This window comes from Brevibacterium aurantiacum (assembly GCF_007558825.1).
Lineage (GTDB): Bacteria > Actinomycetota > Actinomycetes > Actinomycetales > Brevibacteriaceae > Brevibacterium > Brevibacterium aurantiacum_A.
The window spans coordinates 1-115,343 of the sequence record NZ_VLTK01000013.1 but is presented as its reverse complement, the minus strand read 5'-3'; the positions used below and the strand labels follow the sequence as shown (position 1 = coordinate 115,343).

General features: G+C 62.6%; 97 protein-coding genes (1 of these 97 running past the window's edge). 52 read left to right on the top strand and 45 right to left on the bottom strand.

Features of this window, described 5'->3' with window-relative positions; genetic code table 11:
* The 4 genes from FO013_RS18515 to FO013_RS18500 all read right to left on the bottom strand — a co-directional run.
* On the bottom strand, positions 1 to 131 hold the beginning of the coding sequence (locus FO013_RS18515) for a TRAP transporter large permease (RefSeq protein ID WP_143924033.1). Its footprint begins 1,150 nt before the window's first position; the window shows 131 of its 1,281 coding nt (coding positions 1–131); the start codon lies at positions 129 to 131; its stop codon lies beyond the left edge, outside the window.
* Positions 128 to 676: a TRAP transporter small permease gene (locus FO013_RS18510; protein ID WP_260848262.1), complete on the bottom strand. Its 549-nt coding sequence runs from the start codon at positions 674 to 676 to the stop codon at positions 128 to 130. Before FO013_RS18510 ends, FO013_RS18515 begins: the two co-directional genes overlap by 4 nt.
* The gene (locus FO013_RS18505; RefSeq protein WP_143924032.1) at positions 673 to 1,755 is read right to left on the bottom strand and encodes a TRAP transporter substrate-binding protein; all 1,083 of its coding nucleotides are present in this window, start codon (positions 1,753 to 1,755) and stop codon (positions 673 to 675) included. Before FO013_RS18505 ends, FO013_RS18510 begins: the two co-directional genes overlap by 4 nt.
* Positions 1,756 to 1,869: 114 nt before the next feature.
* The gene (locus FO013_RS18500) at positions 1,870 to 2,568 is read right to left on the bottom strand and encodes a FadR/GntR family transcriptional regulator (protein WP_143924031.1); all 699 of its coding nucleotides are present in this window, start codon (positions 2,566 to 2,568) and stop codon (positions 1,870 to 1,872) included.
* Positions 2,569 to 2,774: 206 nt separating this feature from the next.
* Between FO013_RS18500 and FO013_RS18495 the strand changes: the two genes are divergently transcribed.
* Entirely contained in the window at positions 2,775 to 3,944 is a 1,170-nt protein-coding gene (locus tag FO013_RS18495; protein ID WP_143924030.1) for an acyl-CoA dehydrogenase family protein, read from the top strand.
* A 93-nt stretch (positions 3,945 to 4,037) separates the two neighbouring features.
* On the opposite strand, the gene FO013_RS18490 is transcribed toward FO013_RS18495, so the two are convergent.
* Positions 4,038 to 5,327 carry a LysR family transcriptional regulator gene (locus FO013_RS18490; protein ID WP_143924029.1) on the bottom strand — a complete coding sequence of 430 codons (1,290 nt, stop codon included), beginning with the start codon at positions 5,325 to 5,327 and terminating at the stop codon, positions 4,038 to 4,040.
* Between FO013_RS18490 and FO013_RS18485 the strand changes: the two genes are divergently transcribed.
* Positions 5,296 to 6,168 (top strand): DMT family transporter, encoded by an 873-nt coding sequence (locus FO013_RS18485; protein WP_260848261.1) that lies wholly within the window; start codon positions 5,296 to 5,298, stop codon positions 6,166 to 6,168. The genes FO013_RS18490 and FO013_RS18485 overlap by 32 nt on opposite strands.
* A 78-nt stretch (positions 6,169 to 6,246) precedes the next feature.
* On the opposite strand, the gene FO013_RS18480 is transcribed toward FO013_RS18485, so the two are convergent.
* Positions 6,247 to 7,251: a siderophore-interacting protein gene (locus FO013_RS18480; RefSeq protein WP_143924027.1), complete on the bottom strand. Its 1,005-nt coding sequence runs from the start codon at positions 7,249 to 7,251 to the stop codon at positions 6,247 to 6,249.
* A gap of 383 nt (positions 7,252 to 7,634) precedes the next feature.
* On the opposite strand from FO013_RS18480, the gene FO013_RS18475 reads away from it, so the two are divergent.
* Positions 7,635 to 8,597 carry an ABC transporter substrate-binding protein gene (locus FO013_RS18475; RefSeq protein ID WP_143924026.1) on the top strand — a complete coding sequence of 321 codons (963 nt, stop codon included), beginning with the start codon at positions 7,635 to 7,637 and terminating at the stop codon, positions 8,595 to 8,597.
* Positions 8,598 to 8,795: 198 nt separating this feature from the next.
* On the opposite strand, the gene FO013_RS18470 is transcribed toward FO013_RS18475, so the two are convergent.
* A complete protein-coding gene (locus FO013_RS18470; protein ID WP_143924025.1) occupies positions 8,796 to 9,863 on the bottom strand; it encodes an Lrp/AsnC family transcriptional regulator in 1,068 nt (355 codons plus the stop codon).
* Positions 9,864 to 9,990: 127 nt separating this feature from the next.
* On the opposite strand from FO013_RS18470, the gene FO013_RS18465 reads away from it, so the two are divergent.
* The 3 genes from FO013_RS18465 to FO013_RS18455 are packed head-to-tail and all read left to right on the top strand — an operon-like array spanning position 9,991 to position 14,345.
* On the top strand, positions 9,991 to 11,322 hold the full coding sequence (locus FO013_RS18465; RefSeq protein WP_143924024.1) for an MFS transporter: 1,332 nt from the start codon (positions 9,991 to 9,993) through the stop codon (positions 11,320 to 11,322).
* A gap of 2 nt (positions 11,323 to 11,324) precedes the next feature.
* Positions 11,325 to 12,911 carry an N-acyl-D-amino-acid deacylase family protein gene (locus FO013_RS18460; RefSeq protein ID WP_143924023.1) on the top strand — a complete coding sequence of 529 codons (1,587 nt, stop codon included), beginning with the start codon at positions 11,325 to 11,327 and terminating at the stop codon, positions 12,909 to 12,911.
* Between the two features lie 36 nt (positions 12,912 to 12,947).
* Positions 12,948 to 14,345, top strand: a complete 1,398-nt coding sequence (locus FO013_RS18455) for a D-serine ammonia-lyase (RefSeq protein ID WP_143924022.1) — start codon at positions 12,948 to 12,950, stop codon at positions 14,343 to 14,345.
* 60 nt (positions 14,346 to 14,405) lie between these two features.
* On the opposite strand, the gene FO013_RS18450 is transcribed toward FO013_RS18455, so the two are convergent.
* The gene (locus tag FO013_RS18450; protein ID WP_143924021.1) at positions 14,406 to 17,165 is read right to left on the bottom strand and encodes a zinc ribbon domain-containing protein; all 2,760 of its coding nucleotides are present in this window, start codon (positions 17,163 to 17,165) and stop codon (positions 14,406 to 14,408) included.
* 709 nt (positions 17,166 to 17,874) lie between these two features.
* On the opposite strand from FO013_RS18450, the gene FO013_RS22980 reads away from it, so the two are divergent.
* The gene (locus tag FO013_RS22980; protein ID WP_260848260.1) at positions 17,875 to 18,876 is read left to right on the top strand and encodes a hypothetical protein; all 1,002 of its coding nucleotides are present in this window, start codon (positions 17,875 to 17,877) and stop codon (positions 18,874 to 18,876) included.
* Positions 18,877 to 19,027: 151 nt separating this feature from the next.
* On the opposite strand, the gene FO013_RS18440 is transcribed toward FO013_RS22980, so the two are convergent.
* A complete protein-coding gene (locus FO013_RS18440) occupies positions 19,028 to 20,437 on the bottom strand; it encodes an APC family permease (RefSeq protein WP_260848259.1) in 1,410 nt (469 codons plus the stop codon).
* Positions 20,434 to 21,366 carry an ornithine cyclodeaminase family protein gene (locus FO013_RS18435; RefSeq protein WP_143924020.1) on the bottom strand — a complete coding sequence of 311 codons (933 nt, stop codon included), beginning with the start codon at positions 21,364 to 21,366 and terminating at the stop codon, positions 20,434 to 20,436. The genes FO013_RS18440 and FO013_RS18435 overlap by 4 nt, the downstream gene beginning before the upstream one ends.
* A 257-nt stretch (positions 21,367 to 21,623) precedes the next feature.
* Between FO013_RS18435 and FO013_RS18430 the strand changes: the two genes are divergently transcribed.
* Entirely contained in the window at positions 21,624 to 21,974 is a 351-nt protein-coding gene (locus FO013_RS18430; RefSeq protein WP_143924019.1) for a hypothetical protein, read from the top strand.
* A 3-nt stretch (positions 21,975 to 21,977) separates the two neighbouring features.
* On the opposite strand, the gene FO013_RS18425 is transcribed toward FO013_RS18430, so the two are convergent.
* Entirely contained in the window at positions 21,978 to 22,904 is a 927-nt protein-coding gene (locus FO013_RS18425) for a LysR family transcriptional regulator (protein WP_143924018.1), read from the bottom strand.
* A 106-nt stretch (positions 22,905 to 23,010) separates the two neighbouring features.
* On the opposite strand from FO013_RS18425, the gene FO013_RS18420 reads away from it, so the two are divergent.
* Together FO013_RS18420 and FO013_RS18415 are read left to right on the top strand one after the other, a co-directional pair.
* Positions 23,011 to 24,315 carry an aromatic ring-hydroxylating oxygenase subunit alpha gene (locus FO013_RS18420; protein WP_186293197.1) on the top strand — a complete coding sequence of 435 codons (1,305 nt, stop codon included), beginning with the start codon at positions 23,011 to 23,013 and terminating at the stop codon, positions 24,313 to 24,315.
* Positions 24,315 to 25,526: an FAD-binding oxidoreductase gene (locus FO013_RS18415; protein WP_143924017.1), complete on the top strand. Its 1,212-nt coding sequence runs from the start codon at positions 24,315 to 24,317 to the stop codon at positions 25,524 to 25,526. Before FO013_RS18420 ends, FO013_RS18415 begins: the two co-directional genes overlap by 1 nt.
* Before the next feature lie 6 nt (positions 25,527 to 25,532).
* Here FO013_RS18415 and FO013_RS18410 read toward each other — a convergent pair whose 3' ends face one another.
* On the bottom strand, positions 25,533 to 26,174 hold the full coding sequence (locus FO013_RS18410) for a TetR/AcrR family transcriptional regulator (RefSeq protein ID WP_186293196.1): 642 nt from the start codon (positions 26,172 to 26,174) through the stop codon (positions 25,533 to 25,535).
* 78 nt (positions 26,175 to 26,252) lie between these two features.
* On the opposite strand from FO013_RS18410, the gene FO013_RS18405 reads away from it, so the two are divergent.
* Entirely contained in the window at positions 26,253 to 27,212 is a 960-nt protein-coding gene (locus tag FO013_RS18405) for a quinone oxidoreductase family protein (RefSeq protein WP_143924015.1), read from the top strand.
* Positions 27,213 to 27,236: 24 nt separating this feature from the next.
* Here FO013_RS18405 and FO013_RS18400 read toward each other — a convergent pair whose 3' ends face one another.
* The 7 genes from FO013_RS18400 to FO013_RS18370 all read right to left on the bottom strand — a co-directional run bounded on the left by FO013_RS18400 (position 27,237) and on the right by FO013_RS18370 (position 35,711).
* Complete coding sequence (locus FO013_RS18400) at positions 27,237 to 28,781, bottom strand: ABC transporter substrate-binding protein (protein ID WP_143924014.1); 1,545 nt, start codon at positions 28,779 to 28,781, stop codon at positions 27,237 to 27,239.
* Positions 28,781 to 29,695, bottom strand: coding sequence for an ABC transporter ATP-binding protein (locus tag FO013_RS18395; protein WP_143924013.1), 915 nt, complete (start codon positions 29,693 to 29,695; stop codon positions 28,781 to 28,783). The genes FO013_RS18400 and FO013_RS18395 overlap by 1 nt, the downstream gene beginning before the upstream one ends.
* Positions 29,692 to 30,564, bottom strand: a complete 873-nt coding sequence (locus FO013_RS18390; protein ID WP_143924012.1) for an ABC transporter ATP-binding protein — start codon at positions 30,562 to 30,564, stop codon at positions 29,692 to 29,694. The genes FO013_RS18395 and FO013_RS18390 overlap by 4 nt, the downstream gene beginning before the upstream one ends.
* 5 nt (positions 30,565 to 30,569) lie before the next feature.
* Positions 30,570 to 31,448 (bottom strand): ABC transporter permease, encoded by an 879-nt coding sequence (locus FO013_RS18385; RefSeq protein WP_143924011.1) that lies wholly within the window; start codon positions 31,446 to 31,448, stop codon positions 30,570 to 30,572.
* 2 nt (positions 31,449 to 31,450) lie between these two features.
* Complete coding sequence (locus FO013_RS18380) at positions 31,451 to 32,389, bottom strand: ABC transporter permease (RefSeq protein ID WP_186293195.1); 939 nt, start codon at positions 32,387 to 32,389, stop codon at positions 31,451 to 31,453.
* 159 nt (positions 32,390 to 32,548) lie between these two features.
* Positions 32,549 to 33,616 carry a proline racemase family protein gene (locus FO013_RS18375; RefSeq protein WP_143924009.1) on the bottom strand — a complete coding sequence of 356 codons (1,068 nt, stop codon included), beginning with the start codon at positions 33,614 to 33,616 and terminating at the stop codon, positions 32,549 to 32,551.
* Positions 33,617 to 33,620: 4 nt separating this feature from the next.
* Entirely contained in the window at positions 33,621 to 35,711 is a 2,091-nt protein-coding gene (locus tag FO013_RS18370) for an oxidoreductase (RefSeq protein WP_143924008.1), read from the bottom strand.
* A gap of 167 nt (positions 35,712 to 35,878) precedes the next feature.
* Here FO013_RS18370 and FO013_RS18365 point away from each other — a divergent pair, with 167 nt between their 5' ends.
* Positions 35,879 to 36,616 (top strand): GntR family transcriptional regulator, encoded by a 738-nt coding sequence (locus FO013_RS18365; protein WP_260848258.1) that lies wholly within the window; start codon positions 35,879 to 35,881, stop codon positions 36,614 to 36,616.
* A 219-nt stretch (positions 36,617 to 36,835) separates the two neighbouring features.
* Here the strand turns inward: FO013_RS18365 and FO013_RS18360 are convergent, their stop codons facing one another.
* The 3 genes from FO013_RS18360 to FO013_RS18350 form a co-directional block, all read right to left on the bottom strand.
* The gene (locus FO013_RS18360) at positions 36,836 to 38,356 is read right to left on the bottom strand and encodes an MFS transporter (protein WP_143924006.1); all 1,521 of its coding nucleotides are present in this window, start codon (positions 38,354 to 38,356) and stop codon (positions 36,836 to 36,838) included.
* A gap of 415 nt (positions 38,357 to 38,771) precedes the next feature.
* Positions 38,772 to 40,556, bottom strand: a complete 1,785-nt coding sequence (locus tag FO013_RS18355) for a sigma factor-like helix-turn-helix DNA-binding protein (RefSeq protein WP_143924005.1) — start codon at positions 40,554 to 40,556, stop codon at positions 38,772 to 38,774.
* A 307-nt stretch (positions 40,557 to 40,863) separates the two neighbouring features.
* The gene (locus FO013_RS18350) at positions 40,864 to 42,402 is read right to left on the bottom strand and encodes an aminotransferase class I/II-fold pyridoxal phosphate-dependent enzyme (RefSeq protein ID WP_260848257.1); all 1,539 of its coding nucleotides are present in this window, start codon (positions 42,400 to 42,402) and stop codon (positions 40,864 to 40,866) included.
* Positions 42,403 to 42,493: 91 nt separating this feature from the next.
* Between FO013_RS18350 and FO013_RS18345 the strand changes: the two genes are divergently transcribed.
* Positions 42,494 to 43,516, top strand: a complete 1,023-nt coding sequence (locus FO013_RS18345; protein WP_143924004.1) for a LysR family transcriptional regulator — start codon at positions 42,494 to 42,496, stop codon at positions 43,514 to 43,516.
* Positions 43,517 to 43,540: 24 nt separating this feature from the next.
* Here the strand turns inward: FO013_RS18345 and FO013_RS18340 are convergent, their stop codons facing one another.
* The 9 genes from FO013_RS18340 to FO013_RS18300 form a co-directional block, all read right to left on the bottom strand.
* Positions 43,541 to 43,999 (bottom strand): RrF2 family transcriptional regulator, encoded by a 459-nt coding sequence (locus tag FO013_RS18340; RefSeq protein WP_143924003.1) that lies wholly within the window; start codon positions 43,997 to 43,999, stop codon positions 43,541 to 43,543.
* Positions 44,000 to 44,026: 27 nt separating this feature from the next.
* Positions 44,027 to 44,935: a sulfite exporter TauE/SafE family protein gene (locus FO013_RS18335; RefSeq protein WP_143924002.1), complete on the bottom strand. Its 909-nt coding sequence runs from the start codon at positions 44,933 to 44,935 to the stop codon at positions 44,027 to 44,029.
* Positions 44,936 to 45,054: 119 nt separating this feature from the next.
* On the bottom strand, positions 45,055 to 46,440 hold the full coding sequence (locus FO013_RS18330; protein WP_143924001.1) for a tripartite tricarboxylate transporter permease: 1,386 nt from the start codon (positions 46,438 to 46,440) through the stop codon (positions 45,055 to 45,057).
* Positions 46,437 to 46,850: a hypothetical protein gene (locus FO013_RS18325; RefSeq protein ID WP_143924000.1), complete on the bottom strand. Its 414-nt coding sequence runs from the start codon at positions 46,848 to 46,850 to the stop codon at positions 46,437 to 46,439. The genes FO013_RS18330 and FO013_RS18325 overlap by 4 nt, the downstream gene beginning before the upstream one ends.
* Before the next feature lie 47 nt (positions 46,851 to 46,897).
* Positions 46,898 to 47,833, bottom strand: a complete 936-nt coding sequence (locus tag FO013_RS18320) for a hydroxymethylglutaryl-CoA lyase (protein ID WP_313900594.1) — start codon at positions 47,831 to 47,833, stop codon at positions 46,898 to 46,900.
* Positions 47,830 to 49,140: a hydroxymethylglutaryl-CoA reductase, degradative gene (locus FO013_RS18315; protein WP_143923999.1), complete on the bottom strand. Its 1,311-nt coding sequence runs from the start codon at positions 49,138 to 49,140 to the stop codon at positions 47,830 to 47,832. Before FO013_RS18315 ends, FO013_RS18320 begins: the two co-directional genes overlap by 4 nt.
* A gap of 180 nt (positions 49,141 to 49,320) precedes the next feature.
* Positions 49,321 to 51,219 carry a helix-turn-helix domain-containing protein gene (locus tag FO013_RS18310; protein ID WP_143923998.1) on the bottom strand — a complete coding sequence of 633 codons (1,899 nt, stop codon included), beginning with the start codon at positions 51,217 to 51,219 and terminating at the stop codon, positions 49,321 to 49,323.
* Positions 51,220 to 51,267: 48 nt separating this feature from the next.
* A complete protein-coding gene (locus tag FO013_RS18305) occupies positions 51,268 to 52,536 on the bottom strand; it encodes a pyridoxal phosphate-dependent aminotransferase (RefSeq protein ID WP_143923997.1) in 1,269 nt (422 codons plus the stop codon).
* A gap of 186 nt (positions 52,537 to 52,722) precedes the next feature.
* Positions 52,723 to 53,304 carry a GNAT family N-acetyltransferase gene (locus tag FO013_RS18300; protein WP_186293194.1) on the bottom strand — a complete coding sequence of 194 codons (582 nt, stop codon included), beginning with the start codon at positions 53,302 to 53,304 and terminating at the stop codon, positions 52,723 to 52,725.
* Positions 53,305 to 53,433: 129 nt separating this feature from the next.
* Between FO013_RS18300 and FO013_RS18295 the strand changes: the two genes are divergently transcribed.
* The 7 genes from FO013_RS18295 to FO013_RS18265 all read left to right on the top strand — a co-directional run bounded on the left by FO013_RS18295 (position 53,434) and on the right by FO013_RS18265 (position 59,348).
* Positions 53,434 to 54,390: an ABC transporter ATP-binding protein gene (locus tag FO013_RS18295; RefSeq protein WP_143923996.1), complete on the top strand. Its 957-nt coding sequence runs from the start codon at positions 53,434 to 53,436 to the stop codon at positions 54,388 to 54,390.
* A gap of 1 nt (position 54,391) precedes the next feature.
* Positions 54,392 to 55,195, top strand: a complete 804-nt coding sequence (locus FO013_RS18290; RefSeq protein WP_143923995.1) for an ABC transporter permease — start codon at positions 54,392 to 54,394, stop codon at positions 55,193 to 55,195.
* A gap of 39 nt (positions 55,196 to 55,234) precedes the next feature.
* Positions 55,235 to 56,431, top strand: a complete 1,197-nt coding sequence (locus FO013_RS18285) for a sensor histidine kinase (RefSeq protein ID WP_143923994.1) — start codon at positions 55,235 to 55,237, stop codon at positions 56,429 to 56,431.
* Positions 56,428 to 57,033 carry a response regulator transcription factor gene (locus tag FO013_RS18280; protein ID WP_143923993.1) on the top strand — a complete coding sequence of 202 codons (606 nt, stop codon included), beginning with the start codon at positions 56,428 to 56,430 and terminating at the stop codon, positions 57,031 to 57,033. Before FO013_RS18285 ends, FO013_RS18280 begins: the two co-directional genes overlap by 4 nt.
* Before the next feature lie 24 nt (positions 57,034 to 57,057).
* A complete protein-coding gene (locus FO013_RS18275; RefSeq protein ID WP_143923992.1) occupies positions 57,058 to 57,693 on the top strand; it encodes a TetR/AcrR family transcriptional regulator in 636 nt (211 codons plus the stop codon).
* 117 nt (positions 57,694 to 57,810) lie between these two features.
* Entirely contained in the window at positions 57,811 to 58,617 is an 807-nt protein-coding gene (locus tag FO013_RS18270; protein WP_143923991.1) for an ABC transporter ATP-binding protein, read from the top strand.
* Positions 58,614 to 59,348 (top strand): ABC transporter permease, encoded by a 735-nt coding sequence (locus FO013_RS18265; RefSeq protein ID WP_143923990.1) that lies wholly within the window; start codon positions 58,614 to 58,616, stop codon positions 59,346 to 59,348. The genes FO013_RS18270 and FO013_RS18265 overlap by 4 nt, the downstream gene beginning before the upstream one ends.
* A gap of 78 nt (positions 59,349 to 59,426) precedes the next feature.
* Here the strand turns inward: FO013_RS18265 and FO013_RS18260 are convergent, their stop codons facing one another.
* The 4 genes from FO013_RS18260 to FO013_RS18245 all read right to left on the bottom strand — a co-directional run bounded on the left by FO013_RS18260 (position 59,427) and on the right by FO013_RS18245 (position 63,664).
* Positions 59,427 to 60,611, bottom strand: coding sequence for an ABC transporter permease (locus tag FO013_RS18260; RefSeq protein WP_143923989.1), 1,185 nt, complete (start codon positions 60,609 to 60,611; stop codon positions 59,427 to 59,429).
* A complete protein-coding gene (locus FO013_RS18255) occupies positions 60,608 to 61,495 on the bottom strand; it encodes an ABC transporter ATP-binding protein (RefSeq protein WP_143923988.1) in 888 nt (295 codons plus the stop codon). Before FO013_RS18255 ends, FO013_RS18260 begins: the two co-directional genes overlap by 4 nt.
* A 123-nt stretch (positions 61,496 to 61,618) precedes the next feature.
* Positions 61,619 to 62,269 (bottom strand): response regulator, encoded by a 651-nt coding sequence (locus FO013_RS18250; protein ID WP_101557467.1) that lies wholly within the window; start codon positions 62,267 to 62,269, stop codon positions 61,619 to 61,621.
* Positions 62,270 to 62,272: 3 nt separating this feature from the next.
* On the bottom strand, positions 62,273 to 63,664 hold the full coding sequence (locus tag FO013_RS18245) for a sensor histidine kinase (protein WP_143923987.1): 1,392 nt from the start codon (positions 63,662 to 63,664) through the stop codon (positions 62,273 to 62,275).
* Positions 63,665 to 63,869: 205 nt separating this feature from the next.
* On the opposite strand from FO013_RS18245, the gene FO013_RS18240 reads away from it, so the two are divergent.
* From FO013_RS18240 to FO013_RS18205, 8 genes are all read left to right on the top strand, one after another.
* The gene (locus tag FO013_RS18240) at positions 63,870 to 64,721 is read left to right on the top strand and encodes an SDR family oxidoreductase (protein WP_143923986.1); all 852 of its coding nucleotides are present in this window, start codon (positions 63,870 to 63,872) and stop codon (positions 64,719 to 64,721) included.
* Positions 64,722 to 64,849: 128 nt separating this feature from the next.
* The gene (locus tag FO013_RS18235) at positions 64,850 to 66,994 is read left to right on the top strand and encodes a hydantoinase/oxoprolinase family protein (protein WP_143923985.1); all 2,145 of its coding nucleotides are present in this window, start codon (positions 64,850 to 64,852) and stop codon (positions 66,992 to 66,994) included.
* On the top strand, positions 66,991 to 69,030 hold the full coding sequence (locus tag FO013_RS18230) for a hydantoinase B/oxoprolinase family protein (RefSeq protein WP_260848256.1): 2,040 nt from the start codon (positions 66,991 to 66,993) through the stop codon (positions 69,028 to 69,030). The genes FO013_RS18235 and FO013_RS18230 overlap by 4 nt, the downstream gene beginning before the upstream one ends.
* Positions 69,027 to 70,010 (top strand): carbamate kinase, encoded by a 984-nt coding sequence (locus FO013_RS18225; protein WP_143923984.1) that lies wholly within the window; start codon positions 69,027 to 69,029, stop codon positions 70,008 to 70,010. The genes FO013_RS18230 and FO013_RS18225 overlap by 4 nt, the downstream gene beginning before the upstream one ends.
* A gap of 11 nt (positions 70,011 to 70,021) precedes the next feature.
* Positions 70,022 to 70,696, top strand: coding sequence for a nucleotidyltransferase family protein (locus FO013_RS18220; protein WP_143923983.1), 675 nt, complete (start codon positions 70,022 to 70,024; stop codon positions 70,694 to 70,696).
* Positions 70,689 to 71,600, top strand: coding sequence for an AAA family ATPase (locus tag FO013_RS18215; protein ID WP_143923982.1), 912 nt, complete (start codon positions 70,689 to 70,691; stop codon positions 71,598 to 71,600). The genes FO013_RS18220 and FO013_RS18215 overlap by 8 nt, the downstream gene beginning before the upstream one ends.
* The gene (locus tag FO013_RS18210) at positions 71,600 to 72,808 is read left to right on the top strand and encodes a VWA domain-containing protein (RefSeq protein ID WP_143923981.1); all 1,209 of its coding nucleotides are present in this window, start codon (positions 71,600 to 71,602) and stop codon (positions 72,806 to 72,808) included. The genes FO013_RS18215 and FO013_RS18210 overlap by 1 nt, the downstream gene beginning before the upstream one ends.
* Entirely contained in the window at positions 72,801 to 74,054 is a 1,254-nt protein-coding gene (locus FO013_RS18205) for an XdhC family protein (RefSeq protein WP_143923980.1), read from the top strand. Before FO013_RS18210 ends, FO013_RS18205 begins: the two co-directional genes overlap by 8 nt.
* Positions 74,055 to 74,106: 52 nt before the next feature.
* Here FO013_RS18205 and FO013_RS18200 read toward each other — a convergent pair whose 3' ends face one another.
* Together FO013_RS18200 and FO013_RS18195 are read right to left on the bottom strand one after the other, a co-directional pair.
* On the bottom strand, positions 74,107 to 77,112 hold the full coding sequence (locus FO013_RS18200) for a bifunctional FdrA/YlbE family protein (RefSeq protein ID WP_143923979.1): 3,006 nt from the start codon (positions 77,110 to 77,112) through the stop codon (positions 74,107 to 74,109).
* Positions 77,096 to 78,127 carry an oxamate carbamoyltransferase subunit AllH family protein gene (locus tag FO013_RS18195; RefSeq protein WP_186293193.1) on the bottom strand — a complete coding sequence of 344 codons (1,032 nt, stop codon included), beginning with the start codon at positions 78,125 to 78,127 and terminating at the stop codon, positions 77,096 to 77,098. The genes FO013_RS18200 and FO013_RS18195 overlap by 17 nt, the downstream gene beginning before the upstream one ends.
* 74 nt (positions 78,128 to 78,201) lie before the next feature.
* Here FO013_RS18195 and FO013_RS18190 point away from each other — a divergent pair, with 74 nt between their 5' ends.
* The 7 genes from FO013_RS18190 to FO013_RS18160 all read left to right on the top strand — a co-directional run bounded on the left by FO013_RS18190 (position 78,202) and on the right by FO013_RS18160 (position 87,646).
* The gene (locus tag FO013_RS18190) at positions 78,202 to 79,890 is read left to right on the top strand and encodes a PucR family transcriptional regulator (protein ID WP_186293192.1); all 1,689 of its coding nucleotides are present in this window, start codon (positions 78,202 to 78,204) and stop codon (positions 79,888 to 79,890) included.
* Positions 79,891 to 80,060: 170 nt separating this feature from the next.
* On the top strand, positions 80,061 to 81,524 hold the full coding sequence (locus FO013_RS18185; RefSeq protein ID WP_222103674.1) for a uracil-xanthine permease family protein: 1,464 nt from the start codon (positions 80,061 to 80,063) through the stop codon (positions 81,522 to 81,524).
* Between the two features lie 8 nt (positions 81,525 to 81,532).
* Entirely contained in the window at positions 81,533 to 82,513 is a 981-nt protein-coding gene (locus FO013_RS18180) for an FAD binding domain-containing protein (RefSeq protein WP_143923976.1), read from the top strand.
* 29 nt (positions 82,514 to 82,542) lie between these two features.
* Positions 82,543 to 83,097 carry a (2Fe-2S)-binding protein gene (locus FO013_RS18175; RefSeq protein WP_260848255.1) on the top strand — a complete coding sequence of 185 codons (555 nt, stop codon included), beginning with the start codon at positions 82,543 to 82,545 and terminating at the stop codon, positions 83,095 to 83,097.
* Positions 83,094 to 85,538 (top strand): aerobic carbon-monoxide dehydrogenase large subunit, encoded by a 2,445-nt coding sequence (cutA, locus tag FO013_RS18170; RefSeq protein WP_143923975.1) that lies wholly within the window; start codon positions 83,094 to 83,096, stop codon positions 85,536 to 85,538. Before FO013_RS18175 ends, cutA begins: the two co-directional genes overlap by 4 nt.
* 12 nt (positions 85,539 to 85,550) lie before the next feature.
* Positions 85,551 to 86,222, top strand: a complete 672-nt coding sequence (locus FO013_RS18165; RefSeq protein WP_143923974.1) for an SRPBCC family protein — start codon at positions 85,551 to 85,553, stop codon at positions 86,220 to 86,222.
* 74 nt (positions 86,223 to 86,296) lie between these two features.
* On the top strand, positions 86,297 to 87,646 hold the full coding sequence (locus tag FO013_RS18160) for an amidase (protein ID WP_260848254.1): 1,350 nt from the start codon (positions 86,297 to 86,299) through the stop codon (positions 87,644 to 87,646).
* Between the two features lie 64 nt (positions 87,647 to 87,710).
* Here FO013_RS18160 and FO013_RS18155 read toward each other — a convergent pair whose 3' ends face one another.
* From FO013_RS18155 to FO013_RS18140, 4 genes are all read right to left on the bottom strand, one after another.
* Positions 87,711 to 88,595, bottom strand: coding sequence for an anti-sigma factor (locus FO013_RS18155; protein WP_143923972.1), 885 nt, complete (start codon positions 88,593 to 88,595; stop codon positions 87,711 to 87,713).
* Positions 88,592 to 89,221: a sigma-70 family RNA polymerase sigma factor gene (locus tag FO013_RS18150; protein ID WP_143923971.1), complete on the bottom strand. Its 630-nt coding sequence runs from the start codon at positions 89,219 to 89,221 to the stop codon at positions 88,592 to 88,594. The genes FO013_RS18155 and FO013_RS18150 overlap by 4 nt, the downstream gene beginning before the upstream one ends.
* A gap of 130 nt (positions 89,222 to 89,351) precedes the next feature.
* Positions 89,352 to 90,029 (bottom strand): fasciclin domain-containing protein, encoded by a 678-nt coding sequence (locus FO013_RS18145; RefSeq protein ID WP_069601115.1) that lies wholly within the window; start codon positions 90,027 to 90,029, stop codon positions 89,352 to 89,354.
* 261 nt (positions 90,030 to 90,290) lie between these two features.
* Positions 90,291 to 91,907, bottom strand: coding sequence for a molybdopterin-dependent oxidoreductase (locus FO013_RS18140; protein ID WP_143923970.1), 1,617 nt, complete (start codon positions 91,905 to 91,907; stop codon positions 90,291 to 90,293).
* A gap of 125 nt (positions 91,908 to 92,032) precedes the next feature.
* Here FO013_RS18140 and FO013_RS18135 point away from each other — a divergent pair, with 125 nt between their 5' ends.
* The 6 genes from FO013_RS18135 to FO013_RS18110 all read left to right on the top strand — a co-directional run bounded on the left by FO013_RS18135 (position 92,033) and on the right by FO013_RS18110 (position 98,530).
* Positions 92,033 to 92,533 carry an OsmC family protein gene (locus tag FO013_RS18135; protein WP_143923969.1) on the top strand — a complete coding sequence of 167 codons (501 nt, stop codon included), beginning with the start codon at positions 92,033 to 92,035 and terminating at the stop codon, positions 92,531 to 92,533.
* A 160-nt stretch (positions 92,534 to 92,693) separates the two neighbouring features.
* The gene (locus FO013_RS18130) at positions 92,694 to 93,377 is read left to right on the top strand and encodes a trimeric intracellular cation channel family protein (RefSeq protein ID WP_143923968.1); all 684 of its coding nucleotides are present in this window, start codon (positions 92,694 to 92,696) and stop codon (positions 93,375 to 93,377) included.
* Positions 93,378 to 93,444: 67 nt separating this feature from the next.
* Positions 93,445 to 94,308, top strand: a complete 864-nt coding sequence (locus tag FO013_RS18125) for a PPK2 family polyphosphate kinase (RefSeq protein ID WP_143923967.1) — start codon at positions 93,445 to 93,447, stop codon at positions 94,306 to 94,308.
* Positions 94,309 to 94,470: 162 nt separating this feature from the next.
* Positions 94,471 to 95,379 (top strand): alpha/beta fold hydrolase, encoded by a 909-nt coding sequence (locus FO013_RS18120; protein WP_143923966.1) that lies wholly within the window; start codon positions 94,471 to 94,473, stop codon positions 95,377 to 95,379.
* Positions 95,376 to 96,527, top strand: a complete 1,152-nt coding sequence (locus tag FO013_RS18115) for a M20/M25/M40 family metallo-hydrolase (RefSeq protein ID WP_222103673.1) — start codon at positions 95,376 to 95,378, stop codon at positions 96,525 to 96,527. The genes FO013_RS18120 and FO013_RS18115 overlap by 4 nt, the downstream gene beginning before the upstream one ends.
* Positions 96,528 to 96,637: 110 nt before the next feature.
* On the top strand, positions 96,638 to 98,530 hold the full coding sequence (locus tag FO013_RS18110) for a S9 family peptidase (RefSeq protein WP_143923965.1): 1,893 nt from the start codon (positions 96,638 to 96,640) through the stop codon (positions 98,528 to 98,530).
* A gap of 102 nt (positions 98,531 to 98,632) precedes the next feature.
* On the opposite strand, the gene FO013_RS18105 is transcribed toward FO013_RS18110, so the two are convergent.
* Positions 98,633 to 99,424 carry a TetR/AcrR family transcriptional regulator gene (locus FO013_RS18105; RefSeq protein ID WP_143923964.1) on the bottom strand — a complete coding sequence of 264 codons (792 nt, stop codon included), beginning with the start codon at positions 99,422 to 99,424 and terminating at the stop codon, positions 98,633 to 98,635.
* Between the two features lie 128 nt (positions 99,425 to 99,552).
* On the opposite strand from FO013_RS18105, the gene FO013_RS18100 reads away from it, so the two are divergent.
* The 6 genes from FO013_RS18100 (at position 99,553) to FO013_RS18075 (ending at position 106,304) form a co-directional block, all read left to right on the top strand.
* Positions 99,553 to 101,235, top strand: a complete 1,683-nt coding sequence (locus FO013_RS18100; RefSeq protein ID WP_143923963.1) for an ABC transporter substrate-binding protein — start codon at positions 99,553 to 99,555, stop codon at positions 101,233 to 101,235.
* Between the two features lie 84 nt (positions 101,236 to 101,319).
* Positions 101,320 to 102,285, top strand: a complete 966-nt coding sequence (locus FO013_RS18095; RefSeq protein ID WP_143923962.1) for an ABC transporter permease — start codon at positions 101,320 to 101,322, stop codon at positions 102,283 to 102,285.
* On the top strand, positions 102,282 to 103,172 hold the full coding sequence (locus FO013_RS18090; RefSeq protein WP_143923961.1) for an ABC transporter permease: 891 nt from the start codon (positions 102,282 to 102,284) through the stop codon (positions 103,170 to 103,172). The genes FO013_RS18095 and FO013_RS18090 overlap by 4 nt, the downstream gene beginning before the upstream one ends.
* 8 nt (positions 103,173 to 103,180) lie before the next feature.
* Positions 103,181 to 104,197 carry an ABC transporter ATP-binding protein gene (locus FO013_RS18085; protein WP_143923960.1) on the top strand — a complete coding sequence of 339 codons (1,017 nt, stop codon included), beginning with the start codon at positions 103,181 to 103,183 and terminating at the stop codon, positions 104,195 to 104,197.
* Positions 104,194 to 105,222 (top strand): ABC transporter ATP-binding protein, encoded by a 1,029-nt coding sequence (locus tag FO013_RS18080; protein ID WP_143923959.1) that lies wholly within the window; start codon positions 104,194 to 104,196, stop codon positions 105,220 to 105,222. Before FO013_RS18085 ends, FO013_RS18080 begins: the two co-directional genes overlap by 4 nt.
* Positions 105,219 to 106,304, top strand: a complete 1,086-nt coding sequence (locus FO013_RS18075) for a tartrate dehydrogenase (protein ID WP_143923958.1) — start codon at positions 105,219 to 105,221, stop codon at positions 106,302 to 106,304. The genes FO013_RS18080 and FO013_RS18075 overlap by 4 nt, the downstream gene beginning before the upstream one ends.
* Positions 106,305 to 106,354: 50 nt before the next feature.
* Here the strand turns inward: FO013_RS18075 and FO013_RS18070 are convergent, their stop codons facing one another.
* The gene (locus tag FO013_RS18070; RefSeq protein WP_143923957.1) at positions 106,355 to 106,777 is read right to left on the bottom strand and encodes an OsmC family protein; all 423 of its coding nucleotides are present in this window, start codon (positions 106,775 to 106,777) and stop codon (positions 106,355 to 106,357) included.
* Between the two features lie 208 nt (positions 106,778 to 106,985).
* On the opposite strand from FO013_RS18070, the gene FO013_RS18060 reads away from it, so the two are divergent.
* Positions 106,986 to 108,260, top strand: a complete 1,275-nt coding sequence (locus FO013_RS18060) for an MFS transporter (protein ID WP_143923956.1) — start codon at positions 106,986 to 106,988, stop codon at positions 108,258 to 108,260.
* A gap of 59 nt (positions 108,261 to 108,319) precedes the next feature.
* On the opposite strand, the gene kynU is transcribed toward FO013_RS18060, so the two are convergent.
* The gene (gene kynU / locus FO013_RS18055) at positions 108,320 to 109,603 is read right to left on the bottom strand and encodes a kynureninase (protein ID WP_143923955.1); all 1,284 of its coding nucleotides are present in this window, start codon (positions 109,601 to 109,603) and stop codon (positions 108,320 to 108,322) included.
* 125 nt (positions 109,604 to 109,728) lie between these two features.
* Here kynU and FO013_RS18050 point away from each other — a divergent pair, with 125 nt between their 5' ends.
* The 4 genes from FO013_RS18050 to FO013_RS18035 all read left to right on the top strand — a co-directional run bounded on the left by FO013_RS18050 (position 109,729) and on the right by FO013_RS18035 (position 113,241).
* Positions 109,729 to 110,211: an Lrp/AsnC family transcriptional regulator gene (locus FO013_RS18050; RefSeq protein WP_260848253.1), complete on the top strand. Its 483-nt coding sequence runs from the start codon at positions 109,729 to 109,731 to the stop codon at positions 110,209 to 110,211.
* A 136-nt stretch (positions 110,212 to 110,347) separates the two neighbouring features.
* The gene (locus FO013_RS18045) at positions 110,348 to 111,946 is read left to right on the top strand and encodes an SLC13 family permease (protein ID WP_143923953.1); all 1,599 of its coding nucleotides are present in this window, start codon (positions 110,348 to 110,350) and stop codon (positions 111,944 to 111,946) included.
* Between the two features lie 145 nt (positions 111,947 to 112,091).
* On the top strand, positions 112,092 to 112,685 hold the full coding sequence (locus FO013_RS18040) for an OsmC family protein (protein ID WP_143923952.1): 594 nt from the start codon (positions 112,092 to 112,094) through the stop codon (positions 112,683 to 112,685).
* A 124-nt stretch (positions 112,686 to 112,809) separates the two neighbouring features.
* Entirely contained in the window at positions 112,810 to 113,241 is a 432-nt protein-coding gene (locus FO013_RS18035) for a VOC family protein (RefSeq protein WP_143923951.1), read from the top strand.
* A 36-nt stretch (positions 113,242 to 113,277) separates the two neighbouring features.
* On the opposite strand, the gene recQ is transcribed toward FO013_RS18035, so the two are convergent.
* On the bottom strand, positions 113,278 to 115,113 hold the full coding sequence (gene recQ, locus FO013_RS18030) for a DNA helicase RecQ (RefSeq protein WP_143923950.1): 1,836 nt from the start codon (positions 115,111 to 115,113) through the stop codon (positions 113,278 to 113,280).
* Positions 115,114 to 115,343: the final 230 nt, after the last annotated feature.

Genomic DNA, 115,343 nt, shown 5'->3' with positions numbered 1-115,343 from the left:
ACTCCGATGAGGTTCTCGCCACCGCCCAACCACAGCAGACCGATACCAGCAGCGCCGAGGATCGCGAAAGGAATAGGGACCTTGCTGAGGATGAGAACCAGGAGAATGACACTGATAGTGATGGCGATCATGATTCTTCACCCTCGGTAGCGGGGGCATTGGTTGATGGTGAATCTGAAATGACGTTGGGGGTGTCGAGGATAGCGACAACGAACAGGGCCGCGGTGCCCACTGGCTGACTTAGCTGCCATATCCATGTCGGAATCGGAATCTCGCTTGAACCCGGTGGCGGGGCATCGCCGAGAGTGAAAGAATCGACAACCGTCACCATTCCGCCGTAGGTAAGCGCCGCAGCAATGAGGAGGAGTAGTAGATGACCGATGATTCGGGCACCAGTGCGCCATGCGACCGGAAGCCTGTCGTAGATGAGCTCCGCAGTGACGTGCCCCGCGGTCAGATATAGCCACGGCAGCGCAAGGAAGACGGACATAGGCATGAAGATCCGCTCAACTGCGCTGATATTCCAGCCAAGAGGATTGGTGAAGACATAGCGCATCAAGGTTTCGGTCAGCATGACCAGTGCCATGGCTACGATCGCCACACCGGCAAGTGTCACGCTGATGACCTTGATTGTGTTGATCGTCCTCTGCATCGCCGAGCTGTGGTCACGATTCATTTCGAGTTCCCTTCGTATCGCGCGATGAGGGCTTCGTAGTCGGAGAGCACCTGTGAACCCGGCTTGCCGATCGAATCCATGTTCTCGGCCCACTGCTTGCGCACAGGCGCCAGCTTGTCTTTGAACTCCTTCATTCCTTGTGCATGCGGTCTATTGAAGTCGACCCCGTCCTCTGTGATCGTGTCGATTGCTGCCGGAGTCTTGCTATTCACCGCCCGGCACAAGCTGTTCTGTGCATCGTGGCCAGCTTTTTCGATTCGATACTGTAGAGCAGGGTCAAGATCGGTCCATGTTTCTTCGCTGATGACATAGGGGATCGCGAATGCGCCGATGTTCAGCCCCGTCGTCGAGTGGCCGAGAACCTCCTGCAACTTGTATGGAAGCACGCTGATGAAGGGGAAAGCTACGCCGTCAACAGTTTTCCGGGACAGCGCTTCATACGCTTCTGATGCAGGCATGCTGACGGCTGCCGCGCCGAGGTCAGAGAGTGTCGCGTCGAGCGCTCCGCCGGAAGTTCTGATGTTGAGCCCGCGGAGATCCGAAGGAGAATTGATCTGGCGGCTGACCGTCAGAATCTCGTAGCTGGGGAGCACAGAGACCCAGAGAGGACGCAAGCCGCGCGGCGCATATTCCTCTTCGTAGAGGATTCCTCCAGGGGACATCATGTCGAAGAGTGCTTGTGCGCCCACGCAGGAATCCTCAACCATACCTGGCAGATCGGAGACACTGGACAACGGAAGCTGATCAGAGAGATATGCCGCCGAGGCGGGTGTGATGTCAAGAACTCCCGATCGGTTGAGAGACACCAGGTCTCGCGGAGTTCCCATTTGTCCTGCCGGGTAATACGAGAAGTCCGCCGTCTCCTTTGAATCGCCGTCAGATCCGGTGCCTCGGTGTGAGACTTCGTCCATGAAGACGCTGACCCCGGAGTCCGCGAAAATATGGGTGGGCGCATAGCTGTCGGCCAGTGACAGGGTTGTCTTCTCCGTAGTTCCTGCCGGGGCACAAGCGCTCAGTGCCGTTGACGCAAGAATGACGACGGATAACAGTGCCGCTATGGCCCGCGTACGTGACTTCATTACACCTCCATTGGTATATGCGCACTAGACGTACGTATAAACGAACACTGTAGACGAAAAGCGACCAGCCAACAAGGGTATTCTCGCCGGCTGGTATTCGGGTGGTCAGTGGTTTCAGCGCTCGGAGGATAGTTGGATGTGAGCCCGTAGGTGCTTGCGCATTGCGTCTGCTGCGCGGAGGCCGTCACGGGACTTCACGGCAGAGAAGATGTGCTCATGGGCTTGTACTAGTTCCCGAAGTTGACCTGGCCCGAGAAGGTGGGGGTCGTCGGTGAGCGCTTCGATGGGGCCGATGAGTCCTTTGAGGATTGCGGATAGGGCCTGATTGTGGCTTCCCAGGGCTATATGAAGATGGAAGTCTGCATTGGCCCGCAGGAACGCTGGTCGGTCGGTCGGGTTGCCCACTGGGCGAATTGCCGCGGTCATCTTTGATTGGATTGCCGAGAGCTTGTCCAGTTCCTCCCTGCTCATCCGGGTTGCAGCGAGTTCGGCGCAGTGAGGCTCAATGGCTAGTCGAGTTTCCATCAGATCACGTTCCGCGATTCCTCCGGTACCGATGACCAGCTGTAGAGAGCTCGTTATTGAGTCCCCTTTCGGGGTGGTGACGAAGCTGCCGCCGTTTCTGCCGATCTTTCTCTGGATCATCCCTTCGGAGGCTAACGCCTGTAGACCAGCGCGGATTGTGCTGCGGCTGAGTTCGTAGTGCACAGCGAGCTCGCGTTCTGCGTCGAGCCTGGTCCCCGCGGGCAGGGTGCCGTCGAGAATTCGTGACCGTAGCTCGGCGACGAATCTGGATGTCTCGGTCGTGTTCATAGAGTCTCTCTTGTGTCTGACGGTGTCCTCGGTTACATTCTATATTGGTCCTACCAAATAATACGTAGCGGAGCACAATGCGCCACGAAATGCACGGAGGCCCGGATGAGAAGTTCGAATCTAGGCGACGAGCACGATTCGCGCGCAGCAATCGCATACGTCGACTTGCCCGACTGTATGGCAGCGAACTAATCGAGGAGATGACGATGGCGGATTTCGCCTTGACCGATGATCAGTTGATGGTGCGCGAAGCCGCCCAGGAGATCGTCGGTCGTTTCGACGACGAGTACTGGGCTGATAAGGATGCCAACCATGAGTTTCCGACCGAGTTCTACAACCTGTTGGCGGAAAAGGGGTGGCTCGGGTTGACGACGCCGACCGAGTACGGCGGGCACGGCCTCGGTATCACTGAAGCGACGTTGCTGCTGGAGTCAGTTGCTGCTGCTGGAGGTGCGATGAATGCGGCAAGTTCAATACATATGACGATCTTCGGTCTGCATCCAGTAATCAAGCACGGCAGCGAGGAACTCAAAAGGTCCAATCTGCCTCAGATCGCTGAGGGCAAGATACATGTGTGCTTCGGTGTGACGGAGCCTGATGCGGGGCTTGATACGACCAGGGTGACCACCTTCGCGAAGCGACGTGGGGACGAGTACGTCGTGTCGGGTCGCAAGGTCTGGATTTCGAAAGCCATGGAATCAGACAAGATTCTCTTGTTGGCGCGCACAACGAGACGGGAGGACGTCGCGAAGCCGACGGACGGCATGACACTATTCTTCACCGATCTGGATAGAGACCATGTTCAGATCAATCCGATCAGGAAGATCGGGCGCAATGCTGTGTCCTCCAACGAACTTGTCATCGAGGATCTCGTCATCCCGGACTCGCATCGAGTGGGTGAAGAGGGGAAGGGATTCAAGTACCTTCTGGATGGGCTCAATCCGGAGCGAATGCTTATTGCGGCCGAGGCTCTGGGGATCGGTCGTGCTTCGCTCGCTAAGGCGGTCAAATATGCAAATGAGCGAGTCGTCTTCGACCGGCCGATCGGGATGAACCAGGGGATTCAGTTCCCCTTGGCAGATTCCTTGGCGAAACTTGACGCTGCCGAGCTTGCCCTAAGGAAAGCCACGTGGACCTATGACCAAGGGCTGTCCAGCGGGCGTGAAGCGAATACTGCGAAATACCTCTGTGCTGAGGCGGGTGTTGACGCAGCGGATCGTGCTGTTCAGGTCCACGGTGGAATGGGTTATTCCGAGGAATACCATGTGGGTCGGTACCTGCGTGAGGTTCGTTTGATGAAGATTGCGCCAGTGAGTCAGGAAATGGTGCTCAATTATCTTGGCTCGCACGTTCTTGGGATGCCACGTAGTTACTAAGCTGTATACCGAATTTCGTCGGGCTGCGAGAGAGGCGAGTCTGCAGAATTTCTGGGTGATCCGCTGGTAGTCATCGGACTGGTTAATTCGAATTCACGCCAGTGCGACGGCGTCACTGCTTGCAAGTTCACGGAGGGCCGTGAGCGCATCGCTGATAGCATCCTGTTGAGGATGATCCGGGTCGCTGATGGCGTGGACATAACGGATCGGTTCGGGCGCCGCCAGGGGAACGATAACCACCCCTTCGGGAAGCTGATCGATGCCGAGGCGGGGGAGAAGCGTGATTCCCAACCCGCGGCTGACCATGTGGAGTGCGGCGACGAAGGTGTGCGCCTCATGTTTGAACTGCACTCGAATCCCGGCCCTGGCGCAGGCGTCGAAAAGGATCGTACGGCACGGGCCATCGCCTTGTTCGTTGTCGATCCAGGGAAGTCTCTCGAGCTCGGTCAGGGATACCTCACTGCGAGTTGCGAGCTCGTGCCCCTCGGGAACTGCGACGACATACGGATCTTCCAACAGGAAGCTGCAATTGACCTGAGGCGGCAGTGCAGGTTCCCGGGTCTCTGTGATGACGATCTGAATATCGGATCGAGATTCATGCCACTGGCCCTCCGCCAGGCTCAGTTGGACGGCAGTATGCGGGTGCTTGTGCTCGAGGAAGAGTACCAGCTCCGGCATCCATCGGTTTCCAGCGCTGCTGAAGTAGCTGATTGAAAGTCGGTTGACTCGACTGTCCTTCAGATCCGTGATGCGTTGCTGCAGTCGGCTTGATGACTCGAGCACGCCGTCGACCTCGCCCATGATGGCAGATCCGGTGTCGGTCAGGCACAGGCCCCGACCTTGTCTTTGAAAGAGACTCAGGCCAGTGTCCTGTTCGAGAAGCTTGAGGTGATGGCTGACAGCCGAAGGAGACATACCGAGGTGCAGTGCCGCTGATCGCACCGAACCGGTAGTCGCGACTGACTTGAATGATTGCAACTGGACGACGTTGGTCATCCATCTAATGTACGAGAATTCTGTACAGATGTGCAATGGTGTGCGCTTTTCTTTGACGGTCGCCGACAGAATAATCGTAGGCATGAAGGACAACTCAGCTTCCGAAAATTGCCCGTCGATGCAGTCAGCCGTGCCCACCAGCACGGACTCGTCATCCGAATCGGACTTCCCAGGCAATACGCCCTCGGCGGTCGAGCCGAGGGTCGCGACTGCGACGACTTCGTTGACTGCGACGACTTCGTTGACTGCGGCGACTGTGCCGACTGCGACTGCAGAGAAAGCGAGCGGAGCGACGCCGCCCACGGGCTCAGCGTCTTCTCCACGGATCCTGCCGTGGATCGCGGCACTGCTGACCATGGTCTTCTGGGCTTCCTCGTTCGTCGTCATCCGTGATGCGGCCGATCACTACACGCCCGGACCATTGTCATTGCTGCGCATGAGCGCCGCTGTCGTCGTGCTCTCCGCATGGATGCTCTTCCGCCGGCCGAAGTTCCCGACATCGACGAAGGCGTGGGCGATCACGCTCATCTGGGGAGTTGCGTGGTTCGCCGGCTACACGGTTATTCTCAACGCTGCGGAGCGGTCGATCGACGCTGGCACTGCGGCAATGATCGTCAATATCGCCCCGCTCATCGTGGCGATATTCGCAGGCTTGTTTCTCGGCGAGGGTCTCCCCTGGAAACTCGTCCTAGGAATCGCGGTGTCCTTGGCGGGGATCGTGCTGATCACGATCGCCAGCTTCTCCGGCATTGTCACGATTGGCGGCCTGCTCCTGAGCCTTGCGGCCGCAATCCTCTATGCCGCCAGCGTCCTGCTTCAGAAGCACTTCCTGTCCCGGGGCGATTCTGTGACGGTCACCTGGGCGGGGATTATGGCAGGAACGATTGCCTGCCTTGTCTTCACCCCTGATCTCATCACCGAGGTGGCCGATGCGCCGATGAATATCACCTTGCAGGTCATCTATCTCGGCGTTGTGCCGACCGCGATCGCCTTCAACCTGTGGGGATATGCGATCCGCTTCCTGCCCGTCGGTGTGCTCAGTTCTTCGAGTCTGCTCGTTCCTGCGATCGTCGTCGTACTTGCCTGGTTGGTCCTCGGCGAAGTTCCACCGCTGCTGGCTGCACTCGGTGGAACGTTGTGCCTCTTCGGTGCGGCCTTCGCCATTGTTCCGCAGATGTTGCGATCGTCGTCGAAGAGCGAGTCCTCGAAGCGAACGGGGCGCAGTTGAACTGTCTCCAAGCGAGCCGCCTGTTGCCGCTTGGAGCCGTTTGGAGTCGCCTGAATCCGAATAACTAGGCGGGATTGATCAGCCCTCGGCTTTGCCCTGACGCCAATAGCCCATGAAGGCAATCTGATGACGATCGACTCCGACCTCCTGGACAAGATAGCGACGCAGGCGTTTGACCGGTCCAGCCTCACCCGCGATCCAGGCGTAGAACGGGCGGGCTTGCTTTTCGGTGCCGCTGGAACTGCTCTGAGCGGCCTGCGTGAGTGCAGCCGGGACGTCCCACAGGATCTGTTCGTCGATGTTGACCTCGTCGAGGTCAATGGGTGCCGTACCGGAGGCTCCCGCACCCACCCCAGCGAGGACTCGGTTCTCAACGCGGACGGCGTCACGGACGGCCGTCTCGAGCAGCTGGCCATGGTCAGCGCTGCCGCGGGGAAGCCACTGGATCTCGAACCCGGAGGGAGCCTCCAGCTCAAGAGCATCCTCGGCGGTCGGGACCTCGAGGATCGCCTTGCCCTGTACCTCGGAGCCCTTGAGTGATTCGAGGATCGAAGCGATCGCGGGTATCGCAGTCTCGTCACCTGCAAGGAGGATTGTGTCAGCACCCGCCGGCGCGAACTCGATTCCGGCCGTGGGCCCTTCGGCGTGGCGCGAAGGACCGATGACGTGCAGTCTGTGACCGACTTGGGCGTTCTGTGCCCAGGCGGCAGCAGGCCCAGAGTGGCCCTGATCGTCGGTGTGGCGGACCATGTCGACGACGAGTTCGCGCGCCTCTTCGCGCCATTCGCGCACCGTGTAGGTGCGCATCTGACCGCGTTCATCCGGGTTGAGCTGCAGCCATGCCTGATACCAGGACACGCCGGAATCGGGGTCCTGCTCGTCGAGGAAGCGAAGAAGATCGAACTTCGGCTTCGTTTCTCCGGCCGAGGGGATGATGAGTTTGAATCGCAGATCACGCGGGTGGCCGCTGCATCCGAAGTCTCTGAGACCCTCCCCGCCGAATGTGACGCGACGGAAAATCGGGCTGAGATCTTCGACGCCGACGACGGTGGCGTCGAAGGCGGTGATGGGTGCTTGTGACACAGGTGCTCCTTGTGCCCTCGTCGTGGTGAGGAACTCGGTACGGTCGCCTGCCGAAAGATTCTTCCTGCAGGCGATGTGGTGCAACGTTCATAGACCAGTCTACGCCAAGTTAGTAAGGATAGCCTGTCCAAATGGTGCTAACGTGTTCTCGACGGGTCCAGAGCGCGCAATTCGGTGAAGATCGGCTGCGCGCCATACGAGGTCATCAGCCTCGTGCCGAGGCCGAAATATGTGCTCAAGCGCCGTCGCTGAACAGCGCCTTCAAGTAACTAGGTCGGCGCCTTCAGGGAAGTGAGTCGGCGGTGAGCAGCCCAAGTGAATATTGATCCAATCCTCAATCGATTCCAACGATCCCAACACAGACGAATACCGGAAGGTCATCCATGCGCCGCCGCCAGTTGCTCGCATTGTCCGTACTCGCCCCATTTGCCCTAGTTGCATGCGGCAGCCCCGAGAGCGAAGCCGCAACGGCAACCGGGGCGAAAGGTTTCTCTTACAGCCCGGAGGGCTATGACGGACTCACCATTGAGTTGGACCACTCGGTTGAACGAATTGCCATGGATTTCTACTCCGCAGCCGCACTTGCCCCGTACGGGATCAAACCGGTAGCCGTCTATGGGTTCGGCCAGGATGAGTCCCCGGGGAAGTCGTTCGACCAGACGGGTGTGGAGATCGTCGGCACTGATATGGAGTTCGATCTCGAAGCTCTCGCGGCGACGAATCCCGATGTCATCATCGCCTATGGCAACGACAAAGGCGATGGGTGGACATGGTGGGACGACAAGCTCAACGACCAAGTGGCGAAGCTAGTTCCATTTGTGCCGGTCAAGCTCGACGGAGGAACGCCGGATGACATGTTCGCCCAGTATGCCGCGATCGCCCGTGCGCTCGGAAAAGACACCGAAACCGGAGAGATTGCTCGGCAGCGCAAGCAGTTCGAGGCCGCTCGACAGAGAATCCGCGACATCACCGCAGACAAGGACTGGCTGACCGTGCTGCTCGCGAACTTCAGCGCCGAGATCAACTACACAGCCAAGAAGCTGGGAGTCGCGAAGATGCTCACCGATGACGGCCTGAACCTCGTCGGTCCGGAGTCAGGAGCGGATACCAGTTGGGCCGAAGTCTCCTGGGAGAAGATCAGCGATTATCCGGCAGACGTCATGCTCATCCACGATGCATCGACCGACTACGAGGACAACCCCATCTTCAAGAGCCTGCTCCCGGTCAAACACAAGCAACTCGGCACCTGGGATGACAAACGTGCCTACACCTACGACGGATACACGCAGTGGCTCGGCGAGCTCGCGGATGTGTTGGAGAGTGCTAAGGACGTCCACAAGGACTGAGTTTGTCGAAGTTGCAGACCGTGCCCGCACTTGGGCGAGGGCCGGGAATGTTCAGCTTCCAGGGGGGAGTGCGCATCGGAGGCATTCTCGATTGAGGCATCACGGTTCGCTCTATCCGGTTCGGCGAAACAGCCAGTCAGAATGCTTGTAGGTACGCTGCTGAGACGTTGGCGAGTCAGTGTTGAACCGACTTTGTCTCTAAACATTCAGCAGCCCAGGGGTCGACAAATATTCAGCAGCCCAGGGGTCGACCGAAATGTGATGGAGCGACTTTCCGGTGTCGTCGAGCAGACGCCCATAGATCTTGAAAGTGTGGGTGTTGATCGCGCGCTGGACAACATCAACAGGATGCTCGAGATCCGTCAACTTCGACATGAAATTGTCCCCGTCGATCAGGTCTCTCAACCCTGCAACAACGATGAGATTGGCAGTGCTGGCGACCGAGGCGCAGAACCGGGTCTCCTTCCAGGCGCCTATGCGAAATGCGAGTTGTTCAGCATGCTCCGGGGCGGTCTTCAACGAAAGAACCATTGCGATGGGAAAGTCGAAGACCGGCCTGGCGATATCGCAGCGAAAGACGATCTGCCGCTCATCGACGAGTCTGCTGATCATCCGCTTGACGACCGGCGCAGTCGTCTCCAGAGCTTGTGCCACCTCTTTCAGCGGTCTCCTTGCGTCGGCTCCCAATTCGAGGAAGAGGCGCCGAAAACGGACGGACGGGGCCACAGGCGACTCACTCGCAGAATTTCGTACACGTTGAAGTTCTTTGACTGCAATCGATCGCGAGCCGCCTTTGCGACGCCACGATTCCACGTCGATGATGCCCTGCCTCCAGTCGACTCCTCCTGCAATCTGATGAAAGAGATTGATCCGAACTCGTTCGCACAGCCGAAGTTCTGGGAGTCCTTGATCGATGCGATTGAGAACTCCCTCCAGAGAAACTCCGATGACAATGCAGTACAGGTTGAAGTCGCCGGTCGTCGAACCGACTGTGATGACATCAGGGTGTTCGACGAGCTGGTCGATCAGCGGCTGAAATTTGTCCGACCAGCAGCCCATCTCGATGAATGCTCCTTGTGACGCCGCCGGGTGCAAGGCGATTCCGGTCCACGCGAGTCCCTTTTCGTTCAGACTCCGCCAGCGTCGCGAAACTGAGACTTCGGATCGCTCAACCAGTTCGCCGATCACCGTCCATGGCACTCGCGGATCAATCTGCAGGGCATCGGTGATATCGAGATCCACGGCATCGACAGTGGGACCGGCCATCTGAGCAAGTCCTCTCCTACAGTTGGCTTCTAGCTTCAAACAGATGCATCAAAATAGCGATTTCCAACGATTTGATCAATCGTAATGACTCAACACTACTGTGTCATCAGTGTTGAGAGGAGAATCCATGTCGAACACAGGCACCGCCGCCACGAATGGGATTGCCAGCGACAAGGAAGTCGCTGTATTCAAGAAGATCAACCGTCGTCTTCTGCCCTTCCTGCTGATCTGCTACACATTCGCATATCTCGATCGGGTGAATATCGGGTATGCGAAGCTGCATATGCAAGCCGAAATACCTGGACTGACCGAGGCTGTCTTCGGAATCGGCGCAGGCCTGTTCTTCCTCGCTTATGCCAGCCTCGAGATCCCAAGCAATCTGCTCATGAATAGGGTCGGCGCTCGCAAGACCATTACCCGAATTATGGTGCTGTGGGGAATAACCTCGGCATCCATGCTCTTCGTGACGAACGAAGCGATGTTCTATGTCATTCGCATTCTGCTAGGCATCTTCGAGGCCGGGTTCGCTCCGGGGATCATTCTCTATCTGACGTATTGGTACCCCGCTCGGAAGATGGCTTCGGTGATGGGCATCTACATGCTTGCGGGGCCAATCGGGGCGATCATTGGGTCAGCTGGATCGGCCATGATCATTGCAGTGACAGACAACCTGGGCGGGCTTTCAGGGTGGCAGTGGATGTTCCTCGTCCAAGGTCTGCCGTGTGTTCTGCTGGGAGCGATCTTTTGGCTGTTCATGGTCGATCGACCCGAACAGGCCAAGTGGCTCAACGACGGCGAGCGTCAGATCATACGAGACCAACTGTCGCGGAGCCAGTCCTCGCAGCACACGAGCAGCTTCCTGGTGGCGTTGAAGAACCCGACTGTCTACATCATGGCGGTCGCCTATTTTGGAATCATGTGCGGGATCTATGCGGTCAGCTTCTGGCTGCCGACGATCCTGTTGGAGAACGGCATCACCGACACCTTCTCCAACGGCCTCCTATCATCGATTCCGTATCTCGTTACCATCCCTGTGATGATCATTCTGACTCGTAGCTCCGATCGATTCGGCGAGCGGACTTGGCACAGTATCGTGCCCACGATCGTCGCGATCCTCGGACTCACGGTCGCTGCCTACACGGCATCGAATTTCGGGGTGTCGTTCATCGCGCTCATCGTCGCGATTGCCGCAGTCTGGGGTGCATACACGGTCTTTTGGGCCGTGCCTGCACAGCATTTCGGCGGAACGGCTGCTGCAGGTGGAATCGCCTTCATCAATACGGTCGGAATCCTGGGCGGGTTCGTTGCCCCCACGATCATGGGGTTGGTCAAGGACGCAACCGGCAGCACTCAGGGTGGACTCCTCACAATGGTCGGCCTGCTCGTGATTTCTGTGGTGGGACTGGCCGTCCTGCCGCGTGCAATGAATCGTGAAGTCAAAAAGCTCGGGGAGATCTGAACATGCGAACACTCATCACCAACGCATTTCTCGCCGACGGAGAGAACCTATCGACAGAGCCGAAAGACGTTCTCATCGAAGGCCAGACGATCGCTCATATCGCGCGCGCCGGAACTCTGGGCGCCCGGCTGGGTGAACACCATGTCAATGCTGATGGTCGGATGCTGGCGCCAGGATTCATCGATACTCACGCCCACGCGGATCACTCTCCACTCCGGACAGAGGATGACACATCAAAGATTCTGCAGGGTGTGACAACCGAGGTCAACGGCAATTGCGGCTTCAGCATGGCACCCATCAACGAACTTCACTCGGACGATTTCAATTCGCTGGTTGAGAGAATATTTCCGCCTCAGGAATGTACTTGGAGCGATTATTCCAGTTATGTAGGTGCCCTCGAAGAGGGCGAATTCGTGACGAATTTCGCGTCGCTGATCGGGCACAACACAATCCGAGTCGCCGCGATGGGGGCAGAAGACCGAGATCCCTCAAAGGCTGAGATGGCGACGATGGAGCGCTTGGTCGACGAGGCACTCGAGATGGGTGTTGCCGGTCTGTCCACTGGGTTGATCTATCCCCCGGGGGTATTCAGCAGTTCGGAGGAGATCACCCGCTTGGCGAAACGACTGCCTCCGAACGCCGTCTACGCGAGCCACATGCGCAATGAGAGCCGATACCTGTCTGAAAGTGTGCGCGAGACTCTTGCCATCGCCGAGTCTGCGGGCACCAAGTGCCACATTTCGCATCTGAAGATGGCCGATCGACGACAGCCCGGAAAGCTCGCCGAGGTGCTTGCCGAGATCGACTCCAACCGAGTTCAGGGTGTGCGTGTCACTCAAGATATCTATCCTTACACGGCTGCCAGCACGATGTTGGCAGCGCTGTTGCCCCCGTGGATGCATGATGGCGGATCGCGCGTTCTGCTGGACCGACTGAACTCACCCGAACTTGTGCAGGCGGCGAGCCGACAGATCGGTGACCCTCAATCGACGTTTGAGAATTACGGACTGCAAGCCGGCTGGGACAACGTCGTCATCGCGAGCACCGGGTCGCACCGGTTTGAAGGTCAGTCCATCGAATCCCTGTCGCACAGCCTTCGGCTCGACCCGGTTTCTACCGTTGCGTCCATACTTCGCGAGGAGAATCTGAAGGCGACGATGATTGTGCACGCGATGAATGAATCCGACGTGGAGACGGCGCTGCGCCATCCACTTACGATGATCGGGACCGATGGCCTTCCTGTGGGTACTGGTGGAAGACCGCATCCTCGTGGGTATGGGTCGTTTCCACGCGTCCTTGACCATTATGTGCGCCAGCAGTCCGTCATCTCTCTCGCAGATGCGGTACGGAAGATGACCGCGTTGCCAGCGGATGTGTTCGGTTTGGTCAACCGCGGTCGTATCCGGGTTGGCCATGTGGCCGACCTTGTTCTCTTCGACCCCACGACTGTGGTCGACAACGCCACGTTCACTCAGCCGACGCTGGCACCATTGGGAATTGACGAAGTTCTCGTTTCTGGCGAGCACGTGGTCGAGAATGGCCAATGGATGGGTCGAAGAGCGGGAAAGTATATTGCCGCCCAGCACTGAAACGGACCACACCAACGCGAATCGGAGTCTGCCAGCATGTCCTCTCAATCACAGCATCAACCGCAACCTCAGTCTCAGCCGCAGCCTGGGGGCGATTTCGATGCTGCCGACCCGGTAGTCCGGTCCCTGGCTGCTGGTGAATCGACTTTCTGGTTGTGCAGCGACCTCGATCCCAGTGCCGACGTTCTGCAGAATATGGCAGCGAACTACGAAGCTGGAGTGGAACACCAAGCCGGTGTAGACCCGATCGTTATGAAACGAGCAGCCCAGCGCTTCGAACGGTTCGCGCCGTGGTTCGCCGAAACCTTCCCGGAGACTGCTGCCGCTGAAGGGATCATCGAATCCGCTCTCGTTCCTGCCGACGCTGCGCAGGCGGATCTCAATGAGCGCCTCGGTGTCGAACTGCCCGGCAGACTGTGGCTCAAACGCGACGATGCTCTTCCGATCAGCGGATCGATCAAAGCGCGTGGAGGTTTCCACGAGGTCCTCGAATACGCCGAGGTGGTCGCCGCCGGCCACGGACTGAACCCGAACGATCCCGCCACCTACAGCGCCGAGGAGTTTCGCGCGCTCGCCGGAACTCACCGGATCGTCGTCGGTTCCACCGGAAACCTGGGACTGTCGATCGGCATTCTCAGTGCGGCACTCGGCTTCGCCGCCTCGGTGCACATGTCGGCCGACGCTCGAGGGTGGAAGAAGGAGCTCTTGCGCAGTCATGGTGTCGATGTCATCGAGCACTCCGGAGACTTCGTCGAAGCAGTGTCGGCAGGCAGAGCGTCCGCCGAAGGGGCACCGCGTACTCACTTCGTCGACGACGAAGACTCACGCAGTCTCTTCGCCGGGTACTCGGTGGCCGCTCTGCGTCTCAGAGACCAGTTCGAAGCCGCACAAGTGACAGTCGACGCTGAACACCCTCTCGTCGTGTACTTACCGTGCGGAATCGGCGGCGGACCAGGTGGAGTGACCTATGGGCTCAAGAGTGTCTTCGGTGACGATGTGCACTGCATCTTCGTGGAGCCGAGCCAAGCACCTGCCATGTTCCTCGGCGTTCGTACCGGTCTGCACAGCGAGATCTGCGTCCAGGACATCGGCCTCAGCGGGGCCACAGCCGCCGACGGCCTGGCCGTGGCACGACCTTCACGTTTCATCGGACCGGTGATCAGCCCTCTGATCTCCGGATTCGCCACGGTCTCCGACGAGGTCATCAAGGCAGGCGTCGGTGTGCTCCACCAGACCGAAGGACTCGATGTCGAGCCTTCGGCGACGGCGGGACTGACCGTTCCGTGGCGAACGATCGGCCACCTCGGCGAGGGGCCGCGCTATGCCGATGCCACTCACCTGGTCTGGGTGACCGGCGGGGCCATGGTACCCAGCGAGGAGCGCGAACACTATGTGGCTGAGGGGCTGAACCTGCTGTCGACGATCCAGCCCTGACCGGAGCGACTCAGCCCTGAGCAGAGCAATCCAGCCCCGAGCAGAGCGACCCGGCCTTGATCAGAAGCCGTACGGGTCACCCTCGACGTTGATCACGACCTTGCCGTCGACGATTTCGGCGGTGCCGTCGACCGAGAACGTCACCGTGTCGTCAAATGTGTCTGATTCATCGAAGAACGAGTCGTACTTTCCCGTCACAAACGCCTCACCTGTCGTCTCTGTTGAGATCGGCCAGGCGGGGCCGCCGTTGGGCCCGGTGGATTCCTCGGGGTCGAAGTAGCCTTCGCCCGACGGATTGCCCACGCTGGCCGTCGGATACGAGGAGATCGACCATTTGATGTTCGTCGCGTCGTAGCTCTCTGCGCTGTAGGAGCCGAAGGGGCAGCCATCGGGCTGTGCGACGGTCTTCTTGGCGCAGCTGTCGATGAGAGTCTTGATCTGCTTGTTCACCTCGGTGCGGAAGACATCGGTGGGCTGGGCCGCGAGCAGCGCAGGCTCGTACCCTTCCATGTCGCCTTCCTCGGCGAAGAATGCTCGGGCCTCGATCTCGTCTGCAGATACCAGTTCGGTCTCTTCAGAGAGTCCGATGGTGTACATTCCCGGGAAAGCGGGAAGGGCGATGCCGGATTCGCTGGTCTCGATATCGATGCCGTTGATCTTGACCTTGCTCAGACCGGGAGTCTCGACGGAGAGGTAGAAGAGCTCGGGCGCCTGCAGCCTCCAGTCGTCGAAGAACAAGGCCTTCTTGCCCGCCTTATGCAGAGAGAAGTTTGTCGTGCCCTTGCTTCCTCTGACGTCGTAGGTCGCGGTCACTGTCGCCGAGTTCCCGTTGACATCGGCACCTTCGACGGTGACGTCCTTCGGCAGGGCCTTTGCGGCGCCAAGGACGTCGTTCGTCAGCAGCTGCCGCTGCTCTGTGGGCACGTCGACATCGGCCATCTTCAGCGCGCCCTCAGCATCGCCATCGGAGAGTTCGGAGAAATACTTCTCTACGGCGGCCTCAGGACTGAAGGTGTTCCCGTTGACCTGCGTGACGACGATGAGTGCCGCGACGATCGCGAGTACGGCCGAGCCGCTGATCACGCCGACCAGAGTCGCCTTCTTCTTGTTGAAGGGTTGGGCAGGTGCCGTTCCCGGAGGCGGGGGCGAGCCGGGCCCGGCATAGGCGCCGTTCGGGGGAGCGGGCATCGGATAGGTGGCACCTGCAGGTGGATACGCGCTAGGTTCCCCTGGAGGCGGATACGCGCCAGGTTCCGCGTGCGCTGAGGGCCCTGACTGCGGGACGCTTGGGTAGGCCGAAGCAGCGGCCCCGGTACCGGCAGCAACGGCACCAGCGCCGGCAGCTGTCGTACCGGCTCCGGCACCAGGGCCAGCGACGGCGTCTGGATGGATGAGGGGATGGCGTGGTTCGCTCATACCCAGCGCCTGACCCCAGTGTGGGTGGACGGCCCGTCCAGCGAAGAATTTCGCGAGGGCCGGAACGGTCAGGACAAGCCGCGGGCCGAGGGTCCTCGATAGAACCTCGATGACAACGCCCCAGAGGGCGAAGAGGAGGAACGACCAGGCCAGAGGGCCGACACCAGCGCGGGCGGTGCCGAAGCCATCGAACATCGACGCAGCCGCGGCTGACCCCTCCAGATGGATGCGGAGGGGGACGGCCAGCACGGAGAGCAATCCCCAGATAGCGCAGAACGCCAACGGAATCTTCCACGCCGTGGACCATTGCGCCTTGTCCTCGCCGGCGACTGTCCAATAGGGACGGCGAGTCACGGTGGCGACAAGGGTTGCGACAAGGACGGCGGCCACGACCGCCAGCAGCCCGATCCACAGTTGCCCGGGTGCCTCGCGGCTGAAGATGGTCAGTGACTCCGAGAACCCGCCGGAGTCGAAGCCCATCATGTCTCCCTGAGCCGAGGCGCTGACTCCGCCGAGGTGGACAAGCATGGTGAGGATCAGACCTACATTGATGAAGAGCGCTGGAATCGTCTGCCAGGGCATGTCAAAGGACAGCGGAATGATGAAGACTGCGACGATCGATAGGGCAAGGGTGGCGACGATGAGGTGGGTCCACGTCACGAGAATGGGCGGGACGAGCCACCGCAGGAAGGGAGCACCGATGGCCTCGCTGCCCTTGAAGTGCCCGGCGATCCTTGCGCAGATGCTGGTGATGAGGACGGTGAGCAGCGGCAGGAAGAACGAACGGACGGTCACGGCGGAGAACTCGAGATCGACCACCCCGCCGCTTTCTGTGATGGAGAAGCGCGCCGCAAAGATCAGTTCGAGAAGAAGCAGAACGAAAGCCATCGACAAGGTCGTGATCCCGATGCGGATCCAGGTGACGCCGCGATTGGGTGACGGCGATTTGAGCTCGCTGCGCTTCGTGAACCACCACAGCACACCGATGACGATGATGGTGATGAGCAGCGGTGCTCCCGAGGCGAAGAGGCTGCCCGACGCCTGACCCATGTCTCCGGCCTGCACGTTGAAGCGGAATACAGCCGAACCGAACAGTGACATTGCCAGCAGGACGAAGGGCAGCGCGTAGCTGATTCCGTCGGTGTTGGAACCGGTCTCTTCAGCGAGAGTGGTGAAGTCGCTCATCGAGGTGAGCAGCGCCGAGACGATGATCGAGACGATGATTCCAGCCAGCAGGGCCAGTCCAGGCGGGATCAGGGCGCTGCGCCATGTGGCTCCCTGGCTCAACGCAGACAGGTACTTCGCCGCCGATGGAGACATCTGAGGCTGAGGGTATTGGGGAGGCTGAGGATAGGGAACTCCTTGCGGCTGACCGCCGAGGTGGCCGCCGGGCTGGTTGCCCATGTGCCCACCCGGTTGGCTGTCGGAGTATCCACTCGGTTGGCTTCCCGGGCGCCCATTCGACTGACTGCCCGAGTGAGAGTAGTACGAGTTCGGCTTGGGATGCTGCTGCCCATAGGGAGCGTCGTACGCAGGATATGGCGAGCCCTGGCTAGAGGCTGGGGAGTCCTGGCTAGAAGCTGGGGAGTGCTGGCTCGGGTGGGGTGATCCCATTTCTGGAAATGGGGATGGGGATGGGGATTGCGTCTGCGGTTCTGAGTCATAGAGGTGGGACTGCTGCTGGTTGCTCTGGTTCCAGCCAGGCGCGAACCGCGCTGTGGAGTCCGGATCGTCGTTGTTCGAGTCAAGCCCGGCTGCAGGGGAGGGAGTCTCCGAGCCAGACGCCGCAGAAGGGGAGGGCTCGGGCCTCTTCGCGGCGGGTGAAGTCTCTGTGCTCTTCGGCTCTTCTGAGTTAGTGCTGTCCGGCTCGTCAACGGCAGTGCTGTCCGACTCTTCTGCGGCTCCGTTGTCTTTGGCGTCGTGAGATGAGTCGCTCATGAGTGGTCCTTCATCCGAGTGGGTCTGCTTCGATGCAGGCGAGGGGTGTGTATTTGGATATAAGCCAATATGCGACTGCATATTCATTTTGTAGTGGCAATCCTATATTAGGCTTGTGAAACCATGGAAGTTGTCCTAAAGGACTCATTTCGCAAAGAAGGATCGAGAGCCGCTGATGAGTGAGAATCCACCTCCACCCGGGAGCGGCCGCGACCCTGCGTGGAACGGCGACGGTCAGCAAGGACACGGGGCGAACCCTCCGCAGCGCCAGCCCAACTCAGGGTGGAATCAGCAGTCGGAAACGGGCTGGAACCAACAGCCCGATACTGGCTGGGGTCAGCCGGAAGAGCGTGTCAGCAATGGTTGGGGCGAAGGGCCTCCTGTGGCTCCCACCGCGTCCCCGTACCCCAGGCCGAAGCGCCCGCAGAGCGAATCCGCTTCGGCCCAGGCCCCACATGGCCAGTATCAACAGCATCCACAGCACCAGCAGTACCCACACCACCAACAGGCACCGTCACAGAACTCCAATGCCCACTATGCGCAAGGGCCTGATGCCGCCGCACCGGCTGGGAAGTCCCGCAGTCGGAGAGGGCTTATCGCGATGGGCGTGGTTCTCATCGTCGTTGTCGCTCTCGGAATCGGATGGGGCGCAGCGACTCTGTTCGGCAAGGGCTCTGACGGTGATACGGTCGCCGCACCTGCCTCATCGGAGGCGAAGAGCCCGGGAAGCGAGGCCTCATCAAGCCAAGGTCCCTCAGAGAGTCCCGATCCCTCGGAATCACCAGCCCTGTCGGATGACCCGGCGAAGGCACTTGAGCAGCTGATCGAAAAAGACAGACCCAGCGTCAAGGCTGACCTCAACGGGAAATGGGTGCCGCAGCTGAGTTCGAAGAAGCTGGGTCTTGAGGCCGAGGGGAAGAACTGGAAGGAAAAGGACATCCTCGCCGAACACCAAGGGCTGCGGGAGGAGTTCCCTCGCGTGCAGTTGGTGTGGTCTGGTGATTTCGCCAGCTTCAAAGAAGACGACTTCTGGGTCACGGTCGTGGGAATCGGATACGACGATCCGGAGGAGGCGCTGTCCTGGTGCTCATCGCACGGTCTTGGCGCCGACTACTGCTATGCCAAGCAGCTCAACACCTCAGGTGGGATTGATGGCACAACCCGGCTCCAAGACTGACCGTGACCCAGCCTGACTGTGACCCAGCCTGACTGTGACCCAGCCTGACTGTGAGTCAGCCTGACTGTGACCCAGCCTGACCGTGACCCTGTCCGGTCGAAGCTGGTCCCGGCAGTCAGACCCCGACCAGCAGCCGGGCCCGTGTGCGCAGTCAGACGCGTCGGTGGTTGCGCACCAGGTACACGACGATACCGATGGCCAGCCACATCGCACCGATGATCAGGGCGAGGGGATTCGCGCTGACGAGGACGATGGCGAGCAGGACGGCGCCGATGATCGGAATCGCCCCATGTGTGAACCAGCTCGAAGTCTCGGAACCCTGGCGTTTGACGAGGAAGTAGCCGACCACCGAGGCCTGTACGAAGATGAACGCGCTCAGAGCGCCGACGTTGACGATGGACGTGAGTTGGTCGAGACCGTCCGCGCGGGTCGTGGCCCAGCCGGCGACGATGACATTGCCGACGGCCGCGACGAGGATTCCCTTCCACGGAACACCGGTCCGCGGCGACACCTGACCAAGGAACTTCGGCACCTGGCCGTTGCGGCCCATGTCCATGAGGATTCGTGATCCGGCGGCCTGTCCGATCATGGCTGAGAACGCTGCACCGACGGCCTTGGCCAGGGCCAGCAGCCAGTGCACCCAGGCCCCGAGGGTGGCATCGACGGCATCGTAGTACGCTGCGCCCTCCAGCTCAGGGTTGGCCTGCAGCTCGGCAGGAGACACCGGCGAGAGCAGACTGCCCACCCAGGTCTGCGCCACGAAGAAGACGCCGGCCAGAACCAGGCACACCAAGGTGGCGCGTCCGACGATCTTCGGCCCGCCCTTGGCCTCCTCGGCGAATGTCGCCAGAGAATCGAAGCCGAGATAGGACAGAACAGCCACCGACACCGCGGCCAGGACCGCGGTGATCGAGAACGCGCCCACTCCCGTGAGCGGGGACAGCCAATCTCGGCTGGGCCCGTTGGCCGCCAGATAGATGACGCCGAGAACGAGGACCAACCCGAGCACGAGCACTTCGATGACCACCACGAGCGTGATCACCCGCGAGGCGATCTTCACGCCGGCAAGGTTGAGGCCGGTGGTGAGAATGACGGCGATGCCGGTGAACAGCCACACGGAAATGCTCGGAAAGATCGAATTCAGAGCGATGCCTGTGAACAGATACGCCACGGACGGAATGAACAGGTAGTCGAGGAGGATCATCCATCCGGCGGTGAATCCCGCACGCGGACCGATCCCCGCCGAGGCGTAGGCGAAGACCGTTCCTGCCCGCGGAATCTCCCGCGACATCCGCATATAGCTGACCGCAGTGAACGACATGACGATCGTGGCCACGATATAGACGAGTGCAACGGCACCGCCCGAGTTCGCGTCGAGCGTGCCGAAGACGCCGACCGCAGCCGCCGGCCCGATGAACACGAGGCCGATGAAGACGAGTTCGGTCAGTCCGATGCTGCGGCGAAGTTCGCCCGTTTTCCCTGCTGGCCCAGTGGGTCCGGCAGCGCTGGTGGACCCTGAAGCGCTGGTGGATCCTCCGGCCCCTTCGGCAGACGTACTCATGCTTTGCCTGCCAGTTCCGTGGCCACAGCCAGGTCCTCCCACGACATGCCGGAGCCCTTGAAGATGACCGTCTGACCCGCCTTCGCGCTGACTTCGCCGTTGCTGAAGCGCTTCATCGTCACGAGCGAATCCGCATCCAGCGCCCCATCGGAGATCGCGAGGACGACGTCCCCGCCCTCCCGCAGCACTGTGCTGAGGTCTTCGACCACGACCATCGCCGAGGTGAAGAGCTCAGCTGGCAGCTCACGCGAATGGGGATCGTGGGATCCGCACGCCATGACCACAGCACCGGGTCTGACCAGGTCTGATGAGAACAGGGGTTCGCTCGCGGTGGTGGCGGTGACGATGATGTCGGCGGCGCGCAGTGCTGAGTCCACCTCGGCGGTCTGCGCTTCGAGCACCCTGCCGCGGTCATGGACATCGGAGGTGACCTGATCGGGGGAGCGGACGACGAAGGCGACATCGGCGAGCTCGACATCGAGGACATCGGCGATCGTGTCGACATGCCCCACACCCTGCGGGCCGGCGCCGAAGACCACGACTTTGACCGGCTGAGTGAACCTGGTCAGGGCAGGTTCGATCGCAGCGACGGAGACCGCCGGGGTGCGCAGGGTCGTCAGTGCTGCACCATCGATGACGGTTCGCAGCTCGAGGGTCGCGCTGTCGTACATGAGGTACTGGGCCATGATTCGGGGGAGGCCGCGTTCGGGATTGCCGACGGAGACGCCGGCGAGTTTGACCCCGACCCAGTCGCCGATCTCCGAGGGCATGAAGATCATGTTCCCGGCGGAGATGTCGGTGATCGTGCGCGGGATGTCATCGGCGGGGTCGAAATCGCTCGCCAATGCAGCACGCAGGGCGGCGACCGCCTCGGCAGGGGAGAGTGCGGCGAAGACGGCTTCGGCATCGAGGTTCTTCACTTCGTCCATCGGTGTGCACATCCTTCGTGATCGGGCCTGGGGCTGGCTTCTTGCAATCGACCTTATGCCACCCCTGGTCGGCGTGTGAATGCTCTTCAGGATGCGAAAGTCCGGGTGAGCGCGTCACCAGCTCATCACATGAGCACGCGTGTCCAGCATCGAGGCGCGTCTACGATGGAGAGCGACAGTGGTCAACGGTCGAAGACTGGTGGTCAGACGGTTGAGGGCGAAGGGCGAATGTGACGATGGCTCAGCAGAATTTCGGAATGCCGCAGCAACCGGTGCCGCAGCAGCCGATGTCCCCGCACGCCGCTCCGCAGTACCCCATGCCGCGGCTGCCCTCGGTGGTTCCGGGGATTCTGCTCATTGTGGCGGGAGCCCTCGGTGTGCTGCTGGCGATCGGAATCATCATGATTCCCGGCGTGCTGTTCCTGTTCGGTGGTGGCGGCAACGTCGATGCCTTCAGTGACTTCGCCTCCGGTTTCGTCATCACCGCAGTCATCGTGGGCGTGGTGTCACTGGCGGCTCTCGTCACGGGAATCGTCCTCGCGGTCCGCACCGCGAAGAAGCGTCGTCGCATCAGGCACGCGGCCATGGGCTGGCCGATGTACCGGTGAGGTTCACACCCCGCGGTGAGCCACCGAGGCTGCGACCTCGTGGAGGATCTCGAGTGCGGCGGCGATGATCGGCTGGCCCGCGGACCCGCTGCGTACCCCTGTGAGGATCTTCCGGGAAGGTACCGGATCTCCGCGCAAGGGTACGCGGGCCACATCGTAGCCCTCGGGCAGTCTGGCCAGGCGGGGGATGAGCGCCACCCCCAATCCGGCAGAGACCAGGGCCGCCCCGGTCTCCCACTCCCGCGACTGATGGGCGTTCTCGGGGAAGAAGCCGGCTGCCGCGCAGGCTGTTCGCACCAGCCGGTAGTAGGGCGAACCCGGGCGGTCGAGGATCCAACTCTCCTCAGCAGCCTCACTCAGTGACACCGCCGAGCGTGTGGCTAAGCGGTGATCGCTGCGGACGAGGAGGTCGAGCCGGTCGCTGACCAGCGCATTCTGCTCGAACCGGATGTCGCTGCGCGGCGGCAGCGGGTCCGTGGCCACGACGACGGCGATATCGGCCTGCTCGGTGACGAGGAGTTCGAAGCACTCCTCGGGTTCGGCCTCGATGATGGTGACCTGAGAATCGGGGAAAAGTTCGCTCACCTTCTCCGCAGTCGGTGGCAGCAGCGCCGCCGCAGCCGTCGAGAAGCCGCACAGGCGCAGTCGCCTCTGCTGCATGGGGCTGCCCGCATCGGCCTCGGCGAGTTCGCCGCGAATCTCCTCCCACCGGGTGAAGAGCTCCTGCGTCCGCTCAAGGAGGAGCTGGCCCACAGGGGTCAGGATGAGGCCTCTTCCGCGCTGTTCGAGGATGGGCAGACCGAGGTCCTTGGACAGGGATCGCAGCTGATGAGACACGGCGGAAGGGGTATAGCCGAGGCGGTGCGCGGCCTCGGTGAGAGTTCCGACCTCGGAGAGCACTCGGAGCACCTGGAGACGCTGATCGATCATGCAATATTGTTGCACGATCCAGTGGAAAAAGATTCGCTTTTCTTCGCAGGTTTTCCGGCGGACACTGGCCTTAGGCAATAGCAATCGCAGCGAGGCGGTGACACCGATGACTTTGGCACCCGAAGTCGATCCCAGAACAGACGATCCAGACAGGCTCATCGACGAGCGTCGACCCGGCTACTGTCTTGAGGCCCCCTTCTATCTCTCCGATGAGTTCTATCGCAGGGACATCGACGCGGTATTCGCCGCGACATGGATCTTCGCAGCGGCAGCTGCCGAGGTGCCCGAGCCCGGCGATTTCGTCACCATCGATATCGGCGACTATTCGGTCATCATCATCCGCGATGACGACGAGGAGATCCGCGCCCACCACAACGTCTGCCGCCACAGAGGCGCTCGCCTCCTGTCCGAGACCAACGGGTCCGTGGGCAACATCGTCTGCAGCTACCACCAGTGGACCTACTCACCCGAGGGTGACCTCATGTCCGCAGGTGTCCAGGCTCCCGGCTTCGACCGGACCTGCTTCTCCCTGCGCTCGGTCAACGTCCGCGTCGTCGCTGGCCTGGTCTTCATCTGCCTGGCGCACAATCCTCCGGAGGACTTCGCCGAGGTGGCCCAGCGGATCTCGCCCTACATCCAACCGCACGCCCTGAACAAGACCAAGGTCGCCGCCCAGGTCGATCTCATCGAGCACGCCAACTGGAAGCTCGTCATGGAGAACAACCGCGAGTGCTATCACTGCGAGGCCGGGCACCCGGAGCTGACCTGCACCTTCTTCCCAACCTATGGCTACGCCCCGGATGAGATCCCCAAACGGCTCAAGCCCGCCTACCAGCGCTACCTCGACGCCGAGGAGAGACTGCGGGTCAACAGCGAACGCAACAACCTCCCCACCCAGCTCATCGCAGAGCTCAGCGGCCGAGCCACCGGCTTCCGAATCGAACGGGCGGCTCTCGACGGCAAGGGGGAGTCGTACACGATGGACGGCGGGGCCGCCTCGGCGAAACTCCTCGGTGAACTCGATACCCCTGAGCTGGGGCGACTATCCATGCACACTCAGCCCAACGCTTGGTTCCACTTCATGGGCGACCACGCGGTCACCTTCTCCCTCATTCCCCTGGGGCCCGACACCACGCGGGTGCGCTCGACCTGGCTGGTCCATGAGGATGCGGTCGAAGGCGTCGACTATGACGTTGAGAACCTCACGACCGTGTGGGTGAAGACGAACGAGCAGGATGCGGCGCTGTGCGCGAAGGCCCACCGCGGGATTTCGTCACCTGCCTACGTTCCGGGACCCTATGCGCCCACGGAGAGCGACCTCGAAGAATTCTGCACGTGGTACATCGAACGGCTGCAGGCCCACAGGGCGCAGACCGACGTGCAGCAGGCTGGCCAGGGAGGGCAGAGCTGATGACGATCTACCAGGAGACACTGAACGCCGACTTTGACTCGGCAGCCCCCGGCTACGATGCGACGTCCCCCGGCTATGCTGCGGCAGCACCCGAAGCCGATGCGGAACTGACCGGGATGGTCGAATGCGTGTCCATCACCGATGTCACGCACAACGTCAGAAGCTTCGAGCTCTTCGCGCCCTGGATGGCTCGGATCGACTTCGAACCCGGACAGTACGTGACAGTGCGCATCCCCGAACTCGAATGTGAGCGCTGCTATTCGATCGCCTCGGCGCCATTCGGGACGAACACATTCACCCTCACCGTCAAACGCGTCGACGGCGGCGCGGTCTCGACCTACCTGCACGACGTGCTCCGGGTCGGCGACCGTGTCCACGTCGACGGTCCGTACGGTCTGTTCAGCACCAGTTTCCACCCGGCCGCGAAGCACCTGTTCGTCTCCGGCGGCTCGGGCCTCTCCCCGATCATGTCGATGGCGAGGTCCCTGTTGGCGCGGTCTGCCGGTGCTCCGACCGACATCGTGCTCATCCACAACGCGGCCACCCCGGCCGACATCATCTTCCGGCCCGAACTCGAGCAGCTGGCCGAGGTCCCCGGCGTGAGCGTGGTGACGATGTGCTCGAGAGACTCCGCCGCTGAGGTGTGGGCCGGTCGCCGTGGTCGCATCACCCGCGAGGCCCTCGCCGAGGTGGTTCCCGACTTGGCAGATCGTGAGACCTTTGTCTGCGGTCCTGCCGATTACATGGCCGCAGTCCGAGTGATGCTCAACGAGCTCGGAGTGCTGGGGAGCCGGGTGCATGAGGAGTCCTTCGTCTTCGCGACCTCTCCAGCCGAACGCCTGGCCAAGCGGGCCCAGTTCGCCGAAGTCGAGGCGTCGACCGGAACAGCCCCGGGGCGGGTAGCGGAGGCTGTTGGTCCACCGTCCGTGTGCGGCTCGTCTCCGCTGAGGAGATTCGGCATCGACTTCACGAGCAGCGGCAAGCACGTCGAATGCGATCCTGAGACCACCGTTCTCGATGCAGCAGTCGAGGCCGGTATGGTCTTCCCGTCTTCATGCGAAGAGGGGATGTGTGGAACCTGCAAGTCAGTCCTGGTCAGCGGCGAGGTCAGGATGAACCACGCAGGAGGCATCCGCCCCAAGGAGATCGCGGCCGGAAAGTTTCTGCCCTGCTGTTCGACGCCTTTGAGTGACCTCGTTGTGGAGCGGTGACTGAACTCAGCCGACGGCGATGCCAACGACGATCATCTGCACTCGGGGAATGAGCTCGTCGAGGTCGTGACCCTCAATGCGAATCCACTGCTCCAACTGAGCGGCCGAGAGTACGGACATGACCGCCTCGGCGTGCAGTCGTGCATCCTCGGCGTGGTCTTCTCTGCGCACCTCGGCGACGAGGATTTCGACGTGTCGACGCCAGAAAGGGTAGCCCACTCTGTCGAAGCGTCCCCGGGGGCTTGATGCCTCGGTGAGGAGGACGAGGTCGAGGTTGCCCGAGATATGTCTCATATAAGCCTCGGTGAAGGCTGCCAGGCGCTCGTCGCCCGGTGCGCCCGGCCCCAGCGGAGGTGGCCCCTGCAGCATCCGCGAGTGCATGTCTCGGACGCGATCGTCGAGCAGCGCCGAGGCGATTCCCGCTTTGTCGGTGAAATTCCGGTACAGCGTGCCCTTGCCGACCTGAGCCCGCTTCGCCAGCTCGTCCATGGTCAGTCCACCGACGCCCTCATCAGCCAGGAGCTGCGTGGCAGAGTCGAGGATTCGACGTCGATTCCGCTGTGCGTCGGCGCGCAGCGGCTGCTCTGGAGTCGCCATGGGAAGAAGGGCTCTTCCAAAAGCGGACTGCGTTCCGGTATGCTCGCTCATATACGGACTATAGTCCGGATATGTATGCGGACGAAAGCTCCGCGAGTAGACCCAGACATCGACTTCAAGGGGGCGAAGATGACATTCATCAAGGTTGAGCAGCATGGTGGTCCAGAGGCTTACGCGCAGGTGGACAACGAGGAACTGGTACCCGCCGAGGGCCAGATCCTCGTCGAACTGAGTGTCTCGGGGGTCAACTTCCTCGATGTCGTCCAGCGCCGTGCGGCTCTGCCCACGCCCTTTCGAGCCGGAGTCGAAGGGGTCGGTCGGGTCGTGTCCACCGGCGACGGTGTCACGGGTTTCGAGGTCGGAACGCGCGTGGGCTGGATGGCTGGTGGGCAGGGAAGCTTCTCGCAGTTCGCCCTCGTCCAGGCGGCCAAAGCGGTTCCGATCCCCGATGACATCGACGATGAGACCGGAGTGGCTGCTCTCATGCAGGGCATCACCGCACATTACCTGACCACGGACACGCATCCAGTGACCTCGGGCGACGTCGTTGTGGTCCACGCGGCGGCCGGGGGTCTCGGCCAGCTGCTCACTCAGGTCGCCGTGCTCAAGGGCGCGACGGTGATCGGCACGACCTCTTCAGAGGAGAAGGCCGAGATCGCCCGAGCGAACGGAGCGAGCCATGTCTTCGGCTACGAGGACTTCGCCGATAAGACCCTGGAGGTCACCGACGGTATCGGCGCCACCGTCATCTATGACGGCGTCGGCAAGACCACCTTCGACGATGATCTCAAGGCCGTGCGCACCCGGGGCACGATCGTCGTCGTCGGCAACGCCAGCGGCCCGGTCGAACCGGTCGACGTCAACACGCTCAACACCTCGGGCTCGCTCTTCCTCACCCGCCCCACCGTCGCCGACCACGTCCGCACCGCAGATGAGATCCGCGGCCGTACAGATGAGATCTTCGCGTGGATCCGCAGCGGAGACCTCAAGGTGAGCATCGGCGCCCGCTATTCCATCGCCGAAGTGGCCGAGGCCTTCACAGCACTCGAATCCCGGGCGACGACCGGAAAGATCATCCTCGAGCACTGAGTTCTCAGCCCGCGGTTGCGAGATCTACTGCGTGAGCTTGGTCTCCCGCAGCCCGTAGGTTCCCAGCACATAGGGTTTGAAGTCGACGACGTCGCTGCTGATTCCGTACAGCGCTTTCTGGTAGGCGACCGGGATGATCGGGGCGTCGTCGGCGACCTTCTGCTGGATCTTCGCGTAGAGCTCGTTCTGCTTGTCCGGATCGGGTTCGGCCAGAGCCTGCGTCGACCACTTCTCGACGTCGGGATCGCCGTAACCGGAGCGGATGCCGGAGTCGTCGGTGACTGCGAGGAAGTTGATCATCTGCGAGGTGTCGGAGACGTCGGAGGTGGCATAACCGACCTGGACTTCGAAGTCGCCGTTGGTGCGGTTGGTCACCAGGGTCGCATCGTCGAGTTTCTGCACATGGACCGTGATCCCGAGGTCCTGCCAGGACTGCTGGGCGATCTGTGCCAGCAGTTCGCGGTCGGCCACGCCGGAAGGGATCTGGATGGTGATCTCCAGCCCTTCCGCGTGGTCGGATTCGGCCATGAGCTTCTTGGCCTCGTCCATGGTGTACTCGCCGCCGGTGATGCCCTCGGCGTGGCCCGTCAGACCAGGGGAGATGAAGGAGCTTGCCGGATCCGCGTAGCCGGCATAGACGACATCGACGACGGACTTCCGGTCGACCGCATAGGACATCGCCCGGCGCACCTTCGGGTCGTCGAGACCCTTGACGGTGTTGTTGAGATTGAAGTAGAGGATCTTCGTCGATTCGAAGGCGGTGGCCGAGACATCCTGTGACCGGTCCATGGTGCTCATGCTCAAGGGGGCAGGCTCCTCATCGATGTGGGCCTGACCGCCCTGGAGCTGGAGTCTTCGGGTGTTGTCCTCGGAGACCACATTGAACGTCACCGAGTGCAGATTCGGCACACCCTCTTCCCAGTAGTCGTCGTTGCGCACGAGCTTGAGGCTCTGCCCCTTCGACCAGGAATCGACCTTGAAGGGTCCCGTGCCGTCGGCATGAGTCGCCATGTATTCGGCATCGTGACCGCCGAAGTCCTTCGGGTAGATCGCAGCGGCGAACAGCGCCATATAGCTGGGCAGCGGTCCCCATGGTTTGGACAGCTCGATCTTGACCGTGGAGTCGTCGACCTTCTTGACGTCGTCGATGAGGGCGAATTCCCCGGCCCAGAGATTGGCGTCGTCGCTTGCGTCCCGCGCGTAGTTGAGTGAGAAGACGACGTCATCGGCCGTGAGCTCCTTGCCGCTGTGGAACGTCACGTTCTCACGCAGATCGAACGTCCACGAGAGCTTGTCCTTCGACTCCTTCCAGTCCGTCGCGAGACCCGGAACGACTCCGGTCCCATCGGGTTTGTTCAGCGTCAGCGTCTCGTACACCTGCTGCAGAGTCCAGATATCGGCATTCTGCGTCGTGGTCGGCGGCAGCAGGGTGGTGGCGTCCTTGCCGCGAGCGAAGATGAGGTCGCCCCCGTTGGCAGGCGCCTCCTCATTGCCCGATCCGCAGCCGGTGAGGATCAGCAGCGACGTGGCGACGACGGCGAGGAATCTGGACGTGCGCCTGCCGAACATCACCGGCCTCCTTCGCTCGCCGAGGTGGTTCGCCGTTTCGGACTCCGATCGAGGAAGGCACTGTCGAACCGGGGGATGGCGTGGAGCAGGGTCTTCGTGTAGTCCTCACGAGGGTTGTGGAAGATCTCGGCTGTCGAACTGCTCTCGACGAGGACTCCGTTGTGGATGACGCAGACACGTTCGCACAGGCTCTTCACCACCGCCAGGTCATGGGAGATGAAGAGGATCGACAGTCCCAGCTCTTCACGCAGCCGAGCGAAGAGAGCGATGATCTCTGCCTGCACGCTGACATCAAGGGCGGACACCGCCTCGTCGGCCACGATCACCTCGGGCTGGACCGCGAGTGCTCGGGCGATGGCCACGCGTTGGCGCTGACCGCCGGACATGGCGGTGGGAGTCCGGTCGAGGAATTCGACCGGCAGGCGCACCATGTCCATGAGTTCGGCGCACCTGCGCTTCAGGGCTGCTCCCGAGGCGAGCTTATGGTGCCTGATCACCTCGGACAGGGTGCTGCGCACCGTGTACCGGGGATCAAGGGAGGCGAAGGGATCCTGGAACACCATCTGGACGACCCGCCACTGCTTCGCGCTGCGTTTCGACTCGAGCTCCTGGCCGTTGAAGGAGACTGTGCCCGAATAATCGCGCTGCAGACCGCAGATGACGCGGGAGACCGTGGACTTTCCGGAGCCTGACTCTCCGACCAGGCCGACGATCTCACCCGGGGCGACGTCGATGCTCACGTCATCGACGGCGGTGAATGCTCGCTCGCCCCGGCCGAAGGTCACGGTGATGTTCTCGGCTCTGAGCCCGGCGCCCGAAGGTGAGGCCGGCCCGGAACCCGAAGGTGAGACCGGCCGGGAACCTGTGCCTGGGCGGGAGTCGTCGTCGCCCTGTGCCAGCAGTCGTGTGGTCATGTCGCCCTCTCCAGCTGTACTCCATCGTCGATACGAGGAGTCGCTGACAGGAGTCTGCGTGTGTAGTCCTCCTGCGGCTCGTCGAAGATTCTCTGCAGATTCCCGTGCTCGATGATCTTTCCGCTCTTCATCACGCTGATGCTCGTGCACAGCTGCGCGACGACGGCGAGATCATGGGTGACGTAGAGCAGACCCAGACCCTTCTCCTGCTGCATCGTGCGAAACAGATCGAGCACCTGAGCCTGGATCGTGACATCTAATGCGGTCGTGGGTTCGTCGCAGAGGAGTATCTCCGGCTCCTGCGCGAGAGCGGCCGCGATCATCACGCGCTGTCGCATGCCCCCGGAGAGTTGGAACGGGTAGTCCGAGACACGACTTTCCGGGTTCGCAATCCCGACTCGGTCCATGAGCTCGATCGCGAGGTCATGAGACGCACGCTTCGACAGGCCCTTGCGCTCGGCGATGGCATCGGTGATCTGGCGTCCGACCTTCATCACGGGATTGAGCGCGATCGCCGGCTCCTGGAACACCATCGAGATTCCGGTGCCGCGCACCTTCTGGTCGTAGCGTCGGCCGCTGCCCGAGGTCAGGATGTTCCTCCCCCGGAATCTGACTTCCCCGTCGACGACAGTGGCCGCCGGCGGCAGCATTCCGAGAATCGTACGCAGGGTCATCGACTTCCCTGACCCCGATTCGCCGACGAGGCCCATCGGCTCTCCGGGCTCAAGGGTGATCGAGACATCGTCGAGGATCCGGTGTTTGCCGACCTCCCCGTCGATGTCGACGGTGAGCGAGTCGACCTCGAGCAGTGGCTGGGCCTGCCCGGGCTGGGACTGACTGGGCTGGGGCGTCGCGGATTCGGGACTCATATGGTTCACCTCTTCGGCTTCAGGATGTTGGTCAGGCCGTCACCGATGAGCGCCAACGCCAGGGATACGAGGACGACGGCGAAGCCGGGCCAGAGGATGAGTCCGTAGTTGCCGGTGCCCATGTACTGTTGGCCGTCATTCATCATCTGGCCCCAGTCTGCTGTCGGCGGGACGATGCCCATGCCGAAGAAGCTGAGGGTGACGACGACGCCGATGTTGAGGACGATGTCAGACATGGCGTAGATGATTCCCTGGCTGACGGTGTTCGGGACGACATGTCGGGCGAGAATGCGCGGAGTCGAGAGTCCGCTGGCGCGACAGGCGGAGATGAACTCCTCCTCACGCAGCACAAGGACCTCACCGCGGACGATGCGGGCGTAGGCGACCCAGGACACGAGGCTGATGGCGACGAAGATGCTGGCCATGCCGTTGCCCATGACGAACACGAGCACGATGACGAGGACGTAGAAGGGGAAGGCCGAGACGATATCGGCCAGGCGCATGATGACGACGTCGACCCACCTGCCGAAATATCCCGCCAAGGCTCCCAGTGCGGTGCCCAGGATGAACGGCACGATGACGGCGATGACGGCGACCATGAGATCGACTCGTCCGCCGTTGAGGAAGCGGGAGAGAATGTCGCGACCCAGCTGATCCGTGCCCATAGGGTGGGCGAGAGAGGACGGGCCGAAGGCGTTGAGGAGGTCCTGCCGATTCGGATCGGCAGTGACGAACAGCGGCCCGATCGCCAGGATCGCGACGATGATGCCCATGATGGCCAGGCCGATCCACAGCTGCAGATTGTGCCGCCGCAGGAACGCCGGCAGCGGCAACGTGAAGCGGGCCTGGGGCGAGGTCTGGGACGCAAGAGGTTCGACGGACATGCTCAGCCTCCCAGCCGTACGCGCGGATCGACGACGCTGTAGATGATGTCGGTGAGCAGATAGACGAGGACGACGAGCACGCCGAAGACGACGGTCAGTGCCTGGACGACGTTGTAGTCACGGGCCAGCACCGACTGCATGAGCAGCGAACCGGCGCCCGGAATCGCGAACACGTTCTCAACGATGAGAGCACCGCCGACGAGATGCCCGACCTGGATGCCGAGAATCGAGATCCCCGTGATTCCGGCATTGCGGAACGCATAGTTCGTCACCGTCTTCGACCGGCTCAGGCCCTTGGACATCGCGAAGTTCGTGTACTCGGCCGACAACGAGTCGTTGAGCGCCGCGGTCAGGCTGCGGATGAGGACGGGACAGATTGTGAGTGCGACCGCGATCCCAGGCAGCACCAGAGAATAGAGATGCTCGCCGAGGTTGCGCCCATATCCGCCGACAGGGAACAGTCCCGTATTCACTCCGAGAACCAAGATCAACAGGGTGCCGACGAAGAATGCGGGCATCCCCTGGACCGTGGCGGTGAAGATTCGGGACACGATCGCCGAGGTTGGGCTCTTGGTCGCTGCCACCCACAGCGAGATCGGGATGGAGATGGCGACGGCGAAGATGACCGAGACCAGCATGAGCATCAGAGTCGCAGGCATGCGCAGCTTGAGCAGCTCGAGCACGGAGGTCTGGAAGATGAATGACGGGCCGAAATCGCCGATGACCAGTCCGCCGAGGAACTGGACGTACTGAATGAGGAACGGCTGATCGAGTCCCCATGCGTGCCGCAGCTGGGCAACCGCCTCCGGGGTGGCTTTGTCACCGAGGTAGGCAGCGGCAGGATCGCCGGGAGCGAGCTGCATGAGTACGAACGAGAGTGTGGCAACGCCGAGGACGATGGGAACCATGAGAAATATGCGCCTGGCGATGTATTTGCCCACGTTCGCTCTCTCCATCGATGCGTAAAGGTATGTTCAATCTACCTTTATATGACGCAGCTCACAATACTCCGCCGAAAGAACTTTACTGGCAGATGGGCTTGCCGAGAGGTTCATACGCGCAGTGTCGCTGTTATTCCGACAGCAGAGGGTCGGGCTCTTTCAGCGCAGAACGAAGCCCGGAACCAGCTCATCGCGGGGATCGACGACGAACGTGCAGGTGGAGACCTTGTGCGCGCTCGCCTCGATGATCGGGATGATGCCGTCCTTCACCTCGTCGAGGACACTTGCTCGGAATCGAGTGCCGATGATCGACTCGTGAAGCAGCGTCTGGCCGGCTGCCAGTTCGCCGCTGGCGTGGAGAATGCCGATTCGCGCCGCCGTCCCGGACCCGCAAGGAGAGCGGTCGACCTGGCCGTCGGCGAAGACGGTCACGTTCCGCTGGTGGAGCTCACCACCTGACCCTAGGCCGAGGCGATTGACGATGATGGTGCCGTAGACCCCGTTCAGTCTGCTGTCGCTGCGATGCTGTGACAGCGGATGGTCGGCCAACGCCGTCTTCACCCGACGTCCGAGGCTGATGAGTTCGTTGAGATTCTCCGGCACGACGGTGAGGCCGATTCGGTCCGCGTCCAGGCAGGCATAGAGCGCGCCTCCCCATGCGAGATCGACGCTGATCGATTGTCGACCGGAGCTGGGCTCTCCTCCGTCCATCGTGGTCTTCGGCGGCTCGTCATCGCAGCTGATATCGATTTCGATGTCGGATGCGATGACTCGACTGGCGACGTTGATGAAGTCGACCGAGGTGACTTCGCCGTCGGGGCCGGTGTGGACGGTGGCGGTGACACGGCCCGACGGGACGTCGATGACGACATCGGTGGCCCCCGATTCAGCAGCGCTCACCAATCCGGATTCGACTGCCCATGTTCCCAAAGCGATCGTCCCGTGGCCGCAGGCAGTGGAGAATCCGTCCTTGTGCCAGAACAGGACTCCGAAGTCGGCACCGTCGTCATCGGGGGCAGTGACGAATCCGCCGTACATATCGGCATGCCCACGCGGCTCGAAGACCAGCAGTCGGCGCAGTCCGTCGATCGCCTCGCTGCCGATCGCGTTCATTCGCTTCTCTGCCACAGTGGAACCCGGGATCTCCACAGGGGGATCGGCGACGATCCGGAAAGGCTCCCCTCCGGTGTGATAGTCGATCGTGGTGATCGTGGCCTGTCCGCTCATCTGCCTAGAGGCCCATTCCCACGCGCAGGCCCTCGAGTACGGCGGCGTGGACATTACGGGAGGCGACGGCATCACCGATCCGATAGAGCGCGAAGGGGGCGCTCGCCTCGGCGGTGCCTGCGGAGGCAGCTCCTGCTGTGGAGGGTGGGATCGCTCCGCTTTCGCGATCCGGCTGGGTGCGACCGTGGATCCAGGAATCGATGTCGATCTCACCGTGATTGCTCGAATGCGGTTTGAGATCGAAGTAGACATCATCGTTGGGTGTGGTTCCGAAATCGACGACCACGGCGTCGGTCTCGAGCTCGGTCTCGATGCCCGAGTAGTCATTGCGCAGTCGTGCGGTGATCAGCTTGCCGTTGATCGTCGGCTTCGCCGCGAGTCGCTCGCCGAGGTGGACCGTGACTCCGAATTCGGAGAACACCTGCAGATAAGCGGGGGAATTCATCGATCCGACGTCCACGCCGATGGTGCGTTCGGGGCTGACGTAGGTCACTTCCTGACCGTTGCGGGCCAGGTGTTCGACGGCGTCGAGGGCCGGATAGAAGCCATGGTCGTCGAAGACGAGGACACGGGACTTATTGCGCAGGTTGTCATCCATGACGTCCCAGACATCGAATGATGGTCCCTCCTCGCGGAAGGGGTAGCCGGCATCGGGGACGCCTCCGGTGGCGACGATGACGACATCGGGTGAGAGCGCGAGGATCTCGTCCGCCTCGGCGAAGGTATCCACGCGGATGTCGACGCCGTGCTTGCGGCACTGCTGCTCACGCCAGTCGATGATGCCGATGAGGTCACGGCGGCGCTGGGAGCGAGCGGCGATCTTCACCTGACCGCCCACCGCAGAGTCGGCTTCCAGCAGGGTGACCCGATGCCCGCGCACTGCAGCCACGCGTGCGGCTTCGAGGCCGGCGGGACCGGCGCCGACGATGACGACGTGCTTGGGGCCGGACTCGACGTCGCGGGTGATCTCCTGTGGCAGATCGGCTTCGCGCCCGCTGGCGGGATTGTGGATGCACGTCGCAGCACCTGAGGTGTAGATGCTGTCGAGGCACATGTTCGCCCCCACGCACGGGCGGATGTCATCCTCCCGCTTCTCCTCGATCTTCTTCACCAGATAGGGGTCGGCAAGCTGGGCCCGGGTCATGCCCACGAGGTCGACGCAGTCGTCCTCGATCGCAAACCGGGCCGTGGGTGCATCCGCGATCCGAGCGGCGTGGAGAACGGGGATGTCGATCGCTTCGCGGATGCGACGGCAGGTCTCGAGCCAGGGTGCCGAGGGGGTGCCCATGCCCGGGATCGCTTCCGCGAGTTCTTTGTCGGAGCTGATGCTTCCGACGTTGAGGTTGAGGAAGTCGACGCCATGGGCGGCATACTCCTTGAGCACCGCAATGGAGGCTTCTTCGGTGATGCCGTCCTCGATCTGTTCGAGGACTGACATGCGCACGCCGAGGGCGAGTCCCTCCGAAGCGCCGCGCATCGCGTCGATGATCTGGAGCGAGAAGCGCATCCGGGCCGCGAGGTCACCGTTGTACTCATCCTCGCGCTCATTGAAGCGGGAGGCGAAGAAGTAGTCGACGAGGTGGCCGGTGTGGAGGAATTCCAACCCGTCGAATCCTGCCGCCTTGACCCGCGCCGTCGCGGCGGCGAAGTCCTCGACCACCCGCTCGATGTCGAAGTCCTCCATGGCCTTGGTGAAAGACCGGTGGGTGGGTTCGCGGTGGCGGCTCGAGGAGATCAGCGGCAGCCAGTCGGCGGTGAAGTTCGAGTTGCGCGGGCCGAGGTGGGTCAGCTGGATCATCACTGCGGCCCCCTCGGCGTGGCAGTCATCGGCGATGGCGGACAACCAGGGAATCACCTCGTCGGTGGAGAGGTCGACATTGCCGAAGGCGGCGGGGGAGTCCTTGGACACGATGGCCGAGCCGGCCGTCATCGTCAGTCCCACCCCGCCGCGGGCCTTTTCTCGGTGGTAGAGACGGTAGCGGTCCTTGGGCATGCCGAGCTCGGTATAGGCCGGCTCATGCGCGGTGGAGACGATGCGGTTCTTGAGCTGCACCGGGCCCAAGGTGAAGGGCTGGAGCAGAGGATCGTGGGACATGGTTCCTCCTTCTTCGCAGGAACGACAGTGGTCACTTCGCAGGAACCACACCGAGGTGTCGACGAGCTCATCCCGACGTGATCGACATGAGAGTAGTCGATAACCGATTACTTCACTCAATCGTGGGCCGTCGTGGTTATGCTGTCAATAGTCATCGAAGGAGAATCTTGGTCACCAGCGAATCCGGAGCACCTGAAGCGAAGCGCCCGGCGGCGGGCAGTCACGCATCGGGCACTCACACATCGATCCCGGCTCGTCCCGAGACGGTCCCGACGCTGAGGGAGCACGCACTCGTCGTCATCCGCCATGCGATCACGACCGGGGATCTCGCCGAGGACACGATCTATTCGGCCGCGGGATTGGCCAAGCAGCTGGGTATGTCCCTGAGCCCCGTCCGAGAGGCCATGATGTCTCTCGTTGCCGAAGGGACAGTGGAGGCCGTGCCGAACCGCGGCTTCCGCCTAGTGCCGGTCACGCGAGAGGACTTGGAGGAGATCATCGGCATCAGGGCCCTGCTCGCGGGGCCCGCGGTCGAAGCCCTGTGTGCCCGGGCCGGCGAGGATCCGGCAGCGAGTGCGTCCGCGCTCGGCGATCTTCGCCGGCACGCCGAGGCGGCGCTGGCAGCGGCGCTTGAGGAAGACACGATCGGCTTCATGACTGCCGATCGTCTCTTTCACGAGCATCTGCTCGAACACGGTCTGGGTCGCCGGGCGGCCGACATCAGTCTGCGGCTGCGCGACCAGTCGCGTGTCTTCGCGGCTCATCCGATCGCCGCCATCGTCGATGCCGAATCGGCACAGCAGATCGTCGACCTCGTCGGGCTCATCGAGGCCGGCCGCTGCGCCGAGGCTCGGGCCCTGGTCATTGACAACCTCTTCTACTTCAGGCGGGCCGAGGACCTCTAGTCCGAGCGAGACAGCGGTCGAATGGAGACAGATGATTAGCCGCGGACGAACACCGGCCAAGCGATACAGACGGCGAAGCGGCCGACCCCGGTCAGGGGACGACCGCCTCGGCGATGGTCTGAGCTGTTGGTCAGGCTGGTCGGTCAGGGCAGTCGGTCGGGCCTGCAGATGACCGGGAACACACCTTCGCGATCCGGGATCATACCTTCACCACCGGGATCATACCTTCACCACCGGGATCGGCATGGTGTCCGGATCGAGATCCGGGTTGTCATCCTGGCCGGCCGCGAGTTCAACGGCCTCCTCGTGAGTTTCCACAGTCGGGAATGATCCGAGCAGCGGCCTGTGCGCCGATTCCTTCATCAGGAGCACCGCTGCGAAGGCGATGACCGAGAAGAACATGATGTAGAACGCCGGCATGTACGAGTTCCCGGTGAGATCGATGAGAGCCTGGCTGAACAGCGGCGTCGTGCCGCCGAACAGGGAGACTCCGATGTTGAAGGTCAGACCCATGGCGCCATAGCGCGACGCCGTCGGGAACAGGGCCGGCAGCGTCGATGCGAGGCAGGCGATGTAGAAGCCGGCCGGCACAGCGACCATGAACAGCGCGACGATGACGGCCCACATCTGGCCGATCTGCATGACCGCGAATGCCGGGACCATCAGTACGATCGTCATTCCCGCGGCAATGAGGAAGACCCGCTTACGGCCGATCTTGTCGGACAGGCGCCCGATCAGCGGCAGGCACAGTGACATGACGACGAGCACCGGAATGGTGGCTACTGCCGCTTGGACGTTCGAGACCTTGACCGTCTCCTCAAGGTAGGTCGGCATGAAGCTGGTGAGGGCGTAGCCCACCGTCTGCGATCCGGCGACGATGGCGATGCCGATGAGGATCTCTTTCCAGAAATGACGGACGACGCCGATGAGGCCGTGGCGAGCGTATTTGTCGTCCTTGACCTTCACATCGAGGCCCTCGGCCACGGAGGCTTCGAAGCTGGGCGTCTCGGGGATCTTCAGTCGGAACCAGATGGCGACGGCGCCGAGTGGGATTGCGATGAGGAACGGGATCCTCCAGCCGCCGTCGACCATGGCGGTCTCACCTGCGATGCTCGTTGAGATGACGGTGGTGATGGCGACGGTGCCTGCACCGGCAGCGAAGCCGAGGTAGGAGCCGACGTCGAGCCAGGAAGCCCAGAATCCACGCGACTTGTCCGGGGCGAACTCGGACACGTAGGTGGTCGCGCCGGCGTATTCGCCGCCGGTGGAGAATCCCTGGATCATCTTGAGCAGGTAAAGAGGGATGATCACCCACAGGCCGATCTGGGCCGCGGTGGGCAGGACGCCGATGAGCGCAGTGGCAGTGGCCATGGTGGCCATGGTGAAGAAGAGGACCTTCTGGCGCCCGATCTTGTCACCCAGTGGGCCGAGGACCATGCCGCCGAGTGGACGGACGAGGAAGGAGACCGCGAAGCCGAACAGGGTGACGAGCAGACCCATCTGCCTGTCCATGCCTTCTGTGAAGACCGTGGTCATGGTGACGGCCAGGTATCCGTAGACGCCGAAGTCGAACCATTCCATGAAGTTGCCGACCGTGGTGCCGCCGATTGCGGTGCGAATGGATTTCTTCTCGATCACGATGCAGTGGTCGGCCTCTAAGCGCTTCTTCTTGAGAGCTTTCCGCTCCCTGCGGGGCAGCTTCGTCCCATCCAGAATCGGGTTTGCTTGGCCTTCTGACATCAGTGGTTCCTCGTTTCAGATGCAATTCGATTTTCTGACACCCAAAGAACTCGAGAGTTGCGGGGCGATCGCTTTCGACAATGCTGAACATCTTTACTCGATTAGTCACTCCTGTCAACAACTTTAGTGAGACAGATCACGATGAGTTGTCCCTCGGGTAAGTATTCTGTGGGTCTGGTGACGGCGACCGGGGTATTTACCTCAGGTGAACCTGTGGTTATTGGAGGCAGGTTACGGCAGCGGGGTATCCGGCGTGCGAATCGGGCGTGCGAATCGGGCCTGCGTCGGCAGTCGCTGCAATTCGAGGCGCAGTCAGCTCAGGTGGATGTGCGATCGGAATGGGGAGTGCCCCAGTGTGCGGCGCTCAGTTCGACGAAGAGGCCGTGCTCAGTTCGAGGTGCCGTGCGGTGTCGGATCAGGGGGTGGGGTTTTCGGAGCCTGGTGAGGACGGCTCCTCAGGCGACTCATCAGAAGGTTCCTCGCTTGGCTCCTCAGATGGCTCTTCTGACGGCTCTTCTGAAGGTTCCTCGCTTGGCTCCTCAGTCGGCTCATCTGATGGCGGTGGGTCCGACGGTGTTTCGGGGTCGTCGGAGGGTGGTGGTGTCGGTTCTGACGGTGACTCTGGGGCCGGCTTGTCAGAATCCGACGGGCTTGGTTCGTCTGGTTCTTCTGCCGACGGTTGATCGTTGCTGTCGCCTGTGTCGCCGGGGTTGTCTTCGGTCGATGGACTGTCGTCCGACCGGCTGTCATCGTGTCCTGGGGTCCGGGATGACTGCTCATCCTCGTCCCTGTCGGAGTCAGATGCCTTCGATGTCTCGGATCCCGACTCTTGGTTTTGCTTGTCCGAGTTCGTGTCATCCGGAGACTGGGAGCTGCTGTTCTTGTCGTCCTTCTTCGAAGAGGAATTTTCCTTCGAGGAGGAGTCTTCTGGTGAGACTGCAGTGCCTGCGTTGCCGGATTGAACCCCCGTCTGCTCAGTTTGCTGCGGCACGATGGCCACACCGACAAGCGTTCCCAGGAGCCCGACGCACGCGGCGACCACAGGGATCAGAACGGGTTTCGGCATGCTGAACCGAGTTGCTGCAGGCGTCAGGGTCGAGGTCTCAGCGGCTGCTGACTGTGCGCCGAACGCGGCGAGCGATACGGGTTCGACGGTATTTGTGTCGTCTGCGGCTGCACCCGCGGCATCAGCAGAAATGCCCGCAGCGTCAGCGGTTGCGTTCGCAGTTTCAGCGGATGCATCTGAATCCACGGCAGACTCATCGGCCGCGGAGGAACCGGCTGCCGCAGGGATGACTTCGGGTGCAGAATCTGCCTCGGCCGCCGACTCTGTCGCCGAGTTGGCTTCGGCCCCTGCGGCAGGTTTGAGTGCCGGTGCGCTGTCGATGCCCGTGCCTGCCGGGACGGGAACGGGCAGGACGGCAGTGGCAGTGTCTTCGTCAATGGAGCCGGCGCTTCCGCCTGCGACGTCTGTGCCCTCGGCCACCGTGGTTTCAGCGTCGGGCTGCGTACCAGCTGGCTCTTCGACTGCAATCATTTCGGCAACAGCGGGAGTTGGTTCTGGAATTGCCTGTGCCAGGGTGGCCGAGAGGCGCTCGATGACGATCGGCGAGGTCAGAAGCGCAGGAATGAGCGCGGCGCGGTGATCGGCGGTTGCTGTGCTGTCTGCCCGGCGGACCTGCTGCCATTCGTCCTGCAGGCCCTGACGTGCGCGACCGGCCAGCCTGTCGACTGTCGATGCTTTGATATTCAGCTGCTCGGCAACGGCCTCGGGTGAGAGCCGTTCGACTTCGCGCAACCACAGGATCCGCTGCCAGTTGTCGGGCAGGTTCGACAGTGCCTGTGAGACAAGGGCAGCCTCTGGAGCTGCTGTGTCCGAACCACTCGCTGACGTCTGATCTGTGGACGTCAGGTTCGCGAGATGTGCATCGATCTCGGCGTCCACCATCGAGCGCAGACCCTCGGCCGTGTCGGAGGACCTGTTGAGCAGGGACCTGAGCACACTGAGGAAAGCATCATCTGTGACCTGTCTTGCCGTCGCATCGGGCAGGGACGATGATGCTCGTGCTACGGCGTCATCGCGGTAGCGGCGGTAGATCTCGGAATAGGCACCGGCGGTTCCGGCCTCGATGAGCGAGAGGAGCTCGCTCTCCGTGAAATCGGCGAGTTCTTCCCCTGGCTGATGTGCGTGCGCGTCCATCCGGTCCTGAATCCTTCGGTAGCGTCATGCAGTCTGCGGCTCGTCAGTGCAGACTGCGTCTGGTCCAGCGGTGAGAATAAGGGAAGAGCAATCTGTGTGGAATCTATCCTCAGCGGCGACTGTAGCCGACAAGACGGCTTTTTGCATTCAGTATCGCTATTTGAACAATCAACCAGTCTCATGGGGGCGATGAACGGATCCGACCAGAGGCAACAGGCCGCTTCGAGGCAATGGACCGGCTGACGGCAATCGACAATCTGACGGCAATGGACCGGCTGACGGCAATGGAGAAGCGTCAGACTGGAAGTCAGTCCTTGAGTACCCGGAACGTGCTCAGTTTCGGATCGACTCCGCCGCGGACGTGTCCCGACGGGCTCGCAGCCACGGCCTGCAGGAACTCGACGGTCTCCGCGGTGATCTCCTCACCGGGCAGGACATTCGGGATTCCGGGTGGGTACGCGGCCAGCGAGCTGACGCTGGTTCGGCCGACAGCCTCGGCGGCGGGGACGAGCTCGGAATCCGCGAAGTACGCATCACGCGGCAGGGCAACCAGCTTTCCGGGGCTCGGCAGCGCCGGGATCCCGGCCGAAGCCGCCACGGTTTCTGCGGGCCTGTCATTGTCGTGTTCGAGGCGCATCCGATCCAGAGCGTCGAAGAGTCGGCTGAGGTCGGGGGACTTGCCGATGCCGATGAGTGCGACGATGGTCGTGGCCGTCGCCATCTCGGCGAAGATGTCGAATTCCTCGGTCAGGCGTTTGCGCACGGCATGGCCTTCAAGTCCCGTCGAGGTGATGTCGATGGGCAGTCGGAAAGGATCGATGTCGACGACATCGGCATGGTTCATGAAGTCCCCGGAGAGCAGGTGATAATGCTCTGAGCCCTCGATTCGGGCACGGATCTGGCGGATATTGTCCAGCGAATCGGCAATCGCATCGTGGGAATTCACGAGATCGCGGCGGGCGATGTCGATCGATGCCATCAGGTGGGCGTTCTCGCTTGTCGAGGCTGTCATCATGAAGGCACGGGCCAAGGCCGGTTCGAGTCTGTCTGCGAACTCGGTGTCGCCGAGGTGGAGCAGGGCTGATTGTGTGAATGAGCCGGCGAGCTTGTGGGTGCTCATGATGACGATGTCGGCGCCCAGCGCGACCGGAGATTCCGGCAGGTCCGGATGGAAGCCGAAGTGGGCGCCCCATGCGGCGTCGATGATGAGGGCGGCGCCGGCTTCGTGGGCAACCTCAGCCAGTGCGCTGACGTCGGCGACCGCACCGAAGTAGCTGGGGGTCACCAGGTAGACGGCAGAGACTTTCTCGGGATGGGCCGTGATGGCATGGCGCAGCGAGTCTGGGGTGACTCCGTGGGCGATGCCGTTGACCTCATCGACGTTGGGAGAGACGAAGCCGGGGTTGAGTCCGGCCAGCACGATGCCGTCGATGAAGCTCGAATGGGCGCTGCGCTGGGTGACGACGCCCGTGCCCAGTGTGCCGATCGCCAGTGCTGCCATGCGATTGCCCTGCGAGGAGCCGTTGGTGAGGAACCATGTGCGCCGTGCGCCCCAGGCCTCGGCTGCCAGATGCAGTGCTTCGTCCTTCGGGGTGTCGACGCCAAGGTCGATGCCGTCGAAGAGCGGGGGGATGTCCAGGGAGAGGGTGTGCTCGCCGAAGAACTCGGCCTGACCTGCGGAGATTCCCGTGGTGGTGCCGCCGTGTCCGGGAGTGGACAGGAACAGCGAGTCACGCTTGGCCGCCGCCTGCAGCGCATCGGCATAGGGCGCGTAGGACTTCGCGGTTCCTGGGAATGCCGAATGATCTGAAGCGGATGTCATGGGGGAGTCTTGGTGCACGGTCATGATTCCAGGTTAGGCAACGGGCCCTTGGCGGGAGAATACCAAGTTCCCTAAACTGATGAATACACACTATTGATCTCGAGGTAAGAGGATAATGGAAACCCTGGATACCCGTGGACTCATGGCCCTGCGCGCGATCGCCGAGGCCGGCTCGGTCGCAGCGGCGGCAGCCGCGCTGGGGTGGAGCCAGCCGACGGTCAATCATCACCTGCGCAATCTGGAGAAGGCTCTGGGGTCGACCTTGATCGAGAAGAGCCCTCGGGGATCCCAGCCCACAGTGGTCGGCAGCCTCGTCGTCTCCCGTGCCATCGAGATCCTGGGGCTGTGCGATCGCCTCGGCGCCGAGGTGGCTCTATGGCGTGAAGATCAGGCAGTCCCTGTTCGCATCGGGGCCGTCCCCACGGTCGGCGCCCGGGTGATCCCAAAGCTGCACAACCAGCTGCAGAAGCGTGCGCGCTGGCAGACCCCTGATGAGATGGCCGCTGTTCTTCCCGCGCCCGCGGATATGACGACCACTGCTGCCCTCGATGTGACCATGGATGAGCATGCGAAGCTCGTCGCCAGGCTGGAATCCGGTGACCTTGATCTGGCGCTGCTCGTCTCCACCGACATCGACAGAACCTGGATTCCCTCGACCCTGACCGCGAGGCACCTGTATTCGGAGCAGCTCTTCCTCTGCGTGCCGAAGTCCGTGGGCCCGATCGCCCTTGACGCCCACGGCATGCCCGACCTCACCTCACTCGTGTTCCAGACTTGGGCGTTCAGCATCGATCCCGGTGACGCCATCGACGAGGTGGTCAGGTCGTTCTGCATCGCTGCCGGGTTCGAGCCCCGGGTGGGAATGAGGATGGATGACTATGCGGCGATCATCCGCATGATCGCCGCTGGGCTGGCGGTCGCGGTGATCCCTGATTCCTCGGTGCCGGAGGACCCGACGGTCGAGATCATCCCGATGCCGATGGACGCCTGCCGCCGCGACGTGCTCCTCGTGTCCCGTGCCCGTACGGCGGAGTCGAGTAAGAAGGTCTCGCGGCATGACCCGATCGTCGCCGCCCACAATGCCGCCATCGCCGAGGTGGTCGCCGACGTCGGGGTCGTCACTGCGCAGTGGCGGTGACGATCGTTTTGCGGTTTTGCCTGCTCAGTGCGGCTGCCAGGCGTCTTCGATCGCGACCCTCTCGGTCACCTCGGCGGGAAGGGACTTCGAGGCCAGTGCCTCGATGGTCACCTGTTCGAGGACATCGCGCAGGGCGAACCTGGCCGCGATCCACACCTGCTGAAGTGACTCGGCGGCATCGTCGTACTCGACGGCTTCCGGGCGCTGCCCGTAGATCGAGACCAGGGGGCCGTCGACGGCTCGGATGACGTCGGCGATGGTGGTGGCGCTCGCCGGCTTCGTCAGTTTCCAGCCCCCGGACTTGCCGCGGACGGAGGCCACGATCTCGACTCTGCGCAGGTCGGCGAGGATAGCCTGGAGGAATCCCTTGGGGATGCCCTGTCGCTTTCCCAGTTCGTCGGCGCTGATGGGGCCACCGTCGCTGACGTTGGCGATCTCGATCAGGGCGCGAAGCGCATAGTCGGATTTCGTGGTGACCCGCATGCCGTCATAGTAACAGCGGGTTCAGCTTCAGCTGGCCGCGCCGACCTCGACCTCGGCTGCCTGGGCGGCTTCTGCGCGCCGAGCCCTGCGCTCGTTCCCTACGGCCTGAACGATGAGGGCGACCCAGACGGCAGCGAGCACCATGAGGATTGTCGAGACGGTGGCGGTCGAAGCGCCGAGCGCCAGCGCGATGGTGCGTGCGTTGGTGAGGATGATGATTCCACCTGCCGCGATGGCGAGGATCCGAGCAGGCAGGATCTTGACCAGCCAGGCGGCGAAGGGGGCGGCGATGATTCCACCGATCAGAAGGGCGGCTGCGATGGACCACTCGATGCCCGAGGAGCCGAGGGCAAACAGGAACCCGAGCGAGCCGCCGACAGCGACGACGAATTCGCTGGTGTCGATCGAGCCGACGACCTTGCGCGGCTCGAGCCGGCCAGACGACAGGAGCGTTGTGGTTCCGACTGGCCCCCAGCCGCCTCCGCCGATGGAGTCGAGTGCACCGCCGATGAGACCGACGGGGACGAGGAGCTTCGGGCCCGGACGTCCCTTGAAGGTGGGGCGGCGGCCGCCGAGGGCGAGGAATCGCCAGATCACATAGACGCCGAGGAGCAGCAGAATGCCCGAGATCCACGGAGTGGCCGCGTCACCGCTGAGGCCGGCGAGGAACGTGGCGCCGGCGAAGGCTCCGATGAAGCCGGGTACCGCGAGGATCGAGACCGTCTTCCAGTCGACATTGCCGAACTTGTGGTGCGAGATCCCGGAGACCAGCGAGGTGCCGATCTCGGAGAAGTGCACCGCCGCCGAGGCGGTTGCCGGGGCGATCCCGGCGGCGAGCAGCAGGGTCGTCGACGTCACCCCATAGGCCATGCCGAGGGAGCCGTCGATGAGTTGGGCAAGGAGCCCGACGAGCCCGAGGACGATGAGTTGGCGCATGGTGGGGACCTTTCAGCATGCCGAAGATTGTTGAGCAATTCGATCGATGCCAACAATACCCACTAAGTCCATCGGATTACTAGACTATGAATTTCTGTGACGTTTCCGGACCTTGCGCGTCACAGCGCCAAGACCGCCGGAACGGTGAGGACGGCGACGTAGTAGCCCATGAACTGGACGCCGGCGTGCATGCCGATCATGCGATTGAACAGGCCGCCGACCAGTCCCACGGTGATGGTCACACCGAGTGCGAGCAGCCCGCCTTCGTATAGGCAGATGACACAGATGAGCGCGGCGAAGCCTGCGATGATCGCCTCGTGGGAGACTGATTTCATCACCCAGGTAGCAGCCCGGTGGGCGTTTCTCATCACGAACGGATAGGCGACTGCAACGGCGATGACCGCGGCGATGATCGAGAAGAGCGCGAACTCACCGGTCGACAGCAGGTCATGCAGGTTGTTCGTCTCACCCGTCTTGGCATCAAGAGTGTAGACAGGCGGTGCGTTGAAGAGGGGCGCGGCCGGGCCCGCGGCCATGGGTGAGAGCGGAAGCCCGATGGCGATCAGCGGGATCAGGGTCTCGGCGATATAGGTCGACTCGGTGGTTCCGTTCCTCACCGACACGACCGTTGTCAGCCGATGGAAGCCGTTCTTGATCCGGCTGCCGGCGATCTCACCCATGAGCACCGCCATGGCGACGGGTGAGAAGACGAAGGTTGCGCTGGTGATGACGGCCGAACCGCTGGTGTAGGCCAACTGCTGCCGGTCCAGGACCGTGAATGGGTTCGGCAGCTTTGGGCCACCGGCGGGCCGGACGTCGGGAGCAAGATCGAATTCCCGCTTGCCTGTCTGCGTCATCGATCGACGGCCTGCGGGGGACAGGGCAGAGAACAGATCGTAGATGAGCGGGCCGGTCGCCATGCCCAGGAAGAAGGAGGTCGTGAACGTCGCTTCCTTCTGTTCGAGGATGAACGCCTGCAGCCCGACGATGATGAGGACGAAGGGGATCAGAGCGAGAACTGCCGCCAGCTTTCCCTTCGAGGTATACGCGACGAGTATGGCCGCCGCGATGAAGATCCACGGTGCTGCGGCACCGATGGCCTCAGCGAACGGAGTGAGGACCAGGGCGAAGAGAATCGACAGCGGAATCGCGATGATCACCGAGATGACGCCACCCGATATGGCCTTCTGCAGGGCGATATGGGGCACTCCGAGAGAACGCAGCAGCTGTGCCTCGCGCAGCATCGGCACTGCAGTGGTGTCGCCGGGTATCCCCAGCAGTGTCGTGGGCACGGCGTGAGAGATGTGCTTGGCGATGATCGCTGAGAGGAAGAAGGCGATGACACCGGCCGGCGGCACACCGATGAGGATGACGAGCAGTGCCAGGGGTGCGACGATCGCTGTCTCGTCGGTGCCTGAGATGAGGCCGATTCCGGTGAAGAGCACTGCAGCCAGCAGGGCCATGCCGATTGCCCACAGGATCGGTTCGATGAGGTCCGCGCTCACAGCTGTGCACCCTTCGCTCGGTTCTCATGATTCTCGACCAGGGCGTCGAAGAGCCCGAGCGCTCGGATCTCCTCCTGCACTGCCGGTTTGAGATCGCTGGGGTCACCCAGGTCTCCGTACTCTTCGACGACTTCGTCGATGACTTCCTGCCTGTTGCGCGTGTCAGCCTCTGATTCGGTGATCACTCGCTTGGGCTTGAACAGTATTCCGGAGATCACGGCACCGATGATGCAGCCCACGATCCCGATCAGGAGGGCATAGGAATGCCCCAGTTCCGGATCGCCGGTGGTCGTGAAGAAGTGGTCGGAAATGAGGAATGCCGGTACCGCCACCCCGATTCCGATGGCAATGCTGCCGACGAGATGTTTCGAGTCGACGGTGTCATTCCAGACTTCGAGCAGCTGTGGCATCTTCGCCTACCTTCTGTTGATGAACTGTCTGTTGATGAGTGGTGGTGTTACTGATTGACGATGGCCGCGGATGTGGCAGATGCCAGTGGCTTGTCGAGCTGCCGGCTGAGCCATTGGCTCGTCTCCGCGATTGTGCGGATGTCGACTCCGGTCGAGATTCCCAAGCCATTGAGCATCCACACGAGATCCTCGGTTGCCAGATTTCCGGTTGCCGAACCCGCGAACGGGCAGCCTCCGACTCCTCCGGCAGAAGCGTCGAATTCACTCACTCCGAGTTGGAGGGCGGCGAAGACGTTGGCCAGCGCCTGGCCATAGGTGTTATGAGTGTGCAGCGCGATCGCGTCGACGGGGACGCCGCTTTCGATCAGTGCCTGCAGGACAGCAGTCACGTGTCCAGGTGTCGCGGTGCCGATCGTATCTCCGAGCGAGATCGACGAGCAGCCGGCCTCCAGCAGCTGCGCAGCCGCGGTGACCACGCGTTGCGGATCCACTGGACCTTCCCAGGGGTCGCCGAAGACCATGGACAGATACCCGCGGGCGTGCATCCCCGCCGAGGTGGCCGCCGCTGCCACGTCAAGGTTGCGTGCCGTGGTCACCTCGAGGCTGTCGCCGAGGTTGGCCCGAGAGAACGATTCAGTGACACTGACGAAGACGGCGACGTCCTTGGCCCCAGCCGCCCTGGCATCGTCGAGCCCGCGACGGTTGGGTACGAGGACCGGATAGGAGATGTCCGAGTCGAGGTCGAGCTCGTCGAGAACCGAGCGGGTGTCGGCCATCTGCGGAACGGCCCGAGGAGACACGAAGCTGCCTGCTTCGATGGTTCTCAGGCCGGCACCTGCCAGTCGGGAGATGAGCTGGGCACGCGTCTCGGCGGGCAGAGTGACTGATTCGGCCTGGAGGCCGTCCCGTGCGCTGACCTCGTAGACCCTGACCTGAGTCGGCAGCGTGTCATGGGTGAACACCTGAGGGAGTGAGTCCATCATTTCGATCCACCTGAGCGAAGCTCGGCGAGGATGGCCTGAACTCGGTCGAAGCGGAAGGCCTTCTCTTCGATGAGCCTCTTCACGATGGCCTTGGATTCCTCGGCGGTGGCACCGGCAGACATGGCGAGGTTCTTCGCATGCAGCGACATGTGGCCGCGCTGCACACCTTCGGTGGCAAGGACTCGCAGGGCCGCCAGATTCTGCGCCAGACCTGCGGCGACGATGATTTCGGCCAGATCCTTCGCCGTGCTCACCTCGGCGATCTGGAGTGCGGTTCGGGCCGCAGGGTGGACCTTCGTGGCACCACCCACGAGGCCGACGGGCATCGGCATCTCGAGGTTGCCCACGAGGTTGCCCTCGGCATTCTTCTCGAATGTGGACAGTGAGGTGTAACGACCGTCGATGAGGGCATGCGAATGGGCGCCGGCTTCTACAGCGCGAGTGTCATTGCCGGTGGCCAGGACGACGGCGGAGATGCCGTTCATGATGCCTTTGTTGTGTGTGGCGGCGCGGTACGGGTCGGCTGCGGCCAACTCATAGGCATGGAGGATGTTGTCGACGACCTCGGCGCCTCCCAGCAGCTCCTTGTCGAAGACGGCGCGTGCTCGGCTCAGACGCAGATCGGCCTTGTTCGTCAGGATTCGCAGGAGTGCGTCACCTTCGGCGATCGCCGCGAGACTGCTTGAGACGGCCTCTGCCATGGTATTCACCGCGTTCGCGCCCATGGCGTCGCGGACGTCGACATGGAGGTGGACGACGACGTAGGTTGCCGACTTCGCCTCGACGAGGCGGACATCGAGGCCCTTGACGCCTCCGCCGACCTCGACGAGCTTCGGATCCTGTGCATTGGCCAGGTCGATGATCTCGTCCTGGCGTTCGAAGATGCGAGACCGGGCGGCATGGGGGTCTGCCACATTGATGAGCTGGATCTGCGCCTGCATGATCGGCTGGGTCGAGCTGGTGAAGAACCCACCCTGGGGGCGCGCCATCCGGGCGGCGTTGCTGGCAGCGGCGATGACCGAAGCCTCTTCGGTGGCCATGGGTACGAGGACATCGGTGCCGTTGATCGTGAAGTTGGTGGCGGCTCCCAACGGCAGGGAGAAGACGCCGAAGACGTTCTCACTCAGGTTCGCGGCCTGTTCGGGGCCGAATGCAGTCGCATCGATCTGGGCGAACACCTCGGTGTCGAGCCCGGTTGCCTCGGCTACTGCCGTGCGACGATCGTTGACCGACATATTGCGGAAGTCGGCGATACGACTGTTCTCTGCCATTGTGTGTCTCCTGTCGAGTCTTCTTCGAGTCTGCATCTGCCGACTGCGGCTGCCGAAAGCGGCCGAGCTGAGCCGGTCAGAACGTTCGCGCAGAGCAATTCCGCGCAGAGTTCAGTCAAGCACTTCTGGGCTCGATCACCTATGGCCGTTATGGCCATAGATGTCTCCAGCCACTGGCTGGATCGGCCAGGGCAGGTGGCTCGTGCCTGACTGCATTCAGACCTTCTGCTGGAGCTGATCCAGACGGAGTGCGACGTGGAGGCGGAACGCATATTCGGGTGCACGCCAATCGATGTCGAGTACCGCGTCGATGCGCTCAAGGCGCAGCTTGACGGTGTTGACGTGAACCGAGAGAGCGGCGGCGGTGCGGCTGATGCTGCTGCTGTGTTCGAAGTACGTGCGCAGTGTGGTGACCAGATCGGCGGATTGTCTCCGGTCCCATCGTCGGAGGGGGCCGAGCATGCGCTCCATGAACTGTCCGACGTGTCCGGGGACCGAGCCGAACATGGCTGTGTAGGGAGCGAAGTCCTCGGCGGGTGCGACGCCGCTGGTGATCGACAGCGAATTGAGGACACGCACGCACGACCACAGCTCGTCCTCTGCGGTGCGCAGCTCCGAACGCTGAAAACCGGTGTCGGAGACGACGACCAGGCAGTTGCGCAGGACTTCTGAGGCTGTGAGCAGCTCTTCCAGCTGTGTCCGGGTTCGATGAGCCGAACGGGGCAGCAGCACTGTCAGCCCTGGGGAGCGCTGGGTCATGAGAATTCGCGGCTCGATCCGAGCCAAGTACGAGCCGATGCGGTCGAAGTCGTTGGGGCCGGCTTGGACCACTATCAGCTGCCAAGGGCCGAGGAGGGTGAAGTTGCTGGAGCGCGCTCGCGCTCGCAGCTCGTCCAGACTTCTGGTGTCGGCGATCAGATCGACGGCCAATTCGCCGCGCACACGGTTCTCAGCGTCGGCGCGTGACTGCTCGTTCATCTGGATGAGGGCCAAGGACTGTGCGGCCTGAGCGACGATGCTGTGGTCGCCGTCTTTCGGGTCGTTATGGAAGCGCACGAACAGTCCGCTGTGCTGACGTCTGTTCGACGCCACCGAAGCGGCGATGAGTCGCTTGGCGTGAGCAATCTGAATGCTCCGCCCGGTGCGGCGACTGGTATCCAACGCCGCGAGAATGTCTTCTCGACTCATGTCGACTTCGGCGAAGAAACCCTCGTCTGCTGGGAAATGGGGGGAGTCCAGCCTCCAACTGTCGACGATGAGCACCTCGGCACGGAGAGTTTCGGAGATGACGTTGGTGACGGCTGGTGCCCCGTGGCCCTGCAGCACCAACTGGGTCAGCTGCTCTTCGACCTCGACGAGTCGCTGCAAGGTGCTCGCCTTGGCCGCAGCCAGCTCTTCTGCGGCAGCTGACAGTGCTGCCGCCTCTGCGAGTTCGCCCATGAGTCGCGCGGTCTTGAGAATCACCGAGGCATGGTCTGCCAGGGCGGAGAGCAGAGTGATCTCATCTGCTCCGAAGTCATGGGGGTAGCGATTCGCCGCGAACAGGGCACCGAGTACTTCACCGTCGACGACCATCGGCACTCCGAGGAGCGACTCCATGCCTTCTGCCTTGACCGCTGAGTCCACACGCCGCTCATGAGGCAGCTGAGTCAGGTCGTAGTCCGAAGTCCAGTGGGCGGCTCGGTCACGGACGACCCGGCCCGCAAGTCCGACTCCCGGTGGCACCCGGAGCGCCGGGAGTTGGAGCGAGATCGCCCCGCGACTGGCTCTGACGTTGAGCTCGTCGGTTTCGGGGTTGTATTCGGAGAGGTAAGCGATGTCGCAGCCGATCAGCGACTTGGCTCTGTCGACGAGCTTCTGCAGAAGGCGCTTGGTGTCTCTGACCTGGATGAGCTCAGAGGCGCTTTCGAGCAGGGCGGCGCGTTCATGGTCCTTCTGGCGCCAGCGAACCATGGTCGTGGACAGATCGAGCAGCGAGTCGATGAGGTCCGACTGCCGCCCGAGTTCTGATTCCAACGAGCTGCGATCGACGGGGTTGCCCCGCGCGATCAGGCTGATCGCGCGTGCGACGGAATCCACTGCTGCTGTCTCTGGCCCTGCTGCGCGCTCCGTCATGGGGCCATTATCTCAGCCCGGATCACCAGACTACGTGCCCCGGCAGTTTCACCCCGCTGCGGGGGACATGTCCTTGACGGTCGGCAGTTCGCAGGTGCTGCTCGCCTTCTGCTGGTACCCGGAGAGGAACTCGCCGAGGCGGTTGATCGATTCGTCCAGCACCTCGACGGAGGGCAGGGTGACGAGCCGAAAGTGGTCCGGGCGTGACCAGTTGAAGGCCGAGCCGTGGGAGACGAGGATCTTCTGCTCGCGCAGCAGATCGAGCGCGAACTGTTCGTCGTCGGTGATCCCGAACTTCTCGACGTCGAGTTTTGCGAACATGTAGAGCGCTCCGCTGGCCCGATGTGCAGAGACGCCGTCGATGGAGTTCAGCCCCGTGTGGGCGACGTCCATCTGAGCACCCAGGCGACCCTGCGGCAGGACGAGGTCATCGATTGACTGCTTGCCGCCCAGAGCAGCTTGGATCGCGTGCTGAGCGGGAACGTTCGCACACATGCGCATATTAGCCAGGAGCTTGATCCCCTCGAGGTAGCTCTTCGCCTCGGACAGCGGTCCGGTGATGGCCAGCCAGCCGGCGCGGTATCCGGCGATCCGGTAGGCCTTCGACAGACCAGAGTAGGTCAGGCACAGCACATCGTCGCCGGTGAGCGTGGCCATATTGACCATTTCGACATCGTCGTAGGTGATCTTCTCGTAGATCTCGTCGGCGAAGATGATGAGGCCGTGGCGACGTGCGATGTCGACGATCTTCTTCAGGGTCTCACGCGAATAGACGGCGCCGGTGGGATTGTTCGGGTTGATGACGACGATGCCGCGGGTGTTCTCGGTGATCTTCGATTCGAGGTCGTCGAGATCGGGCTGCCAGGCGGTGGCTTCGTCGCACAGGTAGTGCTTGGGCGTGCCGCCGGAGAGTGCGACCGATGCCGTCCACAGGGGGTAGTCCGGGCTGGGAACGAGGATCTCGTCGCCGGGGTTGCACAGCGCCTGCAGGGACAGGGTGATGAGTTCGCTGACTCCGTTGCCCAGGAACACCTCGGAGGTGTCCAGATTGTGGATGCCGCGGGTCTCGTAGTACTGGACCACGGCCCGGCGCCCGGAGAGGATTCCGCGCGAATCGGAATAGCCCTGTGCAACGGGAAGCTGCTTGACCATGTCATGGACGATCGCTTCGGGGGCTTCGAATCCGAAGGGGGCGGGGTTGCCGATGTTGAGCTTGAGGATGGTGTGGCCCTTGGCCTCCATCGCCTCGGCCTCTTCGAGGACGGGTCCCCGAATGTCATAGAGGACGTTGGCCAATTTCGACGACTGCCTGTACATGGGAACCCTGAGGACCTTTCGATGCGACGATTGCTGATACCGCTATTACCACGCTATGGCCACCGCCGAGGTGGTTCCGACCACACAGAGGCCCGTTTCGTGAACCTTTGACCGGGTTTTCGGATTGTTTCCCAGACCTTTCGTCACACGGGTCACATGACGTGGGCCGGTATCGAGGGCGAACCCTCATACCTGCTGCCGGTCGCTGCGCAGCATGCCGAAGATGAGCGTGTCGCTCCATTCGCCCTTTGACCACCAGTCCTGCCGCAGGTGAGCCTCCTGTCGCATGCCGATGCGTGAGGCCAACCTCGCCGAGGCGGTGTTTCTGGCATCCATCTGAGCGATGATTCGATGGAGACCGTCGTGGGCAAAGGCGGCGTTGAGCATGGCGATGGCGGCTTCGGTGGCGAATCCGTGCCCGCCCGCCGCCGGGTTGAGAACCCAGCCGATCTCGGCCTTCTCCGATGACTCTCCGTCGAACCAGATCGCGATGTCGCCGATGACGACCGAGCCTTCGATGCTCTCCAGCCCGTCCGCGGTTTCGATGACCAGTGCGAGTGCGCGAGCCTCGGTGTCCAGGCCGGTTCTCGGAATGCGTTTGGATACCTCGGTCCGTGCGACCTCGGCAGTCCACGGCTCGCAGAGAAGGAATCGCGCGACGTCTTCGCGGGAGTAGATGGGCAGCAGAGCCTCGGCGTCGGAGTCCCGATACGCACGGAGGCGCAGACGGTCGGTTTTCAGCGGCAGAGACAGCTCCTGCAGGGTCATGTCAATAACGAAATCACGTGTCTCGGGTGTGCGCAAGATTCGTTGGGCGTCAGAGAGCCCTTGGCAAGGGTTGCGCATCGGTGACAAATGGCATCATCATGCCCGACTGGCTCCTTCTAGCCTGAAATCATGAGCACACAGACGACGAATCACAGCAGCAGAAGTGAGCAGGTGCCATCGCCTCCGGCGATGGAGCTTAGCCACCTCTCGAAGAGCTTCGGCAGCCTCACCGCGGTCGACGACATTGATCTGAGCATCCGTCCGGGTGAGGTCGTGGCTTTCCTCGGCCCCAACGGGGCAGGCAAGACGACGACGATCGACATGCTGCTCGGACTGTCCCGACCGGATGAGGGATCGGTCGAGGTCTTCGGGATGTCGCCTCGGCGGGCGGTCAGTCGTGGACTGGTCAGCTCTGTGATGCAGACCGGAGGGCTCCTCGACGACCTCACGGTGCGGGAGACAGTGGCGTACACCTCTGCGGTATTCGCCTCCTCACTCGACGTCGATGTCGTCCTCGAACGGGCCGGGATCACCACCATCGCCGACTCCGTGGTCAAGAAGTGCTCGGGTGGGCAGAAGCAGCGACTGCGGTTCGCCATGGCACTCCTGCCGGATCCGGCACTGATCGTCCTCGACGAACCGACCACGGGCATGGATGTCACCGGGCGCAGGGACTTCTGGCATGAGATGCGTGCCGACGCCATGCACGGACGTACCATTCTCTTCGCCACGCACTACCTCGAAGAGGCCGACGAGTTCGCCGATCGCGTGATCCTTGTTGCCAAGGGCCGAATCGTCGCGGACGGCCCCGCGCACGAGATCCGGGCCATGGCCTCAGCGAAGACGGTCAGCGCCACGCTGCCCCTCCACGACGCTGAGACCTCCCGAGACGCCGACCTCCGGACACTGCTAGGCGGCCTGGCCGGGGTCGAATCCGTCGAGGTGCACGGCAGACGCCTGACGATGAGGACCACCGATTCCGATTGGGCCGCGCGCACTCTGTTCGACAATGCCTGCACAGACCTGGAGATCTCCTCGCACTCGCTCGAAGACGCGTTCATCAGCCTGACCTCGAAAGGGGCATGACATGACCGGCCCGACGGTCGCCTCGGCGACGACATTCCTCAACTCCCTCGACCAGCGCCGCCCACCGAAGTTCGGCGGATTCTCCGCAACCCTGCTGCGACTCGAATTTGTGCGCAAACTGCGCAACAGGCGCACCGTCATCTTCACGATGGTCATGCCCGCGGTCTTCTATCTCATCTTCGGCCTGACCAACAGGGGCCAGATGTTGGGAGATACGGACGCGGCGCTCTATATCTCGGTCTCGCTGGCGACCTACGGGGCGATGGTGGCCACGACCACGGGCGGGGCGCAGGTGGCGGTCGAGCGGGCATTGGGGTGGAGCCGCCAGCTGGCGCTGACCCCGCTGCATCCGGCGGCCTCTATCCTCACCAAGGTGCTCGTCTCGATGTTCCTGGGCGCGTTGTCGGTCCTCGTGGTCTTCGTCCTGACTGCGCTCACCGGTGTTCGCGCACCCTTGGGGACCATGGTGGTCTGCGGTGTTCTCGTCGTCCTCGGCTCTTCGGTGTTCGCCGCCTTCGGAGTCATGCTCGGCTACCTGCTGCCAGCCGAGAACGCCATCCAGCTCTCCAGCATGGTCCTGGGAGTGCTCTCCCTCATCGGCGGTCTCTTCGTCCCACTCGACGTGTGGCCCCACACACTGCAGACAATCGCCCGTTTCACTCCGGCCTACGGTGCGGGAGAAATCGCCCGCGCGCCCCTCGGCGGGGGATACGATCAATGGGCAGTCGTCAACGTTCTCGTCTGGTTGGTGCTCTTCACCGTCGGTTCAGCGTGGGCCCTGCGCGAGGACACCGCCCGGGTGTGAGCGCGACGCTGCGAGGGAGTGCGAGGAGGAAGAAGCTGGATGAGCTCTGAAGTCGAACCGAGGCCGATCTCATTCTTGCGCTGGATCTTCCCTGTCTTCTGGCTCGTCTTCCTCAGCTACCCGCTCACCGCGGCATGGAACCTCAATGGCTCTTCCCGAGTATGGGGGCTGGCTCTGACGGTAGTCTTCGCCGTGGTGTTCTACTCGGCGATGGTCGTCAGCGGTATCGGCCTCGGCGCTTTCGCCAGGCATGCTCAGGCACCGCATTCATTGCGATCGCGTGCGGAGTCGATGACCGTCAATGCGGCGCTGGGCATCATGGTGCTCATCGCGGCTGTCGCCGTGCCGCTCATCGGGGAAGAGGCACTGTCGTTCCTTGCCTACGTTTCGGTCCTCGTCGTCATCTCCCTGCGCCGGGTGGTGCCCGGTGTGGTCGCGGCCTGCTCCACGGTCGTCATCGCCGAGATCGCTCAGCGGACGGTGCCGGGCTGGACTCACGAATACGGCACCACCTTCGGAATCTCGATAGCCGGGTTCGCCATGGTCATGGCACTTGTGGCCGGCGACCGGGCGCGGGCGGCACGAACCGCCGAAGAGGAGAACCGTCGTCTCGAACGCGAGGCCGAGAGGCTGCGACTGTCTCAGGATGTCCACGACGTGCTCGGCCATTCGCTGACCGTCATCGCCCTCAAAGCCCAGCTGGCAGCGAAACTCCAAGCCACCGGCGAGCCGGAGGCGGTCAAGCACATCACTGAGATCGAACAGCTCGCCCGTGGGGCGCTGGCGGATGTGCGCACGACCGTGCAGGGAACGCGGACGATTTCGCTGGCCGGGGAACTCGTCGCCGCCACCAGGGCACTTCGAGCCGCCGAGATCGAGGTCGAAGCGCCAACCTCGGTGGACGAGGTCGATTCCGAGCTGCGTGAGCTCTTTGCCTGGAGCGTACGTGAGGGAAGCACGAACATCCTCCGGCATTCACGTGCCCGACACTGCACCGTGACCCTTGAGCGCGACCGACTCACCATCGTCAACGATGCTTCGGGCCGACGTACCGACCTCGCCGAGGTGGGGGCAGGATCCGGCCTTCGTGGACTGGCGGAGCGGGCGAAGGCGGTCGGTGCCTCAGTGAGGACGGAGGAGACCGACGACGGTTTCGTTCTCGTCGTCCAAGGCCAGAGCTCAGATGCACGAGAGACCAGCCCAACCCAGGCGAACAGGGAGCAGAGCCCACGATGACGACGCTGCTGATTGCCGATGACCAGACCATGGTCCGGGAGGCGCTCGCCGCGCTGCTCGGAATGGAGCCGGAATTCGAGGTCATCGCCCAATGCGCACGTGGTGATGAGGTGCTGCCAGCAGTTCGCCACCGGGCTCCCGACGTGGCGCTGCTCGACGTCGATATGCCCGGCCTGGACGGACTCGAGGTCGCTGCAGCGCTCGCCGCCGAGTTTTCGCAGGTCAGAGTTGTCATCGTCACGACCTACGGGCGGCCGGGGTGGGTGAGGCGAGCCCTCGATGCCGGGGTGAGCGGGTTCATGGTCAAGGACGCTCCCGTCGAGCGACTCGCTGACGGAATCCGACGGGTCATGGCCGGTCTGCAGGTAGTGGACTCAGAGCTCATCGTCGAATCGACCGTCCACGGGCAGTCTCCTCTGACTGAGAGGGAGACCGAGATCCTCCGTGTGGCGGCCGGGGGAGGCAGCGTCGGGGAAATCGCCTCGACATTGTTCATCTCACCAGGCACCGTGCGCAATCGGCTCTCGGCCGCGATCGGGAAGACAGATGCGCGGAACCGGGCCGACGCCGTGCGCATCGCCCGTGATCATGGCTGGCTGTGAGTCCTCCCCGCTAAGCTGAGGAGCATGGTCGAGCCAGAATCCGCGCCCCGTCGCAGAGGGCGTCCACGGAAGGGGCAGAGCGGGGACACCCGGGCGATGATCGCCGAGGCGGCCGCCGCCGAATTCTCCGAAAAGGGATATGAGACGGCGAGCATGCGCGGCATCGCCCGCCGCGCCGAAGTCGATCCGGCGCTCGTCCACCACTATTTCGATACGAAAGCTGCCCTTTTCGCCGACGTCGTCAAGCTCCCGGTCCGGCCCGACAAGATCATCGCTGCTGCCCTCGATGCTCCCCTTCCCGAGCTCGGTGCTTCGATCGCCCGCACGGTGCTGCTCGCGTGGGAGGACCCGAAGGTCAAACCCGTGGGTGTGACGATTCTGCGCTCGGTCGTCAACGGATCGGCGGCCGGAAAACTCGTCCGTCAGTTCCTCCTGCGCGAACTCATGTCCGCGATTGCCCAGCGCCTCGAGGATGTGGGCATTGAGGCCGTGTCGGCGCAGCAGCGGGCCTCGATGGTGCTTTCTCAGATAGCCGGGGTGCTCATACTCAGGCATGTCGTCATGGCCGAACCCCTTGCCTCCAGCCCGATCGAGGAGGTCATTGCTCACGTCGTTCCTGCGGTGCAGGGTCATATCGAGGGACTCCGGGCAGGGCGCTGACAACGCAGATGGGTGACAGGGGCTCGTAGCGAGCACCCTGTCTCGGTCTCACTCGGGGCAATAAGTGCTTGGGTTCAGCCCTTGACGGGAGTGAGGTGGAGGCGTCTAATTCATCATATGATGAATAACGCGATCGAGACGCGCGGTCTGCGAATTTCTCGGGGTCCAACGATGGTCATCGACTGCCTCGACCTCACGGTGCCCGGTGGCGCGATCGTCGGTCTGCTCGGACCCAGCGGCAGCGGCAAGACGACTCTCATGCGGGCCGTCGTCGGGGTACAGGTCCTGGCCGGCGGATCGGTGAATGTCTTCGGTCAGAGCGCAGGGAGCGCATCGCTTCGGCATCGAGTCGGTTACATGACCCAGCAGGCCAGCATCTATGAGGATCTGTCCGTGCGGCAGAACCTCCACTACTTCGCTCGCGTTCAGGGCGCTCCCCGTTCGGATGTCGAAAGAGTCATCGATCGCACGGATCTGTCAGGGCAGGCCGACCGTTTGGCCAGGACCCTCTCCGGTGGGCAGGCCAGCCGAGTCTCACTGGCTGCGGCGATGCTCGGCTCGCCGGACCTGCTCGTACTCGATGAACCGACCGTCGGCCTCGACCCGGTCCTGCGCGGGGATCTGTGGGCCATCTTCCGCAGACTCGCCGAGGATGGGACGACCCTCCTCGTGTCGAGTCACGTGATGGACGAGGCGACTCGCTGCGATCGGCTCCTGCTCATGCGTGAGGGCGATCTCATCGCGGATACGACCCCCGAACAGCTTCTGTCGACCACTGGTGCCGACACGGCCGAAGACGCGTTTCTGCGGATCATCGAGAGTCACGACGCTGGACCGGGTGCCTCGCGGTCGAGACGTCGGTCTCCCACACATCTGCTCACCGTCGGGAAGAGTCGTGCCCAGCGGAAGAAGGGCCCACAATGATTCCGATGCGAACCCTGGCCACAGCCGGACGCGTGCTGCTTCAGATCCGCAACGATCCGCGCACCATTGCCCTGCTCCTCATCGTACCCAGCCTCCTCATCGGGCTCGTGGCCTGGATCTTCGATGAGACCGAGGTATTCGCGACAATCGGCCCGGCGATGCTCGCACTCTTTCCCTTCATCGTGATGTTTCTCGTCACGAGCATCTCCACTCTGCGCGAACGCCGCAGCGGCACGCTCGAGCGACTGCTGTCGATGCCCTTGGGCCGCGGAGACTTCATCCTCGGCTACACACTCGCCTTCGGGATCCTCGCTGTGGTCCAGACTGCGGTCGCCGTCGCCTATGCCACGCTGGTATGCGGTCTCGAGATCGAGGGATCCGTATGGATGCTCTTCGTTGTCGCGATCGCTGATGCGCTGCTGGGTACGTCTCTGGGACTGCTCGCAAGTGCCTTCGCCCGCACCGAATTCCAGGTTGTGCAGTTCATGCCGGCGCTCGTTTTCCCCCAGATCCTCCTCGGCGGCATCTTCCTGCCCCGTGACCAGCTGCCCAAGGTGCTCGAGACCATCGGCGATTGGCTGCCGCTCTCACACGCGATCGACGCGCTCACGGCAGTCGCGAGCGGCGATGAGGATTCCAGCTACATCTGGCTGCGCATCCTCTTTATCGGATGCTGGATCCTCGGCGCGATCATCATCGGTTCGCTGACGCTGCGACGGCGCACGCAATGATACGGCTGACGCCTATGACGGTCGCTGCGAGATATTCCCTCCTGTCTGCTGTGCCGGCTGGCACAGATCCTGCCGAAACTACTTCTTCGACCTGCTCAGTGCCTGCTTCCACGACACCTTCGGGCCAGACTGCAGAATGGAACGTTCGAAGATCCGGGTCGCCAGCAGCAGAGCCAGGATCGTGGTCACCGCAAGGATGAGGAGGGAGACCAGCGGCTCCCACCATTCGATCGTGCCGAGGAAGACGCGCATCGGGACTGCGACCGCTGCGGAGAAGGGGATGTATGACATCACAGCCATCACCGTCTCGTTGGATGAGAAGAGGATGACGGCCATATAGGGCAGGAAGATGAGCATCATGATCGGGCTGGACGTCGAGCCCAGGTCCTCCGTCCGGGAGACCATCGAAGCGGCCGCGGCGTAGAGGGAGGCGATCATAACGAAGCCGACGATGAAGAGCGGGATGAACCAGCCGATCGGTTCCGTGACCTTGCCGAGCACCAGGTCGTTTCCGCTGATGGCGGCCCCGAGGAGGACGGAGAGCGCAGTCAGGCCTATCTGTGCGAAGGCGAGGATCGAACACGCGAGAACCTTGCCGAACATCAGCACCCTCGCCGAGGTGGAGGCGAGCAGAATCTCCACGATCCGTGACTGCTTCTCCTCCACCACTGAGGAGGCGATGGTTGTCCCGAAGGTCACCGCCGACATGAAGAACACGAGCCCGAGGCCCAACCCGATCAGGTACGTGAGCCCCGGATCCGGAGCGTGCGGGTCGAGGAGTTCAACGGTGGGCACCTGACTGAGAGCGCCGGTCAGCGACTCGGGTGCGGAGCGTTCGGCGATGACGGTGACACCGACAGGGGACGCAGGGTCTTCGACGACGGCGGCCGCGACCTCTTCGGATGTCACCATGGTCCTCGCCTCATCCGTGCTGTCGACGGAGACGAGTTCGATCCCGTCGATTCCTTCAACAGCCTGCGCTCCCGCCGAGGTGACCGCCACCTTGTCCGTGGAGGAGAACAGTGAGGGCAGTGACCCGGAGACTGCCACGAGCGCTCCGAAGAGGACGATGCTCAGCAGCGTCGAGACCATGAAGGCCTTGGACTTCAGGCGGACCATGACCTCTCGTTCGATGACGAGACCGATGGCGGTAGTGAAGCTGGCACGCTGTGTCTGTGCTGTCGTCGCCAATCCGGACTTCTTGGGGGCGTTCGTGGCGGGAGAGCTCGTGTCGACGGAGTTCGAATCCTGTTGGGTGCTCATGCCTGCGTGACCTCCTGGAAGAGTCGGTTGAGAGCGACGGCGTGCGGGCCGAATGACTTCACTGAGGACACGGTGATGGCCTGGTGCAGGACCGCCTCGGCGATATCGGCGTTCGGTGCGGCGAAGCGCACCCAGTTGCCGTCGAATTCGACGACTCGGATGTCGGGGATCTCGCGCACCCAGCCCATGTCCGAATCGGTCTGCAGAATCCACTCAGGTGTGCTGCGCTGACGCCGCAGCTCATCGGCGGTGCCGCCCGCAACAAGCCGGCCGCCGTCGATGATGACGAGGTCGTCGACGAGGCGTTCGACCAGGTCGAGCTGGTGGCTGGAGAAGAGGACGGGCGCACCGGTGTCGGCGAAATCCTTGAGGACCTCGAGGGTGCGTTCGACGGCGACCGGGTCGAGTCCGGAGAAAGGCTCGTCGAGCACGAGGGCGCGCGGGCGGTGGATGAGCGCGGCAGCGATCTGGACCTTCTGCTGGTTGCCCAGGCTGACGGCCTCGAGGTTGTCGCTGGGTCTGCCGCCCAGGTCAAGCTGCTCGAGGAGTTCCAGTCCGCGACGACGGGCCGAATGGCGGCTGAGACCGTGGAAGCGCGCGAGGTAGATGAGCTGATCGATGATCGGCATCTTCGGGTAGAGGCCCCGCTCCTCGGGCATGTACCCGATCGCACTGCGATGTGCGGCGGTGATGGTTTCGCCGTCGACGGTGATGCGACCGGAGTCGGCAGCGAGTACGCCGAGGATGATGCGCATGGTCGTCGTCTTGCCGGATCCGTTGGAGCCCACGAATCCTGTCATCCTGCCCGAGCCGATGCTGAAGGACAGGTCGTGGAGAACCTGCTTGTCGCCGAAGCTGCGTGAAATCGAGTCCAAGGTGATCATGACTCAAACCTATGCGGTGCCGCGCCGATGCGAATCCGTCGTTCGGGCTATTTCGGCATCGGCAGTGTGGGGGAGGTCGAATTCTGACCCTGGGAAGAAGTCTGACACTGGGAATGAGACCTCTCAGCTCCCGACGAGTCCGTTCTCGTAGGCGAAGATGACGACGTGGATGCGGTCGCGGATGTCGAGCTTGGTCAGCAGGTTGGAGACATGTGTCTTGACGGTGGCCTCGCCGACGAAGAGCGTTCCTGCGATTTCGGAATTGCTCAGCCCCTTGGCCACGAGGTGGAGGACCTCGAGTTCCCGGTCGGTGAGGAGTTCCAGTTCGGGAGCTGCCGAGGTGGTGGTGACGGTGCTGCGGACGGAGCGTTCGATGACGCGTCGGGTCACCTCGGGAGACAGGAGCCCATCGCCGCCCGCCAGCGCGGTGACCGCGTCGATGAGCTGCTCCGCCTCGGCGGTCTTGAGCAGGAATCCGCTGGCACCAGCGGCCAGCGCCTGGAACAGGAAATCGTCGCGGTCGAAGGTGGTGAGCATGAGGACAGCGCCGGCCGCTCCTCGGCGCACGATCTCCGCGGTGGATTCGAGCCCGTCCATGACAGGCATCTGGACGTCCATGCAGATCACATCCGGCGCGAGCTCGAGCGCACGGTCGATCGCGACCTGACCGTTTTCAGCCTCCCCGACGACAACGATGCCGTCCTCGCTCTCGAGGATCGTGCGGAAGCCGGTGCGGACCATCGACTGGTCGTCGACGAGGAGGACTCGGATCACGGTTCAGGCCTTTGCTGTGGAGTCGGTGATGGAGGAGGCAGTTGGGAGATCGCTGGTATCGGTGACGGTCTCGGGGGTAGTAGGCGTGGCCGCGGGGTCAGACTCAGATTCGGGGTCAGACTCAGATTCGGCGACGTTCCGAGGGTAGGGAATCTGTGCCCGTACAAGCCAGCCGCCACGGGACTTCGGACCGGCTTCGAGGGAGCCGCCCATGGCGCTCATCCGTTCGCGCATGCCGATGATGCCGAGGCCCAGGCCCGGTTGCTTCGCCGGAGGTTCGGAGTCGGGGTGCGATTCCTCGTGGAGCCCGCCGGGAGACCGGGTGTCGCTGATCTCGACTTCGAGATTGCTGGTGCCGTACCGCAGGCGGACATCCACCTCCGCGTGCGATCCCGCATAACGACGACAGTTGGTCAGGGACTCCTGGATCACCCGGTAGATCGACATCTCCGTGATCGGCGTCAGCGGTCTCGGCTCACCGATCGTGACAACGTCGACCTGCTGTCCCGATCGACGTGAGGCGTCGACGAGTTCGGGAATGTCGCCGAGGCCGGGGTTGCCCTTCGTGTTGTGCTCACCGGTGCTCGCGTCGTCCGTGTCCCGGAGGGTGTAGACGAGCGCACGCAGTTCATCGACGGTTTCTCGGGTGGAGGATTCGATGGTCTTGAGGGATTCTCGGGCCTTGTCGGGATTCTTCTCGAGGCTGCGACGGGCGGCTGCGGCGTGGATGCCGACGCCGGTGATGTGGTGGGCGATGCCATCGTGGAGTTCACGAGCGATGCGCACCCGCTCAAGATCGAGAGCCTGACGAGTCAGCTGCTGTTCCTGGGCGCGGACCTCGGCGTTGGCGGAGCGCAGATCGTCGAGGATCAGGCGCTGCTTCCAGGCTCGGTCGCCGAAGAGCCAGGCGCCGCCGAAATAGGCGACATTCGTCAGCAGGCTGACGCCGAAGCTCGCGGTGATCTGCAGGACTGTCATGTCCGAGAGACCGTTGGACTGGAAGAACACGGAGGCCACAAGGTAGATGAAGATGGCCGTGCACAACAGTGCCCTGGAGACGAGAGCCGACCGGCGATTGCTCTGCCACGCACCGATCGAGTACACGCCCATGAAGAGGATGATCTGGGTGACCCCTGGTTCCATGGCGCCGCCGATCTGTGCGCCGACGAAGATCGCGGTCTGGGTCCAGGCGACTTGGCTGGGGTAGCGCCGCCTCCAGATGAGGGGCACTGTCACCGCCACTGAAGCCAGGCACAGAACCCATAGCGGCGCCTTGAACGGCCAGTAGCCTGTCGTGACATACAGGATGGCGAAGACTACAGAACCTGCGGCCAGGGCGATGACCAGATATACGTCGCCGCGCGTAGGTCTCAGCGATGTCGGACTCTCTGCCATCCCTCCAGCTTAGACAGCAGAGGCGTGTTGGGGTATCCGCCGCTGTGTGGATCTGGGGCGTGGCGTATCCGGCGCGGGGTGGAGGCGTGGCTGGAGGGATTGGCAGTATTCGCCGTATCTGCGCATGTCTCTCGTGTGTAAGTTCGGGGCCAGGCGTCACCGCGCCGCCCGAACTGCAGATTATCGATCAGAAAGAAGTGCGTTTATGACGGAGACTACAAGGACAACCATCGATCCGGCGACAGGAGAATCTGTCGCTGTTGTGGGCGCACGAGGAAAGACAGGCCGGGCAATTTCGTCGGCGCTCAAGGACCGAGCGGTTCCCATCATTCCGATTGGGCGAGGCGAAATGATGAACCCCGTCGAGGCGCTGAAGGGTTGTCGTGCCGCCTATCTCATGGCGCCGAACCTTCATCCGGATGAGCGTGATTTCATCTCCATACTGCTCGGGGCCTGCCGCGAGGCAGGAGTGGATCGAGTCGTCTACCATTCGGTGGCGGCACCCTATGCTCCAGACATGCCTCACCACGTGGCCAAGGCTGCATCTGAGGACCTGGTGCGGCGGAGCGGACTTCAGTGGTCGATTCTCCAGCCGTGCGCATATATCGACAATCTCCTGCCGGGCCTGCGAGGACAGAATCCGCACGTTGCTGTGCCCTACAGCGTCGACACCCGATTCGGACTGATCAGTCTCGCCGACCTCGGCGAGATCGCGGCCGCCGTGTTGCTTGATGACTTCCATATCGGGGCGACCTATGAACTCGGCGGTCCGCAGCAGCTGACTGTTCGCGACTATGCCGCCGCCGCAGAGCAAGTGCTGGGTCGAGCGATTGAAATCGAAGCATCAACTCCGCAGCAGTGGGTCGCCGCCCACAGAAGCGCTGGCGCCGACTCGACGTCTGGGACGAGTCTCGACCTGCGCGAGATCGAATGGTTGGCAGCGATGTTCTCCTACTACGACTACCACGGACTGCCGTGCGGAGCGCTTCCGGCGCAGGCCATCTTGGGCCGCCCCGCGCGATCTGTTCAGGAGGTGCTGCGCTCGGAGCTGTCGTAATTGGAGACATTTACCAACGGCTCATTGGTTGTTTGGCATCTTTTGCCGGTGGAGTGATGTGAGTCACCGGCAAAAATGGATTCAAACGCTCAGCAGACCTGGGGTCATCAGACCTGGGAAGGACATTGATGTCGACTCAAAGCCCACGAATCCGTATCGGTATCGACACCGGCGGAACGTTCACAGATGTGGTGGCCTTCAACGAAGCCACCGGTGAGCTCACCACGACGAAGACTCCCTCGACACCGTCGAATCCCGCTGATGGCTTCATCAACGGCATTGACAAGGTCCTCGAAATGTTGGGCACCGATCAGGACGCCGCGACGATCACAGCCTCCGATATCAGCGCGGTCAGCCATGGAACCACCGTCGCTACCAACCAGCTGCTCGAGGGCAAGCTCGATCGTCTCGGCTTCATCACGACCGAGGGCTACGAATTCGTGCTCGAAATCGCCCGACAGGCAGTACCCGACGGGTACGGAAACTCCTATTTCTGGGTCAAGCCCGATCGCATCGTACCCGCCGACCTCGTCAAGACCGTGACCGGCCGCATGGACTTCGAAGGCCACGAAGTGCGTCCCTTCGACGAAGTCGAGGCACGCAAGGTCGCCCGCTGGTTCCGGGACCAGGGAATCGGCACATTGGGAGTCAACTTCCTCCACGCCTATGCGAACCCCGCCCATGAGCAGAGGATGCGCGAGATCCTCCTCGAAGAGCACCCCGACGTCATTGTGTCGCTGAGTTCGGAAGTGCTGCGCGAATACCGCGAATACGAACGATCGATGACGACCTTGGTTGACGCCGCAGTCAAACCCAAAGTCTCCACGTACGTCAAGAACATCCATGAACGCCTCGACGCCTATACCGGCACCGACAAGGACGCCAAGCTGCCGTTCTACATCATGAAGTCCAACGGCGGCGTGCTCTCCGCCGATGAAGTCGTCAACCAGCCCATCACCACCGTGCTCTCCGGCCCTGCCGCGGGTGCACTGGGTGCCGGACTCATCGCGCGGGAAGCCGGTTTCGACAAGGTCCTGACCTGCGACGGCGGTGGCACCTCGACGGACGTCACGGTTGTCGTCGACGGAGAGCCTGCTCTGACGACCGAAGGCTCGGTCGGTGTCTACCCCTCCAAGATCCCCATGATCGACGTCGTCACCGTCGGTGCGGGCGGCGGCTCGATCGCCTGGACCACGGCCGAAGGACAGCTCAAGGTCGGTCCTCAGTCGGCAGGAGCCGACCCGGGGCCCATCTGCTACGGCAACGGCGGCGTGGAACCGACCATCACCGATGCCCACGTCTTCCTCGGGCGGATCCCGCCCCACCTCCTCGGCGGCGAGATCCCCCTCGACGCGGACGCCGCTGGTCGCGGCATCAGCGAAATCGCCGCAAAGCTCGGCCTGAGCACGGAGAAGGCCGCGACTGGAATCCTCGAGATCTCCGCCTGGAACCAAGCCAACGCCCTGCGCCAGATCTCGGTCCAGCGTGGCCTCGACGTCCGTGACTTCATGCTCACCACCTTCGGCGGCTCCGGCTTGCTTCTGGCATGCACGCTCGTCGACATCCTCGATCTTGCCGGCGTCGTCGTTCCGCCTAACCCGGGAAACGTCTCCGCCTTCGGTCTCCTCACCGTCGACGTCAAGAACGACTATGTTCAGACGAACGTCGCACGCGATGACGGACTGGACATCGCTGAGGTCGCCGGCCTCTTCGACCGTCTCCAGACTCGGGCAACCGAGGCCCTGATCAACGAGGGATTCACACCAGAACGCCATCAGTTCGACCGCTCCGTCGACCTCCGTTACTTCGGTCAGGCCTTCGAGGTCCGCGTGCCCGCTCCTTCGGGTACGGTCACCCGAGAATGGGCCGACGAGGTGACGCGGGCATTCCACGCCGAGCACAGGCAGCTCTACGGCTATGACTTCGCCGATGCGTCGGACCAGCACGTGGAATGGGTCAATGTCCGGGTCTCAGGCATCGGTCCGATCACCCGTCCGGAGCTTCGCCACATCGCGTCAGCCGAGGGCGCACCGGATAAGTCCGAACGTGCACAGACCGCTGTGCGACCAGTGTGCTTCGACGCCGAGGACGGATACGTCGACACCGCCGTGTACTGGCGTGAAAGTCTCCTGGCCGGAGACACCCTGGAAGGTCCGGCCATCGTCGAAGAGTTCGGCTCGACCTTCCCGCTGCACCCGGGATTCACCGCTCGCATCGATGCCGGCGGCAACATCATCACCACTCGCCGCAAACGCCAGGAGGCAGGCAAATGACGATCACTGACCAGACCGCAGCACCCGACTCCGGGTCGATGCTCAGCCTCACTCCGTTGACAGGGCAGGCGTTGACCGACTACATCAACGCTGACCCGATCAACCCCGCAGGTCTGCCAACGGCTTACGAACATGGCAACCGCCTGACATCGAGGCAGAAGGCTTCGACGGTTGACCCGATCATCGTCGAGATCGTCGAAGGCACTTTGGCCAGTGTCGAAATGGAGGTCGAGACCGCGATTGCCCGAACCTCACGGTCACCGATGATCCGCGACGCCCACGATTTCCGAGCAGGAATCCATGACCGGCAGCTGCGCAAGCTCACAGGTCGCTCATATTCGGCACTCGTCCATCCCATCGTCCGCGACTTCCCGATCGAGGAGATGCAGGAAGGCGATGTCTTCTTCCACAACGACGTCTACGCCTCCGAGGGCGGAATCGGCCACCTTCCAGATATGTGCGTGACCGTGCCGGTCTTCGCCAACGGTGAGGTCGTCTGCTTCGTCCAGGCATTCGGCCACCACGATGACATCGGCGGAGCCTGCCCTGGATCGATGCCCTCGGGTGCTACCAGCGTCTTCGAAGAGGGCCTGATGATCCCCCCGATCAAACTCTGGGACGCGGGGAAGCCGAACAGGTCGGCACTGGCCATCATGACGCGCAACTCACGCATGCCCGACTCGCTCTCGGCAGATCTCGATGCGGAATGCTCTGCCTGCCTTATGGGCGCCAGGCGCCTGACCGAACTGTTCACCCGCTACGGAGTCGACACCGTCGAGGCTGCCTTCGACACCATCCTCGATAACTCCACGGAGATCTACCGCCGCGAGATCCTGTCGAAGATCCCCGATGGCCAGTACGTATGGGAGGACTACGCCGAACACGACGGAGTCTCCGACCCGATGCTGCACACACAGAGGATCACCCTGACCAAGACCTCAACTGGCGGCCCCGACGACGGTCCTCGTCTCATCATCGACTTCACCGGCACCGCGGCTCAAGCTGCAGGGCCGATCAACCACTGTGGTGACTATGTGGGCGGAAACTTCCTCAAGAAGTGGTTGGCACCGATCCTGCGCAACCTCGCCGACAGCCCCGAACGCATGGGCGAACTCGACGTCAACGAGGGAATCGTCCCCCTCATCGAGATGCGTTTCCCAGAGAAGGGGACCCTGCTTACGCCCGAGTTCCCAGGCCCCACGAACGCACGCACCTTCGTCATCCTGCGCCTCCTCGGCGTACTGGCAGGCGTGGTGGCGAAGGCAGTAGACGGGCAGATGCCTGCCGACCAGGAGACCATCCGCTACACGGGCGTCTACGGCAAGGACCGCGACGGCAACGATTACCTCATGCGTGAGGTCCTCGGCGGCGGCTCCGGTGGACGCTACTACTCCGACGGTGAAGATACGATCCACGTGGTCCCCGATTCCCGGAACCTGCCGACAGAGTTCACAGAATCCAGGTTCCCGTTTCGCGTTGAACGCCTCGGCCTGTCCGTCGACTCCGGCGGGGCTGGTCGTTACCGTGGCGGACTCGGCTACGAGAAGCACATCAGGATGTTGCGCGATGGTCATTTCATGTCGATCGCCGACCGGTCGATCCTTGCCTGCTGGGGAGTCAAAGGCGGTAAGGCCGGTCAGCCCTTCCAGGTCACCATCGACCCGGGTGGAGCGAACGAACGCGAAATCGATGCGCTGGCCGATGACGAGCCGATCAGCGCCGGCGAGGTCGTGCGGATCCGCACAACCGGTGGCGGCGGTTGGGGAGACCCGCTCCAGCGTCCCTTCGCTGAAGTCGTCCGCGACGTCCAGTGGGGCAAGGTGAGCATCGCAGCGGCCGAAGAGTCCTATGGTGTCATCGTCACCGAGGGCCCGGACGGAATCGAGAACGCCACCGTCGACGAGGCGGCTTCAGAGTCGCTGCGTGCACGCCTGCTCACCGAACGTGGAGTCAACGAACCCTTCTTCGACAGGGGGCCAGGCTACGCCGAGTTGGCTGGTGACGGTGCCAGGGCACCCGAGGTGGACTGGCTGTGAGAGTCCTCGTCGCCCTTGGCGGCAACGCGATGACTTCCTCCGATGGTGATGCGTCACCGGAGAGCCAGCGCCGTGCCATCGCTCAGGCGGCCGTCCATCTCGCCGATATCATCGAAGACGGACACGAACTCGTCGTCGCCCATGGGAACGGGCCACAGGTCGGCAACATCATGCGCAAGAACGAGCTCGCCGTCGCGGAGCTGCCCCCGGTCAGCCTCGACTGGTGCGGGGCCCAGACTCAGGGCACCATCGGCTTCACCATCGTGAGCAGGATCGAGAAGGAGCTGAATTCTCGAGGGATTGCCAAGAGCGTCGTTGCACTGGTGACCCGAACCGTCGTCGACCCTGACGATACGGCCTTCACTGATCCGGTCAAACCGATCGGCTCCTACCAGCCTCGGGACTATGCGGCTGCGATGGAAGAGCTGGGGCAGACATGGAAGGACTTCGGCAGCAGAGGGTGGCGTCGGGTTGTGGCATCGCCTCGCCCGGTGCGGATCCTCGAGACCCCGACGATCGAGTTCCTGGCGAATTCCGGGGCGGTCGTGGTCGCGGCAGGCGGTGGCGGAATCCCAGTCATCCCCGATGAGAAAGGATTCAACGGAGTCTCCGCAGTCATCGACAAGGACCTCAGTGCGGCGCAGCTGGCACGCTCGGTGAAGGCCGATCGGCTCATCATCGCCACCGATGTGCCCTGTGCCGTCGCGGGATTCGGCACTCCCGAGGCTCGCGACATCACGAAAGTCACGAACGCCCAGTTGCGCGAGCTCAAGGACACAGGCACCTTCGCCTCGGGTTCGATGGGTCCCAAGGTCGATGCTGTTCTCAACTTCGTCGACGAGGGTGGACCGATGGGTGTCATCGCTGCTCTCGACAATCTCCCCGAGGCTGTGGCAGGCAGCTCCGGAACCGTGGTCACACCTGTTGACGACGGTGTGACCGTGGCTGCCCGAGGTTCGACCTTGGCAGAACGCGCCTAGAATCGATAACCATGGTGAGGGCGATGAAGCGCAAGGTCAGCATGATCGTGTTGGCGGCCGGCAGCGGCAGTCGGATGGGTGTGCCCAAGGCGCTGCTGCGACTGCGTGTGGGGACCTCGTTGCTCGAACACCATGTGCACACGATGGCTGCAGCGCATGCTGGGGGCGAGGTGCAGCAGTCCGAGGACTCGCTGGAGATCATCGTGGTTCTCGGGGCGTCTGCCGATGTGGCGAGACCCCTGGTGCCGGCCAACGCACGTGTGGTCGAGAACCCTGACTTTGCCGCGGGGATGGGCTCATCGCTGCAGGTGGGCCTGCGGGCAGTCGCCGCCGATGCCGTAGCGGCCATCGTGACCTTGGTCGACCTTCCCGAGACTCCTGTCGAGGCCTACCGTCGTTTGCTTGAGCACTCCGGCACCGAGGTTTTGGCGCGCTGCATGTGGAATGCGGAACTCGGGCATCCTGTGATGATCGGCAGAGACCTGATCTCGGAGGCGATCGCGGCCTGTCACGAGGATAGAGGGGCGAGGAGTCTGTTCAGGGATTTGTCGGGTCAGGTTCTCGACATCGAGTGCGGAGATCTGTTGGCGCCTGGAGTCACGGGGAACAGGGATGTCGATACTCCGGCAGATGCACAAGCGCAAGGATTGCTTCTGCCCACGACCGGAATGAGTGATCATGCCTGACTACACCGGCGCCCTCGATCTGGCGAAGGCTCTGGGAGACGTGGGGTACATGGCCGACGATTCCCTTGCCACCGCAAGCTTCCTCGCGGGAGCACTCGATAAGCCACTCTTGTGCGAAGGCGCGCCCGGAGTCGGTAAGACCAGCCTGGCCAAGGCCCTGGCCAAAGTCCACGGCACCGAACTGATTCGTCTGCAGTGCCACGAGGGACTCGACGCGACCCATGCTCTCTACGACTGGGACTTCGCCAAACAGATTCTCCACGTCCGGACCATCGAAGCAGCGGCGAAGGCATCGGCCCAACGGCTCGATGCCACACGCCTCGACGATGAACTCCACAGCCTGCCGTTCCTGCTCAGGCGACCTATCCTCCAGGCGATCGAAAGTTCACGAAACGAGGGAGCTGATGCTCAACCTCGGCGTCCTGTGCTGCTCATCGATGAGATCGACCGTGCCGGCGACGAATTCGACGCTCTCCTGCTTGAGGTCCTCTCAGATTGGTCTGTGACAGTTCCCGAGCTGGGCACCATCCACACGCCGACCCCGCCCTTGGTGATCCTGACCTCCAACCGCACACGTGAACTTCACGACGCCCTCAAACGCCGCTGCGTCTACCACTGGTTCTCCCAACCTGATGCCCAGACTGAGGAGAGAATACTCGCTCATCATGTCCCGGCTTCTTCCCAAGCGCTGCGGGCCGCCGTAGTGCGAGCTGCTAATCGTCTGCGGTCGCAGACCCTGATCAAACCTCCGGGAACCTCGGAGACCATCGACTGGATCCGCGCGCTCGCGGCGCTGGGAATCAGTGAACTCGACGAGGCAGCCGTGCGGTCGACGATTTCCGCAGTTCTCAAAGATGCCGATGATCTCAGCGGTCTGAGTTCGAACAGTCTGGTCGACCAGTGATGAGCGACCTGACCGCCGAGCTGATGCGCTTCGGCTCACGCCTGCGCCGGCATGGACTGCCTGCCGGTGCAGACAGGATCCGGACTCTGGCCAGCGCACTTGCCCACATCGACCTGTTGGACCCAACCCAGGTTCGTGCTGCCTCGCGGTCATTGATCTGCACGGAGCAGAAACATATTCCGATCCACGATGCCCTCTTCAACCAGCATTTCGGCCTCACCGGGCGACAACGAGTGGCACCGGGCCCTCACGAGGTGTCGATCCCGACTCCGGAGCCCAGCGAAGAGTCGAGTGACTCGGCGAAATGGGATCACGTCGAAGACCAGACAATGGCGCTCCAAGCCGCCGCCAGCCGGCTCGAGGTCCTGCGCACCACCGACCTCGGCAACGGAGAACATGCGGCGGAGGCGGTACGTCTGATCGATGGCCTGTCTTTTCGCAACCCACGTCGCAGTGCGTATGCAGACAGGCGCAGCAGTTTCGGAAGAATCGATGCGAACCAGATCGTGAGGACCCTGCTTCGGCAGGAAGAACTCTCGCGTCTGCCGCGGTCAACCCGCCGAGAACGCGATCGAGACGTCACGATCATCGTCGACGTATCAGCCTCGATGAAGCAATGGCTGCCGGCACTCATCAGATTCCTGGCTCGAGCCACGCCAAGACTCAAGGCACGAAGCTTCACCCTGGGAACTCGTCTCACTCGAGTCGACCATCACTTCTCTGCACCGTTGAATGACCGTGAACTGCTGGCGGCGCAGGAGGCGATTCCCGACCTGGCCAGCGGGACCCGCCTCGGCGAAGGACTGCTCACCCTGCTCAACGGGGGACATCGGGAGGCGATCCGCGGATCGGTGCTCGTCCTCATCAGCGATGGCTGGGAACAGGGCGACTGCTCCGAACTGCGCCGCGCGTGCGCACGGCTGGGGAGACTGAGCCACCGATTCATCTGGGTGAATCCTCGTGCGGGACGTGTCGGCTTCACTCCGGAGGTGCGAGGTATGCGGATCGCTGAGGAACACGCGCAGGTGATGCTTCCCGCCACCACCGTTGACGGTTGGCAGGCAGTGGCCGAGAACATCGCCTCCAGCGTGAGACGGGATACGGCGAGGCAGGGCCGGGGTGGAACGAGCAAGGATGGATTGAGCCGACATCCGGATACGGCAAGCGCGGGCCAGAGAGCAGTGAAGGAGACGATGACGAATGGCTGAGCTGGAACAGACACTGCTGAATTGGCTGCAGGCCGGCCGCCGGTTCTCAGTAGCCATCGTCGTCGAAACCTGGGCATCGGCACCCCGCCCGGCCGGAGCGATGATGGCGGTGGCCTCCGATGGTCAGACGGTCGGCAGTCTGTCCGGGGGATGCGTCGAATCCGCCGTCCACGATCTCGCCCTCGAGGTACTGACCACAGGTCAGGCCAGGCTGTCGCACTACGGCACCAGCGACGACGAGGCATACGCTGTGGGCCTTGCCTGCGGCGGGCAGATCGAGGCACTGGTGATCCCGGTCGTCAATGAGGCAACGACGGTGCCGCTGGCTGCTTATATGCGTGCGCTTGAGGAATCTCGTCCGGCCGCGCTCGCCCTGGAACTGCCGATGATCCGTGAGACTTCAGCCGACGAGGTGTTCGGCCAGGCGGCCGAAGACTCTGTGGCTTCCGAGGGTGTCGTTGACGCTGATGACACGGGTCGCATGTTGTTCATCGAACCCGCAGAGGGCGCGGCTGGCGTGCCCTCATCTGCCGGCCGACATGGTGCGGCAGCCAAGGCTGGAGCTGAGTGGCGCCGGAGTGGAACTCTCGGGCACCCGCGACTCGATGAGCACGTCACCACCGATGCTGGGGCGATGATCACCCAAGGCCGATCGGGAGTGCGTGAATACGACTCCACTGGAATGCGCCTCGGCGCGGGAACACGGATCTTCGTGACCACCTCGGATCCGCCTCCGCGTCTCATCATCTTCGGGGCGATCGACTATGCGGCGGCTTTGTCTCAACTCGGGAAATTCCTCGGCTATCAGGTGACGGTGTGCGATGCGCGACCGATCTTCGCAACTCCGGAGAGGTTCCCCGATGCCGACGAGGTCATCGTCTCGTGGCCGCATCGATACCTGGCCGAAGAGGTCCGGGCCGGGCGAATCGAAGGTTCCACGGTCATCGCAGTGCTCACCCACGATCTGAAGTTCGACGTTCCAGTGCTCCTCGAAGCGGCAAGGTCCGTGGCCGGATACATCGGTGCGTTGGGAAGTCGTCGCACCCACAAGCTGCGAGTCGATGCTATGTCACTGGCGGGGGCGAGCGCTGCAGAGATCGAACGAATCCATGGTCCGATCGGCCTCGATCTCGGGGCCCGTTCGCCGGAGGCCACTGCAGTGTCCATCTTCGCCGAGGTGCTGCTTGAGTTCGCCCAAGGAACCGGCCGTTCGCTGCGGAGGACAACCGGACCTATTCACTCGTAGTCACCGGACCCAGCGAATGCTCGCTGGGCTCGATGACCGAGGCTGAAGCGAACTACCGTCCCAGAGACTCGAGACCATTGGTGAAGCAGTCCATCGGAGGATTGACGAGTCCGGCACCTACTTGGCCGACACCGGCTATGCGACCGGCCATGCCCGTGTTGATCTGCGGAAGCACATTCGTTCGCAGCACCTTGACCAGGTCGATTCCGCTGGGAACACCGCGGAATTCGAGGATCGGAATCTGGTGGATCGGGTGCTCACCAGCGGTGATCTCGTACATTCTCCGCGTCGTCTCCACCGCGAAGGCCACATCGCCACCGACGAGACGCACCACCGCCGGAGCCGCGGCCATGGCCAGTCCTCCGATGCCGGCGGTCTCTGTGATCGCCGAGTCTCCGATGTCGGGATTGGCATCTTCTGGACCGAAGTCGCCCAGGTACAGTCCCTCAGCGACCTGGGCCGGTCCGGTGAACCATTCGTCGCCGGTACCTGAAAGTTGGATGCCGAAATCGGTGCCGTTGCGAGCCATGGTCACGACCAGTGAGGATCCGGGAATGCCCTTCGCCGCAGCCATCGCCAGTTTGCAGGTCGGCATGACCAGGTTGAGCGCGAAGTAGTCATTGGCGCCCAGGAAACTGCACACCTCGGCGAGGTCAGCGGTGGCGAAGTCCAGTGCCAGCAGATCCGGCATCAGATCTCGGAGGAACAGCAGCGTCGCCGTGCGATTGCGATTGTGGCCCTCATCGCCGGATGCCAACATCTGCGAAACATAGTACTTCGTGTCGATGGGTCCGTGTGCGGCGACCGCCTGTGCGAGCACGGGTCCCAAGATGTCGCGCATCCAGTGCAGGCGGTCAAGCACCTCGTCGTTGTTCGCACCGTACCGCAGCACCTTACCCAAGCCCTCGTTGAGGGAGCAGTAGGCGCGATTGCCATACACAGGGTCGATGAGTTCGAACATCCACATCGACGGGCTGATCACTCCTGCCATCGGCCCGACAGCATCCTTCGAATGACACGGTGCCATGCTGAATCGTCCATCGGCGAGCCCGGCTTCAGCCTCTTCGAGGGTGTCGGTCAGCCCTTCGAAGACCACAGCGCCGGCCAATGCTCCGCGCATGGGGCCCGAGGCCCGTTCAAACTCCAGGGGAGGTCCCGAATGCAGGAACTCGTTCTCGGCAAGGCCCAGACATTCACGGGCCGGCCGTAGGCCGACGAGCTGGGCACCGGCATTGAGCATGGCCTCCAACGCTTGGGCATTGGCGGCCAGTCGACGAGGGTCGCTCATCACGGAGAAGAGCCTGTTCGCATCACCGACGGGTGGCTGCCACGGTACTTCGACGACGGGAACGGCCTGTGCGCGCAGCGCATCGGCGAAGAGTGACAGGCCGACGCTGACGACTTTCGGTTCGGCCGAGAGCAGCTCGCTCAGCTTCGTCGCCGGCACATCGCTCCTCGCCGACGCATCGCTCGTCGCCGCAGAGTTCGCTGCTGCCTCCGTCGTCGCCGGTGCCCCGTGGGAAGAGGGTCCTGACTGTGCAGGAGCGTTGTCGCACTCGGCCTGGTTGAGCGGGGCGATGAGGGAGACCGCCCGCCGAGTCGCCTGAGCATTCGAGACGTAGACCTCAGCGCCGGCCCCAACGAGCGAGCCGACCGTGGCAGAGAAGTCCTGAGGATCAGACTGGGTGCCGATGAGGCTGACGATGACCGGCAACTCCCGTCCAGCCTGTGTTGCGGCCAAGCGAGCTGCGGAAATGGCTCCGGAGAGACCTTCCGCTGGAGCCGCGTGGGCTCCATGACCGAGGACCAGATCGAGGAGGAGGACCCCGGCGCTGTTTCCCGCCTCGGCGATGGCCCCGAGACGGAGGCTGGGGTCGATCATCGGGTGGGCGCGACCCTGAGTCATCCCATCATCACCGAAGTCGATGACCGTGTGCGCGGACGTGGGCAGTTCGGCACCGGCAATCTTCTCAGCCCCGCCGAGGGGGATGTTCGAGGTGATAGGTCCCAGAGTTTCGGCCGCGATGAGCATGGCTTCATCGGCCATGGTGCCCCCGCAGAACAGCCCCACCAGAGGTCCCTGCTGCAGGTCCTCTGAGGAGCCGGTCGTTCCCCAGGAGGGCCAGGTGGGGACATTGAAGCCGCAGCTGTCCAGAGCAGTTTCGACGCTTGTTGTGAGATCGGTGCGCTCGGGACCGAGCACAGCCCAACTGACACCGATGCCCAGATCGGCTGCCAACACCTCTATCTCAGCGACCACCTCGGCGTCGGCGGGTTTCGACACGATGATGACATGGTCGGTGTCTTTGTCGCCGGCCAGAGCCTTGAGCGCCTGTTTGGCACTGAGTCCGCCGACCTCGCGTGCCAGATCGCGTCCGCCGGTGCCGATCAGCTGGGAGATCCCTGCCCCCGCGGCATCAAGCAGGGTTGAGACCTGCTGCGCACCAGTGCCCGAAGCGGCGACGATCCCGATCCGGCCCGGCTTCACCTCGTTGGCGAAACCGAGCCCGGCCCCGGCGACGATGGCCGTCCCGCAGTCGGGGCCCATGACGATGAGGCCCGCCTCGGTGGCTCGGTGCTTGAGTGCGACCTCGGTGTCGACATCGACGTTGTCGCTGAAGAGCAGCACCGAGTTGCCCGCATCCAGAGCGGCAATGGTTTCGATGCCTGCATAGTCGCCGGGCACGGAGACCACGACCAGGTTGGAGCCGGTGCGCCCGACCGCTGACTCGACAGTCAGGGGAGGCTGCTCCGCTCCCGTTGGCCCCAGCGAGCGTGCGGCGGTGTCGGCAATGCGGGTGAAGGCTTCATCGACGGCGGCGAGACCGGACGCGAGCGCAGCTTCGTCGCTGGCGCTGATCGCGATGACCAGATCGTTGGGGGCAGCCGAATCGGGAATGTCGAAACCGGCATCGCGCATGAGCCCGACATTGAGCTCGGTGCCCATGCCGATGAGCGCCGCGTCTACACCTTCGGTGGCCTTGACCTGCGCAGAGACCTGCATGAGAGCCACAGAGTCGTAGTAGAGGCCTGACCTGATATCAAGAGTCGTCGGCATGGATGGTTCCTTCCAGTGGTGAAACGAGAGTGAGTTCGGCAGCAGGTGTGAGTACCGCGAGGAATCCGGTCAGAAGATCATGGCCGGAGTGATGACCGATCCGGTTGATGTTCGCTAACACCTCATCGAGACCGTGAGCCTCGTCGAACGTGTGAAGCGGCGGTGTGGTGCGGTGGCCGTTGCCGGAGAACTTCTCGGCGCGGATCAGTCGGGCGATGTCGGCGATGGCGCGCTCGATCTCCGGAATGCAGTAGCCCTCGAGAGCAGCACGCAGAAGTGAGGCAGAGACGGCTGTGGTTCGCTCTTCGAGTGCAAGGTAGGACAGACTGCTGGCCAACAGCGAGTGCTGGCACGAGCTGAGCACTGACTGCGAAGTCCAGCGCAAGGCAAGGGCGATCCCGCAGAGTGCGTCATCACCGGATGGGGTGCTTCCGGGACCGTAGCCCAGGAGGGCGTGGGCGAATGAGTCGACGTCCGCAACCACACCGGATTCCAGGGCCCGGACGAGATTGACCGACCGGAGGGCAAGACCGCTGAGACCCGGGTTCAGGCGATCTTGGACCGAGGCGACCACGCCAGGCGAACATGGTCGAGGATCGCTGAGATCCGGGGGCTCGATTCGGCTGGGACGCCATGTTCTGACGGCTGCGCACCTGAGATTCGCGGATTCGATCCGTTCCACTCTCGGGTGGGCCGATGCCGTCGAGAAGGTGACGGTGGCCGGCATCTCAGGCCGAAGCCTGCCGAGGTGGTCCGCAGTCAGCTGGGGTACCTGAAGTCCTGTCGGCAGTTGCAGGGCATCCGGGCCCATCACGGGAAGTACATGTGTCCCGCGCCGGTGAGCATCGACTCCGATGTAGAAGCCGGTCGGAAACAGTCCGATGACCGTTGCGTCAACGGTCACCTCTGATGAGGACACTTCTTGTGAGCTCGCGAAAATCGACTCCAGCGCGGTGACGTCGTCCGGGTCCAGGAACGGCAGAGGCGAAGCCGCTGCTGGAAGAGTGCGTGACATGGACCTCATTTCGACAGGTTATCGTGACCTGCTATCGTCAATGCATGTCAAATGGTGCCAAGGATGGCCTATATATGCATCAAAATTTGCCAGACGATGAGAGTGTCTCGATTTCAGCCTGCCTGTCCGTACGTGACGTGCTGGGATTGCCGAGTATGCGCAGCGGCGAGATCGTTGCGGGTGGACAGGGGCTTGATCGCCTGGTCGAACTGACCAACGTGATGGAAGTCCCCGACATCATTCCCTGGGTGAAGCCCCGCGAACTGCTCCTCACCACTGCCTATCCGCTGCGGGACCGGCCCGAAGAGATCGCCCAGCTCCTGACGACTCTTGAGGGCAGTGGCGTGTCCGCCGTCTGCATCAAACCGGGGCGATATCTCACCGAGATTCCCGACTCCGCTATCGCGGAGGCCAACCGGCTCGGTTTGCCGATCATCCACCTCGGTGACGGTGTCGGGTTCGACGAGATCATGCATGAAGTGCTGTCGGGCAACCTTGATCGCCGGGCCGAACTGATCCGGAAGACGGAACAGACGATGCGGGAACTCGTCGACGTCGTCATCAACGACGGCGACCTCGAAGACGTCTGTCAGATGGTGGCAGAGCGGATTGGTGTGGCCGCCGCGGTCACCACATTGGACGGTCGGGTGCGCTGCCTGCGGACTCATTCGATGTTCACCGAGGGTGAATCAGTGGTCGACGAGGATCTGGTGAGCCTGGTCTGCTTCGACAAGTCTGGCCGTTTCCGAGTTGAGGACGAACCCGCGGGCCTGGAACGCAGCGGCCGGACCCGCGCAGGCCGGACATCTGTGTGGGGCAACTGCACCATCGAAGGTGGAGACAAGACTCTGGGCCGCATCGTTGCCTTCGGCGAAGGCGCGCTCAAGGCTCCCGAGTTCCGGCTCATAGAACAGGCCGCCGCAGCCGCGGCGCTTGTCATCACCCGGGAGAAGGCGATCACTGCGGTCGAAAGCAAATACCGCACAGACTTCGTCCTCGAGGTGCTGCGAGGCCATATTGCCTCCACAGACCGAGTGCTCTCCCATGCCGACTCGCTGGGCTGGGACCTGGCCCGACCCATCAATGTTGCAGTCGCCGAGGTGGATTCGGAAGCGGACCAGACGGATGCTGAGAACAAGCGGACGATGCAGTCCCTCTTCGCCGACGCCTGGACGAAAGTCGTGTCCCAGGACGATCCCGCTGCTGCGGTCGTCGGTTCAGGAGATCAGGTCATCCTGCTGCTCTCGGCAGAGAATGCGGACGACATCACAGCACGGCTGAAGTCCTTCATCACGGATGTGCGCGGATATGGCGGGGGAGGCAGGAGACAGTTCTCGGTCGGTATCTCACGTCCCGCGGCAGACGTGTCCGGTCTGGCGGCGGCCTATCAGGAGGCGATGCGCGCACTCGAGGTCGGACGCCAGCTCGAGCGTGGTCAGGGACTCAGCCACTACGACTCCCTAGGTGTCTACCGGCTGCTCCTTCAGGTGACGAAGAAGGAAGAGCTGCGCAGCTTTGCGCGCGAGGTCCTCGGCCCACTGGCAGGAGACGACAAAGAAGAGTACGAAGGGCTGCGCACCACGTTGCAGGCGCTGCTCGATCACAACCTCAATGTGGCCGAAACGGCACGGTCGCTGTTCTTCCACTACAACACGCTGAGATACCGGATCACCAAGCTCGAACACATGGTCGGTCCGTTCACCGAAGATCCCAACCTCCGCCTCTCGCTGTCCTTGGCCTTGCAGATCGTCAAGCTTCCTTAGCAAAGACTGCCGACGAGCCCTGGGTATATTTGGCAGGATCTGACGTGATGTGTGCCTCAGCATCCCAATAGAGTCGGGGTGTCAGTCGAGATGTTTCGTGACCGGCGGCTGCAGGAACACACGTGTCGAAATGTCTGCACCGGGCCTTTCTCAACGATGAGGAGAAACACATGTCGATGTTCTCATGGACGTTGCACGGGGATGGCAAGACCGTCGCCCCAGGCGAGTTCGTCAAACCCAGCGAACGTCTGACCTGGGGTCGAACGATCGGCCTTGGTGCTCAGCACGTGGTAGCCATGTTCGGGGCCACCTTCGTCTTCCCCATCATCATGGGGCTCAACCCCCAGCTGGCCGTCATGATGTCGGGATTCGGCACCATCATCTTCCTCCTCATCGTCAAGGGCAAGGTGCCCAGCTACGTGGGCACCTCCGCCGCGTTCGTCGGAGGCGTCACCGCTGTCACCGCACAGGGCGGCACCCCCGCCGAGGTGACCGGTGCGATCATGATCTCTGGCGTCATCCTCGCTCTCGTCGGTGTGTTCATCCACTACATCGGGGCATCCGCGCTGACCAAGGTTCTCCCACCCGTCGTCACCGGCGGAGTGGTGATGCTCATCGGCTTCAACCTGGCCCCGGTCGTCGCGAACACCTACTGGCCCCAGGACCAGTGGGTCGCGGTCATCGTCATGGTCTTCATCGTCTTCCTCTCCGTCTGGGCGCGAGGGTTCCTTGGTCGCATCGCAGTGTTCCTCGGCCTCATCCTCGGCTACGGAGTCTCCTGGCTCTTCGACAAGATATTCGGTCAGATCACCTCGTTCAGCGCAGCAGCCGGAGAAGTGACCACGCACTTCCGCGTGGACTTCTCCGCCATCGAGTCAGCCGCGTGGATCGGTTTCCCGCCCATGACTGACACTGCTGCAGGTGTCGTCGGAGTTCACCTTCCTGTCTTCAACGCGGCAGCGATCGTCGTCATGCTGCCGGGCATCATCGCCCTCGTCGCAGAGAACGCCGGACACGTCAAAGCAGTCGAGGAGATGACCGGTGAGAAGCTCGACAAATACATGGGTCGCGCGGTCCTCGGCGACGGTGTCGCCACTGTCGTCGCCACCTCGGTCGGAGGCTCACCGACGACAACCTATGCCGAGAACATCGGAGTGATGGCGGCCACGCGCGTCTACTCCACCGCTGCCTACTGGGTGGCTGCCCTTGTTGCCATCTGCTTCGGCTTCTCACCGAAGTTCGGTGCACTCATATCATCGGTTCCGGGCGGAGTCCTCGGCGGCATCACGGTCGTCCTCTACGGAATGATCGGCATGCTGGGTGCGAAGATCTGGATCGAGAACCGAGTCAACTTCGCCAACCCACTCAACATCGTCCCGGTCGCGGCTGGACTGATCATCGCCATCGGTGACGTCAGCCTGGAGTTCACTGACGACTTCGTCCTCTCCGGAATTGCCCTGGGAACGATATCGATGCTGGTCATGTACCATGTTGCGCGTTGGCTGGCGCCGAAAGAGCTGCTGGATGATCCGGCTGATGGCGCTGGGCTCAACATTGGAGGCGAAGGGCAGAGGGCCCGGGTCACCGCTGACCTCGAACAAGATCGCAAGCTCCGCAGAATGAAAGATGAGTGACTGAGACAATGAAGCCTTCTCCTCTGAGGATTCACCGTCCGAAGACCATTGAGGACACCCTGGAGCTGCTCGCAGCGCATGCATCAGATGGAAAGATCATCGCCGGGGGACAGAGCCTGGTTCCGGTCCTCAATATGCGCCTGGCATCTCCGAAGAACCTCATCGACATCACTGCCGTCGAGGGGCTCGACGGACTCACAGCAACGGGGGCGGAGATTACGGTCGGTGCGCTCGTGAGTCACCGACGACTCGAGCGCGATCCGGGCGCCGCCTGCGCGAATCCGATTCTCGGTGAAGCACTCGGACACGTCGCTCACCCGGCCATAAGGAATCGGGGAACCACGGTCGGCTCGATTGCACATGCCGACCCGAACGGTGAGATGCCGATGATTCTGGCGCTGACGGGTGGCCGCGTGAAGGTCAGGAGCCTGACCGGAACCCGCACACTCACCGCAGACGAACTCAACGTCGGTCCCTTGGAAACCAGTCTGGAACCCGAGGAGCTCATCACCGAGGCGATCTTCCCCTCCTTGCAACCAGGACAGAGGGCCGGATTCGACGAACTGGCGCGCCGCAGCGGTGACTACGGGCTGGCCGGGGTCGGACTGATCATGTCGACCGACGATGCTGACATTGCCAGCGCATCCGACCGAGCTGGCTTTGTCGACAATGTCGACTCAGCCAATTCCGGGGCTGCAGGCACAACGGCCACGATCACAGGCTTGAAGGCGGGATTCGTGTCAGTCACGGACACCCCGGACATCATTGAACTCGACGACATCGTCGCCGGCACCCCAGTGGATCGTGTGGATACGATCGTCGACGCCGTCGCCTCGGCGATCAAGGATTTCATTGACCCGGAGGGAGACATCCACGCCAGCGCCGACTATCGCCGGCATCTCACCGGAGTCCTCGCCGGACGCCTGCTCAAGCGATTGAGCAGGCCCAACAGCGCTCGTGGTGCGTCAGCCCTCAGCGGTGGACAGTGAGCAGTGACAAGCAAGGAGAAGGAAGCACGATGACCCAGATGAGCGCTGCTGAGGCAGCAGCCGAACCGAGATCGACCATCCGGCTGAGCGTCAACGGCAAAGATCATGTCCTCGATGTGCCGGATCGCAAACTTCTCTCCGACGTTCTGCGTCAGGACCTGGAGCTGACCGGTACCCATGTCGGCTGCGAACACGGGGTCTGCGGTGCCTGCACGGTGCAGCTCGACGGCGATCCGATCCGGTCCTGTCTGATCTTTGCCGCCAGCGCACAGAGTCATGAAGTCACCACTGTTGAAGGAATCGGAGACGATCCGGAAAACCCTGCCGACGTGCAGCAGGCCTTCATCGACTCCCACGGGCTGCAATGCGGCTTCTGCACTCCGGGATTCATCACCACCATCGACGCTTTCGTGAACGAAAACCCGCACCCGAGTGAAGAAGAGGCTCGGGAGGCGATCTCCGGCAACCTCTGCCGGTGCACCGGCTACCAGAACATCGTCAAGGCAGTGCAGCGTACGGCCGAACTGCGTGGCGGATGTGGCCAGGGCTGCTGTGACGACGAAGATGCTGGAGTGTCTCAATGACCACACGTATGTTCGGCCAGAAGATCAAACGTCGGGAAGACCCCCGACTGGTCACCGGCAATGGTCGATATCTTGATGATCTGGCCAACGGCAGCGTGGCTGCGGCCTTCGTGCGCAGCCCCCATGCCCACGCTGACATCGTCGATATCGATGTCACGGGCGCCATCGACGTCGAAGGTGTCATCGCAGTCTGGACCCACGAAGATCTGCCCGGTCAGGCAGCAGATCGCCTGCCCATGTTGATCCCCCACCCATCCATCGTGGCACCTCACACCGGTTACGCCCTGGCCCCAGACCACGTGAACTTCGTCGGCGAACCGATCGTCATGGTCATCGCCCGCGACCGCTATATCGCTGAAGACGCGGCCGGGAGGATCGAGGTCGACTATGAGTTCCTTGACCCGATCGTCGGTGTCGAACAGTCACGTGAGGGGCAGCGGATCGTTCACGCAGGAATGGACGACAACGTGGCAGCCCACTACGTCCAAGAGGTCGGGGACGTTGCTTCGGGGTTGGACCGGGCCCCACATACTCTCGACCTTGACCTGGAGTTCGAGCGCAGCGCATGCATGCCGATGGAAGGCAAAGGCGTCATCGCAGCCTGGAATCGGGAGGACGAAAGTCTCCAGGTCCATTCCTCGACCCAGACCAGCACCGGGTTGAGAGCCGCGTTGGCAGCGCGGCTGGAGATCCCCCTGACTCGGGTCGAAGTCATCACCCCCGATGTCGGCGGTGCCTTCGGAGTCAAGATCAATCACCCCTGGCCGGAAGAGCTGGCCGTGGCGTGTGCCGCCAGGGCACTTGGAACGACGGTGAAATGGACCGAGGACCGGCGCGAACATTTCATCTCCTCGGCGCATGAGAGAGCACAGACTCAGAGTGTGAAAGTCGGGTTCGACGATGACGGTCGGATTCTCAGCCTGGATGTGAAGTTCTGGCACGACAACGGGGCCTACATTCCTTACGGCGTCATCGTCCCGCTCAACACGTCGACGCATGTCATGGGCCCCTACAACATCGCCAACTATCGAGTCGAATACTGGTCTCTGTACACCAACACTGTCATGGTCACTCCCTATCGAGGCGCCGGTCGCGCCCATGCGGTGTTTATGATGGAGCGCACCGTCGACGCCATCGCCGACGAACTTGGAATGGATCGCACACAGGTACGTCTGAACAACTTCGTCCGTGAGTTCCCCCATCCGATGGGAGTGACCATGCAAGACGGTGCGGAAGGCTGTCTGGACTCGGGTGACTTTGTGACCTCCCTCGACAAGCTCAAGGCCCTCGTCGGCTGGGACGAATTCGAAGCCTTTCGGGACCAGGCCAGAGCCGAGGGCCGCAAGGTCGGTCTGGGGATCGGATGCTATGTGGAGAGCACCGGTGCCGGTCCTTATGAAGGTGGTCATATCGAGGTCGAGTCCTCTGGACGGGTGAACGTCTGGACTGGGCTGACGACCCACGGACAGGCGCATGCGACTGTATTCGCTCAGATCGTCGCCGATGCTCTCGGTGTCCCCATCGACACCGTGCATGTGGCGACAGGAGATACCCGCAAACTTCCGTACTCGGTCGGGACCTGGGGATCGCGGGGAGCCGTGATGGCAGGCAACGCCCTGCACCTGACGGCTCAGAAGGTCAAGGCCAAGGCATTGACGATTGCCGGCGAGTCTCTGGAGGCTGATCCGGAGGATCTGGAGATCGTTGATGGGATCATCTCCGTCAAGGGCGACCCCAGTGCCGCCATGCCCTTGGCCGCGGTGTCTGTTCTGTCGAATCCCTTGCGATACGCGTTTGACGAGAGCGCCAAGGCCGCAACTCAGTTCGCCAAGGAGTCCAACGCAGAAGAACCCTCGGTGAAGCCGGGCGAGCAGCCGGGACTGGAAGAGCAGGAGTTCTTCTCGCCGCTGCGCTCCACCGTGGCCAACGGCATGCATGCCGCGATCGTCGAAACCGATCCTGAGACTGCCGACATCACGATCCTTCGCTACTGCGTCGTTCATGACTGCGGGCCGATGATCAACCCGATGGTCGTCGAAGGACAAGTCCATGGCGGTGTGGCCCAAGGTGTGGGAGGAGCGCTCTACGAACGGATGGCCTACGACGAGGACGGGCAGCTGCTCAATGCTTCCTTCATGGACTTCCTCATGCCCTTCGCGTCTGAGATTCCCTACGTTGAGACCGATCATCTGGAGACCCCCAGCCCGCTCAACCCCCTGGGCATCAAAGGTGCAGGAGAGGCCGGAACAATTCCGACAGCCACGACAATCGCATCTGCCATCGAAGACGCTGAAGGCTTCCCCATCCGTGCCATGCCACTCGATCCTTCCACACTCTGGGAACTGCGGAATAAGCATGCGGCCGGTGAAGTACCCGGACTGAAAGCCGGAGGCCTCGGATCTGCCGATTCTGCACCCCCATCCACTCCCGGACACAAGTAAGGACTGCACCACATGCACATCTCTTCCGTAGCTCAGATGACTGCCGATCCTGACACCGCTTATGCTGCGTTCCACGACCCCCGGATCCTCGCGGCCACCATTCCGGGAGTCGAAGGCTTCACTCCGGTAGACGACCAGACCTATCAAGTGGTTCTGACCATGGGTGTGGCGGCGATCAAAGGCACCTACAAAGGCTCGGTGGCGTTCTCGCAAGAGCAGCCCCCGGCGTCGTTCGTCCTCACCGCCAAGGGTTCTGGCGGGCCGGGGACCATTGGTGCCGATATCACCGTGGCGCTGGCACCTGGCGAAGCCGGTGGTACCGAGGTCACTTGGGAAGCCGATGCCGTTCTGGGGGGAGCCATCGGCGGCGTCGGCCAGCGAATGCTGTCCGGCGTGGCAAAACGCATCGCCACAAAATTCTTCAAAGACATCGATCGGGCCATTCGCGAAGGAGTCGAGGAGCCAGCGGTTGCAGCCACAGCCGATGTTCCCGAAGTCCTTGCAGTGCCCGCAGCATCTGCTGGTCTTGCAACACCTGCAGGTCCGGCAACGCCGGTGGCTGAACCTGCCGGGTCAGTGCTCGGAACGTCTGCGCGAGGCAGCGAATTCTTGGTGGGCGCAGCCGTGGGCGCCGGTGCGGCCCTGCTCGGCGTCTGCGTCGGACTGTTGGCCGGACGCCGCTAGTGTCGCTTGGTGCTGAATCGGACATCCGATGGATGTCCCTCGCTGAACTTGCGGATGCACTTGCAACACGTCAATTGAGTTCTCGAGAACTGGTCGAGGCGCATCTACTCCGCATTGACGAGATCAATCCTCGTGTCAACGCGGTGATCACAGTCGATGCAGACGGTGCGCTCGCCTCGGCGACGGAGGTTGACGAGCTCAGAGCCCGAGGTTCGGACCTTCCTCTCTTGTCAGGCATCCCGATGACGCATAAGGACACTCACGAGACGGCTGGGATGCGGACGACATTCGGCTCCCCGATCTTCGCTGAGAACGTGCCGAACCGGGATGCCCTCATCGTGTCCAGACTGAAGTCGGCAGGCGTGATCAGCACAGGCAAAACCAATGTGCCTGAATTCGCGGCGGGCGCCCACACCACCAACCCTGTGTTCGGGACGACTCGTAACCCTTATGACACCGCTCTGTCCGCCTCCGGTTCGTCCGGCGGCGCCGCGGCAGCGATTGCTTGCGGAGTCCAGGCAGCGGGAGACGGCTCGGATACGGGCGGGTCACTGCGCCTGCCAGCTGGGTTCAACAATATCGTGGGCCTGCGCCCTTCCAACGGCTGGATACCGCATGTGTCTCCAGACAACCCGTGGGAGTGGCTGAGCCAAGCGGGATTCATGGCTCGCAGGGTTGCCGATATCGCCATGCTCATGGACCTCTGCAGCGGACCTGATCGCATGGGACCAGCTGCGCGCGTGGAGTCGGGAGGATTCTCGAAGCTGGATTCGGGGAAGGACTTGTCGGGATGGGCGATCGGATTCGCGCCGAATCTGGGTGGCCAGGTCGAGGTCGAAAACGAGGTAGCTGAGGTCGTCGGAGCAGCAGGTCCTGTGCTGACCGGGTTGGGTGCCCACCTGAGTTACGAAGCACCAACGCTCGACGATGCTGTCGAGGTGTTCCGCGTGGCCAGGGCCTACGAATTCGCTAAGAACTATGGACATCTCGTTGAGGGCCATGCGCACGAGATGAAAAATTCGCTCCGGGACAACATTCAAGCTGGGTTGAACTTGGGCGTGGACGATCTCTTCGCGCTTGACGACGCTCGTGCTCGACTGTGGGTGGCGATGCAGGACTATTTCTCGCGCCACGACGTGCTGGTGACGACCACAAGTCAGGTGGAACCTTTCGCCGCCGACCTCGACTATCCGGACAGCCTCAGTGGCAAACCGATCAGCGATTACATGGCGTGGGTTTACGCGACCAGCCTGATCTCAGCAACGGGATGCCCCGCGATCAGCGTGCCGGCTGGATTCTCCTCAACGGGGCTGCCGGTGGGACTGCAGATCATCGGCCCCGTCGGCGCCGATAAGCGAGTGCTCGAGGTGGCACAGGCCTTCGAGAGCGTCACCAACCACGCTCGGACCCATCCGTTGCTTTGAGGTTCCAGCCTTCCGATCTTCAGGAAGAGCCGATGCCTCCAGACATCTGAACAATGGCCATTGTCTACAGGCCGATGGCCACGATCGGATCGGTGGTCGGCTGGTCCGAACCGCCCTTGGGCTCCACAGTGACGCCGAACAGACTTCCTTTGGCGAAAGGCTCATCGGCGATGGTCACCGGTGCGTTCGACATCAGCCCCACACTCTCGGGACCCTCATCGCCGATGACCCACATCTGCAGGGATTTTCCTGCAGGAGAGACTTCGACATCGCGAGGACTGAGGCGAATGAGCTGTTCCTTCTCGGACGAAGCCACAGTGACCGATCCGCCCTCGGGCAGCTCGGCCGTGCTGGTTTTCAGATCGCCGGCTTCCATGAGCCGAGCTGAGTCGTCGAGCTGTTGTTGAGCAGCTGCCAGTTCGTCTTCCAGCTCGTTCTGCTTCTGCCAGGAACTCACTCCGACACCGGCGGCGACGATGACAGCGGCAGCGGCTGCAGCCATCGGCACCCAGGCGCTGCGTTTCCGACGGCGCTCGGCCAGATCTGCAGGCGGTGGCACGTCGGAGTGCGACTGATTGTCTGCCTGTGATGCGGGTTGAGCCGGAGCGTTGATCTGAGTCGGTGCTGATGACTGAGTCTGCTGCTGTTCAGAACCAGCCTGTTCCAGGCTCGGTGGTTTCGCGGCCGCATCCTCCTGAGCATGTGTGTTCGGGATGGCGAGAATTGCATTCCGGGCGGCTGCACTGATGGGTTCAGGGGCATCTGTGGCTGAGGATTCAAACGCTTCTGCATCGGATTCGGCCATGAGCGCCATGGTGTCTTCATACTCGGCGACCTCGGAGCGGAACTCAGCGTCGGTGTCTGCGAGAGCCTGGGCCTCGGCAAGTTCAGCTTCGCTGAGTCCACCCAGAGCCAGCCCGGCAGCCAGATAGTCGCGATCGGCACTCATCGGCTTACCTCCAGCTCTTCCCGCAGCTTCTTCATTCCGTCTCTGATTCGTGACTTGATGGTGCCGAGGGGCACCTTGAGATTCTCCGAAATCTCAGCGTGGGTCAGGCCTTGGTAGAAGGCCATGACGATGGGTTGTGCCTGGTCCGGGGGAAGTATCTTCAGCGCTGTGGCGGTTCTCTCCGACTCGGATCTGTCGATGACCGTCTGTTCGACCTGCTCGCCCTCTTCCGCCGACGATCTCAGACCGTCGGCGTAGTCGCGATCCTGTTGGGCCTGAACACTGCGGACGCAGTCGATGGCTCTCCGACGAGCCAGCGTGATCAGCCATGCTCTGCCTGTCCCGCGTTGTGGGTCGAACCCGGAGCACCGGGTCCACACTTCGGTGAAGCATTCCTGGAGCACCTCCTCAGCGAGCGACTGACTTCTCACAATCCGCAGGATCACTGCCATGAGTATGCGTGATTGTGCCACAAAGAGTTCTTCGAAAGCGGACCTGTCACCGGCGGCGATCCGCAGCAGCTGGTCGCCGCTCGGGTCCGCTGCCGTCGTGACGGTGCCGTCGGACCCCCGGGCGACATATCCCGGGGGTCCGTGGCCTGGAGCCGAAGGATCATCTGAACTCATTGTCCAATCATGTCATTCGATCGGCTTCTGTTCGTCCGATGTCCACACATCGTATGAAAAAGGTGGTGGCCAAGGGCCGATCCGAGATGTCGAAATCGGGCCTTGGCCACTGCCTCGTCAAACTCTGGTGTCACTTAGAGGGCATCATCACACTGTCGACCATGTACACGGTGGCATTCGAGGTGGCCACGCCACCGCAGACCAGACCGGCATCGTCGAACTTGAGGTCGTCTCCTTCACCGGAGATCGTCACCTTCGAACCTTCGACGGTCTCGTGCTCACCGGCGATCTCGTCGGGCGACAGCTTTCCTGGGATGACGTGATAGGTGAGAACCTTGGTCAGCATGTCCGAATCCTTGGCCAGCGCATCCAGGTCGTCCTTGGGGACGTCGCCGAAGGCATCATCGGTGGGTGCGATGACGGTGAACTCGTCTCCGTTGAGAGTGTCGACGAGGTCGACGTCGGGATTGAGCTTGCCCGAAACGGCCTTGGTCAGGGTCTTGAGCATCGGGTTGTTCGATGCCGCTGTGGCGACAGGATCCTGTGCCATTCCTTCGACCGATCCGCCGCCCTTGGGATTGGCCTCGGCGTAGGCGGCACAGTCCGGTCCGACGAGATCCCCGCCGGCCATGGCGTCGTCGCCCGACTCTTCTGATGCGGCAGGGCTTTCTGCAGTATCACTGGACTTGGTCTCGGTATCACCGGACTCGGAGTCGGAGCCCATGTCCGAGCAGCCGCTCAGAGCCATAAGACCGATCGCGCCGGCGGCCAGGATGGTGGTGGTGCGAGTGCGAAGCAGCGTTTTCATCGTTCTTCTCCTAATTGAGGTAATGCATCAACGGTGGTGCGTATCAGCGCACAGCTTTGAAGTTGCCTTCATTGCTCGCTGTGTACCTGGTATTCGCAGCCCGTCTGGTTCTGGATGGGTGAAATTCAAAGATTCTTCGGACTTCTTCTTCACGGAGCCCTCTGCGATATCTTCGGACCTGCGCAGATCGGCCCCAGTCTCCGCCTGCATGGGGAGTCTGGGACCGTGACGGTGCAATCCGGTGCGTGACTGAGGATCGTTCTACTCGACACTGAACTGGATGTGGTGGTGACCGGTCGCGGAGTTGGGAATGGACTTCCTGCGCTTCGGGGTCTGGACGTTTCCGTCCTGATCGATCGCACGGACCGTGACGGTATGCAATCCGGGATCGACGTCGCTGAAACCCGTCGTCCACTGGCGCCAGGTGTCGATGTTGACCTCATCGCCGAGTTCTGCCGAGGTCCATTCCCCATCGTCGAGTTTCACATCGACTCGCTTGATGCCGCTGCGCTGCGCCCATGCCGTGCCAGCGACGGCCACATCACCGGCAGACACCTTGGCCAACGGCTTCGGCACTTCGACCCTCGACGCGACGAGGATGGGCGCCTTGGCATCCCATCCTCGATCAGTCCAATAGGCGGTCTTCTCATCGAAACGAGTGACTTCGAGTTCGGTGACCCACTTGGTAGCCGAGACGAAACCGTAGAGTCCGGGAACGACGAGGCGGGCGGGGAAGCCGTGTTCGGGAGGAAGCGGACTCCCGTTCATTCCAACGGCCAGCAGGGAGTCGCGGTCATCGGTGAGGGCTTCGATCGGCGTCGACGCCGAAAACCCGTCGATCGAATGGGAAAGGACCATGTCTGCGTCCTTGTTCGGGTTCGCCCGACGCAGCAGCTCACGCACCGGGTAGCCCAACCAGGTGGCGTTGCCGACCAGGTCACCCCCGACGGGGTTGGAGACACAGGTGAGCGTGATGTGGTGCTCGTCGAGAGGAAGGCTGAGCAGATCATCCATCGTCAGAGTCACTTCGGTCTCGACCATGCCATGGATTCTCAGCGACCATTCCTGTGGGTCGATGACCGGAGGCGCCAACGCCGTGTCGATGCGATAGAAATCCGTGGGGTCCGTGACGAAGGGCGCAAGGCCCTTGACATCGGGATGCGCCGAGGTGGGAATCGGTGGGGCTGTGGACGCCGGCTTCGGCAGCACCAGTTTGGCCACTGCGGCTCCCGCATCCAGAGTCAATGCGGCCACGGTCTGTCCGGCCGCCATCGCAGCGGCACCCGCTGTCCCGATGATGCCGGTGATGATGAAGAAACGGCGACGAGACGGTGCCGAAGCCGGCGTCTCGGTCGAGTCGGATGAGGAAGATTCGGGTGCAGACGAACCATTGGGACGGGCAGCTGCAGGAAACCTCCGGGGAGCTGCGGGAGCCGTCCCTTTCTCAGCGAGGCTCATTCCAACGCTCATAAGGAGACGGAAGACGGTCATGCCCAGGGCGAGTCCGATGAGAGTCGGTACGATGTCGACGACACTGGACTCGGGGCGGATGAGGATGACGATGATGGGAACCAGCCCGGCCACAAACAGCAGCGCCGTCGCCAGACTGAGCCGGTGAGAGGCCAGCCAGCCGATGAGCCCTCCGAGCACCAGCGAGCCCAGACCTGTGGTGAGAATGAGGAAGAGCTTGTCATTGGTGCCGAAGAGGTCGATGACAGGTTTGACGAGCCCAGTCGGTGCCAGCGGAATGATCGTCTGACCCAATGCCAGCAGGGGTGCCGCCGGTGGACCGAATGCTCGGGCGATCAGGTCGGCGGCACCGAACAGGACAAGGGTGGCGACGATCCCAGCGAGGGCGGCGCGAAATGGTCTTCTCATGTACAGATATTCGGAGCGGACGACGATCCGGATGGACGATCAGGGCGCGAAGATTCGCTCCTGTGCCGCGCCTCATTCACGAAATTGTCAGTTAACTTGCCGTCAAGCTGACGTAGCATAGTGCAATGACTGAGAACCCAGGATACGCCGAGCCGCAGGCGCCAAGCGGAGACTCGGACGAACCAAGAAGCGCAAGCGCTCCCATCTACACGGCCAAGGTCGAGAACCTCGGCGGGACCTCGGGTGAAGTGCGAGTCGAAGATGGTCTGACACTGTCGACGGCCCCCACCTCTCACACCGATCAGGGCAGCAACCCCGAGCAGTTCCTCGCGATGGCGTGGAGCACCTGCCTCGGCGAAACCCTCAAGGTGGTGCTGGCGGTCAACGACATCGAAGCACAGTCCCGCGTCCGCGTCGAGGTCGACCTGCACGGTGAGTCCACCGGTGGATTCTACTTCGTACCCCGGGCATACATCTCCATCGACGGCGTCTCCGCCGCAGACGCGGAGAAGTACGCCGGACGGGCCCACGCCAGGTGCCCGATCTCGAAGCTGCTCAAGGGACAGGGCAACCCGAGCGTCGAGATCGAAGAATACAAGAACCCGGACAACTTCCAGCTCAGCTGAGTCCGATTCCTGCACGGATGAGGACGGCACGCTCCAGCTCGGCGCACTGATACTACAGTGGAGTCCAGGCACCGAGGTGGGAGAACCGGCGTCGGGCAACGCTGGCCGCACGGCGATTGGCGTTGGGTGCGCCGTTGACAGGCCGGAAGGGGAGTAGGTCGTGGAGGTACAAGAAGCAGTCTTTCTCGCGCTTGACCTCACCGGTACCTTCGTCTTCGCAGTCTCCGGAGTCCTTCTGGCTGCCAGGCGTGGCTTCGACATCACCGGGGGCCTGGTTCTCGGGACGATGACCGGCATCGGTGGGGGCATGATCCGTGACGTCCTCCTCGATCGAGTGCCGAACGCGCTCGGTCAGCCGATCTATCTGGCCCCGCCCCTTATCGCCACACTGCTCATCTACCTCATCGGCAAGCATGTCTCGCGGGCTCGGATCTGGATCGTGGCCTTCGACGCGATCGGGCTCGCCATCTTCAGTGTCACCGGTACGACGATCGCCCTCGGCGCCGGTGCGACCTATCCGGCGGCCCTGCTCATGGGGGCGCTCACGGCCTGCGGCGGCGGTCTCATGCGCGATGCTGTGGCCAGTGAGGATCCGGCGATCTTCACCGGCACCGACCTCTACCTGATCCCCGCCCTCTTCGGAGCCGGTGTCACGCTCATCGCCGATGCGACTGGCATCCTGGGCAATGTGGTGTCGCTGATCATCGCCGGGCTTGCGTTCACCTTCCGAATGCTGGCCTGGAGGCTGCAGTGGCGGGTACCGCAGCCGATGCGGCAGTGGTCGTATCGGGAGACCGAACGGAAGATGAAGAGGCTGCCTTCGGTGTTCCGGAAACCCGATTGAAGGCGCAGAGCCCTCGGAGATCACCACAGATATAGACGCTGACCCTCCTGCCTGCAAAGATGAACTCATGAGCGAGAAGACGATGCAGAGTTGGACCGAGGATCCGGAGCCGCTGCTGCGGGCAGGCGAAGGGTTTCGGCTCGATGATGTTGATCCGCGTTCGACCCCCGGCTACGAAGGCAACAAGAAATCCGGGCGCAAGGACCTCAAAGCCTGCGTCCCCGAACTCGGCGATCTTCAGGAACGACTCTTCGCGGCCCATCATGATGAGAAGTCAGGGCCAGCGGTTCTCCTCGTCCTCCAAGCGATGGACACGGCAGGCAAGGGCGGAATCGTGCGCCATGTCGTCGGATCAGTCGATCCACAGGGCGTGGAGCTCGCCGCGTTCAAGGCGCCGACGAAGGAGGAGCTCTCCCATGATTTCCTCTGGCGCATCCGACCGCGCGTGCCCGGGCCTGGCATGATCGGCGTCTTCGATCGCTCCCACTACGAGGATGTGCTCATCGGCAAAGTCCGCGAGCTTGCCGATGACGAAGAGATCGAGCGGCGCTACGCCGCCATCAGAGACTTCGAGGCAGAGCTCGCCGAGGCGGGTGTGCGCATGATCAAGGTCATGCTCAACATCTCCCCGGATGAGCAGAAGGACAGGCTGATGGAGCGCCTGGACCGCCCGGATAAGTACTGGAAGTACAACCCCGGCGACGTGGACGAACGTCTCCTGTGGCCCGACTACATGAAGGCTTATCAGGCGGTGTTCGAGCGCACCTCGACCGAGGCGGCTCCTTGGTACGTCGTCCCCGCTGACCGCAAATGGTATGCACGATTGGCGATCCAGCAGCTCCTGCTGAATGCGCTGCGGAACATCGACCCCCAGTGGCCGGCTGCGGACTTCGATATCGACGTCGAACGGGAGCGACTGGCCGAGAGCTGAGGCTTGGGTTCTGGGAGCCCTCGGGCTCGGTGGTGCTCCAGTGCAGTTCGGCGTTGCGGACTCCCCGTCTTCATCTGCCCTGACCCCTTCCTGCCCATGCGCAATTGAGATAGTCTAAGGAATTGACTAAAGGTTTTTCCAAAGACGGAAGGCGCATGCATCATGCTCGAAGGATTCGATCCGATCGGCAATTCGCGCTCAGGTGTGCGAGTCAGCGGATTGATCGCCGGCTCCGGACCCCCGGTGCTGCTATTGCACGGATATCCCCAGACGAAGCACATGTGGCATCTGGTGGCCCCTGAGCTGGCGAAGCACCACACTGTCGTCCTTGGGGATCTGCGCGGGTACGGTGACTCCGACAAGCCGGAGCAGACGAACGACCGCAGCACCTATTCCAAGCGGGAGATGGCTGCCGACCAGCATGCCCTGATGATGTCGCTCGGTTTCGAGAGGTACTCCGTTGTCGGGCATGACCGAGGCGGACGCGTCGCTCATCGCTTGGGGCTCGACCACCCGGAAGCCGTCGAACGCTTGGCCGTGCTTGACATCGTGCCGACTCTGCATATGTTCGACAACGTGAACCGCGCTATGGCGAGCACCTATTTCCACTGGTTCTTCCTCGCCCTGGAGAACGGGATGCCCGAGGCTCTCATCAGGGCAGACCCTCTCACCTGGCTGCGCAGTCGATTCGAAGGCCGCAACGCCGGGGGTCGATCGATCGACCCGGACGCATATGAGGAATATGCACGGTGCTTCACGAGCCCGGGAGGAGTTGAAGCGTCCACGGCCGACTATCAGTCCGCGGCTACCATCGATCTCGACCATGATCGCGTCGATCGTGATCGCGACCTGCGCCTGAGGATGCCGCTGCTGGCTCTGTGGGGAGAGCAGGGATACGTCGGCATGAACTTCGATGTCGTCGACGTGTGGAAGGGCTATGCCGCCGCAGTCGAAGGTGCAGCGGCACAATCCGATCACTACTTGGCAGAAGAGACTCCAGAGTTCGTCATCGCCGAACTCACGAAGTTCTTTCATCCGCTTGCTGCCGCCAACGGACGGCGGAGCTCGTGAACGGCACTCACGGCGGCTGCGAAGACGAGAAGAGTACTGAATCCGAGATCGTTCACGCACGCCTGCGATCGTTGGTCGAAGTGGAATCTCCCACCGGGCACCGGGAAGGGATCGCCGAATGCTTCTCCCTCATCAGGCACTGGGCCGGTGCGGCACTCGATCGGCAGGGCGAGATCCGAGAGATCGACGGCGTCGACCATCTGTACTTCGCGGCCGCCGATCCGGGGGGAATGCTCCTGCTCGGCCACGTCGATACCGTATGGCCGGTGGGCACTCTGGACCGGCTGCCTTTCACGGTCGAGAGCGGGCGCGCTCGCGGCCCCGGCGTCTTCGACATGAAGTCGGGGCTCGTAGCGGCCATCGGCAGTCTCGAAAGACTGGCCGCCGAGGGGCGGAGCGGACGCGACGACGTCTCTCTCCTGATCACGGGCGATGAGGAAACCGGATCGATTACCTCCCGGGGGCTCATTGAAGAGGCGGCGGCGCGCTCACGTGCCGTGCTCATACTAGAGCCGAGCCTCGATGGGGCGGTGAAGATCGCTCGCCGAGGCGCCGGAATCTACCGTGTCGGGGTCAGGGGGCGGGCAGCACACGCTGGCCTCGAGCCTGAAAAGGGTGCCAATGCCCTCGCAGAGATGGCCGATGTCCTCCAGCGGCTCGCGCTCCAGTCGGACGAGTCGCTCGGCACGACGGTGTCGCCGACATTCGCCACAGCCGGTACTGCCGTGAACACCATCCCGGAACTCGCCGAGGTGGCCTTCGACGTTCGTGCCTGGTCCCTCAGCGAACTCGAACGCGTCGACGCCGCTTTCCGGTCGATTCTCCCGCGCAATCCCGAGATCGCACTGGCCCTGGGCGGGGGCATCAACAGGCCGCCCCTTGAGCGTGAGCACGCCGAGGCGCTCTATCTCCTCGCCCGACAGGTCGCCGCGGACCTCGGGCAGACCCCGCTCGATGGTGTCGAGGTCGGGGGTGCATCCGATGGCAACTTCACAGCGGCACTCGGCACGCCCACCCTCGACGGACTCGGGCCGCTGGGAGGCGGTGCCCATGCCGAGCACGAATGGGCGAATCTCGAATCGATCATCGAAAGGGCCGACCTCGTCGCTGAGCTTATTCGGCGCATTCGCGGGCAGACGGACACGTAGCCGATGCGTCCTCGCGACAACTGGGCTGCAGATCTGACTCGCACATCTGTGACTCAGAATCACGCAGCTAACACTGAGAATCATGCCACTATGACCACAGGGGAGAAGCAATGACCGCTCAAACCGACTCCACCGCATCGACCAATGGACGCAAGACATCGACATGGGAGATGCGCTTCAACACGCCGTATCTGCACACGGTGAGACCGGCAATGGGGAACCCGAGCACTGGCCTTGTCATCGAAAACCATCGCCATGGGGTCAAAGGGCGTCTGCTCGCGACCGAGGCAGGGAACGCCGGTCCAGTGCTGTCCGATATCCTTCCCATTGACGTGAGCTTCGAGTCCTTCCTGTCACCCGACGCTCGCTGGATCGTCTCCCTCGATGATGACGGAGGTTCTGAGGTCGGCGGACTCTTGGCCCAATCGGTCGACGGTACGAAGAGCGTTCATCTGACTCCAGACCGTGATCCCTACGTCATCAGAGGGATGGAGTTCTCCGCCGATGGGTCGACGCTTCTCGCCACCATCGTCGACGATGAGGGCTTTCACCTGCTGTCGATTCCCGCGAATCCCTGGGGCGAGGCGGAGGTCATCTGGTCCTCACGGAACGAAGCCTGGTACGCGCACGTCTCCGCCGATGCCAGCCTGTTCTCCGCTGACTCGACGAATCACAATCCGGGTTGGCGTCGGACAGCTGTCACCGTCGTCGACGCACACTCCGGTGAGGAGATCGCCGTGTGCAACGATATGGGCGACGGCGGTCCAGTCCGGGCCGTGCGCTTCTCTCCGCTGCTGGGAGACGATCGATTGCTGTTGAGCACCGAGAAGAGCGGCTTCGCCAGGCCGGCGCTGTGGTCACCGTCGACTGGAGACCGGACAGACTACCCCCTGACTGAGTTGGCTGGTGAAGTGCTCGCGCTCGACTGGGCCCCGGAGCATTCGCAGATCCTCCTGCTCCACGTCGACGCGGGGATTCATCGCCTCCTGCTCCTCGACACCGATGGCGGGGGCATCTCCATCGTGCGTGAGGGCACCGGCAGTTATGCCGACCCCGATGTGGCCGCAGAATTCGCCTACAGTGCGCAGTCCTACCTCGACCAAGCTGGCGGAGTACTTGTATTCGAGCAGTCATGGAGCACTCCTCCAGCGCTCACCAGAATCGATCCTCACGGCGAATCGATTTCCGTCATCGATGCACCCCAGCTGCCCGAAGGAGTGCCATTCAACTCTGAACTCGTCACCAGCGCCGATGGCACACCTGTTCAGTTGTGGTGGGCGATCCCGGTTGGTGAGGTGCGCGGCACTATCCTGTCCATCCACGGCGGGCCCAACTTGGTCACCACCGACCACTACGCACCCGAGGCACAGGCCTGGCTGGCAGAGGGCTTCGCCTTCGCTTCGCTCAATTATCGGGGTTCGGTGACATTCGGCAGGGAATTCAGAGAAGGCTTCTGGACCGGATACGGCGACCGCGAGGTCGCAGATATACGGGCGGTGATGGACCGCCTGCGGGGACTTGGCGTTGCGGATCCGACATCGACGTTCGTCACCGGGGCCTCCTACGGCGGTCACCTGACGCTGTTGTCAATGGGCCGACTGCCCGAGTACTTCGCTGGAGGTTTCGCCGTGGTGGCGATGGCCGATTGGGCGACTGCATTTGAGGAGATGAACGCCGCACTCAGGCCCGTGTGGGAAAAGGTGCTGTCCAACGGTGAACTGAGCTTCGAGGAGGCCTGTGCGAAGCTCTCGTCCACGAGCTACGTGGATCAGGTTCAAGGGTCGGTCGTGCTGTTTCAGGGAGCGCGTGACTCTCGCACTCCGCCGGCACAGGCGAGGAAGTACATCGAACGACTGCGGGCGAGCGGGGGAGACGTCTCCATCGAGTGGTTCGATGCCGGTCATACACCTGCGGGTCTGGCCATCGAACACGAATGGTTGGAGCGCGAGCTGGGATTCGTTGCGCTCACCGAGTCCTCAGTGAGGTGGTCAGGCACGCCCTGATCGCTGTGTCGAATTCCTTCATGCGACGGATTTCGATACTCCTGGGGGCGTGACTGGAACTTAGCTGCCGTTCGTCTCGGCTGAGTCCCCTGACTGCGCCCGCTATCTGTCTTCGGCACCGGGAACACCCTCCGCAAGTGCTTCGAGACCCCTGATGAGCACTTCGAGGCCGGCGTCGAACGTACTGGCATCCCCGATGCCCAGAGGAGGTTGGCCGGCCGCAGTGATAGCGGGATATTCTTCTGGGTCGAGGCGTTCGAACTGTATTCTCCAGGCCAGCTCGTCCTCTCGCTGCACCTGCTCCGGCAGGCAGTGGGAGGTCGCTTCGATGCTTGAAAGCGCGCGCACATAGTTGCCGAAGACGCGTTGGTATTTGAGCGCGTCTTCATTATTGAATCCAGCATCGAAGAACGCCTTGAGCGTGTATTCCATATTGCTGAACTCGCGAGGCATGCGAGTGGTTCTAGCCGCCATCTGCGAAGCGAGTTGAGGATAGCGCAAGTAGTGTTCGTGGACGACACGTGCGGCAATCCGCAGATTCTCTCTCCAGTCCCCGGTGGGCACAAGGGCACCGAGATAGGAACGGTCGCGCAGGGAATCGATAAGCGCGAGGACGAGTTCGTCCTTGTCCTTGAAATGACGGTACATCGATGTCGGGTGAGCCCCGAGTTCGGCTCCCAGTGATTGGAATGTCAGTCCATCGAGGCCGTCGCGCTCAGAAATCACCTTTGCGGCGTCGAGAATGACGGTGCGGTTGAGCGAATCGCGTTTGCGCCTAGTGCGGACCGGGGCATCGGATGTCGATCGTGTGCCGTCCTCGGATGTGCCGGGATTCGTCAAGGTTCTCCCATCGTCGTGTGTGCCCTCAAGGATAACCGCAGTCGGGATGAACACGAAGATTGTTTGCCCAATAGATAGTCAATTATGTTGACTAACACTATTGCTATCTCTTCGATTCGGGATTAATCTGTTGCTACGACATGGCGCTGTAAGCAGTGGGGCCATGGTGGAAAGGAACTTCAATGACGAGTTTCACCCGACCGCGAGGCAGGAGACGTCTCCGTGCAGCAGCGGCCGCAGGCCTCGCGTTCGCGCTCGGTCTCACCGCGTGTTCGACTGGCGACGGCGGTCTTGACCAGAACATCTCGGACGACGAACAGATCGTCATCGGTGCCGAACAGGAACCCGACTGCGCAGACTGGATCGCTACGTGTGCCGCAAACATCTGGGGCTCCTACACGATGCGGATCCCCACTCTTCCACGCGCCTTCGAGTCCCGGAAGACCGATGGTTCCTGGGAGCTGGTCCCCTCTGATCTGCTGACCGGTGAGCCGAGAGTAGCCATCGCAGAGGGAGGGAAGCAGACGATCACCTATAGCATCAATCCCGAAGCTCAGTGGTCCGACGGAGAACCCATCACCGGTGAAGACTTCGTGTACACCGGCCTCCAGATCCGGGACGGCGATGACATCTTCGACAAGAGCGGGTACTCGCTCATCGAATCTATCGACGCTCCGAACGAGAGGACCGCAGTCGTCACGCTCAAGACCTCGACCGGCTCGTGGAAGAAGCTCTTCAGCGGCGACTACTCTGTCCTGCCCAGCCACATCCTCAAGAGCGAGGACCGCGCCGAGATGATGAAGGACGGCTATGACTTCTCCGGTGGCCCCTGGAAGATCGAGTCCTGGGTCAAAGGGGTCTCAGTGACACTGGTGCCCAACGACAATTACTGGGGCGAGAAGCCGAAACTCAAGAAGGTCACCTTCCAGTTCATCACCGACACCGCGGCCGCCTTCCTCGCGCTCAAGAGCGGTCAGGTCCAGGCGCTGTATCCGACGCCGCAACTCGATGCGATGAGTCAGATCAAGGCCGGCGTCCCGAATACGAACATCGACGTCGACACCGATTCTGGAAACCTGGAGGCCCTGTGGATCAATAATGCGGCTTTTCCCTTCGACAGCTTGGCGGTGCGACAAGCCTTCGCCCATTCGATCGACAGGCCCGCGATCGTTGAGCGACTCTACGGACAGATCGGGGTCGAGCAGGTGCAGCAGAGCTTCCTCACCCCACTCAACGGCGTCTACGCCCGGGAAGACTTCTCCCGATACACCAGAGACCTCGAGAAGGTTGAGGACCTCATGATGGATGACGGGTGGCGCAGGAACGAAGAGGGAATCTGGGAAAAGAACGGGAAACCCGCTGAGTTCCGCATCACCACGCAGTCTGGGAACCAGCGACGCGAACTGGCCGAACAGATTCTTCAGAAGCAGGCAGGTGAGGCCGGTTTCTCCATGAAGATCGCCAACGTCGCAGGCGCCGACCTGTTTTCAAGCGTCGCGCCGAAGGGGGACTTCGAGGTCGGATTATGGACGATCATCGACACCGTCCCCGAACCCGATCTCGGCTCCTCATTCAGGTCGGACGCCATCCCCGGTGACGACAACGGATTCTCAGGCATCAACTTCACTCGAGCGAACATCCCAGGGGCTGACGGACTCCTCAACACCGTTGCCCGCACGACGGACGACAAGGAACGGATCACGAAGTCCCATGCAGCCGAAAAGCTCATCGCTGAGGCTGTTCCCGGAATCCCCATCGACACGGTGCCGAATATCGTCATGACCAGCAGCAAGGTCAAGGGGCCGGTCGAGGTCAATCCCGCAGAGGGCCCCTTCTGGAACCTGGAGGCGTGGACCCTTGATTGAGAGCTCAGCTATTTGTGAAGCCACAAAGATCAGTGCCGGTATCGCACTCGACCGTCCTGGAACCGGAGAGGCCCGCGAATCATCATGATCACCTATGCGCTGCGCCGACTGGCTTACTCGATCCCGGTCATCCTCATCGCCTCGTTCCTGCTCTTCTGGGCTGTCCGTCGAGCCTTCGACCCGTTGAGCAAGCTCCGGCTGAACCAGGATCCGACAGCGATCGCCCGAGAGACCGAACGACTGGGTCTCGACAAACCGATCCCGGAGCAGTATCTCCTCTGGTTCAAGGGCTTTGTGACAGGGGACTGGGGGACCAGCACCCGTACGGGCCGTGACGTCCTCGACATGATAGCCGGCGCCGCCGGGCCGACCATCCAACTCATCTTCTGGGGAGTCCTCCTCGGTGCGATCATAGCGATAGCGGTGGGAACCTATTCGGCGGTCAAGCAGTACAGCGCGGCCGACTATGTGTTCACCGGAGTGTCCTACATCGGAATCGCCCTCCCCGCGTTCTGGTTTGGGCTCCTGCTCATCCAGATATTCGGGGTGTGGCCGGTGCAGATATGGAACCTGGCCGAGCCGCCGCTGTACTTCGTGGGACTTCACTCGGTGGGCCATTCCGATTTCGGGGATTACCTACGCCACCTCGCACTTCCCGTGGTGACGATGACGATCACTCTCGTCGCCAGTTGGAGCAGATACGGGCGAGCTTCGATGCTTGATTCGCTCACCAGTGATTATGTGCGAACGGCGCGGGCAAAAGGGGTACCGAAGCGTCAGGTTGTCATCAACCATGCCCTCCGCAACTCCCTGGCACCCTTCGTCACCGTGGTGTTCCTCGATGCGGGCATCCTCCTCGGCGGGCTCGTCGTCACCGAACAGATCTTCTCGATCCCAGGGATGGGCAAGCTCCTGCTCGACTCCCTGCTCGCCGGCGATGCCCAGCTGCTGTTGCCGTGGATGATGCTCGTGGCCATCGCCATCGTTGTCTTCAATCTTCTGGCGGATCTCAGTTATGCCTACCTCGACCCGAGAGTGAAGTTGTCATGAGAGCACAATCAGCGGCCGTGACCACCAAGACCACAAGATCTTTCGTTGGTCAGTGGACTCTCTTCCGACGCCGGTTCCTCCGGCATAGGCTCGCCGTCAGTGGACTCGTGGTGCTGGCGATGCTCGTCATCGCCTGTTTCGGCGCTCCCTGGATCGCCCCCTTCCAAGAGAATCACCAGGACCTCATCACCGGGTCCACTGGCCCGAGTGCGGTGCATTGGCTGGGAACGGACGAGCTGGGTCGAGACTTCCTCAGCCAACTGCTCTATGCCGGGCGGATATCGATGTCGGTCGGGCTTGGTGTGGGCGTGCTCTCAACCATTGTGGGTGTCCTCCTCGGCTCCCTGGCCGGATACTTCGGCGGATGGGTGGACGAACTCATCATGCGCCTCGTCGATCTCTTCCTCGTCGTCCCACCGATCGCGATCCTCGCCCTCGTGCTTCAGGGATTCGGCAGCTCATCGGCGACAATCGTGCTGGCCCTGAGCGCACTGGGCTGGACCGTCATCGCACGTGTCGCGAGATCTCAGGTGCTCTCACTGCGGGAGAAGGAGTTCGTCGATGCGGCGATCGTTCTCGGAGCCTCTCCGATGCGAGTGATCGTGAGGCACATGATCCCCAACCTCGCCGGAGTCATCGCCGTGAATGTCTCCCTCGCAGTAGCGGCGGCGATCATCACGGAATCGACCCTGAGCTTCCTCGGATTCGGAGTCCAACCCCCGGACTCGAGCTGGGGCAACATGCTCAGCCAGGCTGCCGGTCTGCTCGGCACCCCGCAGGTGCATCTTCTGCTCTACCCCGGCCTGCTCATACTGATCACGGTGCTGTCGGTGAACTTCATCGGCGACGGGCTCCGTGACGCCCTCGATCCACAGACGAAACGATGAGGCCCGCGATGACACTCACCCAACAACCGCTGCTCACGGTCGACAGCCTCAGCGTCGTCTTCTCCACGGACAATGGTCCGGCCACCTCGGTGGAGGGGCTGAGCTTCGACCTGAATGCGAACGAGACCCTCGGCGTGGTCGGCGAATCCGGCTCAGGAAAATCCATCACCTCGATGGCGATCATGGGACTGCTTCCGCGCACAGCTGCTGTAACCGGATCGATTCGGTTCCGCGGAGAGGAACTGCTGACCAAAACCGACGATCAGCTGCGGGAGCTGCGCGGTCGACGGATCTCCATGGTGTTCCAGGACGCGCTCGCCGCACTCAATCCGGTGAAGTCAGTGGGCAATCAGCTCATGGAGGCGGTGCGAGTCCATTCCTCGGGCCGAAGCCGCCAGGAGATGCGGGCCAGGGCGATCGAACTCCTCGACATCGTCGGCATTCCCACCCCCGAGCAGCGTGTCGACCAGTTCCCCCACGAATTCTCCGGGGGAATGCGCCAGCGCATCATGATCGCCATGAGCATCGCCAACGATCCGGATGTGCTCATCGCCGACGAGCCGACGACAGCCCTCGACGTCACTGTCCAGGCGCAGGTGCTCGACGTGCTGCGTCGGGTTCAGAAACGGACCAACTCGGCCCTGCTGATCATCACCCACGATCTGGGTGTGGTTGCAGGGCTCGCCGACAGGGTCCTCGTGATGTACTCGGGGAAGAAGGTGGAGGAGGCCGACGTCGAGGATCTCTTCTACCGACCTTCCCATCCGTACACCGTGGATCTGCTGGCCGCGATGCCCCGTCTCGACGGCAATTCTGGCGATTCGCGCCTGTACTCGATCCCCGGGGCTCCTCCGGATCCGACCGAGCTTCCGCCGGGCTGTCGATTCGCACCCAGGTGTCGGTATGCGATGCTCGGCACGTGTGATCGAACGCCTATTCCCGAACAGTTCATCACCGATCGCCATATGGCGGCCTGCCTGAGGATCGACGAGGTCGCCGCCGTTCGACAGGAGGCGTCCTCATGAGCAGCACACTCGAAGCCATCGATGTCGTCAAGGAGTACCCGATTCGCTCGGGTCTCTTCCGCAGACGCACCGGCACGGTCCACGCGCTTTCGGGGGTCAGCCTCGAGGTGCCGAAGGGTAAGACGCTCGGCATCGTCGGTGAGTCCGGCTGCGGAAAGTCCACGCTGGGACGCTCGATCGTCCGGCTCCACGACATCGACAGCGGCAGCATCCGCTTGGACGGCGAGTCTGTCGAGTCGGCCTCCGGTCAGGACCTGCGCTCCCTGCGGCGACGCGTGCAGATGGTGTTCCAGGACCCCTATGCCTCTCTCAATCCGCGTCTGACGATCGGCAGCGCCCTCATCGAAGCCCTCGAGATCCACGGCTTGGCGGCCGGTCGCCGTTCGGAACGGGCGCAGGAGCTGATGGAGATGGTGGGCCTGCGCCCCGAGTTCGTCCAGCGCTACCCGCACGAATTCTCCGGTGGTCAGCGGCAGCGCATCGGCATCGCCCGAGCGCTCGCCGTCGAACCCGAGGTGATCGTGCTCGATGAACCGGTCAGCGCTCTCGACGTCAGTGTGCAGGCCGGCGTCCTCAACCAGCTCAAGGAACTCCAGAATCTGCTCGGACTCACCTATGTGTTCATCGCCCACGACCTCTCCGTCGTGAGATACCTCAGCGACGAGGTGGCCGTGATGTATCTCGGCAGGATCGTTGAGACCGCGCCGACGGGCAGGCTGTTCGCAGCACCCGAGCATCCGTATACCAAGGCGTTGTTGTCTGCAGTTCCGATCCCCGATCCGATCGTCGAGCGGAGCAGAGAGCGGATCACCCTCAGCGGTGATGTGCCCAGCCCTCTGAACCCTCCGAGCGGATGCCGGTTCCGCACCCGGTGCTGGAAGGCCACCGAACGCTGTGCCACCGAGATTCCGCTGCTGCGTACGATGGCAGACGGGACTCGAGCGGCCTGTCATCATCCCGAATCGGAGACTCAAAGCCCAACCGATCCCATGGACAGTCAGAGAACGGAAGCAGGTGCTCAATGAGCTTACAGAAGGCGATCGCAGTCATCCCCGGCGACGGGATCGGGCAGGAAGTGGTTCCCGAGGGGCGTCGGGTGTTGCAGGCAGTCTCACAGAAACACGGAATCGATCTCGAGTTCGTCGATTTCGACTTCGCAAGTGCCGACTACTACCAGGCTCATGGAACTATGCTGCCCGAGGACTGGTTCGACAGTCTGCGCGGCTTCGACGCGATCTTCTTCGGGGCGGTCGGCTGGCCGGACGTCGTGCCCGACCACATATCTCTATGGGGCAGCCTGCTGCAGTTCAGGAGGTCTTTCGACCAGTACATCAACCTCAGGCCGTGCCGCCTGCTGCCCGGCGTGAAGAGCCCGCTGGTCGGCTACGGGCCAGGTGACGTCGACTTCTACGTGGTGCGGGAGAACACCGAGGGCGAGTACTCGTCGATCGGCGGAAAGATGTTCGAGGGCACCGACCGGGAGATCGTTGTTCAGGAGACCGTGATGACTCGGACAGGAGTCGACAGGGTGCTCAAGTTCGCCTTCGAACTGGCCGATTCCCGTCCGAATCAACACCTCACCTCGGCGACGAAGAGCAACGGGATCTCCATCACAATGCCCTACTGGGACGAGCGTGTGAAGATCATGTCTGAGAATTATCCCGAGGTGAGGCAAGATCAGTTCCACATCGACATCCTTACCGCCAACTTCGTCCTCAAACCGAATCATTTCGACGTCGTCGTCGCGAGCAACCTCTTCGGCGACATCCTCTCCGATCTGGGACCGGCCTGCACAGGAACCATCGGGGTCGCGCCGAGCGCGAACATCAACCCTGATGGAACCTTCCCGAGTCTGTTCGAACCGGTGCACGGCTCGGCTCCCGATATTGCGGGTCAGGGCATCGCCAACCCGATCGGCCAGATCTGGTCGGGCGCGATGATGCTCGACCACTTCGGCGAAACCGAGGCAAGCGCGGACGTCCTCGAGGGAATCGAATCGGTGCTGAGCAGTGGGGACGCGAGCATTCTCACTCCCGATCTGGGAGGTCGGGGCTCGACCTCATCACTTGGAGAGGCGATCGCCTCGACGATCCTGTCGCGGGACTGATGTTCGGGAGCATCCGTGCCGTTCGTGTGACCCGGCGCTGACGCCGAAGGTCAGTCGCGGCGGATGCTGAAGTCGACCTTCGTCTCCTGCTCGACCGTGCGGGAGACCGTGCAGTACTTGTCATGGGAGAGGCCGACGAGCTTCTCGATGCGAGAGTCGGCCTTGCGACCCTCCTCGTCGTCGGGAAAGGCGAGGTCGAAGTCGAGGTGGACGTTGTCCACTCGGGACGCACCGTCCTCGTCGATCTTGTCCGCCACGGCCGAGACGTCGAAGCGCGTCGGCTCGGTGTGCCTGCTGGTCACAGTGTCGACATCGATGGACGAACACCCGGCGACGGCTGCGAGCAGCAGTTCGACGGGTGTCATCAGGCCCTCGCCGCGGCCGAATTCGATGCTCGCCCCACTCGGTGCGGTAGCCCGGTAGTGGTTCTCGGCGAGCCTGGTCAGTTCGATGCTGCGGGTGTCTTCACTCATGCACCCATGATGTCAGGAATCACGGCGCAGTGAAGTCGACCTCTGCTGATTTCTGCACCCGGGCACTGCGTACGGGGCCAGATTCGAAGCCCGAGCAGAGATACGTGTGGGAGACGACCATGTCCAGAGCCGCCTCGGCGGAGAGGAATCGGGTTCCACGGTGCGGAAGCGGAAGGGGCGCATGTGTGCGTGGTGCCAGAATGGGCGGGTGAACGAGACACGAGACGGTTCGGCGAAGAATACCCCGAGTCCCCGCCGCTTCGGCGTGCTGCGCAACTGGGCGACGGCTCCGTACCTGGTGGGAACCGGGCTGGCGATGATGGGCGACAACATCGAGCACGTCATCACGTACTGGGTGCTGTGGCAGCAGTTCGAGTCCCCGGCGCTCGTGGGATTCCAGCTCATCAGCCATTGGCTGCCGTTCCTCCTGCTCTCGGTCTACGCAGGATCCCTGGCCGAACGATTCGACTGCCGGCGCCTGATCCAGATCGGACAGGTCATGTTCATGGTCGTGTCCCTGTGTTGGGGCATCCTCTTTCTCACCGATTCGCTCCAGCTGTGGCAGGCGTGCGTGCTGCTCGTCGTCCACGGCCTCGCCGGATGCCTGTGGGGCCCGGCCGAGCAGATGATGCTGCATGACTTCGTCGACCGCAAGGAGCTGCCGAGCGCAGTGCGGATGAATGCGACCTTCCGCAGCCTCGGGATCCTGTTCGGACCCGTCGTCGGCTCGGCGCTCCTGCTGTCGTTCGGACCGACCTGGGGCATCTTCATCAACATCATCTTCTACCTGCCGCTGACGATCTTCCTGATGCGCACACCTTTCACCGGGCACACCAGGAGCGGGAGTCCGAACAAAACGCGCACGACTCTGGTGCAGTCGCTGCGAGTGCTCATCGACGTTCGACATAACCGTTCGATCATCGGCATGCTGCTGCTGGCCGCACTGGCCTCGATCACGATCGGTGCCGTGCTGCAGACGGCGATGCCGGTCTTCGGCGGCCTCCTGACAGGCCCTGGCGGAGACAGTGACTTCACGTACGGGCTGCTGCTCTTCGCGCTCGGTGCCGGCGGTGTGCTCGGCGGCTTCTTCCTCGAGGCGACGGGGTGGGTGCGACCGACCCCTGCGGCGGCAGCGGTCGCCGCAGCTGGACTCGGTGCCAGCTCGATCGTCTTCGCGCTGGCCTCGGACCTGTGGCTGGCGCTGACCGTCCTCGTGCTTGCGGGGGTCTGTAAGATCACCGCCGAGTCGACCGAGATGGCCATCATCCAACTCGAGGCGCCGCCCGAGATCCGCGGACGCGTCATCGGCTCCTATTCGATGTTCGGGCCCGGAATGCAGACCTTTTCCGGCGTGACCGTCGGCGTGCTCGGCACGATCGCGACGATCCCGCAGGCCGTGACGATCGGCGGCGCGGTCCTGGCGATCGGCGCAGTGGGAATCGGCGCATATGCGGTGACCGGACGCGGGCGACCGGTCGGCTGACCGCGCTTGTATCAGGCCGAAGTTCAGGTGAGGGGCGGGACGGAACCGAGGCCCGAGCCTCAGGTGACGGCGCCGCGGACCTTGTGCGCAGGGGCGTCCCAGATCCGGTTGTCGAGGATGTCGCGCAGGGCCTCGACCGTGTCCCAGACATCGGTGAAGCCGAGGTAGAGCGGAGTCAGTCCGAAGCGCAGAACTTCAGGCTCGCGATAGTCGCCGATGATTCCGCGCTCGATGAGCGCACTCATGATTGCGAAGCCCTCGGGGTGGGTGATCGAGACCTGTGAGCCCCGATGGTCGTGCTCGCGTGGGGTGACGAGCTCGACCGGGTGATCGGCCAGGCGAGATTCGACGAGTTCGATGAAGAGGTCGGACAGCTGCAGGGACTTCTGCCGCACCGCGGCCATATCGACCTTGTTGGCGATGTCGAGGCCCAGCTCTGCCACCGCCAGTGAGATGACGCCCTGCGTGCCGGTCAGATACCGGCGGATGCCTTCGGCCGGAGCATAGTCCGGCGACATCTCGAAGGGCCTCGCATGCCCCCACCAGCCCGAGAGCGGCTGCGTGAAACGGTTCTGCAGTGCCTCGGAGACCCAGATGAAAGCGGGAGAGCCCGGCCCGCCATTGAGGAACTTGTAGGTGCACCCGATGGCCATGTCCGCGCCCGACCCAGCCAGGTCGATCTCCAGGGCGCCCGCCGAATGGCACAGGTCCCAGATCACCATGGCGCCGCCGTCATGGATCGCCGAGGTGGTTGTGGCCATGTCGAAGAGCCGGCCGGTGCGGTAGTTCACGTGGGTGAGGACGACGAGGGCCACCGTGTCGGTCATCGTGTTCGGGAACCCAGCGGTCACCTCGGCGTCATCGACGAGACGTACTTCGTATCCGGCATCCAGCTGCTCGGCTAGGCCCTGCAGCATGTAGATGTCGGAGGGGAAGTTCTCCCGCTGAGTGAGGATGACCCGACGCTCGGGCGCATCTGCGGCCTGCATCTTCAGTGCGGCCGAGGCGGCTTTGAACAGGTTGATCGAGGTGGTGTCCGTGACGACGGTGCTGCCGGTCCCACCGCCGATGATGCCCGCAACCTTCTCGCCCAGCGTCGCCGGCAGATCGAACCATCCGGCGGTGTTCCAGGAGCGGATGAGCCCGGTGCCCCATTCGTCGGTGATGACCTCCTGAGCGCGCTCGGCCGCACCCTTCGTCCGCGCGCCGAGTGAGTTCCCGTCGAGGTAGATCGTGTCGGAGGGCAGGATGAATTCGTCCTTGAATTCGCGCAGCGGATCCTCGGCATCGAGGCGTTCGCAGTCGGTGCGATCACGTGGGGCGCTGTGTTCGGGGCTCGTCATTGGTCACCTTCGTCGGAGCGGGCATGCCGGTGCTGCTGGTGGCGGATCTCCTCACAGAATACTCAGATCACGGATATCATCTAACCCATCCGAACAGAAGACGGAAACTGGGAGTGATTGTTGTGGTGAATTCGGATCTGATCGTCGATCATCGTTCTGAAGCGAGCAACGTCCACCTTGCCGAGGTGGACCTGGCGATTCTGCGCGAGCTCAGTTCCGATGCCCGGATCTCCAACAAGGAGCTCGCCAGCCGAGTGGGATTGGCTCCATCCACATGTTCGGGACGTGTCAGTGCATTGAGGTCACGGGGAATCATCCGAGGATTTCATGCCCAGATCGACTTCGAAGCGCTTGGTCTGCACGTGTTCGGAATGATCTCGGTGCGGATGTCCCCGGTCGGGCGGTCGAAGATGAGCGACGTCATCGCTGGACTGCTCCGGGCACCAGGGACCCTCGACGTCTTCCAAGTCTCGGGGGAGCGAGACCTGCTTGTGCACATCGTCACCGCCCACCCGACCGGGTTGAACGCCTTCATCGCAGAGCATCTCTCGGATCCGAGGATCGCCCATACTCAGACCAGCCTCGTGTTCGGGCATCACCGACCCTGAGGCACATCACCGACCCTGAGGCACATCGCAGCCCCTGAGCCACAGCGGAGCATTGAGTCTCATCGTGCCTGAAGCGAATCAACGCCGTTTCTGAGACGAAAAGTCTCTGCTGTTGAACACTGGCTATGCTGTGAGCGTGGAACCGGCAACCTGGACCTTCATCATCCTAGGTGCGGCGATGATCGCCTTCATCTCCTCAAAGGTGCCGCTTGCCGTCGTCGCCGGAGGTGTGGTCCTCGCACTGTGGGCCACCGGCGTGCGCAGCCTGCCCGAAGTGTTCGAGGGCTTCGCTGACCCGACCGTCGTCTTCATCGTCTCGCTGTTCATCGTCATCGAGTCGCTCGAAGCTTCGGGAATCACCGCCTGGCTCGCGAACTTCGTGGTCAACCGAGCCGGCACCAGCAGAAAACGTCTGGTGCTCGTCATCGGCGTCGCCGCTGGGATGCTCGGCGCGTTCATCAGCGTCAGCGGAACGGTTGGTGCTCTGCTGCCCGTGGTCGTCATCGTGACGAAGAAGGCAGGAATGCTGCCGTCGAAGATGCTCATTCCGCTCGCCTTCCTCGCCAGCGGAGGCTCGGTGCTCACACTTACCGCGTCGCCGGTGAATATCGTCGTCTCCCAGGCAGCCAGCGACCACGGAGGACGCCAGTTCGGCTATTTCGAATTCGCCCTCGCCGGCATTCCTCTGGTTGTCATCACGATAATCATCGTCCTCCTCGCCGGCGATCGGCTGCTTCCCGACAGAAGCCCGGAGTCGATTGCCGCACCGGATCCGACCGCCCATGCGAAGCGCCTGCGCGAGGACTATCGAATGGATGTGAGCACTGGCGCGCTCTACACCGTCGAAGAGGGTGTCGCCGAGGTGCTCGTCGCTCCCCACTCCTCCCTGATCGGCCGTCATGTGCTGCCCGGCATGACCACACCAGATGACGGACTCGTCGTCCTCGGCGTTCGGCGTGGGGACCACGCCGGTCCGCTGGTGCGCGAGTCGGAGGAGACCGAGGAGGCGGAGGAGAGGTTCGAGCTTCGGGCTGGTGACGCCGTGCTCGTGCAGGGACCATGGGCGGTACTCGAACGGTATGCGGCCTCGCAGGATGTCATCGCGGTGACTCCGCCGCAGTCTCTGCAGCGCGCCGTGCCTCTGAGCAGGAAGTACAAGCGCACCCTCTTCATCTTCGCGGCGATGATCCTGCTGCTGGTCACCGGGGTTGTGCCGACCGCGATCGCCACCATGCTCGCGGCCGGGGCACTGATCGTCACGAAGGTGGTGAGACTGCCGACGGTGTACAGGGCCGTTCCGTGGAGCATTGTCATCCTGGTCGGAGGAATGATTCCCCTGTCCCGAGCATTCGTCGACACCGGTTCCGCCGACATCGTCGCCGATCTCGTGCTGGGCAACCTCGGTGCGGCGTCGCCGTATCTGGCACTCCTCGTCATCTGCGTGATCTCAATGGTGCTCGGACAATTCATGTCGAACCTGGCCACAGTGCTGGTCATGCTGCCGATCGCGGTCGCCATTGCCGGGAGCACCGGGGCGAGCATCCAACCCTTCATGATGGGCTTGGCCGTATGCGGCGCAGCCTCCTTCATCACCCCGGTGGCGACTGCCGGCAACCTCATCGTCATGAGAGCCGGTGGTTACCGTTTCGGCGATTATTGGAAACTGGGACTGCCGCTGATGATCGTCTATCTGGGGATCGCCGTCCTCTACGTCCCCCTCATCTGGCCCTTCTAGTCCGATCGTCTTTGCCAGTCGACGTGTCGGTATGCGTCGCCGTATGGCGGGGGTATGACGGTCTGAGTCGAAATCTGACGCGGGCGCACCGGGAGATCGGTTGGGCTTCCTAGTCTGGGGACCACTCAATCGAAGGAGAGATTCCATGACCGTCACAGCCGACACCACCACAGACTCCACCGGTACAGCAGACTCCACCACTGGTTCGACCGTCGCGATCAGTGCCGAGGATCGGGCCGAACGCCTCACCTCAGCAGGTCAGGCGTGGAACGAACGGATCGCCGCCTCGGCGAAGAACGCACAGCTGACCTTCTCCGCCAAGGGAAGCGCCCGGGGCTCGGTGTCCTCTGTCATTACGGCTGGAAAACACACTTTCACCGTCGACGAACCGGCCCCACTGGCCGGCGACGATGTAGCACCGAGCCCCGTCGAATACGCGTTGGGCGCCCTCATCTCCTGCCAGATCGTCGTCTACCGCCTCTACGCCCACAACCTGGGACTGACGATCGAGAGCCTCGACGTCAGCGCAGAGGGCGACCTCGATGTGCAGGGACTCTTCGGAGCCGATGACACCGTGCGGCCGGGATTCTCAACGGTGCGTGTCAACGTGGAGATCACGGGGCCCGATAGTGACGAGGCCTACCAGGAGCTGCAGAAGACCGTCGACGCTCACTGCCCCGTCTTCGACATCTTCACGAACCCGACGCCCATCGACGTCACCGTGACGAAGAAGAACTGAACGCGACGACAGCTGAGCACCACGCCAAGGCGTTTGGGCGAGTCTCGTCGGACCATTGACTTCCCGGTGGCCGAAGACGAAGATTTAGACTCCATAGCTGGACACCAACTGCCCAGGAGCAGTCATGACCCAGATCTTCGTCAATTTTCCGACCACCGACCTCAACAGGTCGAAAGAGTTCTATGCCTCTCTGGGGGCCGAAGTCGTCCCCGAGTTCACTGATGAGAATGCCGCCTGTCTGAAATGGGATGAGAGCATTTTCTTCATGGTGCTGACGAGGGAGTATCTCGCGACCTTCACCGATAAGCCGATCGCCGATCCGCATTCGACCGCGCAGGTGCTCACCGCACTGAGCCGCGAGTCACGGGAAGATGTTGATGCCACGCGGGCGAAGGTTCTCGACGGTGGTGGCTCGGAGAACAAGGAACCACAGGACTACGGATTCATGTATTCCATCAGCATGGCCGACCCGGATGGCAATATTCTCGAGTTCATGTGGATGGATCCCATCGCAGCCGAACAGGGTCCCGAGGCATACACCGCAGAGCAGAGCTGATCTCAGGTGCCGATGACCGTCTGGCGGTGACTAGGATCAGCCGGTGCTGGACTCCAGGACCTCGAGAACCCCGGGTCCATAGCGTTCGAGCTTCTTCAGGCCCACACCGCTGACCTTGCCGAGTTCGTTGATCGAGTTCGGTTTGGCTTCGACGATTCCATACAGCGTGGCATCGGGGAACACGACGTAGGCGGGGACGCTCTGCTCTTTGGCCTGATCGGCACGCCAAGACCGCAGAGCTTCGAACAGGGCTGTGTCCGCGGTCCCGAGTTCGACTTCGGGGCCGCCTCGACGCTTGGCTCCTGCCTTCTTGGATCCGGACTTCTTGATGGGGTCCACACGCAGAGACACTTCCACTTCGTTGCGCAGAACCGGGCCGGCGTCCTCACCGACGACGAGCACGCCGTAATCACCGTGGGACTCCAGGAGCCCCCGGGCGAGGACCTGGCGGACCACAGTCTTCCACTGCGTTTCGCTGAGGTCTTCGCCGATTCCCCAGACACTGAGGCTTTCGTGATCGGCAGCGCGGGAGCGCTCATTGTCGTTGCCGCGCAGGACGTCGATGACCTGGCCCGAGCCGAAGCGCTGCCCCCGTTCACGGTCGAGGCGGATGACGGCCGAGAGGAGTTTCTGTACAGCCACCGTTGCGTCCCAGGTCACTGGGGGAGTGATGCAGGTGTCGCAGTTGCCGCAGGGAGCGGATTCCTCGTCGAAGTAGCGCAGCAGCTGCACGCGCCTGCAATCGACGGTCTCGCACAGGGCCAACATGGAGTCGAGGTGCGACATCGCACGCCGCTGGTAGGTGCTATCGCCGTCCCCTGACTCGATGAGCCGGCGTTGGGAGACGACATCGCCGAGACCGTAGACCATCCACGCATCGGCTGGCAGTCCGTCACGTCCGGCGCGACCGGTTTCCTGGTAGTAGCCTTCGACGCTGCGCGGCAGGTCGAGGTGGGCGACGAAGCGGACATCAGGTTTGTCGATGCCCATGCCGAAGGCGATCGTCGCGACCATGACCACGCCGTCCTCGCGGAGGAACCTGGCCTGATGATCGGCGCGTACTTCGGATGGCAGCCCTGCGTGATAGGGCAGGGCATTGATTCCTCGGGCCACGAGCGCCTCGGAGAGCTGTTCGACACCGCGCCGGGACAGACAGTAGACGATGCCCGAGTCACCAGAGTGTTCGGTGGTGATGAAGTTGATGAGCTGAGAACGGCCAGACTGCTTCGGTTCGATGCGATAGGTGATGTTCGGGCGGTCGAAGCTGGCGACGAAATGCTGGGCCTCGCCGAGGTGAAGACGCTCGGTGAGTTCGGCATGCGTGGCGGGGGTCGCCGTGGCGGTGAGTGCGATGCGTGGAACGTCGGGGAATCGTTCGGCCAGCACTCCCAAGCCCAGGTAGTCGCTGCGGAAGTCGTGGCCCCACTGCGAAACACAGTGGGCTTCATCGATTGCGAACAAAGCGACCTGTGCACGTTCGAGCAGCGCCATTGTGCGCGGCAGGACGAGGCGTTCAGGTGCCAGGTAGAGCAGATCGAGTTCACCGTCCAGGAGTGCGCGCTCGACGTTCTGCGCTTCCTCGAAGTCGAGGGTCGAGTTGAGGTAGGCCGCGCGCACACCGAGGTTCTCCAGGGCAGTGACCTGATCGGCCATGAGCGCGATCAGCGGAGAGATCACGACGCCAGCGCCGGGCCTGACGAGGCTAGGTATCTGATAGCAGAGAGACTTTCCACCGCCGGTGGGCATGAGGACGACCGCGTCACCACCACCCACGATCTGATCAACGACGCCTTGCTGCTGACCCCGAAACTCGTCGTAGCCGAAGACATCGTGGAGGACGTCGAGCGGGGAGGTTGTGGCTGCCGAGGTCATGCGCTCCAGCCTAGTGGACGGTGCTGACTCGGCCGAACTTCGTAGACGGGGCACATGGGTATAGAGCGGGGGCCCATGGGTATAGAAGAGCACGTGCTGCAGGCACGGGATAACCTCCGACAACGACTCTGACCACAGGCAACGGGAGGCCTTCACGGACTCCCTTAAGGAGGTCTGGGGACATGTGGTGGGCGTCACGCCAAGTTTTCCGGTTTCGAGTTGCACGCACC

What these genes read in the sequence shown, in the direction of transcription:
- FO013_RS18230 (WP_260848256.1), top strand. Translation starts at nt 66,991, where the DNA reads ATGACGATCACTGACCAGACCGCAGCACCCGACTCCGGGTCGATGCTC.
- FO013_RS18295 (WP_143923996.1), top strand. Translation starts at nt 53,434, where the DNA reads ATGAGCACACAGACGACGAATCACAGCAGCAGAAGTGAGCAGGTGCCA.
- FO013_RS18505 (WP_143924032.1), bottom strand. Translation starts at nt 1,755, where the DNA reads ATGAAGTCACGTACGCGGGCCATAGCGGCACTGTTATCCGTCGTCATT.
- FO013_RS18390 (WP_143924012.1), bottom strand. Translation starts at nt 30,564, where the DNA reads ATGAGTCCCGAATCCGCGACGCCCCAGCCCAGTCAGTCCCAGCCCGGG.
- kynU (WP_143923955.1), bottom strand. Translation starts at nt 109,603, where the DNA reads ATGACGAGCCCCGAACACAGCGCCCCACGTGATCGCACCGACTGCGAA.
- FO013_RS18125 (WP_143923967.1), top strand. Translation starts at nt 93,445, where the DNA reads ATGAGCGAGAAGACGATGCAGAGTTGGACCGAGGATCCGGAGCCGCTG.
- FO013_RS18200 (WP_143923979.1), bottom strand. Translation starts at nt 77,112, where the DNA reads ATGCCGACGACTCTTGATATCAGGTCAGGCCTCTACTACGACTCTGTG.
- FO013_RS18175 (WP_260848255.1), top strand. Translation starts at nt 82,543, where the DNA reads ATGACCCAGATGAGCGCTGCTGAGGCAGCAGCCGAACCGAGATCGACC.
- FO013_RS18495 (WP_143924030.1), top strand. Translation starts at nt 2,775, where the DNA reads ATGGCGGATTTCGCCTTGACCGATGATCAGTTGATGGTGCGCGAAGCC.
- FO013_RS18215 (WP_143923982.1), top strand. Translation starts at nt 70,689, where the DNA reads ATGCCTGACTACACCGGCGCCCTCGATCTGGCGAAGGCTCTGGGAGAC.
- FO013_RS18035 (WP_143923951.1), top strand. Translation starts at nt 112,810, where the DNA reads ATGACCCAGATCTTCGTCAATTTTCCGACCACCGACCTCAACAGGTCG.
- FO013_RS18165 (WP_143923974.1), top strand. Translation starts at nt 85,551, where the DNA reads ATGCACATCTCTTCCGTAGCTCAGATGACTGCCGATCCTGACACCGCT.
- FO013_RS18135 (WP_143923969.1), top strand. Translation starts at nt 92,033, where the DNA reads ATGACTGAGAACCCAGGATACGCCGAGCCGCAGGCGCCAAGCGGAGAC.
- FO013_RS18325 (WP_143924000.1), bottom strand. Translation starts at nt 46,850, where the DNA reads ATGCCACAGCTGCTCGAAGTCTGGAATGACACCGTCGACTCGAAACAT.
- FO013_RS18425 (WP_143924018.1), bottom strand. Translation starts at nt 22,904, where the DNA reads ATGATCGATCAGCGTCTCCAGGTGCTCCGAGTGCTCTCCGAGGTCGGA.
- FO013_RS18195 (WP_186293193.1), bottom strand. Translation starts at nt 78,127, where the DNA reads ATGTCACGCACTCTTCCAGCAGCGGCTTCGCCTCTGCCGTTCCTGGAC.
- FO013_RS18260 (WP_143923989.1), bottom strand. Translation starts at nt 60,611, where the DNA reads ATGAGCACCCAACAGGATTCGAACTCCGTCGACACGAGCTCTCCCGCC.
- FO013_RS18395 (WP_143924013.1), bottom strand. Translation starts at nt 29,695, where the DNA reads ATGACCACACGACTGCTGGCACAGGGCGACGACGACTCCCGCCCAGGC.
- FO013_RS18430 (WP_143924019.1), top strand. Translation starts at nt 21,624, where the DNA reads ATGCCGCAGCAACCGGTGCCGCAGCAGCCGATGTCCCCGCACGCCGCT.
- FO013_RS18305 (WP_143923997.1), bottom strand. Translation starts at nt 52,536, where the DNA reads ATGTACAGGCAGTCGTCGAAATTGGCCAACGTCCTCTATGACATTCGG.
- FO013_RS18420 (WP_186293197.1), top strand. Translation starts at nt 23,011, where the DNA reads ATGACTTTGGCACCCGAAGTCGATCCCAGAACAGACGATCCAGACAGG.
- FO013_RS18220 (WP_143923983.1), top strand. Translation starts at nt 70,022, where the DNA reads ATGGTGAGGGCGATGAAGCGCAAGGTCAGCATGATCGTGTTGGCGGCC.
- FO013_RS18475 (WP_143924026.1), top strand. Translation starts at nt 7,635, where the DNA reads ATGCGCCGCCGCCAGTTGCTCGCATTGTCCGTACTCGCCCCATTTGCC.
- FO013_RS18280 (WP_143923993.1), top strand. Translation starts at nt 56,428, where the DNA reads ATGACGACGCTGCTGATTGCCGATGACCAGACCATGGTCCGGGAGGCG.
- FO013_RS18265 (WP_143923990.1), top strand. Translation starts at nt 58,614, where the DNA reads ATGATTCCGATGCGAACCCTGGCCACAGCCGGACGCGTGCTGCTTCAG.
- FO013_RS18320 (WP_313900594.1), bottom strand. Translation starts at nt 47,833, where the DNA reads ATGATGGACTCACTCCCTCAGGTGTTCACCCATGACACGCTGCCGACT.
- FO013_RS18235 (WP_143923985.1), top strand. Translation starts at nt 64,850, where the DNA reads ATGTCGACTCAAAGCCCACGAATCCGTATCGGTATCGACACCGGCGGA.
- FO013_RS18375 (WP_143924009.1), bottom strand. Translation starts at nt 33,616, where the DNA reads ATGAGCGGACAGGCCACGATCACCACGATCGACTATCACACCGGAGGG.
- FO013_RS18245 (WP_143923987.1), bottom strand. Translation starts at nt 63,664, where the DNA reads ATGGCAGAGAGTCCGACATCGCTGAGACCTACGCGCGGCGACGTATAT.
- FO013_RS18400 (WP_143924014.1), bottom strand. Translation starts at nt 28,781, where the DNA reads ATGTTCGGCAGGCGCACGTCCAGATTCCTCGCCGTCGTCGCCACGTCG.
- FO013_RS18510 (WP_260848262.1), bottom strand. Translation starts at nt 676, where the DNA reads ATGAATCGTGACCACAGCTCGGCGATGCAGAGGACGATCAACACAATC.
- FO013_RS18095 (WP_143923962.1), top strand. Translation starts at nt 101,320, where the DNA reads ATGATCACCTATGCGCTGCGCCGACTGGCTTACTCGATCCCGGTCATC.
- FO013_RS18085 (WP_143923960.1), top strand. Translation starts at nt 103,181, where the DNA reads ATGACACTCACCCAACAACCGCTGCTCACGGTCGACAGCCTCAGCGTC.
- FO013_RS18210 (WP_143923981.1), top strand. Translation starts at nt 71,600, where the DNA reads ATGAGCGACCTGACCGCCGAGCTGATGCGCTTCGGCTCACGCCTGCGC.
- FO013_RS18140 (WP_143923970.1), bottom strand. Translation starts at nt 91,907, where the DNA reads ATGAGAAGACCATTTCGCGCCGCCCTCGCTGGGATCGTCGCCACCCTT.
- FO013_RS18285 (WP_143923994.1), top strand. Translation starts at nt 55,235, where the DNA reads ATGAGCTCTGAAGTCGAACCGAGGCCGATCTCATTCTTGCGCTGGATC.
- FO013_RS18255 (WP_143923988.1), bottom strand. Translation starts at nt 61,495, where the DNA reads ATGATCACCTTGGACTCGATTTCACGCAGCTTCGGCGACAAGCAGGTT.
- FO013_RS18360 (WP_143924006.1), bottom strand. Translation starts at nt 38,356, where the DNA reads ATGTCAGAAGGCCAAGCAAACCCGATTCTGGATGGGACGAAGCTGCCC.
- FO013_RS18415 (WP_143924017.1), top strand. Translation starts at nt 24,315, where the DNA reads ATGACGATCTACCAGGAGACACTGAACGCCGACTTTGACTCGGCAGCC.
- FO013_RS18120 (WP_143923966.1), top strand. Translation starts at nt 94,471, where the DNA reads ATGCTCGAAGGATTCGATCCGATCGGCAATTCGCGCTCAGGTGTGCGA.
- FO013_RS18100 (WP_143923963.1), top strand. Translation starts at nt 99,553, where the DNA reads ATGACGAGTTTCACCCGACCGCGAGGCAGGAGACGTCTCCGTGCAGCA.
- FO013_RS18270 (WP_143923991.1), top strand. Translation starts at nt 57,811, where the DNA reads ATGATGAATAACGCGATCGAGACGCGCGGTCTGCGAATTTCTCGGGGT.
- FO013_RS18275 (WP_143923992.1), top strand. Translation starts at nt 57,058, where the DNA reads ATGGTCGAGCCAGAATCCGCGCCCCGTCGCAGAGGGCGTCCACGGAAG.
- FO013_RS18405 (WP_143924015.1), top strand. Translation starts at nt 26,253, where the DNA reads ATGACATTCATCAAGGTTGAGCAGCATGGTGGTCCAGAGGCTTACGCG.
- FO013_RS18080 (WP_143923959.1), top strand. Translation starts at nt 104,194, where the DNA reads ATGAGCAGCACACTCGAAGCCATCGATGTCGTCAAGGAGTACCCGATT.
- FO013_RS18450 (WP_143924021.1), bottom strand. Translation starts at nt 17,165, where the DNA reads ATGGGCAACCAGCCCGGCGGCCACCTCGGCGGTCAGCCGCAAGGAGTT.
- FO013_RS18180 (WP_143923976.1), top strand. Translation starts at nt 81,533, where the DNA reads ATGAAGCCTTCTCCTCTGAGGATTCACCGTCCGAAGACCATTGAGGAC.
- cutA (WP_143923975.1), top strand. Translation starts at nt 83,094, where the DNA reads ATGACCACACGTATGTTCGGCCAGAAGATCAAACGTCGGGAAGACCCC.
- FO013_RS18310 (WP_143923998.1), bottom strand. Translation starts at nt 51,219, where the DNA reads ATGACGGAGCGCGCAGCAGGGCCAGAGACAGCAGCAGTGGATTCCGTC.
- FO013_RS18150 (WP_143923971.1), bottom strand. Translation starts at nt 89,221, where the DNA reads ATGAGTTCAGATGATCCTTCGGCTCCAGGCCACGGACCCCCGGGATAT.
- FO013_RS18465 (WP_143924024.1), top strand. Translation starts at nt 9,991, where the DNA reads ATGTCGAACACAGGCACCGCCGCCACGAATGGGATTGCCAGCGACAAG.
- FO013_RS18385 (WP_143924011.1), bottom strand. Translation starts at nt 31,448, where the DNA reads ATGTCCGTCGAACCTCTTGCGTCCCAGACCTCGCCCCAGGCCCGCTTC.
- FO013_RS18335 (WP_143924002.1), bottom strand. Translation starts at nt 44,935, where the DNA reads ATGCGCCAACTCATCGTCCTCGGGCTCGTCGGGCTCCTTGCCCAACTC.
- FO013_RS18190 (WP_186293192.1), top strand. Translation starts at nt 78,202, where the DNA reads ATGCATCAAAATTTGCCAGACGATGAGAGTGTCTCGATTTCAGCCTGC.
- FO013_RS18185 (WP_222103674.1), top strand. Translation starts at nt 80,061, where the DNA reads ATGTCGATGTTCTCATGGACGTTGCACGGGGATGGCAAGACCGTCGCC.
- recQ (WP_143923950.1), bottom strand. Translation starts at nt 115,113, where the DNA reads ATGACCTCGGCAGCCACAACCTCCCCGCTCGACGTCCTCCACGATGTC.
- FO013_RS18290 (WP_143923995.1), top strand. Translation starts at nt 54,392, where the DNA reads ATGACCGGCCCGACGGTCGCCTCGGCGACGACATTCCTCAACTCCCTC.
- FO013_RS18340 (WP_143924003.1), bottom strand. Translation starts at nt 43,999, where the DNA reads ATGCGGGTCACCACGAAATCCGACTATGCGCTTCGCGCCCTGATCGAG.
- FO013_RS18075 (WP_143923958.1), top strand. Translation starts at nt 105,219, where the DNA reads ATGAGCTTACAGAAGGCGATCGCAGTCATCCCCGGCGACGGGATCGGG.
- FO013_RS18455 (WP_143924022.1), top strand. Translation starts at nt 12,948, where the DNA reads ATGTCCTCTCAATCACAGCATCAACCGCAACCTCAGTCTCAGCCGCAG.
- FO013_RS18460 (WP_143924023.1), top strand. Translation starts at nt 11,325, where the DNA reads ATGCGAACACTCATCACCAACGCATTTCTCGCCGACGGAGAGAACCTA.
- FO013_RS18355 (WP_143924005.1), bottom strand. Translation starts at nt 40,556, where the DNA reads ATGGACGCGCACGCACATCAGCCAGGGGAAGAACTCGCCGATTTCACG.
- FO013_RS18240 (WP_143923986.1), top strand. Translation starts at nt 63,870, where the DNA reads ATGACGGAGACTACAAGGACAACCATCGATCCGGCGACAGGAGAATCT.
- FO013_RS18155 (WP_143923972.1), bottom strand. Translation starts at nt 88,595, where the DNA reads ATGAGTGCCGATCGCGACTATCTGGCTGCCGGGCTGGCTCTGGGTGGA.
- FO013_RS18040 (WP_143923952.1), top strand. Translation starts at nt 112,092, where the DNA reads ATGACCGTCACAGCCGACACCACCACAGACTCCACCGGTACAGCAGAC.
- FO013_RS18110 (WP_143923965.1), top strand. Translation starts at nt 96,638, where the DNA reads ATGACCGCTCAAACCGACTCCACCGCATCGACCAATGGACGCAAGACA.
- FO013_RS18145 (WP_069601115.1), bottom strand. Translation starts at nt 90,029, where the DNA reads ATGAAAACGCTGCTTCGCACTCGCACCACCACCATCCTGGCCGCCGGC.
- FO013_RS18500 (WP_143924031.1), bottom strand. Translation starts at nt 2,568, where the DNA reads ATGAACACGACCGAGACATCCAGATTCGTCGCCGAGCTACGGTCACGA.
- FO013_RS18345 (WP_143924004.1), top strand. Translation starts at nt 42,494, where the DNA reads ATGGAAACCCTGGATACCCGTGGACTCATGGCCCTGCGCGCGATCGCC.
- FO013_RS18490 (WP_143924029.1), bottom strand. Translation starts at nt 5,327, where the DNA reads ATGACGACGAACGAGGAAGCCCAGAAGACCATGGTCAGCAGTGCCGCG.
- FO013_RS18435 (WP_143924020.1), bottom strand. Translation starts at nt 21,366, where the DNA reads ATGGACGAAGTGAAGAACCTCGATGCCGAAGCCGTCTTCGCCGCACTC.
- FO013_RS18485 (WP_260848261.1), top strand. Translation starts at nt 5,296, where the DNA reads ATGGTCTTCTGGGCTTCCTCGTTCGTCGTCATCCGTGATGCGGCCGAT.
- FO013_RS18410 (WP_186293196.1), bottom strand. Translation starts at nt 26,174, where the DNA reads ATGAGCGAGCATACCGGAACGCAGTCCGCTTTTGGAAGAGCCCTTCTT.
- FO013_RS18315 (WP_143923999.1), bottom strand. Translation starts at nt 49,140, where the DNA reads ATGCAGACTCGAAGAAGACTCGACAGGAGACACACAATGGCAGAGAAC.
- FO013_RS18470 (WP_143924025.1), bottom strand. Translation starts at nt 9,863, where the DNA reads ATGGCCGGTCCCACTGTCGATGCCGTGGATCTCGATATCACCGATGCC.
- FO013_RS22980 (WP_260848260.1), top strand. Translation starts at nt 17,875, where the DNA reads ATGAGTGAGAATCCACCTCCACCCGGGAGCGGCCGCGACCCTGCGTGG.
- FO013_RS18070 (WP_143923957.1), bottom strand. Translation starts at nt 106,777, where the DNA reads ATGAGTGAAGACACCCGCAGCATCGAACTGACCAGGCTCGCCGAGAAC.
- FO013_RS18300 (WP_186293194.1), bottom strand. Translation starts at nt 53,304, where the DNA reads ATGACCCTGCAGGAGCTGTCTCTGCCGCTGAAAACCGACCGTCTGCGC.
- FO013_RS18440 (WP_260848259.1), bottom strand. Translation starts at nt 20,437, where the DNA reads ATGAGTACGTCTGCCGAAGGGGCCGGAGGATCCACCAGCGCTTCAGGG.
- FO013_RS18350 (WP_260848257.1), bottom strand. Translation starts at nt 42,402, where the DNA reads ATGACCGTGCACCAAGACTCCCCCATGACATCCGCTTCAGATCATTCG.
- FO013_RS18370 (WP_143924008.1), bottom strand. Translation starts at nt 35,711, where the DNA reads ATGTCCCACGATCCTCTGCTCCAGCCCTTCACCTTGGGCCCGGTGCAG.
- FO013_RS18090 (WP_143923961.1), top strand. Translation starts at nt 102,282, where the DNA reads ATGAGAGCACAATCAGCGGCCGTGACCACCAAGACCACAAGATCTTTC.
- FO013_RS18205 (WP_143923980.1), top strand. Translation starts at nt 72,801, where the DNA reads ATGGCTGAGCTGGAACAGACACTGCTGAATTGGCTGCAGGCCGGCCGC.